The sequence below is a fragment of the Corynebacterium sp. genome, from assembly GCF_030532715.1.
In the GTDB taxonomy this organism is placed as follows: Bacteria; Actinomycetota; Actinomycetes; order Mycobacteriales; family Mycobacteriaceae; genus Corynebacterium.
The window spans coordinates 1-115,343 of the sequence record NZ_JAUNKO010000005.1 but is presented as its reverse complement, the minus strand read 5'-3'; the positions used below and the strand labels follow the sequence as shown (position 1 = coordinate 115,343).

Annotated in this window: 100 protein-coding genes, 1 tRNA gene and 2 pseudogenes (1 of these 103 running past the window's edge); 54 read left to right on the top strand and 49 right to left on the bottom strand. The window is 59.5% G+C overall.

Annotation, left to right across the window (positions count from 1 at the left end; all coding sequences use genetic code 11):
* Positions 1–289, bottom strand: partial view of an aldo/keto reductase gene (locus tag Q4D83_RS09070; protein ID WP_303174880.1) — the 5' end (the start) only. It extends 611 nt beyond the left edge of the window; the window shows 289 of its 900 coding nt (coding positions 1–289); its start codon is at positions 287–289; the stop codon falls past the left edge of the window.
* Between the two features lie 51 nt (positions 290–340).
* On the opposite strand from Q4D83_RS09070, the gene Q4D83_RS09065 reads away from it, so the two are divergent.
* The 6 genes from Q4D83_RS09065 to Q4D83_RS09040 all read left to right on the top strand — a co-directional run bounded on the left by Q4D83_RS09065 (position 341) and on the right by Q4D83_RS09040 (position 7,600).
* Complete coding sequence (locus Q4D83_RS09065) at positions 341–1,168, top strand: undecaprenyl-diphosphate phosphatase (protein ID WP_303175127.1); 828 nt, start codon at positions 341–343, stop codon at positions 1,166–1,168.
* A 10-nt stretch (positions 1,169–1,178) separates the two neighbouring features.
* Complete coding sequence (gene mshC, locus Q4D83_RS09060) at positions 1,179–2,408, top strand: cysteine--1-D-myo-inosityl 2-amino-2-deoxy-alpha-D-glucopyranoside ligase (protein WP_303174879.1); 1,230 nt, start codon at positions 1,179–1,181, stop codon at positions 2,406–2,408.
* Entirely contained in the window at positions 2,405–2,746 is a 342-nt protein-coding gene (locus tag Q4D83_RS09055; RefSeq protein WP_303174878.1) for a hypothetical protein, read from the top strand. Before mshC ends, Q4D83_RS09055 begins: the two co-directional genes overlap by 4 nt.
* Before the next feature lie 58 nt (positions 2,747–2,804).
* Positions 2,805–6,332, top strand: coding sequence for a methionine synthase (gene metH / locus Q4D83_RS09050; protein ID WP_303174877.1), 3,528 nt, complete (start codon positions 2,805–2,807; stop codon positions 6,330–6,332).
* Between the two features lie 109 nt (positions 6,333–6,441).
* Entirely contained in the window at positions 6,442–6,615 is a 174-nt protein-coding gene (locus Q4D83_RS09045; protein WP_303174876.1) for an Rv0909 family putative TA system antitoxin, read from the top strand.
* A 61-nt stretch (positions 6,616–6,676) separates the two neighbouring features.
* On the top strand, positions 6,677–7,600 hold the full coding sequence (locus Q4D83_RS09040; RefSeq protein WP_303174875.1) for a Dyp-type peroxidase: 924 nt from the start codon (positions 6,677–6,679) through the stop codon (positions 7,598–7,600).
* Between the two features lie 14 nt (positions 7,601–7,614).
* Here Q4D83_RS09040 and Q4D83_RS09035 read toward each other — a convergent pair whose 3' ends face one another.
* Positions 7,615–8,025: a hypothetical protein gene (locus Q4D83_RS09035; protein ID WP_303174874.1), complete on the bottom strand. Its 411-nt coding sequence runs from the start codon at positions 8,023–8,025 to the stop codon at positions 7,615–7,617.
* Positions 8,026–8,048: 23 nt separating this feature from the next.
* Positions 8,049–8,525 (bottom strand): adenylate kinase, encoded by a 477-nt coding sequence (locus Q4D83_RS09030; RefSeq protein WP_303174873.1) that lies wholly within the window; start codon positions 8,523–8,525, stop codon positions 8,049–8,051.
* A gap of 115 nt (positions 8,526–8,640) precedes the next feature.
* Between Q4D83_RS09030 and Q4D83_RS09025 the strand changes: the two are divergent.
* From Q4D83_RS09025 to Q4D83_RS09005, 5 genes and pseudogenes are all read left to right on the top strand, one after another.
* A pseudogene (locus Q4D83_RS09025) lies at positions 8,641–9,189 on the top strand (HAD family hydrolase); the annotation flags it as partial.
* 66 nt (positions 9,190–9,255) lie between these two features.
* Complete coding sequence (locus tag Q4D83_RS09020; protein WP_303175126.1) at positions 9,256–9,528, top strand: phosphoribosyl-ATP diphosphatase; 273 nt, start codon at positions 9,256–9,258, stop codon at positions 9,526–9,528.
* A gap of 10 nt (positions 9,529–9,538) precedes the next feature.
* Positions 9,539–10,384, top strand: coding sequence for an ATP phosphoribosyltransferase (gene hisG, locus Q4D83_RS09015; RefSeq protein ID WP_303174872.1), 846 nt, complete (start codon positions 9,539–9,541; stop codon positions 10,382–10,384).
* A 235-nt stretch (positions 10,385–10,619) separates the two neighbouring features.
* Positions 10,620–12,182, top strand: a complete 1,563-nt coding sequence (gene aspA, locus Q4D83_RS09010) for an aspartate ammonia-lyase (protein WP_303174871.1) — start codon at positions 10,620–10,622, stop codon at positions 12,180–12,182.
* Positions 12,183–12,300: 118 nt separating this feature from the next.
* Positions 12,301–13,608 (top strand): anaerobic C4-dicarboxylate transporter, encoded by a 1,308-nt coding sequence (locus Q4D83_RS09005; RefSeq protein WP_303174870.1) that lies wholly within the window; start codon positions 12,301–12,303, stop codon positions 13,606–13,608.
* Between the two features lie 56 nt (positions 13,609–13,664).
* On the opposite strand, the gene Q4D83_RS09000 is transcribed toward Q4D83_RS09005, so the two are convergent.
* Both Q4D83_RS09000 and Q4D83_RS08995 read right to left on the bottom strand, forming a co-directional pair.
* Positions 13,665–15,983 (bottom strand): ABC transporter permease, encoded by a 2,319-nt coding sequence (locus Q4D83_RS09000; RefSeq protein ID WP_303174869.1) that lies wholly within the window; start codon positions 15,981–15,983, stop codon positions 13,665–13,667.
* Positions 15,983–16,630 carry an ABC transporter ATP-binding protein gene (locus Q4D83_RS08995; protein WP_303175125.1) on the bottom strand — a complete coding sequence of 216 codons (648 nt, stop codon included), beginning with the start codon at positions 16,628–16,630 and terminating at the stop codon, positions 15,983–15,985. The genes Q4D83_RS09000 and Q4D83_RS08995 overlap by 1 nt, the downstream gene beginning before the upstream one ends.
* A 450-nt stretch (positions 16,631–17,080) precedes the next feature.
* Here Q4D83_RS08995 and Q4D83_RS08990 point away from each other — a divergent pair, with 450 nt between their 5' ends.
* The gene (locus Q4D83_RS08990) at positions 17,081–18,124 is read left to right on the top strand and encodes a hypothetical protein (protein ID WP_303174868.1); all 1,044 of its coding nucleotides are present in this window, start codon (positions 17,081–17,083) and stop codon (positions 18,122–18,124) included.
* Here Q4D83_RS08990 and Q4D83_RS08985 read toward each other — a convergent pair.
* The 3 genes from Q4D83_RS08985 to Q4D83_RS08975 are packed head-to-tail and all read right to left on the bottom strand — an operon-like array spanning position 18,121 to position 20,835.
* Complete coding sequence (locus Q4D83_RS08985) at positions 18,121–18,933, bottom strand: RecB family exonuclease (RefSeq protein ID WP_303174867.1); 813 nt, start codon at positions 18,931–18,933, stop codon at positions 18,121–18,123. The two genes, Q4D83_RS08990 and Q4D83_RS08985, sit on opposite strands and share 4 nt — an antisense overlap.
* A gap of 38 nt (positions 18,934–18,971) precedes the next feature.
* On the bottom strand, positions 18,972–20,105 hold the full coding sequence (locus Q4D83_RS08980; RefSeq protein ID WP_303174866.1) for a SufD family Fe-S cluster assembly protein: 1,134 nt from the start codon (positions 20,103–20,105) through the stop codon (positions 18,972–18,974).
* 16 nt (positions 20,106–20,121) lie between these two features.
* Positions 20,122–20,835: an ABC transporter ATP-binding protein gene (locus Q4D83_RS08975; protein WP_303174865.1), complete on the bottom strand. Its 714-nt coding sequence runs from the start codon at positions 20,833–20,835 to the stop codon at positions 20,122–20,124.
* A gap of 238 nt (positions 20,836–21,073) precedes the next feature.
* On the opposite strand from Q4D83_RS08975, the gene Q4D83_RS08970 reads away from it, so the two are divergent.
* Genes Q4D83_RS08970 through dop form a run of 4 tightly spaced genes read left to right on the top strand, consistent with a single transcriptional unit; the run spans position 21,074 to position 26,208 of the window.
* The gene (locus Q4D83_RS08970; RefSeq protein ID WP_303174863.1) at positions 21,074–22,309 is read left to right on the top strand and encodes a M18 family aminopeptidase; all 1,236 of its coding nucleotides are present in this window, start codon (positions 21,074–21,076) and stop codon (positions 22,307–22,309) included.
* 33 nt (positions 22,310–22,342) lie between these two features.
* Complete coding sequence (locus Q4D83_RS08965) at positions 22,343–23,179, top strand: tRNA (adenine-N1)-methyltransferase (protein WP_303174862.1); 837 nt, start codon at positions 22,343–22,345, stop codon at positions 23,177–23,179.
* A 36-nt stretch (positions 23,180–23,215) separates the two neighbouring features.
* A complete protein-coding gene (arc, locus tag Q4D83_RS08960) occupies positions 23,216–24,709 on the top strand; it encodes a proteasome ATPase (RefSeq protein WP_303174861.1) in 1,494 nt (497 codons plus the stop codon).
* 2 nt (positions 24,710–24,711) lie between these two features.
* On the top strand, positions 24,712–26,208 hold the full coding sequence (dop, locus tag Q4D83_RS08955) for a depupylase/deamidase Dop (RefSeq protein WP_303174859.1): 1,497 nt from the start codon (positions 24,712–24,714) through the stop codon (positions 26,206–26,208).
* Here the strand turns inward: dop and Q4D83_RS08950 are convergent.
* A complete protein-coding gene (locus Q4D83_RS08950; RefSeq protein WP_303174857.1) occupies positions 26,205–28,544 on the bottom strand; it encodes an HtaA domain-containing protein in 2,340 nt (779 codons plus the stop codon). The genes dop and Q4D83_RS08950 overlap by 4 nt on opposite strands.
* 272 nt (positions 28,545–28,816) lie before the next feature.
* On the opposite strand from Q4D83_RS08950, the gene Q4D83_RS08945 reads away from it, so the two are divergent.
* The 15 genes from Q4D83_RS08945 (at position 28,817) to Q4D83_RS08875 (ending at position 44,293) form a co-directional block, all read left to right on the top strand.
* The gene (locus tag Q4D83_RS08945) at positions 28,817–29,005 is read left to right on the top strand and encodes a ubiquitin-like protein Pup (RefSeq protein ID WP_303174855.1); all 189 of its coding nucleotides are present in this window, start codon (positions 28,817–28,819) and stop codon (positions 29,003–29,005) included.
* The gene (gene pafA / locus Q4D83_RS08940) at positions 29,002–30,417 is read left to right on the top strand and encodes a Pup--protein ligase (RefSeq protein WP_303174852.1); all 1,416 of its coding nucleotides are present in this window, start codon (positions 29,002–29,004) and stop codon (positions 30,415–30,417) included. The genes Q4D83_RS08945 and pafA overlap by 4 nt, the downstream gene beginning before the upstream one ends.
* A gap of 12 nt (positions 30,418–30,429) precedes the next feature.
* The gene (locus Q4D83_RS08935; RefSeq protein ID WP_303174850.1) at positions 30,430–31,383 is read left to right on the top strand and encodes a YafY family protein; all 954 of its coding nucleotides are present in this window, start codon (positions 30,430–30,432) and stop codon (positions 31,381–31,383) included.
* Positions 31,319–32,335 (top strand): helix-turn-helix transcriptional regulator, encoded by a 1,017-nt coding sequence (locus tag Q4D83_RS08930; protein ID WP_368502206.1) that lies wholly within the window; start codon positions 31,319–31,321, stop codon positions 32,333–32,335. The genes Q4D83_RS08935 and Q4D83_RS08930 overlap by 65 nt, the downstream gene beginning before the upstream one ends.
* A 23-nt stretch (positions 32,336–32,358) precedes the next feature.
* Positions 32,359–32,622, top strand: coding sequence for a Sec-independent protein translocase subunit TatA (gene tatA / locus Q4D83_RS08925; RefSeq protein ID WP_303174846.1), 264 nt, complete (start codon positions 32,359–32,361; stop codon positions 32,620–32,622).
* A gap of 20 nt (positions 32,623–32,642) precedes the next feature.
* Positions 32,643–33,662 (top strand): twin-arginine translocase subunit TatC, encoded by a 1,020-nt coding sequence (gene tatC, locus Q4D83_RS08920; protein WP_303174844.1) that lies wholly within the window; start codon positions 32,643–32,645, stop codon positions 33,660–33,662.
* Positions 33,663–33,679: 17 nt separating this feature from the next.
* Positions 33,680–36,439, top strand: a complete 2,760-nt coding sequence (locus Q4D83_RS08915; RefSeq protein WP_303174841.1) for an RNA helicase — start codon at positions 33,680–33,682, stop codon at positions 36,437–36,439.
* Complete coding sequence (gene gluQRS / locus Q4D83_RS08910; protein WP_303174840.1) at positions 36,432–37,307, top strand: tRNA glutamyl-Q(34) synthetase GluQRS; 876 nt, start codon at positions 36,432–36,434, stop codon at positions 37,305–37,307. The genes Q4D83_RS08915 and gluQRS overlap by 8 nt, the downstream gene beginning before the upstream one ends.
* Positions 37,308–37,331: 24 nt before the next feature.
* Positions 37,332–38,459 carry a Xaa-Pro peptidase family protein gene (locus Q4D83_RS08905; RefSeq protein ID WP_303174838.1) on the top strand — a complete coding sequence of 376 codons (1,128 nt, stop codon included), beginning with the start codon at positions 37,332–37,334 and terminating at the stop codon, positions 38,457–38,459.
* A complete protein-coding gene (locus Q4D83_RS08900; protein ID WP_303174836.1) occupies positions 38,459–39,175 on the top strand; it encodes an SDR family NAD(P)-dependent oxidoreductase in 717 nt (238 codons plus the stop codon). The genes Q4D83_RS08905 and Q4D83_RS08900 overlap by 1 nt, the downstream gene beginning before the upstream one ends.
* Positions 39,176–39,197: 22 nt before the next feature.
* Entirely contained in the window at positions 39,198–40,433 is a 1,236-nt protein-coding gene (cbiE, locus tag Q4D83_RS08895) for a precorrin-6y C5,15-methyltransferase (decarboxylating) subunit CbiE (RefSeq protein WP_303174834.1), read from the top strand.
* A 1-nt stretch (position 40,434) separates the two neighbouring features.
* Positions 40,435–41,208 carry a precorrin-4 C(11)-methyltransferase gene (gene cobM / locus Q4D83_RS08890; protein WP_303174833.1) on the top strand — a complete coding sequence of 258 codons (774 nt, stop codon included), beginning with the start codon at positions 40,435–40,437 and terminating at the stop codon, positions 41,206–41,208.
* Positions 41,196–41,933 carry a cobalt-precorrin-6A reductase gene (locus Q4D83_RS08885; protein WP_303174832.1) on the top strand — a complete coding sequence of 246 codons (738 nt, stop codon included), beginning with the start codon at positions 41,196–41,198 and terminating at the stop codon, positions 41,931–41,933. Before cobM ends, Q4D83_RS08885 begins: the two co-directional genes overlap by 13 nt.
* 79 nt (positions 41,934–42,012) lie before the next feature.
* The gene (locus tag Q4D83_RS08880) at positions 42,013–42,558 is read left to right on the top strand and encodes a hypothetical protein (protein ID WP_303174830.1); all 546 of its coding nucleotides are present in this window, start codon (positions 42,013–42,015) and stop codon (positions 42,556–42,558) included.
* A gap of 382 nt (positions 42,559–42,940) precedes the next feature.
* Positions 42,941–44,293, top strand: a complete 1,353-nt coding sequence (locus Q4D83_RS08875) for an HNH endonuclease signature motif containing protein (protein ID WP_303174829.1) — start codon at positions 42,941–42,943, stop codon at positions 44,291–44,293.
* Here the strand turns inward: Q4D83_RS08875 and cobJ are convergent.
* The 3 genes from cobJ to Q4D83_RS08860 are packed head-to-tail and all read right to left on the bottom strand — an operon-like array spanning position 44,290 to position 47,541.
* Complete coding sequence (cobJ, locus tag Q4D83_RS08870) at positions 44,290–45,753, bottom strand: precorrin-3B C(17)-methyltransferase (protein WP_303174827.1); 1,464 nt, start codon at positions 45,751–45,753, stop codon at positions 44,290–44,292. The two genes, Q4D83_RS08875 and cobJ, sit on opposite strands and share 4 nt — an antisense overlap.
* A complete protein-coding gene (locus Q4D83_RS08865) occupies positions 45,750–46,397 on the bottom strand; it encodes a precorrin-8X methylmutase (RefSeq protein ID WP_303174825.1) in 648 nt (215 codons plus the stop codon). Before Q4D83_RS08865 ends, cobJ begins: the two co-directional genes overlap by 4 nt.
* Before the next feature lie 10 nt (positions 46,398–46,407).
* Positions 46,408–47,541: a precorrin-3B synthase gene (locus Q4D83_RS08860; protein ID WP_303174824.1), complete on the bottom strand. Its 1,134-nt coding sequence runs from the start codon at positions 47,539–47,541 to the stop codon at positions 46,408–46,410.
* A 165-nt stretch (positions 47,542–47,706) separates the two neighbouring features.
* Between Q4D83_RS08860 and cobN the strand changes: the two genes are divergently transcribed.
* The gene (gene cobN / locus Q4D83_RS08855) at positions 47,707–51,261 is read left to right on the top strand and encodes a cobaltochelatase subunit CobN (RefSeq protein WP_303174822.1); all 3,555 of its coding nucleotides are present in this window, start codon (positions 47,707–47,709) and stop codon (positions 51,259–51,261) included.
* Here cobN and Q4D83_RS08850 read toward each other — a convergent pair.
* Positions 51,258–52,217 carry a YafY family protein gene (locus tag Q4D83_RS08850; RefSeq protein WP_303174820.1) on the bottom strand — a complete coding sequence of 320 codons (960 nt, stop codon included), beginning with the start codon at positions 52,215–52,217 and terminating at the stop codon, positions 51,258–51,260. The genes cobN and Q4D83_RS08850 overlap by 4 nt on opposite strands.
* A 63-nt stretch (positions 52,218–52,280) precedes the next feature.
* On the opposite strand from Q4D83_RS08850, the gene Q4D83_RS08845 reads away from it, so the two are divergent.
* Complete coding sequence (locus Q4D83_RS08845) at positions 52,281–52,913, top strand: TIGR03086 family metal-binding protein (RefSeq protein WP_303174818.1); 633 nt, start codon at positions 52,281–52,283, stop codon at positions 52,911–52,913.
* Here Q4D83_RS08845 and Q4D83_RS08840 read toward each other — a convergent pair.
* Positions 52,910–53,608, bottom strand: coding sequence for a hypothetical protein (locus Q4D83_RS08840; protein WP_303174816.1), 699 nt, complete (start codon positions 53,606–53,608; stop codon positions 52,910–52,912). The two genes, Q4D83_RS08845 and Q4D83_RS08840, sit on opposite strands and share 4 nt — an antisense overlap.
* A 37-nt stretch (positions 53,609–53,645) precedes the next feature.
* Between Q4D83_RS08840 and Q4D83_RS08835 the strand changes: the two genes are divergently transcribed.
* The 3 genes from Q4D83_RS08835 (at position 53,646) to Q4D83_RS08825 (ending at position 55,200) form a co-directional block, all read left to right on the top strand.
* Positions 53,646–54,023, top strand: a complete 378-nt coding sequence (locus Q4D83_RS08835) for a hypothetical protein (protein WP_303174814.1) — start codon at positions 53,646–53,648, stop codon at positions 54,021–54,023.
* Positions 54,024–54,238: 215 nt separating this feature from the next.
* The gene (locus tag Q4D83_RS08830) at positions 54,239–54,688 is read left to right on the top strand and encodes a hypothetical protein (RefSeq protein ID WP_303174812.1); all 450 of its coding nucleotides are present in this window, start codon (positions 54,239–54,241) and stop codon (positions 54,686–54,688) included.
* Positions 54,689–54,693: 5 nt separating this feature from the next.
* Positions 54,694–55,200 (top strand): O-acetyl-ADP-ribose deacetylase, encoded by a 507-nt coding sequence (locus tag Q4D83_RS08825; RefSeq protein WP_303174810.1) that lies wholly within the window; start codon positions 54,694–54,696, stop codon positions 55,198–55,200.
* Here the strand turns inward: Q4D83_RS08825 and Q4D83_RS08820 are convergent.
* Positions 55,197–56,129: an alpha/beta fold hydrolase gene (locus tag Q4D83_RS08820; RefSeq protein ID WP_303174808.1), complete on the bottom strand. Its 933-nt coding sequence runs from the start codon at positions 56,127–56,129 to the stop codon at positions 55,197–55,199. The genes Q4D83_RS08825 and Q4D83_RS08820 overlap by 4 nt on opposite strands.
* 106 nt (positions 56,130–56,235) lie before the next feature.
* Between Q4D83_RS08820 and Q4D83_RS08815 the strand changes: the two genes are divergently transcribed.
* From Q4D83_RS08815 to Q4D83_RS08805, 3 genes are read left to right on the top strand one after another with little or no spacing between them, the layout of a single operon-like run.
* On the top strand, positions 56,236–56,739 hold the full coding sequence (locus Q4D83_RS08815; RefSeq protein ID WP_303174806.1) for an FxsA family protein: 504 nt from the start codon (positions 56,236–56,238) through the stop codon (positions 56,737–56,739).
* Between the two features lie 38 nt (positions 56,740–56,777).
* A complete protein-coding gene (gene lnt, locus Q4D83_RS08810) occupies positions 56,778–58,250 on the top strand; it encodes an apolipoprotein N-acyltransferase (protein ID WP_303175124.1) in 1,473 nt (490 codons plus the stop codon).
* Positions 58,192–58,989 (top strand): polyprenol monophosphomannose synthase, encoded by a 798-nt coding sequence (locus tag Q4D83_RS08805; RefSeq protein ID WP_303174804.1) that lies wholly within the window; start codon positions 58,192–58,194, stop codon positions 58,987–58,989. Before lnt ends, Q4D83_RS08805 begins: the two co-directional genes overlap by 59 nt.
* A gap of 30 nt (positions 58,990–59,019) precedes the next feature.
* Here the strand turns inward: Q4D83_RS08805 and Q4D83_RS08800 are convergent, their stop codons facing one another.
* A complete protein-coding gene (locus Q4D83_RS08800) occupies positions 59,020–59,403 on the bottom strand; it encodes an RNA polymerase-binding protein RbpA (RefSeq protein ID WP_146323121.1) in 384 nt (127 codons plus the stop codon).
* 439 nt (positions 59,404–59,842) lie between these two features.
* Here Q4D83_RS08800 and Q4D83_RS08790 point away from each other — a divergent pair, with 439 nt between their 5' ends.
* The 3 genes from Q4D83_RS08790 to Q4D83_RS08780 all read left to right on the top strand — a co-directional run bounded on the left by Q4D83_RS08790 (position 59,843) and on the right by Q4D83_RS08780 (position 61,502).
* Positions 59,843–60,538, top strand: coding sequence for a YceI family protein (locus Q4D83_RS08790; protein ID WP_303174799.1), 696 nt, complete (start codon positions 59,843–59,845; stop codon positions 60,536–60,538).
* Positions 60,535–60,696, top strand: a complete 162-nt coding sequence (locus Q4D83_RS08785; RefSeq protein WP_303174797.1) for a hypothetical protein — start codon at positions 60,535–60,537, stop codon at positions 60,694–60,696. Before Q4D83_RS08790 ends, Q4D83_RS08785 begins: the two co-directional genes overlap by 4 nt.
* A 155-nt stretch (positions 60,697–60,851) precedes the next feature.
* Positions 60,852–61,502 carry a DedA family protein gene (locus tag Q4D83_RS08780; protein ID WP_303174795.1) on the top strand — a complete coding sequence of 217 codons (651 nt, stop codon included), beginning with the start codon at positions 60,852–60,854 and terminating at the stop codon, positions 61,500–61,502.
* Here Q4D83_RS08780 and Q4D83_RS08775 read toward each other — a convergent pair.
* Complete coding sequence (locus Q4D83_RS08775; RefSeq protein ID WP_303174793.1) at positions 61,483–62,685, bottom strand: class I SAM-dependent methyltransferase; 1,203 nt, start codon at positions 62,683–62,685, stop codon at positions 61,483–61,485. The two genes, Q4D83_RS08780 and Q4D83_RS08775, sit on opposite strands and share 20 nt — an antisense overlap.
* A 170-nt stretch (positions 62,686–62,855) precedes the next feature.
* On the opposite strand from Q4D83_RS08775, the gene Q4D83_RS08770 reads away from it, so the two are divergent.
* Both Q4D83_RS08770 and Q4D83_RS08765 read left to right on the top strand, forming a co-directional pair.
* Positions 62,856–64,259, top strand: a complete 1,404-nt coding sequence (locus tag Q4D83_RS08770; RefSeq protein ID WP_303174791.1) for an NAD(P)/FAD-dependent oxidoreductase — start codon at positions 62,856–62,858, stop codon at positions 64,257–64,259.
* A 16-nt stretch (positions 64,260–64,275) separates the two neighbouring features.
* A complete protein-coding gene (locus Q4D83_RS08765; RefSeq protein WP_303174789.1) occupies positions 64,276–64,578 on the top strand; it encodes a hypothetical protein in 303 nt (100 codons plus the stop codon).
* 160 nt (positions 64,579–64,738) lie between these two features.
* On the opposite strand, the gene Q4D83_RS08760 is transcribed toward Q4D83_RS08765, so the two are convergent.
* Positions 64,739–65,344 carry a bifunctional 2-polyprenyl-6-hydroxyphenol methylase/3-demethylubiquinol 3-O-methyltransferase UbiG gene (locus Q4D83_RS08760; RefSeq protein ID WP_303174788.1) on the bottom strand — a complete coding sequence of 202 codons (606 nt, stop codon included), beginning with the start codon at positions 65,342–65,344 and terminating at the stop codon, positions 64,739–64,741.
* Between the two features lie 5 nt (positions 65,345–65,349).
* Complete coding sequence (locus Q4D83_RS08755; RefSeq protein WP_303174787.1) at positions 65,350–65,793, bottom strand: PaaI family thioesterase; 444 nt, start codon at positions 65,791–65,793, stop codon at positions 65,350–65,352.
* A gap of 40 nt (positions 65,794–65,833) precedes the next feature.
* Between Q4D83_RS08755 and gndA the strand changes: the two genes are divergently transcribed.
* Genes gndA through Q4D83_RS08725 form a run of 6 tightly spaced genes read left to right on the top strand, consistent with a single transcriptional unit; the run spans position 65,834 to position 73,114 of the window.
* Positions 65,834–67,264, top strand: coding sequence for an NADP-dependent phosphogluconate dehydrogenase (gene gndA / locus Q4D83_RS08750; protein ID WP_303174785.1), 1,431 nt, complete (start codon positions 65,834–65,836; stop codon positions 67,262–67,264).
* Between the two features lie 14 nt (positions 67,265–67,278).
* Positions 67,279–68,466, top strand: coding sequence for a DEAD/DEAH box helicase (locus Q4D83_RS08745; RefSeq protein WP_303174783.1), 1,188 nt, complete (start codon positions 67,279–67,281; stop codon positions 68,464–68,466).
* A 3-nt stretch (positions 68,467–68,469) separates the two neighbouring features.
* Positions 68,470–69,846, top strand: coding sequence for a hemolysin family protein (locus Q4D83_RS08740; RefSeq protein ID WP_303174782.1), 1,377 nt, complete (start codon positions 68,470–68,472; stop codon positions 69,844–69,846).
* Entirely contained in the window at positions 69,843–70,892 is a 1,050-nt protein-coding gene (locus tag Q4D83_RS08735) for a hemolysin family protein (RefSeq protein WP_303174780.1), read from the top strand. Before Q4D83_RS08740 ends, Q4D83_RS08735 begins: the two co-directional genes overlap by 4 nt.
* The gene (locus Q4D83_RS08730) at positions 70,885–71,727 is read left to right on the top strand and encodes a 3-methyladenine DNA glycosylase (protein WP_303174778.1); all 843 of its coding nucleotides are present in this window, start codon (positions 70,885–70,887) and stop codon (positions 71,725–71,727) included. The genes Q4D83_RS08735 and Q4D83_RS08730 overlap by 8 nt, the downstream gene beginning before the upstream one ends.
* A 40-nt stretch (positions 71,728–71,767) precedes the next feature.
* Positions 71,768–73,114, top strand: coding sequence for a hypothetical protein (locus Q4D83_RS08725; RefSeq protein WP_303174777.1), 1,347 nt, complete (start codon positions 71,768–71,770; stop codon positions 73,112–73,114).
* Here the strand turns inward: Q4D83_RS08725 and Q4D83_RS08720 are convergent.
* The 5 genes from Q4D83_RS08720 to secA2 form a co-directional block, all read right to left on the bottom strand.
* Positions 73,111–73,644 (bottom strand): MerR family transcriptional regulator, encoded by a 534-nt coding sequence (locus tag Q4D83_RS08720; protein ID WP_303174776.1) that lies wholly within the window; start codon positions 73,642–73,644, stop codon positions 73,111–73,113. The genes Q4D83_RS08725 and Q4D83_RS08720 overlap by 4 nt on opposite strands.
* Positions 73,645–73,745: 101 nt before the next feature.
* Positions 73,746–74,267, bottom strand: a complete 522-nt coding sequence (locus tag Q4D83_RS08715) for a bifunctional nuclease family protein (RefSeq protein ID WP_303175123.1) — start codon at positions 74,265–74,267, stop codon at positions 73,746–73,748.
* A 35-nt stretch (positions 74,268–74,302) separates the two neighbouring features.
* Positions 74,303–75,031, bottom strand: a complete 729-nt coding sequence (locus Q4D83_RS08710; RefSeq protein ID WP_303174774.1) for a MerR family transcriptional regulator — start codon at positions 75,029–75,031, stop codon at positions 74,303–74,305.
* A 32-nt stretch (positions 75,032–75,063) separates the two neighbouring features.
* A complete protein-coding gene (gene odhI / locus Q4D83_RS08705) occupies positions 75,064–75,501 on the bottom strand; it encodes an oxoglutarate dehydrogenase inhibitor Odhl (protein ID WP_303174772.1) in 438 nt (145 codons plus the stop codon).
* 88 nt (positions 75,502–75,589) lie between these two features.
* The gene (secA2, locus tag Q4D83_RS08700; RefSeq protein ID WP_303174771.1) at positions 75,590–77,866 is read right to left on the bottom strand and encodes an accessory Sec system translocase SecA2; all 2,277 of its coding nucleotides are present in this window, start codon (positions 77,864–77,866) and stop codon (positions 75,590–75,592) included.
* 118 nt (positions 77,867–77,984) lie between these two features.
* Between secA2 and Q4D83_RS08695 the strand changes: the two genes are divergently transcribed.
* The 3 genes from Q4D83_RS08695 (at position 77,985) to Q4D83_RS08685 (ending at position 80,330) form a co-directional block, all read left to right on the top strand.
* Positions 77,985–79,163 carry an alpha/beta fold hydrolase gene (locus Q4D83_RS08695; RefSeq protein ID WP_303174770.1) on the top strand — a complete coding sequence of 393 codons (1,179 nt, stop codon included), beginning with the start codon at positions 77,985–77,987 and terminating at the stop codon, positions 79,161–79,163.
* A 75-nt stretch (positions 79,164–79,238) separates the two neighbouring features.
* Entirely contained in the window at positions 79,239–80,177 is a 939-nt protein-coding gene (locus Q4D83_RS08690; protein WP_303174768.1) for a diacylglycerol kinase family protein, read from the top strand.
* Between the two features lie 79 nt (positions 80,178–80,256).
* A tRNA-Pro gene (locus Q4D83_RS08685) sits at positions 80,257–80,330 on the top strand.
* A gap of 55 nt (positions 80,331–80,385) precedes the next feature.
* On the opposite strand, the gene Q4D83_RS08680 is transcribed toward Q4D83_RS08685, so the two are convergent.
* The 11 genes from Q4D83_RS08680 to Q4D83_RS08630 all read right to left on the bottom strand — a co-directional run bounded on the left by Q4D83_RS08680 (position 80,386) and on the right by Q4D83_RS08630 (position 100,845).
* On the bottom strand, positions 80,386–82,734 hold the full coding sequence (locus tag Q4D83_RS08680) for a hypothetical protein (protein WP_303174765.1): 2,349 nt from the start codon (positions 82,732–82,734) through the stop codon (positions 80,386–80,388).
* Between the two features lie 427 nt (positions 82,735–83,161).
* The gene (locus Q4D83_RS08675; RefSeq protein ID WP_303174763.1) at positions 83,162–87,817 is read right to left on the bottom strand and encodes a hypothetical protein; all 4,656 of its coding nucleotides are present in this window, start codon (positions 87,815–87,817) and stop codon (positions 83,162–83,164) included.
* 10 nt (positions 87,818–87,827) lie between these two features.
* A complete protein-coding gene (locus Q4D83_RS08670; RefSeq protein ID WP_303174761.1) occupies positions 87,828–88,700 on the bottom strand; it encodes a DUF4132 domain-containing protein in 873 nt (290 codons plus the stop codon).
* A gap of 33 nt (positions 88,701–88,733) precedes the next feature.
* On the bottom strand, positions 88,734–90,311 hold the full coding sequence (locus Q4D83_RS08665; RefSeq protein ID WP_303174760.1) for a hypothetical protein: 1,578 nt from the start codon (positions 90,309–90,311) through the stop codon (positions 88,734–88,736).
* A complete protein-coding gene (locus Q4D83_RS08660; RefSeq protein WP_303174759.1) occupies positions 90,308–93,634 on the bottom strand; it encodes a DUF5682 family protein in 3,327 nt (1,108 codons plus the stop codon). The genes Q4D83_RS08665 and Q4D83_RS08660 overlap by 4 nt, the downstream gene beginning before the upstream one ends.
* Positions 93,624–94,763, bottom strand: coding sequence for an AAA family ATPase (locus Q4D83_RS08655; protein WP_303174757.1), 1,140 nt, complete (start codon positions 94,761–94,763; stop codon positions 93,624–93,626). The genes Q4D83_RS08660 and Q4D83_RS08655 overlap by 11 nt, the downstream gene beginning before the upstream one ends.
* Positions 94,764–94,904: 141 nt before the next feature.
* Positions 94,905–95,513 carry a class I SAM-dependent methyltransferase gene (locus tag Q4D83_RS08650; protein WP_303174756.1) on the bottom strand — a complete coding sequence of 203 codons (609 nt, stop codon included), beginning with the start codon at positions 95,511–95,513 and terminating at the stop codon, positions 94,905–94,907.
* A 347-nt stretch (positions 95,514–95,860) separates the two neighbouring features.
* A complete protein-coding gene (der, locus tag Q4D83_RS08645) occupies positions 95,861–97,948 on the bottom strand; it encodes a bifunctional cytidylate kinase/GTPase Der (RefSeq protein WP_303175122.1) in 2,088 nt (695 codons plus the stop codon).
* An 8-nt stretch (positions 97,949–97,956) separates the two neighbouring features.
* On the bottom strand, positions 97,957–98,817 hold the full coding sequence (locus Q4D83_RS08640; protein ID WP_303175121.1) for a pseudouridine synthase: 861 nt from the start codon (positions 98,815–98,817) through the stop codon (positions 97,957–97,959).
* A gap of 94 nt (positions 98,818–98,911) precedes the next feature.
* Positions 98,912–99,562 carry a dethiobiotin synthase gene (bioD, locus tag Q4D83_RS08635; RefSeq protein WP_303175120.1) on the bottom strand — a complete coding sequence of 217 codons (651 nt, stop codon included), beginning with the start codon at positions 99,560–99,562 and terminating at the stop codon, positions 98,912–98,914.
* Entirely contained in the window at positions 99,553–100,845 is a 1,293-nt protein-coding gene (locus tag Q4D83_RS08630; protein ID WP_303175119.1) for an adenosylmethionine--8-amino-7-oxononanoate transaminase, read from the bottom strand. Before Q4D83_RS08630 ends, bioD begins: the two co-directional genes overlap by 10 nt.
* Before the next feature lie 126 nt (positions 100,846–100,971).
* Between Q4D83_RS08630 and Q4D83_RS08625 the strand changes: the two genes are divergently transcribed.
* Positions 100,972–102,429: a peptide MFS transporter gene (locus tag Q4D83_RS08625; RefSeq protein ID WP_303174755.1), complete on the top strand. Its 1,458-nt coding sequence runs from the start codon at positions 100,972–100,974 to the stop codon at positions 102,427–102,429.
* Positions 102,430–102,439: 10 nt separating this feature from the next.
* Here the strand turns inward: Q4D83_RS08625 and Q4D83_RS08620 are convergent, their stop codons facing one another.
* The 14 genes and pseudogenes from Q4D83_RS08620 to Q4D83_RS08555 all read right to left on the bottom strand — a co-directional run.
* Positions 102,440–102,991, bottom strand: a complete 552-nt coding sequence (locus Q4D83_RS08620; RefSeq protein WP_303174754.1) for an SMC-Scp complex subunit ScpB — start codon at positions 102,989–102,991, stop codon at positions 102,440–102,442.
* Between the two features lie 24 nt (positions 102,992–103,015).
* On the bottom strand, positions 103,016–103,846 hold the full coding sequence (locus Q4D83_RS08615; RefSeq protein WP_303174753.1) for a sulfurtransferase: 831 nt from the start codon (positions 103,844–103,846) through the stop codon (positions 103,016–103,018).
* A 15-nt stretch (positions 103,847–103,861) separates the two neighbouring features.
* Positions 103,862–104,680: a ScpA family protein gene (locus tag Q4D83_RS08610; protein ID WP_303174750.1), complete on the bottom strand. Its 819-nt coding sequence runs from the start codon at positions 104,678–104,680 to the stop codon at positions 103,862–103,864.
* Positions 104,681–104,683: 3 nt separating this feature from the next.
* Positions 104,684–105,568, bottom strand: a complete 885-nt coding sequence (locus Q4D83_RS08605; protein WP_303174748.1) for a ParA family protein — start codon at positions 105,566–105,568, stop codon at positions 104,684–104,686.
* Between the two features lie 137 nt (positions 105,569–105,705).
* The gene (gene xerD / locus Q4D83_RS08600; protein ID WP_303174747.1) at positions 105,706–106,605 is read right to left on the bottom strand and encodes a site-specific tyrosine recombinase XerD; all 900 of its coding nucleotides are present in this window, start codon (positions 106,603–106,605) and stop codon (positions 105,706–105,708) included.
* Positions 106,602–107,258 (bottom strand): NUDIX hydrolase, encoded by a 657-nt coding sequence (locus Q4D83_RS08595; RefSeq protein WP_303174745.1) that lies wholly within the window; start codon positions 107,256–107,258, stop codon positions 106,602–106,604. Before Q4D83_RS08595 ends, xerD begins: the two co-directional genes overlap by 4 nt.
* 26 nt (positions 107,259–107,284) lie before the next feature.
* A complete protein-coding gene (locus Q4D83_RS08590; protein ID WP_303174744.1) occupies positions 107,285–108,214 on the bottom strand; it encodes a copper transporter in 930 nt (309 codons plus the stop codon).
* 9 nt (positions 108,215–108,223) lie between these two features.
* Complete coding sequence (gene steA / locus Q4D83_RS08585) at positions 108,224–109,417, bottom strand: putative cytokinetic ring protein SteA (protein ID WP_303175118.1); 1,194 nt, start codon at positions 109,415–109,417, stop codon at positions 108,224–108,226.
* Between the two features lie 38 nt (positions 109,418–109,455).
* Positions 109,456–111,174, bottom strand: a complete 1,719-nt coding sequence (gene recN / locus Q4D83_RS08580; RefSeq protein ID WP_303174742.1) for a DNA repair protein RecN — start codon at positions 111,172–111,174, stop codon at positions 109,456–109,458.
* A gap of 63 nt (positions 111,175–111,237) precedes the next feature.
* A complete protein-coding gene (locus tag Q4D83_RS08575) occupies positions 111,238–112,143 on the bottom strand; it encodes an NAD kinase (RefSeq protein WP_303174739.1) in 906 nt (301 codons plus the stop codon).
* The gene (locus Q4D83_RS08570; protein WP_303174737.1) at positions 112,140–112,961 is read right to left on the bottom strand and encodes a TlyA family RNA methyltransferase; all 822 of its coding nucleotides are present in this window, start codon (positions 112,959–112,961) and stop codon (positions 112,140–112,142) included. Before Q4D83_RS08570 ends, Q4D83_RS08575 begins: the two co-directional genes overlap by 4 nt.
* A gap of 11 nt (positions 112,962–112,972) precedes the next feature.
* Entirely contained in the window at positions 112,973–113,125 is a 153-nt protein-coding gene (locus Q4D83_RS08565; protein WP_303174736.1) for a hypothetical protein, read from the bottom strand.
* Positions 113,119–114,111, bottom strand: a complete 993-nt coding sequence (locus tag Q4D83_RS08560; protein WP_303174735.1) for an HAD-IIA family hydrolase — start codon at positions 114,109–114,111, stop codon at positions 113,119–113,121. The genes Q4D83_RS08565 and Q4D83_RS08560 overlap by 7 nt, the downstream gene beginning before the upstream one ends.
* Positions 114,112–114,149: 38 nt before the next feature.
* Positions 114,150–115,106 (bottom strand): annotated as a pseudogene (locus Q4D83_RS08555) (hypothetical protein); the annotation flags it as partial.
* Positions 115,107–115,343: the final 237 nt, after the last annotated feature.

Below are 115,343 nucleotides of genomic sequence, written 5' to 3'. Positions count from 1 at the left end.
GGTCTAGGTGTGCCATGAGGCTGCGACGGGAGCAATCAACACGCCGCCCTAAGGGCAACGCTGGGTTCACCCCAGCGCCGGCGGAGATGACTAGCTGACTGCGGTCCGCGCCCGACAGCACAGCGCCTACAATCGCCTCATTATCTGGGTTGACGTCAACCAAAGTTCCCCCCGCATTGAGGAATCTTTGCAGCACAGGTTGTGCGCCATCAACCGTTGTCCACGTCGAAGTACCTAGTCCGAGGCGAGAGACTCGGAGACCACTTGCACCCACGGTTTGTTCTCTCATCCCTTACACAGTAGTACGGTATTCGGGGTGACTACCTCAGCAGCGGAATCCATGAGTTGGATTCAAATCATCGTCTTATCCATTGTTCAGGGGCTTACAGAGTTTCTCCCCATCAGCTCGTCCGGCCACCTTCGCATCATTTCCCAGCTGTTCTGGGGCCAAGACGCTGGCGCTTCGTTTACCGCCGTGATCCAATTGGGCACCGAACTCGCCGTGCTCGTGTTTTTTGCCAAAGACATTTTCTATATTGTCATGGGGTGGTTCAAGGGCCTCTTCAATAAAGAAGAACGCGGATTCGAATACCGAATGGGGTGGATGGTGATCGTTGGCACCCTGCCGGTAGTGATCCTCGGCGCGCTCGGGAAGGACCTTATCCGCGATGGGCTGCGCAACCTGTGGATCACCGCAACCGTCTTGGTGCTGTTTTCTTTCGTATTCCTGCTGGCGGAAAAGTACGGCTCCAAGGCGCGCAACTATGAGGATCTCACCATGCGTGACGCCATCGTGATGGGCTTTGCGCAATGCTTGGCGTTGATTCCCGGTGTGTCCCGCTCCGGCGGCACTATTTCCGCAGGTTTGTTCGTTGGCTTGAACCGCGAAGTGGCGGCGCGTTTCAGCTTCCTGCTGGCCATTCCGGCGGTATTTGGCGCCGGCATTTTCTCCCTGCGTGACGCGCTGGAACCGCAGGCTGGGCAGGCGGCCACGGGGCTGCAATTGCTGGTGGGCAGTGTGATCGCCTTCGTCGTCGGCTATGCCTCCATTGCGTGGCTGTTGAAGTTCGTGGCCAGCAATTCTTTCGCCTGGTTTGCGGCCTATCGTATCCCGGTTGGCTTGGCAGTGATGGGGCTGTTAGCGACTGGACTTATAAGCGCAAGCTAAAGTATGTGACATGTATTCGTGGCCTGAACCAGAAGTACCTACGCTTGCGGGGCCATCCGTGCCGTTGCAGTTGTTTGATACCGCTGATGGCGAAGTCCGTCCCGTGTTTGTTGACGGCACCGCCGGAATGTTTGTGTGTGGCATTACCCCCTACGACGCGACGCATCTTGGCCACGCGGCCACGTATGTTGCGTTTGACCTGATCTACCGTCAACTTTTGGATAACGGGCACGATGTGCATTACGTGCAAAACGTCACCGATGTTGATGAACCCTTGTTCGCCCGCGCCGAGCGCGACGGCGTGGATTGGCGTGCCCTTGGCACCGAGCAGATTGATTTGTTCCGCGCGGACATGGAGCAATTGCGGATTATCCCGCCGCGGGATTATGTCAGTGTGATGAACGCCGTGGACGAGGTGATTGAGTTAGTCAACCGGCTCATTGCCGCTGGCGCGGTCTACGAGCTGGAAGGCGACTTGTATGCCAGCATTGAAGCCACGGAAAACTTCGGCTACGAGTCCAACTATGACCAAGCCACCATGCGCGCATTCTTCGCAGAGCGGGGCGGGGACCCAGACCGGCCCGGTAAGCAGCACCCGTTGGACGCCCTGGTGTGGCGCAAATCCAAGGATGGGGAACCCGAGTGGGATGCGCCGTTTGGGCCGGGCAGGCCCGGTTGGCATATTGAATGCTCGGCGATTGCTACCAACCGGCTGGGGCCGAGTTTTAGCATCCAGGGCGGCGGCACGGACCTGATTTTCCCGCACCACGAATTCTCCGCAGCGCACGCGGAGGCGGCCCTTGGGTGCGACCGCATGGCTGGCCATTATGTGCACACCGCCATGCTCACCCTCGGCGGGGTGAAAATGAGCAAATCGCTAGGCAATCTGCTGTTCGTGTCCAAGCTGGTGGAGGCCGGACACGATCCGCAGGCCATCCGGCTTGGCATTATGGCCGGGCATTACCGGCAAACCCGGGAATGGACCGACGAATTGCTCGCCGAGGCGGAGGAGCGGCTGCGGCGGTGGAAGCGAGGCGTCGATACGCCGTCCGATGAGCAGGCCGCGCGGGACGTGATCCAGCAAGTGCGCGCCATGCTCGCCAATGACCTTGACACCCCGGGCGCACTCCGCGCCGTAGACGCGTGGGTGGAAAACCTCAGCGGCACCGGCGAAGGCGGCACGGTCATGGCCGCCGCACTCGACGCTTTATTCGGCCTTAATTTCGAGGACGAACCGTGACCCACCTGCAGTTCGTGGAGCAGTTTGTAGCGGATCTGCACACCTACGCCTCCGGAGCCTACCTGCGCGAGGAGGATAAGGAATTTTGGGATCCGCCGTACGATCCCGCGGCGCTGGTCACGTTGCGCGCCCTGCTGGAGGAATTTGTCCACGCCGAACCCAGCACGGTGGCGGACGGCGCGGCGCTGATCGAGCGGTTGTGCGAGTTCAACCGTGCGTATGGGTACGCGGTGATCGAGCTGGAAGAGGAAGCCGAACTCATGGGCTTTATCCACCGCGTGCTCACCCAAGCCGGGGTAAGCGAAGAAGAGCTGAAAGCGCTACCAGAGTTCGAATAGCGGCAGCGCATGGTACGAAATATGACTGGAACGCTAAACGTACTAAGCTGTCTGTTTTATGAACCTCCTTGAAGCTCTGAACCAGCGAGTGCTCATCGGCGATGGCGCCATGGGCACGCAACTCCAATCCTTCGACCTCGACCTGGAGAAGGATTTCCTGGGGCTTGAAGGATGCAATGAAATCCTCAACCACACCCGCCCCGACATTCTTAAAGCTATTCACCGCGCCTACTTTGAGGCCGGGGCGGACCTCGTAGAAACCAATACCTTCGGCTGTAACCTGCCAAACTTAGCTGACTACGATATCGCCGACCGCTGCCGCGAGCTGGCATACAAGGGTGTCAAACTCGCCCGAGAGGTAGCCGACGAAATGGGCCCCGGCGCGGATGGCATTCCGCGTTTTGTGGTGGCCTCAATGGGGCCGGGCACGAAACTGCCGTCGCTGGGGCACGCGCCGTATGAGGATTTAAAGGACTACTACCGGCAAGCGGCACTCGGCATGGTGGAGGGCGGCGCGGACGGCATCCTCGTAGAAACCGCGCAGGATTTGCTGCAAGTCAAAGCCGCGGTGCTTGGCTGCCGGGAAGCGTTCGATGAACTAGGGCTGAGCGTTCCCATCTTGTGTCACGTGACGGTGGAAACCACCGGCACCATGCTGCTCGGCTCGGAGATCGGGGCGGCACTGACCGCGTTGGAGCGCTTGGGCATCAGCATGATCGGGTTGAACTGCGCCACCGGCCCCGCCGAAATGAGCGAACACCTGCGCTATCTTTCGCAGCATTCCAGCATTCCGGTGTCGGTGATGCCAAACGCTGGGCTGCCCATCTTGGGCAAACACGGCGCCGAATACCCGTTGACGGCGCCGGAGCTCGCGCAAGCGCTGCGGGAGTTTGTGACCGACTACGGCTTGCGCATGGTCGGTGGTTGTTGCGGCACAACCCCGGAGCATATTCGCGCCGTCGCCGAAGCGCTGCGGGGGGTAGCTCCTCGCGCCCGGACGGTGACAGGCGACGATAACGTATCTTCGTTGTACACCACCATGCCGCTCACCCAAGATACGGGCATCACCATGATCGGCGAGCGCACGAACGCCAACGGCTCCAAGGCGTTCCGTGAGGCGATGCTCGCGGGGGATTGGGACACCTGCGTGGACATTGCGAAGCAACAAACTCGCGACGGCGCGCACATGCTCGACCTATGCGTCGACTACGTCGGCCGCGACGGTAGAAAAGACATGGCTACCTTGGCGGGGCTGCTAGCTACCAGCTCCACCTTGCCGATCATGATCGACTCCACCGAGCCCGCCGTCATTCAAACCGGGTTGGAACACCTTGGCGGGCGGTGCGCGGTGAACTCCGTGAACTTTGAGGACGGTGACGGGCCGGAATCCCGCTACCAGCGCATCATGCAATTGGTCAAGGACCACGGTGCTGCCGTCGTGGCGCTGACTATTGACGAGGAGGGCCAAGCGCGCACCTGCGAAAAGAAGGTAGCCATCGCCTCCCGACTCATCGACGACATCACCGGCACGTGGGGGCTTGCCCAGCACGACATTATTGTCGATTGCTTAACCTTCCCAATTTCCACCGGCCAGGAGGAAACCCGCCGAGATGGGATCGAAACGATCAACGCCATCCGGGAATTGAAGAAAAAGTACCCTGACGTGCATACAACGCTCGGGCTTTCGAACATTTCCTTCGGCTTAAACCCGGCCGCCCGCCAGGTGTTGAACTCCGTGTTTTTGCACGAGTGCATTGAGGCCGGCCTAGATACCGCCATCGCGCATTCCTCAAAGATTCTGCCAATGAACCGGATTGATGAGCAGCAGCGGGAAGTGGCGTTAGACATGGTCTACGATCGTCGCCGCGAGGACTACGATCCGCTACAAACGTTTATGGAACTCTTCGAAGGTGTTTCCGCCGCCGCGGCGAAGGACGCCCGCGCGGAAGCCCTCGCCGCCATGCCGTTGTTCGAACGTTTGTCACAGCGGATTATCGATGGCGAGAAAAACGGCATTGAAGCCGATCTCGATGCCGGCATGCAAGAGAAAACGCCCATCGAAATCATTAACCAGGATCTGCTCGGCGGCATGAAAACCGTTGGCGAATTGTTCGGTTCCGGGCAAATGCAACTGCCGTTCGTGCTGCAATCCGCCGAAACCATGAAAACCGCCGTGGCGTATCTCGAACGATTTATGGAGGCCACGGACGATTCCGGTGGCAAGGGCACCATCGTGCTCGCCACGGTCAAGGGCGATGTCCACGACATTGGCAAAAACTTGGTGGATATTATCCTGTCCAACAACGGCTACAACGTTGTCAACTTGGGCATTAAGCAGCCCGTGGCAACGATCATTTCCGCCGCGCGCGACCACGGCGCCGACGTGGTGGGCATGTCTGGTCTGCTGGTGAAGTCAACTGTGGTGATGAAGGAAAACCTAGAGGAAATGAACACCGCCGGCGCCGCCGACATTCCCGTGCTGCTGGGCGGCGCCGCGTTGACTCGAACGTATGTTGAGAATGATCTGACGGAGGTGTACCACGGCGACGTGCATTATGCGCGCGACGCGTTCGAGGGGTTACGCCTCATGGACGAAATTATGGCGGTCAAACGCGGGGATAAGTCCGCGGTGGACTCGGAGGCGCAGCAAAAGCGTCAAGCCCGCCGTGAAAGGCACGAACGTTCGAAGCGCATTGCGGAGGAGCGGAAGGCAGCGGCCGTGCCGGTGGTGGTGCCGGAGCGGAGCGACGTCGCGACTGACGTTCCCGTAGCCACCCCGCCGTTTTGGGGCACCCGCATTATCAAAGGCTTACCGCTTGCCGAATACCTACCCACGCTGGACGAACGCGCCTTGTTTATGGGGCAGTGGGGGCTGAAGGGTGCCCGCAGCGGCGACGGCCCAAGCTACGAAGAGCTGGTGGAATCTGAGGGCCGCCCGCGGCTGCGCGCGTGGATTGACCGCCTCAAATCCGAAGGCATTCTCGATCACGCCGCTGTGGTGTACGGTTACTTCCCGGCCGTTTCCGAGGGCGATGACGTGCTTATCCTCAACGAACCGCACCCTGATGCTGAGGTACGCGCGCGGTTTAGTTTTCCGCGCCAGCAGCGGGGTCGATTCCTGTGCATCGCCGATTTTGTTCGCCCGCGTGGCGACGCCGTGGACGTGTTACCGTTTCAGCTGGTCACCATGGGCCAGCCCATCGCCGACTTTGCCAATGAATTGTTTGCGGCGCACGAATACCGCGACTACCTCGAAGTTCACGGAATCGGTGTGCAGCTGACCGAAGCGTTGGCGGAATACTGGCACGCCCGCGTGCGTTCCGAGTTAGCGTTCCCTGACGGCGGCACCGCAGGCGACGAGGACGCGGCGGATAAGCGCGGCTTTTTCAACTTGGAGTACCGGGGCGCCCGCTATTCCTTCGGCTATGGTTCCTGCCCGGATTTGGATTCCCGCCGTACCATGATGGAACTCCTACGCCCGGAGCGTATTGGCGTGCAATTATCGGAGGAATTGCAATTGCATCCGGAGCAATCTACCGACGCGTTTGTGCTCTATCACCCTGAGGCGAAATATTTTAACGTGTGATGCGCTGCGCCGATCCCGTCGATTTATAGGAAAGACTATTGCAATAGTTTGGTGGCGGGTATATTGTCGGGCGAACCCTATTCGTTGCACAACGTGAGGAGAATGACCGATGGGTATTTTTGATTCCGCGAAGCAAAAGGCTCAGGACGCCCTGAAAAGTGAGAAAGCCACTGACGCTGCCTTAGATAAAGGCGAGGATTTAGCTAAAAACAAATTCGGCGCGGATAAGGCTGACCATGTGTCAAAGGCTCGCCAAGCTATCGACGATAGGGTAGGTGAATAACACCGATCCGATTAATCGGTTCATTGTGTTTTGAGGTGCCTTGTGCGGCATAATGTCCTGTATGACTCACCAGCACGGAATACATGCGTATGGCACCACAGATCACGTGTATATTGAGCTCGATCTGCTCCCAGGTGCGAACCCCACCGAGGCGATTGGGAAACTCGCCGCCGCCGTGAACTTGCCCACAACGGTGGGCGCGAACGCGGTGATTGGCGTGCGCCCAGAACTATGGGCAACTGTTTCCGATCCCGCGCACATTCCAGCCAACGTGCACGGGTTCAACGAACCGATCGTCGGCGCCGATGGCTATGAAATGCCCGCAACACAGCACGATGCGTGGCTGTGGGTGGCTTCGTCATCTCGCTCGGCGTCGTTTAACGTCGCCCGCCACATCGTCAGTCAAGTATCCGGCTTACTTACGGTGAACGAGGAAATCGTCGGCTGGGTGTATGAGAGCAACCGTGACCTCACCGGCTTCGAAGACGGAACCGAAAACCCAGGCGCATTGGAGGTGCCGGGCGTGATCGCCGTGCCCCCGCACCAGCCGGGATTCGGCTCTTCTGTCTTGCTGTTCCAAAAGTGGCCGCACCGCGTGGAACAGTGGGCGAAGCTGTCTCAGGATCAGCAACAACAGGTCATTGGCCGCACGCGCGCGGATAGTGTGGAATTGCCCGAAGATGAAATGCCGGAAACTTCGCACGTATCCCGCACCGTGGTCGAGCACGACGGCGAAGAGCTGGCGGTGCTGCGCCGCAACACGTCGTACGGTGAACTCGCCGACCACGGCACCATCTTCGTCGGATTCTCCTTTGACCAGTGGCGGCTAGAGGAAATGTTGCGCCGCATGGCCGGTGCCGTGGATGGCCCACGAGACGCGCTCACCTACTTTTCGGATGTGGTCAGCGGCTCCTGGTACGTGTGCCCGTCCGTCGAAGGGTTGCTAGCGATCGGCGCACCGTTCCTCGACGGTGACGAGGACTAACGATCGCTCGCGTATTACCCCGCCGGGGCGTCGAACGATTCCCACGTGAATCGTGGATCCTCGGTGGGGATTTTGTGTGCGTGAAAATAGGCAAGCGCGCATTTCGTCGCCTCGCTGCGTGACACCACATACTTCGGTTCGAACTGGCCTTCGTGCCCACCGGCGACCACGGAGATGCGCTCCGAATCCGTTGCCTCCGGGTTGGTGAGGTTATGGATCGTCGCTTCCTCAGTGCTAGTGATCACAAAGTGTTCCGGCCCGCCGGCAACCTGCAATAGGTTTCCTTCGGCCACCACAAGAGAGAGCAGCGTGTGCCGCGCACCATCTAATTGGTTGATCAGGGGTGGGATTTCGCTGTCGTCGCTGAGCGCAAGTTCGTCTTGCACGCAGGTATCGTCCTGCCAATCATCAAGAAAAGCCTGCATTGTTGTGTCTCCTTCAACCTTGCTCATTTGGGTAGCGCGGCGGTGCGATTTAATAAATCCGGAATACCCCACGGGCTGTGAATGTAATGCACGTTTGTGTGCGGACTGTGCTGCTGAATAAGGCGTTTGATGCGGGGGAGATGTTTCAACCGATACGAAAGTAGCCAACGCCAATAGTCACTATTTTCCGGCCCGCGGCGTAGCGTACGCCACGCGCACAAACCCAGTGGATAATCCAGCACCACGATCGTGTCGGACGCCGCAATTCGGGAGCCGATATCTTCGTCGTAGGGCCCTAAATCACCGTCCAAAATCCAGGTATTTTTTGCGATAAGTTCTTGCTGTTTTTCCCTCCACCTATCGGCAGGGGTGGGGGTGAGATCCGGCTGCCAAAACATCGAATCCAAATTGATGTGCTCAATTTGCAAACGCTCCGCCATGGCGTGCGCAAGCGTAGTTTTGCCGGCTCCGCCACGGCCCAAGATTAGTATTCGTTTCATACGGCCACTGTACCGGTAACTGAAGTTAAGTAGTGGTAAATACGAATAATTCAATTTGACACAAGCAAAATAAAGACTTGGGAATGGAACAAAAGCGCAGGGTACACTCAACATCATGCTGAAGGCGATTTTGTGGGATTTGGACGGCACGCTCATTCAATCTGAGCCTCTCTGGGCGCAAGCAACATACGAAATGAGCGAAATTATTGGCCGGCGCCTCACCCCGCAATTGCAACGCGACACTATCGGTGGCACATTCGAGCACACGCTGCGAATCTGCCTTACCCACGCGGGCGTCGAATGGAGCCCCGAACTTCAGGACCGCTATGCCGCCTGGATGCTGCACCGGATGGGGCAACTTATTGAACACGCCGAAATCACGCGCGGGGTTCCGGAGCTATTACATTCCCTGACCGAGGCGGGGATACCGTGCACCGTGGTTACCAACACCGTAGGTGCGCTCGCGCACAGCGCTATCGAGCGGGTCGGCGCTCACTTTTTCGCCGGTGCCATCACTGGGGATCAGGTACGCCGCGGCAAACCGGACCCAGAAGGCTACCTCACCGCCGCTATGCGCCTAGGTGTTCTACCGGACGAATGTTTGGTTTTCGAAGATTCCGCTGCCGGATTGGCGGCGGCGCGAGCCGCTGGCTGCCGCGCAATAGATGTCACAACGTTGCCCACGTTTGAGGGGGTGGGAGTCTCTGACTTGCACCAATGGTATGAAACAATGTGCACCGTGAAAAATTTTGACTCGCTGTATTCCGAATTGGCCGATCGAGCCGCCACGCGTCCCGCAGGTTCCGGGACCGTCGCGGCCCTTGATAAGGGTGTTCACACTCTCGGTAAAAAGGTCATCGAGGAGGCCGGCGAGGTATGGTTGGCCGCTGAATACCAATCCAATGAGGAGCTCGCGGAGGAAATCTCCCAGCTGCTGTATTGGACGCAAGTGATCATGGTGGCTCGTGGCGTCACGCCCGCCGACGTGTACAAATTCCTTTAAGGGGCCGATCATGCTGAAAGTCGCTGTACCGAATAAAGGTTCGCTATCCGAGGCGGCCGTTGAGATTTTGCGTGAGGCTGGTTATGCGGGGCGTCGAGACGCGAAAGCGCTGACGGTAGTAGACAAAGCCAACAACGTTGAGTTCTTCTTTTTGCGGCCGAAAGACATTGCCATTTACGTAGCAAACGGCCAGCTCGACCTTGGTATTACTGGGCGAGATTTGGCTGCAGATTCGATGGCGGATGTGGTGGAGGTGCTGAGCCTGAGCTTCGGCGCGTCCACGTTCCGATACGCGGCACCCCGCGACAAGGGATGGACCGTGGAGGCGCTGGAAGGCAAGCGCATCGCAACGTCGTATCCGAACGTGGTGCGCAAAGATCTTGCGAAGCGGGGGATTACGGCGGAAGTCATTCGCCTCGACGGCGCTGTGGAAATTTCCATCAAACTCGGCGTGGCCGACGCTATCGCCGACGTCGTATCCACGGGGCGCACCTTACGGCAACAAGGCCTCGAGCCGTTCGGGGAGCCGCTAGTGGATTCGGAGGCGGTTATCGTCGGCCGCAAAAATGCCCCCATTACCCCCGAACAGCGGGTATTGTTGCGACGGGTCGAGGGAATCCTCCACGCTCAGAATTTTCTTATGTTGGACTATAACGTGCAGCGGGATCTCCTTGCGCAGGCAACGAAAATTACGCCCGGGCTGTCTGGGCCAACCGTCTCGCCGCTGGCCCTTGACGACTGGGTAGCAGTGCGCGCCATGGTGCCGAAGTCAGCAGCGAACGCCATCATGGATCAGCTTGCAGAGCTGGGCGCACGCGCTATTTTGGCGTCGGAAATCCGCATCGCCCGCATCTAGGGTAGGTTCCGCGCCGAGTGGAACCTGAGGCAATGCTGAATGAAATCAACTTTTTGTTCATGCTTGGTGCGCGGATGATACCGAAAAAGGGGTGAAAACAGGCGACGTGTGGCGTTTTTGTGTGATTCTTTCCCGGATTTTCAAAATGGTATCAATAGTGGCGTTTATTGGTTATCACCATGCGTACAATCGGCACTATAAGCTCCTGTCCCGATTCGATGGAGGTACAACGTTCATGAGCAAGAAGAAGGCAGAGACGCCCGCCGAAAGCGCGAAAACTGATTCGGAAAAGGTGGACGTGAAGCCTCCGAAGGACGGCGGCACCAAATCTGCGACAGCCTCGAAGAAAGCGTCGAAAGCTCAGCCTGCAGCACCCGCAGGTTTCCGTATTGAAGAGGACCTGCTGGGCAAGATGGAAGTCCCAGACGACGCTTACTACGGTGTGCACACGCTGCGCGCGATGGAAAACTACCAAATTTCCCGCACGACCATTAACCAGGTGCCGGAGTTTATTCGCGGCATGGTGCAGGTGAAAAAGGCGTGCGCGTTGGCAAACCGCAGGCTGCACACGCTGCCCGCCCATAAGTGCGAAGCGATCGTGTGGGCGTGTGACCAGATTCTGGAGCATGGCCGGTGCATGGACCAGTTCCCGATCGACGTCTTCCAGGGCGGCGCGGGCACCAGTTTGAACATGAACACCAACGAGGTGGTTGCAAACCTGGCGCTCGAATACTTGGGTGAGCCAAAGGGCGCGTACCACGTGATTAACCCGAACGATGACGTAAACATGAGCCAGTCCACTAATGACGCGTATCCGACTGGCTTCCGCTTGGGTATTTACGCCGCGCTCCAAGAGCTCATTGTGCGTTTCGACGCCCTGCAATCCGCGTTTAACGCCAAGGGCAACGAGTTCATGGACATTTTGAAGATGGGCCGAACCCAACTTCAAGATGCTGTTCCGATGACCCTGGGGGAGGAGTTTCTAGCATTCGCGCACAACTTGGCGGAAGAACAGGCCATCTTGCGTATGTCTGCAAACCGCCTGTTGGAAATCAACCTGGGCGCGACAGCGATTGGTACCGGCGTCAACACCCCGGCGGGCTACCGCCACCAGGTCACCGCCACCTTGTCAGAGGTTACCGGTCTGGAAATGAAATCAGCGCGTGACCTCATCGAAGCCACCTCCGATACTGGGGCATATGTACTAGCGCACGGTGCGGTGAAACGTGCCGCAATGAAACTGTCCAAGATTTGTAACGACCTGCGCTTGCTGTCCTCCGGCCCGCGCGCCGGCCTCAACGAAATCAACTTGCCTCCGCGTGCCGCTGGTTCGTCAATCATGCCGGCCAAGGTGAATCCGGTAATTCCCGAAGTGGTCAACCAGGTGTGCTTCAAGGTGTTCGGCAACGATCTGACCGTCACCATGGCGGCCGAGGCTGGGCAGCTTCAGCTGAACGTGATGGAACCAGTGATCGGGGAGGCGTTGTTCCAATCCATTCGGTTCCTTGGCAACGCGGCGGAAACCCTCCGCACCAAGTGCGTCGAAGGCATCACGGCCAACCCAGAGGTGTGCCGCCAATACGTGGAAAACTCTATTGGCATCGTCACCTACCTCAATCCATTCATCGGCCACCACAACGGTGACCTGATTGGCAAGGAAGCTGCCGAAACCGGCAAGTCCGTGCGCGAATTGGTGTTGGAAAAGGGCTTGATGGACGCCAAAACACTAGACCAAGTGCTGTCAAAGGAAAACCTGATGCACCCAGTGTTCCGCGGAAAACTTTACTTAGAAGATTAACTCTTCAAAGGGGCTCCAACCGGAGCCCCTTTTTTCGTCCTACCTTTAATCGGAAGGAGGGCCATGGGGACAGTGCGTTGATGTTGCTTATTCAATCGATTCCGTTGTAGGAGTAACTGTGTTCCTCATTGTCTGTATCGCCATCGTCATTGGGGCGATCGTTTTGGGTGCGCAGCTCGGTTCCGTAGCCATCGGCTTCGCCGGCGGCTTGGGCGTGCTGTTGCTCGGCCTTATTGGAGTTCCCGTCACCCGAGAAGACATTCCCTTTGATGTTATTGGCATCATTATGACCGTCATCGCGGCGATTGCCGCGATGCAACGCGCCGGCGGTATGGACTATTTAGTCCACGTCGCAGAGCGTGTGCTGCGGAAAAATCCGCGGCAAGTGACCTACCTCGCCCCGTTGGTAACGTACCTGATGACACTGTTCGCAGGCACCGGCCACACCGCTTTTTCCACCTTGCCGGTGATTGCGGAGGTGGCGAAAGAAGGCCACGTTCGGCCGTCGCGGCCGTTGTCAATCGCGGTGGTGGCTTCGCAGCTCGCGATCACCGCGTCACCAATTTCCGCCGCCGTAGTGTTTATGGCATCCATTATGGAACCGCTGGGGGTGAGCTACCTGCAATTGCTGGCGGTAGTGATTCCCGCAACGTTTTTGGCTATTTTCCCGACGGCGTTGGTGACCAACCGGTTGGGCAAAGAACTCGACGATGATCCGATTTACCAAGATCGCCTCGCGCGGGGCTTGGTGCAGCCACCCAAAGGGTCCGACTACGTACCCACAAAGACCGCCCGTAACTCCGTGTGGATCTTCCTCATCGCCATTGTCGTGGTCATGTGCTACGCCACCGCAATCTCCGAACAGGTCGGTTTGATTGCGGAGCCAACGCTGCCCCGAAACGAAGCGATCATGTCCATCATGTTGGCCACGGCGACGATCATCACCATTATGTGCCGCATTCCAGCAGCCGAGATCGCCGGTACGCAAGTATTCAAATCCGGCATGTCGGCGTGCGTGTGTGTGATGGGTGTGGCTTGGCTGGGCACCACGATCATCAATGCCTACATCGAGGACATTAAAACCCTGTCCGGTAATGTCCTGCAAACCTATCCGTGGATGCTTGCCGTGGTGCTGTTCCTCGCGGCAGCGCTGCTGTACTCGCAGGCCGCCACGGCGAAGGCGCTGCTGCCAGCTGCCCTGGCAGTTGGGGTGTCTCCATTGACGGCGGTAGCGTCGTTCGCTGCGGTGTCGTCACTGTTCGTCCTGCCCACCTATCCCACACTGCTGGCGGCGGTGGAAATGGATGACACCGGTTCCACACGCATTGGCAAATTCGTGTTCAACCATTCGTTCATTATTCCCGGCACCCTGTGCATCGCGCTCGCCGTGGTGTTTGGGTTCCTGTTTGGCTCAGTCATGCTTTAGGCCAACCACGACTACGGGCCACGCGGTGCATACCGGGGTGGCCCGCAGCTTGAAAATCATTCCTCTCGTGCTTTCAGCCCAGCCACCAAGTCTTGCTTGTTCACCTGGCTTCGGGCATTGCCCCACACGATGGCAATCACAACCAAGGCGGCGACGATAGCAACCGCATAGCTTATCTCGGTAACTTGCGCCTGGAACAGCATCGAGTCATTTGAAAACAGTGACGTGAGGTAAATGGTGAGCACATAGCCACCGATCAGCCCGATAGGCAGCGCTAAGAAAAACTGCGACGCAAGTTCCTTGAGGTACGCCTTCAAAATGTCTCCGCGGGAATAGCCCATCACCTGCAGCACAATGAACTCATATTGCCTGGCCAGCAGCGTGATCGAAGAGATTGAATAGAGGGTGGCAATGCCCAACACGATGGAAAATACCACCAGCAGCGTGGTGTACACCCCGAAGGTGTCGGTGAGTTTTTGGTAGCTGGTTTTATCGTCGGTGATGGAACTGACGGAAAGGACGTCGTCCTCCTGCTCCAGCTTCTTTATTGTCGCATCCACATTCGTATCCGATTGCGCGTATACCGTGTTGTATACCGGTTCGTCTAAGTTCAGCGTGTTTCGCGCGGTGTCGAACGTCAGCGCCACGGTAAACCCGAGGTTTTGGTTGGATAAATCGGACACTGTTGCGGTCCCCGACACGAGCCGACTCGGCGTGGAAATCTCAATTTCGTCGCCAATATTCACGCCAAGTTTTTCGGCATAATACTTCGGAAGCACCACGCCGCTACCCAATTCCACTGGGTCGCCGGCTTCAGTGGTGAGGTTGTGCATGCGTATAGGATCATCGGCAATCAACAGTGGGAGATCTTCCACGCGATCGCCCGCCTCCAGTGTCGCGGAGGTGACGAGCGCGCGCTCATAGGCGTCGAGGGGGACGTTTTCCGTGAACTTCGGCTGCTGCTCATACGGCGTGGGCGGCATATTCACCGACAGGTCGTAGCGGGCCACGGTGTCGTAATAATTGGAGGTGACGTACCGGAACGAATCCCGAAAACCCAACGACATGACCGTGAGCATGAGCAGCGCAATCATGCCGCACACCATGGCCACAAACCGCCCTTTGTTGCGCAGCGTCGCCTTCGCCGCGTACCGAGAGTTAAAGGACATGCGTCGCCACAACCACAGCCGCTGCAGCAGAATATCCTTGCCTTGCTGCGGTGGTTCCGCGTGCATGGCTTCCGCCGGCCGGATCATGACGATGCGCCCCACCGCAAAAAGTGTGGATACGACACAAACGAAGACTGCGATTGCGGACGGCACCACCAAATTGTCAATGGAGCCGTCAAAATCCAAGAATGGCGCCGACAGCACCGAATCGAAGTTGCCGATCACCCACGGCCCCGCAACCTGTGCGAACAAAAACCCGAGCACCGAGCCGACGAGCGCAACGGCCACAGCCGAATACACGTACAGTCGCATCACTTCCCACGAGCCGCACCCCATGGCTTTCAGAATGCCAATCTGCCGCCTATCGCGCAGCACATTTCGCCGCTGCCCCACAAAAATAACAATCGCCGCAATAATCAAAAACACAAGCGGAAACACGTACGCCATCAGGCCGAAGTGCTCCACGTCCGACTTGAACGCGTTGTAGCTGTAAATGTCGGGCCGTTTGGTTACATCACGCACCTTCTCACCGAGGGTTTCCGCGATCTGATCGTCCAAATGGTGCGTATCGACGCCCTCGTGGTACCGCACCGCAACCTCGCTCAGCGGCAATTCGTGGCGGGTCATAAACTTCGTATCCACGTATAGCATCCCGAAGTCCTTCGGATCCGCAATCGGTTGGGTGGCGCTTTGCTTAAGGTACAAATCCTCCGGGGTGGTGGCGAAACCCGTGACCGTGCAGGAATCCTTGAAGCGCTTGTGGGAAAACTCGATACGGTCCCCAACGCGCAGCTGGTTGGCTTCCGCGTACTTTTCCGTGATCAGGCACTCATCAACACTGCGCGGGGCGTCCCCGTGGTAAATATACGGCTTGTTTGCCCGCGGGCTGCTCGTATCGTAGGACAATAACCGCAGGGTGTGATCACCGCGTTTCGTGTCGACGACGGCACGCCGCTGCACCGCCTGCACGCCTGGCAGTTCGGCGACCCGCCGCTCATCCTCGGCGTCGAAATCACCGCCGGATATCAGCAGATCGGGCAGTGCGTATTGATGAAAAAACTCATTCGAGCTATTTTCGTAATTCACCGAGGACGTCTTAATGGTGACGTAAAACCCGATGCCCACCGCAATAATGATGACCAGCCCCAGCAACGATCGCGCCTGCCGCACGGTCTGGCGCAGCATGTTCTTGGTGGGTGCTTTCACTACCAACTCACCTCATCCGGATCCAACGGGGCATTGTTTTCCGTAATGTCAATGATCTTGCCGCTACGCATCGTCAACACAAGGTCAGCGATCTTCGCAATATCCTGGTTGTGCGTGATCACAATGATGGAGGCGTCCTCCTGTTGGTGCACCTGGTGGAGGACCTTCAACACCATAATGCCCGTCTTAAAATCCAACGCCCCAGTCGGTTCGTCGCACAACAGCACCGCAGGCTTTTTCGCCAATCCGCGGGCAATGGACACGCGCTGTTGCTGTCCGCCCGACAATTGGGCAGGGTAGTGGTCCAACCGATCACCCAACCCCACCTTCTCTAAAGCCTCAACCGCATAGGCGCGCGGGATGCCCGCAATTTCGGTAGAAAACTCCACATTTTCCTTCGCGGTAAGATCCGACAAAAGATTATACGACTGAAAAACAAAACCCACTTCATTTTTCCGGAATTTAGTTAACTGTTTCGCAGAATAATGGGAAATATCCTTGCCGCGAAACAACAATTTACCCGACGTTGGGGTATCCATCCCTCCCAACATATTCAATAGCGTACTTTTCCCGGATCCGCTAGCTCCAAGCACAACAATAAATTTACCTGCAGGAATGTCCACAGTAACGTCGTCGAGTGCGTGCACCTCCGCAGGTGGCTCGCCATAGGTTTTCGTAACATTTTGCAACGAGTAAAGCACAGTATTTCCTTTTGCAATTCACTGAGAGATGGCGGGGGATATTTCTACGCTATTTCCTCTGCCATTGAAAAGCAATAGGCACATACGGTACCTAACACACAAACGAATTCAGCCCGCAAAATCACAATCGCCACCGCCATCACAAACGTGATCGAAGGGCACGCCGGGGGTGCAAACTGAGTGAACTAGCGCCGACATAGCAATCACAACACCGTTCGATCGAGATAAAGGAACTCAGTTTTCCGAACCTCATTCATGCAGGTAAAAGGCGCAATCCCATCACGTAGCAGGGAAACATCCCAACACTTGGACGAACCGATAAAGGTGAGTAAACTGAGTGATATTAGAAAACTGACACGGTGGGCGCTGATGCTTCGTAGAAGGGAAGATACGACGATGACTAATCCTTTTGATCCCCACATAGGTGCCATTCCGGCAGCCCGCGCCCTCGGCCCATGGGGTGGCGTGTTTGAATCCGCCGATGCGCGATTGTTGGTCGGTTTTGAAGGGAGCGGAAAAACTGTCGCCCTCGACACCATTGAGCAGCAGGCACGAGGCCGGAATTGGGCGGTGATCGCGGAAAACGCCACTGCAGGGCTCGTAACTAGGTTGCGCGATGAGCACCTTCCCGCGCTCATGAAGGCGCTGGGAGTTGGGTCCACCAATCGAAGGGTTGTTGGAGTTTCGGCGCCGCAGCTTTTAGGGCCGGGGCGGCAGGAAGCGGCGTCGCAAAGCGAACTGGTACGCAACCTCAAACTCGTTGCCGAATCTCTTGCGGCACATGACAGCGGACTATTGGTAACGGTTGATGACGTCACAGCGGCGGGGATGGCGGAAATACACGACCTAATTGCCGCGGTTTCCCCATTATTCACGGACAGGCACAAGGTGCGTGTCGTGGCCACAATGACGCCGGTGGAATACGGAAAAGCACTGGAACACGGCGAACAATTCACCGGTGTTACGGTCGAATGGTTTACCGCTTTAACCGATCAAGCGGTGCGCGAGTTGTTTGAATCAACTGAATTAGTATGGGAGGAACAAGCGCTCACCATGGCCGTCGCTGCCACGCGCGGATACCCGTTATTAGTGCAACTTATTGGGCACTATTGTTGGAACGCTGTCGAGGGTGCTGGCACTATACAATCCACACATGTAGAAGCTGCCAGTGTGGACGCACTACGGAAATTTAGCAGCACAATATTGCATCCGCTGTGCGCCGAATTATCCGGGCTAGATGTGGCGTTTTTATCGGCGGTTGCGGCAGGCGACGAGGCGGTAAAAATCGCGGACATTGCAGCGCGCATGCAACGGTCCGCTGACACCGTGGCGCAATACCGGCGCCGGCTGGCAAACCGCGGGTATATCACCATGGTGCGGCTAGGTTGGGTTGACCTCGCACTTCCCGGTCTGCGCGAATATTTTCGCTCGTGCAGTTAGTCAGCTGTGCTGCCAGGCCAGCCAGGGTAGGCAGGGGGAGTGCCACCGAACTCGGGGCAGAGTTGCTGGTGCGGGCACCACCCGCATAGCTTTGACGTTCGAGTGCGGAATACACCACTTTTGCCGTCGCCTTCAATTTTGGACCAGAGGTCGCCCAAGTCGCGCTCAAAAAACTCGAGTTCTTCACGGGACGGGGTGAGAAACATTGAATCGATAACCTTGAGGTACATGAGCCGCAATTGCGTAGGGATGACCTCAAACAGGCGCCAATACACCAGCGCGTAAAAGCGCATTTGAAAATGGGCTTGCTGGCTGTAACGGGGCAGTGGCTTTTTCCCCGTTTTATAGTCCACAACCCGTACTTCGCCGGTAGGGGCGATATCTACGCGGTCAATGAAGCCGCGCACCGGTACCCCGTTGGGGAGAACGGTATCTACGTACATTTCGCATTCGTGAGCGTCAAAACCCTGTGGATTTTCCATCTCGAAATAGCCGCGCAACAGGCTCCGGCACTCAACCAGGAAATCGTAGAGTTCGGCCGCCGGGACAAGCTCCTGTAACTCACCATCCTCTTCGCACATACGTGCCCATTGTGGTTTGAGGCGTTTTACGGCGGCAGGGTACAAGCGCTGCTCACGCGGCAGGCCATGCATCTCCTCCAACACTGCATGCACGAGCGTACCTTTGACTTGGGCTACGGTCTTTGGCTCCGGCAACCGATCAATAGCGCGAAACCGGTACAACAATGGGCATTGCTGGTAATCCCCGGCGCGCGACGGGGAGAGGGCGAGAGGTCGAGGCTGGTTCACGCTACTACACTGTACCGGCCCGACCTCACCGCGAGCCGCTACATCGCCCCGGCGCGGGCGGCGGCAATCAACCCAGCGACCGTCTCGCGCAAACTATCAGGCATGTCACGGTCCTCAACGTCAAGGAAACCACGGACAATGAGGTCACGCGCAGCGTCCTCATCGAGACCAGTGGACATCAAGTACTCCAAACGATCCGAATCCACCATCCCCACGCTCGCCTCGTGGGACAATTGGGCGGTGTCGGTCGCGGCTACCAGCGCGGGCACCGATGTAATCGTGCCGAGCGGAGAAATCATCAACCCGTCACACTGCAGGAAACCACTGGAGCCGGCGCCTCGGCCAACCAGCGTGGTTTCATTGTCGATGTCACCACCATCGGAGACCATCCGGGCGACCTGTTCGCAGCGCGCACCGTCACCTTGAAGCTCAACGGTGGAGCGCATAGTTCGGTGCGTGCCATGTGGGGCGAAAGCAATGGAATGGTTCGTATCCACCGCGTCATCGTCCAGCACGGTTGTAGAGATGTCCGTATGGCTCCTAATCGCGTTCACCGCCACGGAAATCGTACTGCACACGGCACCCGCGCCAACCTTGGTGCCGCTATAGGAGTGCACATCCATGTGCGCACCCCAGCGTTCCACATCCAGCGACCGCACCCGCGCATTCGGGTGGATGAACGTTTCTGAGACTGACACATGGGTGCCGTGCGTCATCTGCTCGGTTACCGCAGCACCAGAAATGGAATCCACGACAGCGCCTTCACCAATCACGGTGACATCGTGCATGAATTGGCGTTCCTGCGGGACCGTCATCAACGTGAAAGATTGCAGCGGCTTGTCCAACACAGCGTGATCGTGCACCCAGGTAAACGTGCCGAGCGGACGGCGCGTAGATTCGAAGGCGCGGCGCAGCACCTCATCGCTGGTGGGGTCCACGAGAGAGAACATCAGTTCTTGGAGCCACGGGTAGGTAACGAGGGCGTCGGCAAGCGGCATGACTTCAACTTGCCCGTCATGGGTGACCATGTGTTCTACGTGGTGGTCAACCAAGATGGATGTCGCGCTCGCGTTGGCCTCTTCCACATAGCCCACGGTTTTGAGCAAATCAGGGTTGACAGATGTATGGCCCAAACCAGTCACGGGCGTGACGGGGGCTGGTTTCGTGTTCATGATGAACTCGCTTTCACTAGGGGTGGTATCCGTGCGCGCGAATACGTTCGAACAACGTGTGGGGTTCACCTGATTCCACGATGCGGCCATCCACCATGAGGTGCGCTTTTGTAGCGTCAAGGTGATCAAGGATGAACCCGGTATGCGTCACAATCAAAGCGCCTCGCTGGCCGTGGCGACCCGGCTGGGCAAGCAATTGCCGCACCGCGCGCCCAACCACTGCAACATGCTCCAAATCCACCCCGGATTCCGGCTCATCAAACAAACACAGATCCGGTTGCTGCAACAGCAGTTTCATAATCTCCCAGCGCTTCGTTTCTCCACCGGAAAAACCGCAATTCACTTCACGGTCGCGCAAATGCTCAAGCTGCAGGGTTTTCGCGGCGGTGGCCACGGCGGATTGTGCATGCATGGCTTCGGCGAACTGAGCGACAGTAACCCCCGGCATACGCGGTGGCCGTTGAAACGCCATGCCAATGCCAATGTTTGCGCGACCAGTCACGTCGAGGCTAGTAATATCCTCGCCCCGGAGCAGCGCAGTCCCGGCGGTGATTGTAAAAGGGCCGACGCCCATGATTGCTTGCAATAGTGATGACTTTCCGGAGCCGTTCGGCCCGAAAAGGATATGTGTTTCACCTTCGTTGATAGTAAGTGAAACTTCGTGGCAGATTGGGGTTTCGTCGACGGCGACGGAAACCTGCTCCAGCTGCAATAGGGGTGCAACAGACACTGCCGGCCTCCCTTCCGTAGGGTTATCGTATGCCTAAATATTAACGCAATTAACGGTTAAAAAATAGGGCGCGTTGCTTGGCACCTACTGTCAAATTGATAACCATCAAAACGTTGCAGGCATGGCGATAGTATTGCAGTACAAAGTGTACTTTTGGTTGGCTTTTGCGGCTCACACCGTGGCCGGTGAGCACACGGAGCAGAGCACCACCCGAACGCATGCTTTAGTCTTGAAAGTTATGCGTGATTTTTTGGACTTCCTCGATGCTTCCCCGAGCAGTTTCCACGCGGCGCGTGAAGTGGCAAAACTCTTGCCGGGTTTTCGGCAGCACGATGAGACCGAAGAGCTCGAAGCAAACCCTGGCGGGCATTACATTATCCGCGGCGGTGCCATCGTGGCGTGGTGGGTGCCAACCGGAACACCGAACGCTTTTCGCATCGTGGGTTCGCACACCGATTCACCCGGCTTCATGCTCAAACCCGTTCCAGAAGTCCGCCTCGCCGGCTGGCAGCAGGCCCAAGTCGAGGTGTATGGCGGTCCGATACTCGCATCCTGGTTCGACCGAGAATTAGAGTTCGCTGGCCGCATTGTCACCTTCGACGGGGAAGAAAAACTCGTTCGCACGCCGCCGGCGTTCCGCATCCCACATTTGGCAATCCACCTGACGCGGGACAACAACCTCACCCTAGACAAACAGCAGCATATGCAACCGATCTTCGCCGCCTTCGAAGGCGCCGAGAGCATCGCAGACCTTATTGCGCAACATGCAGAGGTAGACCCAAATGAGATTGCCGCTTGGGATTTGATCACGCGCGACACGCAGCCCGCACGTACCTTCGGCGTTGAGGATGCTTGCATCGCGGCGGGCAGGCTGGACAATCTATCTTCCGTGTACGCAAGCGCGAAAGCGTTTGCGGAGGCTACACAACATGCCCACGACCACAACGAAATACTTGTCCTCGCGTGTTTCGATCATGAAGAGATTGGCAGCAACACTGCCAGCGGTGCAGCCGGCCCCTTGCTGCAAGATGTCCTCACCCGCATTGCACATGCGTGCGGTGCGGATACGGAAACACTGCTGCGCATGTACGCCCGTTCGACTTGCGTTTCCGCTGACGCCGCGCACGCCGTGCATCCCAACTACATGGCCAAATACGATCCCGCCTCGGTGGCGCACCTCAACGCTGGGCCGGTGCTGAAAATCAACGCGAACCAGCGCTACGCCACCAACGCCAGTACGAGCGCCATGTGGCTGCGGGCCTGCCGCGCCGCGGACGTGCCGTACCAGAAGTTCGTAAGCCGCAACGACGTCCCATGCGGCAGCACCATCGGCCCCATCACGGCCACCCGCTTGGGTATTTCCACAGTGGATGTGGGTATTCCGCTGCTCTCCATGCACTCCGCCCGCGAGCTCGCAGGGGTGCGCGATATGGAATGGTTTACCCGCGCACTGTACGAGTACTTTGTCGGTTAAACTCACCAACGATCCCTTCGAAGAAAGGTACCCATGGCGTACTCTGGCCCCTTCCAGCCGGGCGACCGCGTTCAACTCACGGACGCAAAGCGCAGGCACTTCACCATTGTCCTCACACCGGGCGAACACTTTTTCACACACAAGGGGGGTATCGCGCACGACGACATTATCGGCCAGCACGAAGGCACGGTGGTGGAGTCTGCGCACGGCGGGCAATACCTGTGTTTCCGCCACCTCCTCGTGGACCATGTACTGTCGATGCCCCGCGGCGCGGCCGTGATTTACCCTAAAGACGCAGCACAGATCCTTGTTGAGGGCGATATTTTCCCCGGCGCTCGAGTGTTGGAGGCGGGCGCCGGCTCCGGCGCGTTGTCCATGTCCCTGCTCCGCGCAATCGGGAAAGACGGCACACTGTTTTCGTACGAAATTCGCCCGGATCACCTCGAATATGCACGCAATAATGTTTGCGAATATTTCGGCGAAATGCCCCCGAATTGGGACCTTCGATTAGGGGATTTCAACGAGGCAACCGTCGCAGGGTTAGGCGGCCCGGTCGACCGCATTATCCTCGACATGCTAGAGCCTTGGGAATGCTTGAACACGGTTTCGAAACTGCTGCAACCGGGCGGGGTGTTTATGACGTACGTCGCCACCGTGCCACAACTGATGAAAGTTATGGAAGGCATTCGCGAACTTCGGTGCTTCACCGAACCGAAAGCGTGGGAATCACTCGTGCGCGAGTGGAAAGTTGATGGCCTAGCAACCCGTCCAGAGCACCGCATGAACGCCCACACCGCGTTTCTGGTGTGGGCACGCCGACTCGCGGATGGTACGGTCGCCCCGCGCCCGCAACGCCGCGCTCGAAAATAACGCTTGGTGTAGCGTAACGCCGACTAAAGGATGTGTATGGAAACCGCAGAACTGCAGCGCCGCATTGACCAATTAGGCGCCCGCAATGTGAAGCTCGCGGAATTGCTGAAAGCCTCTAGGGACAAACTTGCGATTTTGCAGGAGGAACTAGAACAACTAGCAGACCCGCCAAGCACGTATGGCACCTACCTCGAGCCCAGCCAGGGCGGCCGCACCGCGGAAGTATTCACTCTCAATCGACGCATGCGCCTCGTCGTTTCTCCGCTGGTCAACAAATCCCAATTGCAGCCCGGAGTACGCGTACGAATCGGGGAATCTTCCCAGGTAGTGGAGGTTTGCGGCAAGGAGGACGCCGGTGAGCTCGCCGTGATTACGGAATTGTTGGGCGGCCGCGTGCTCGTTGCGGATTCCACGGGGGAGGAGCGCCTCGTGCGGCTCGCTGCGGGCGTGGTTCCCAAGCGCGGCGACACCGTGCTTGTCGACGCCCGCGCCGGCTACGCGTTCGAAGTAATCCCCAAGGCCGAAGTGTCCAAACTATCGCTCGAGGAAGTGCCGAATGTCCGCTATTCCGACATCGGCGGTCTCGACGCGCAAATCGAAGCAATCCACGATGCAGTCGAACTGCCATTCGCACATCCTGAGTTGTATCAGGATTACCAACTGCGGCCGCCTAAAGGCGTGCTGTTGTACGGTCCACCAGGCTGCGGCAAAACGCTTATTGCGAAAGCCGTTGCCCGCTCGTTGGCGGAACGCTCTGGCGATAACGGCAAATCCTATTTCCTTAATGTCAAGGGCCCCGAACTGCTGAACAAATATGTGGGCGAGACGGAGCGGCAAATTCGCGTCATATTCGACCGTGCGCGCGAACTCGCTGAAGAAGGCCGCCCCGTGGTGATATTTTTCGACGAAATGGAGTCCATTTTCCGCACCCGTGGCAGCGGTGTGAGCTCCGATATGGAAACCACTGTCGTGCCGCAATTGCTCACTGAGCTCGACGGCGTGGAAGGGCTCACCAATGTAATTGTGATTGGTGCGACCAACCGGGAGGAACTTATTGATCCCGCGATTCTGCGCCCGGGCCGCTTAGATGTGAAAATCCGTGTGAATCGCCCTGATCGGGCTGGCTCTCGCGATATTTTCGCCCGCTATATTACTGATGCTTTGCCCTTGCATGAACCTGCCGCTGAACTTATCGAAGCTTCCGTGAATGAACTTTTTGCTCATAAGCCATTCGTGGAGCTCACGCTTGTGGACGGCTCGAAAGAGACGCTGCATTACCGCGATTTCGTTTCCGGCGCCATGATCGCCAACATTGTAGACCGCGCGAAAAAGAACGCGATTAAAGACCAAATCCACGGCATCGGCGTCGGCATTACACGCGCGCACCTCATTGCCGCGATTAATGCGGAAAACCGCGAAAACGAGGACCTACCAAACACTTCCTCCCCAGATGAGTGGTCTCGAATTGCTGGGCGCCACGGGCTCCGCGTTGTGGATGCGAAAGTGCTCACAGATCAGGAAGTAGCGTAACCATGGTTCGTTTTTTGGGAACGGAAACCGAATACGGGATTGCCACGCCCACCGACCCCACGGTCAGCCCGATTATCACCTCCACGCACCTTGTGGTGGCGTACGCGGGACACACACAACGAACCCGGTGGGACTTTGCCCCAGAGTCCCCACTCAAGGATTCTCGAGGCTTTGACCTGCGCCGTTACCACCATGTTCCGGTGGTGGACCCACGGGCCTTGGGCGTGGCCAACGTAGTCACTACCGCCGGCGCGCGCTTTTACGTGGACCACGCACACCCGGAATATTCCTCACCCGAAACTACCAATGCGTGGGACGCAATGATTTACGACGCCGCGGGTGACCTTGTCCTCAATGCGGCCGTCGCCGCGGTAGCCGAGTATTCCGCCGCCGGCGAATCCGTATTGGACAATCATCCACCCTGCCCACCGTTGAAGATTTACAAGAACAACGTTGATGGCAAAGGGGCATCCTACGGGGCTCACGAAAACTACTTGTATCACCGCACAACGGATTTTGATGTGCTCGCCCAGGCCCTCATTCCGTTTTTCATTGCCCGCCAAGTAATCACCGGCGCGGGGCGCGTGGGTTTGGGTCAACACGGGGAGGACGCGGGCTATCAAATCAGCCAACGCGCCGACTACATTGAGCAACAAATATCGCTTGAGACAACCCTGAATCGCGGCATTATTAACACTCGTGATGAGTCCCACGCGACGGACGACTTAGCGCGCCTCCACGTGATAATCGGCGACGCAAATATGTCTCAAACTGCAACGTTCCTCAAATTGGGCATGACAAAACTCGTCATTGACGCTGTGGAGCGGGGAGTGGATTTTTCTGACCTCACCGTCACCGCCCCCGTCGCTGAAGTTTCGCGCGTTTCCTGGGACCTGACCTGCACCCACCGCATCGCGCTTGTTGACGGCCGCGCCCTCACCGCAATCGAAATCCTGCGCGAATACCACTCCCGTGTTACCGCCACCGATCCGGTGGACGAACAGGTGCTCAAACTCTGGAGCCACGTCATGGAATTGTTGGCGGCTGATCCGCTGAGCACCGCCCACATGCTGGACTGGACGGCGAAACTGGCGCTGCTACGTGGCTACGAGCAGCGTGGCGTGGCTTGGTCGGACCCAAAGATGGCACTCATTGATCTGCAATATTCGGATATCGACCCTACGAAGAGCCTCTACCATGCACTGGTCCGCAAGGGGCGTATGGTTACACTTGCCGATGCGGAAACCATCGCCGCCGCCGCGCACACCCCGCCGACCGACTCGCGGGCGTTTCTGCGGGGTGGCATGATGGATCGCTTCGCAGCGGATATTGCGGCAGCGAACTGGGATTCACTCACACTTACGGATGGGACTGTGATCCCGATGTCGGCACCCGCCGACGCCACCTTCGACCATGTTGGCGAGCTGATCAAGCAGGCGGCCTCGGCGGCTGACGTCGCTGCGGCACTGGCGCGGCGTCGACAAGCGGGCGACGTTTAGGAGCTACCAGCAAACGGGGACACGAGCCACCGAAGCCGCTTACCCCAGCCCGTGTCATGGGGCGTGGCGTGCTCGGCGGCCTGATTCGCTTGGTCGGCAGATCGTTTCGCCTCGTCCGCGGCTTTCCGCGCCTGTTCGGCAATTCTTTCGGCCTCCGCGAGGGTTTCGCTTGCGCGTTGATTGTCACGCTCCGCCTGCTTAAGATGCTCTTCGGCCTGCGCAGCGGCCCGTTCCGCGCGTTGCGAAGCCTGTTCCGCCTTGGTGACCAACGCTTGAAGCTCGGCGAGTTTTTCGGCATGTTCACGCGCCGCTTCGGCCTGTTGTTGCGCTTGCTCCGCCGCAGCTTTTGCCTCTTCAGCAGCGTTTTTAGCTTGTTCGGCGAAGTCCTTCCCGGTGTCTGCGGGCGGCAACACTTGTTGCTCTTCGGTGGTGTCCTCGCTATTGCTATTCCCGGGCTCGGCCGCCTGGCCGGCCATGGTGTATCGCCCAAGTGTGGTGTCGAGCTGTTGCACTGCCCCTGGTGGGGTCAACCTTTGGAAGCCCACATATTCGTTCCATTCGTCGCTACCCTTCGTGGGTCGACGGTCGATCACATACAGTGAAGAATCCGCACCGAACACCGCGCCATCGTTCAGCAGCGAGGCGGTGTCTTTCATAAACTCACCGAGCGAGGCGCGGCCGGTTTCCCGCATGGTCGTGGGGTCGAGGAACACTGCAACGGAACGATCTTGGCTGACAAACACCGCGTTCCCGTCCGGTACGAAACTCAGTGCGGCAACGCCTTGGGCATCGGGGTGTGCTTGGGCTGGGTGCACGGTGAACTTTCCGTCGCTATACCGTGCAAACCCGATCGTTGACTTGGACGCGGTGTCCACCGACGCAAACGTCGCGTAGATGCCAATATTGCCCGCCGCATCAGTGGTAATGCCGCGGAACGCGCCGCGGCCGCCCCGCATGAACTCACGGAATTCTAGGATGCGGGAAACATTTTCCTCCGCCGCGGCGTCTGGTTTGATATGCAACGGTACGTTCGGTTCGGATTCGCCGTTCGTGTGCACGATGTTGACGTCGTAGAGCGAAATAAACGTACCGTCAGGCAGCGCGCGTAACCCAGCGCCATCGTTGCCGAACGTGGAACCGTAAATTTCACTGGTGTCCTGGGCGGTTGGCACCAATGATGCTGGCGATGGCAACGCAACCACTTGGGTGTTGCCAGCGGCATTGACAATGGTGAGGCGGTAGTTGGGATTGCGGTAGTCGCCCTCGTTGTGCAGGACTGCAACGGCATCTCGGCTGGGGGAGTAGGTGAACCCAGTGGCGCGGCCCATAAACGTGGCAAGATCCGTGGCGGCACCAACACCGGAGTCCGTCACGGTTGCCGTTTTGATGGTGCTTCCCTGCACCCAGTACAGCCGATTCGTGCGCGGGTCGAACGCCGCAGGGGAGTTCGAATTCATGGGTAGGTCTTGCACGAATTTCACCTGCCCGAGGTCACCGCTAATGAGTTGCGCTTTCCCGTCGCTGCCAGCCGTGACGTGCAAGATCGAACCATCGGTGCGGGCGAACACTCGGTTGGAGTTTTCAAATTCAACATCGGTGTGAATCTGGTTGCTGATGTTGTACCCAGTGCGCTCACCGACGTCGAACGTCTCATCAACGGTAAAGGAGAGGGAGTCGAGGAAACCGCCTTCCTCATAGAAATTGCTGAATGCGGCATTTCCGTCCGCCGTGAGTGTGGCCGATACACCGCTGAAGTGCATCGCGCCGCCGCTGGTATTGAAACGCGCTGCGTTCGCGTCCAGGTTACCTATCTGACGCTCCTCGGGACCCGACCATGCTTTCGTGGTGTAGTCCTTGGTGTGGATCGTGGCAAAGAGTTTGCCTTTGCCTGTTGCTGGGTTGAGCACGATCTTCGGGGCGCTGAAGGTGAAATCCAAATCGCAGTTCGGGCGGCGCGTTTCGCCACTGCAGTACTTCATAAAGTTCACTGTGCCGCCATACTGGATGGTCACTTCGCCAGTGTCGGGGTTTTTCTGGGTGGATTGATAGGGCCACAGGTAGGTGTTGTTCGGCCCTTGTTGCGCGCCGTCGAGAATGTGGGTCGCTCCGCTGACATATCGAACAAAGGAGCCGCGGATACCCCACTGCAACGCGGAGGTTTCGGCGGCGACTTTTTGTTCGACGCCCGGCTGGGCTGTGATGCCAAACGTGGAGTTGCCGTCGGCGAGTGCGACCGGCATGCCGGGGCTGAGCAAAGCTACCGAGGTGGTGAGCGCTGCGATGGCGAGGGTGCCGGGGCGAATGCTGCGTCGCAGCCCAGGGTGGTGTGTAGTCACGGGTTCTTCCTTAACGTGAGCAATCTGCCTAGGGAAACACTGGCCACCCAGCAGCGAATCTAAGCTATTCCTGAACCGCAACGCGCGAAAGTTAAAGATAGCCAAGCCTTACCGGGCGAGCCGTTAAGGAAATTATCAGAGGCTTGCCTAAGTTACGTGACGCTTCGATCAGTTTCGAACCCCCACGGGGGTGCGCAAGCACCCCCACATTCGACGAAAGGGAGACTAACCTAAAGGGCGACATTGTTAGGTTTCAAGAAAGGCAGTCCGTTATGTCGATGCCGCAGTCGCATATCCAGCGTCCTGGTGGTGACCACTCTGAAGAATCATTCGATGCTGCGTTCGGTCAGGCACAGATCCACACCCACGGAACTGACGAACTCCTCGATGAAATCGACGGCTTGCTGGAAAACAACGCGGAAGAGTTTGTTCGCTCCTACGTGCAAAAGGGTGGGCAGTGACGCTCCTGCGACGAGTCTTCGGCGTTGAAACCGAATACGGCATTACCTGCACCACCAACGGGCGCAAACGGCTAGGTCCAGACGAGCTCGCTCGATATATTTTTCGCCCCGTCGTGGAACAATACGGCAGTGCGAACGTGTTTATTGAAAACGCGGGACGGCTCTACCTGGATGTGGGTTCCCACCCGGAGTACGCCACCCCCGAATGCGATAGCCTCACCCAACTGGTGACCTACGACCGCGCTGGGGACCGCATCGTAGACGAGCTCGCCCGTCGAGCCGAGGTTTCGCTTGCCAATGAGGGCATTGCAGCGCAGGTGTTCCTTTTCAAAAACAACGTCGATTCCATCGGAAATTCGTACGGTTGCCACGAAAACTATCTCGTCAGCAGGTCGACGGTGTTGCGCACCCTCGGTGCGAAATTCCTGCCGTTTCTGGTTACGCGGCAACTCATTGTTGGCGCCGGTAAAATCCACCGCCCACTCCCAAACCTCAGCGACCAGGAGTTCGGTCTTGGATTCTGCTTGTCACAGCGGGCGGACCATGTCTGGGAGGGTGTCTCGTCGGCGACGACGCGCTCGCGGCCGATCATTAATACGCGGGATGAACCGCACGCGGATTCGCAGCACTATCGGCGCCTGCACATTATTGTCGGTGATTCAAACTTGTCGGAGCCGACGTTTGCGCTCAAAATCGGCGCCACACAATTAGTGCTCGAACTCATTGAGGCAGGCTGGCCACTCCCAGATTTCGCTTTAGAAAATGAAATCAGCGCTATCCGGGAAATTTCCCGCGATATTACCGGGAATACTCCGGTGCGGTTACGAAACGGTGCTACTGTCACCGCGTTGGAGATTCAGCGCGCCTACTGCCAGGCCGCCGCCGAATGGCTGGAGCAGCGTCCACCCTGCGAACAGGGGACCACGCCAGCTGAGTTCCGCCGTGTCCTTGACTTGTGGGAGCGTACCCTCACCGCGATTGAAACCCAGGATTTTTCCGCCGTGGACACAGAAATTGACTGGGTAATCAAGCGTAATCTGCTGCTGCGCTTCCAACAGCGTCACGGTTTTGAACTGGACCATCCGAAGCTGTTGCAGATTGACCTCGCATTTCACGACGTTCGGCCGGGCCGGGGTCTGCACTGGGCACTAGAATCGAAGGGGCTGGTACAACGTTGGGTCACTGACTCCGATGTTTCCGACGCTGTCGCTGGAACACCGCCGCAGACCACGCGGGCGCGGCTGCGCGGGGAGTTTTTGCGCCGCGCGTTTGCTACGGGCACGCCGGTGACGGTGGATTGGATGCGTCTCAAGGTGAACCAACTTGCCGCAAAAAGCGTTGAATTAGGCGATCCATTTGCCACAACCAACGCGGAAGTTGACGAATTATTGGCATATATGGATTCCCTTTAAGGTGGCGTGTATATGGTTGCTCGTGATCGCGTGATTGAACGCTTGACTAATTTAACGTTCGCGTTTCTCAATGCTGATCGTTTCGGCCGGAAGTTTCTCTCCCCGCAGTGGATTCACCAACACGTGGATGGTTATGCGGAATATTCCGCAGCATCCTTTCACACGGTGTTTACGCGGGACCGTGCGATTTTGGCCAAGGTTGGCGTGCCGATTGAGTCCGTGGCGCAGGCTGGCTACCGGTTGCAACGGGAGCGCTATATGCTGCCGCCGGTGAGTTTTACCCCTGCGGAAGCTACCGTGCTTGGCCTCGCCGGGGAACTAGGGTTCGACCCCGACTTGGGGGCGTTTGCGCGTTCTGGGTGGACTAAGCTCGCGGCGGGCGGCGCCGATCGAATGCTGCATTCCGCGCCGCGATTCACCGCCGTAAACGATATTTCGACCTTGTCTGCTCGGCACTTAGACTCGCTGCTGAACGCCACGCGCCGCGGGGATCGAATAGAGTTTCAGTACCGCTCGGGGCGGGCGGCGCAAACCACGACGCGCACCATGGACCCGTGGGGCATTGTCAACGTGCGCGACCGGCTCTACCTCGTCGGTTTCGACATCGACCGCGACGCACCACGGTCGTTCCGCATCACGCGCGTGGGCGACATCGCCGTCATTGGCGGCGGCGAGCACCCGCGCCCAGATGAGGATTTGCAACATGTGGTCGAAAAGTTGTTGCGCACTGGGCAGCAACTTATCGACGCCCACCTCTCCATCACCCCAGACCGCGCCTATGAGCTTTCCACTCGCGGTACCCAACGGGCGGACGGCACGTGGGATCTCATTGGTGTGGATCAAGATTGGCTGATTCGCACCGCAGCGGCGTACGCGCCGCATGCCGTCGTGTTGAGTCCGAGTGAGATCCGCGACGCTGTGGTTGCACATTTACACGAGGCAGAGGAGGAATACCGTGGCGCATAGTTCCGCACGCCTAGAAGATTTAGTTCGCATGTTAAACCTGCTGCCTTATTTCGAGGCACATCCGGACCGAACGTTGATGGAAGCCGCCGCCGACTTGGGCCGCACCCCAGCCGAAATCAAAACGGATTTGGACCGTTTGTGGTGCTGTGGGTTACCCGGGATGCTGCCCGATGACCTCGTGGATTTAGAGCACAGTTACCTCGGCGTGAATGTCACCAACAATCAGGGATTGGATCAGCCGCTGCGTCTCACGCAAACCGAGGCCGGTGCACTGCTGCTAGCATTAGACTCGTTGGAAAACGTGGCGGGGTTGACAGACCGTTCCGCCGTGCTGAGCGCCGCCGAAAAATTGCGGAGCATTATGCAAGATCAAACCGTGGCAGTAGTGGATTCCATCGCTGGTGAGATTCCCACGGAACCGGTACTGGAGGCAATCCGGCAGGCGATGGAGCAGCAACACCGGCTGAGCTTCCGCTATCACAGCGCTTCCACCGATAAGGTGACGGTACGTGAGGTGTCCCCGGCGCGCGTGTTTGCCCACGAGGGTGTGACCTACCTGACGGCTTGGGACGCTGAGGCAGGGGCACACCGCACGTTTCGGGCGGATCGTATGACCGAGGTTTCGGTGGTGAATCGGCCGGCTGAACCGCACACTGATTTGCTGCGTTTTGATGCCAAGAATCCGTTCGATTTCGGCGCGGACGAGGTACAGTTGCGCATCCGTGCGTCGGCCGTGTGGTTAGCCGATTATTTCCCCATGACCCTTGGCAAGCAGCTGGATGACGCCTGGTTTGCGGCGACGATGCCGCTGCTCAGCGAGGATTGGGTTGTTCGGTTCGCCCTGAGCAATGCTGATCGGGTTAGTATTGTTGCACCAATGTCCTTAGTTTCAGCCATTGCGACGCAATCTCGATCTGCACTGGCAGCGTATGATGAAACATCAGACAAATAACTTCCAGCTTGGAGGAAGATATCATGCCTAACTTGGGCCCCACCGAACTCATTATTATCGCTGTACTCGTGGTGCTGCTCTTCGGCGCAAAGAAGCTCCCCGACGCAGCACGTTCGCTTGGACGTTCTATGCGCATTTTCAAGTCGGAGGTGAAGGAAATGAGCCGCGACGACGAACTGCAAGAGCAGCGCGCCATCTCCCCGCAGCCCATCCAGCAACCCGTCCAGCCGGTGCAGCAACCACCGGTGCCACCACAGCAGCAAACAACCCCGCAACAGCAACAGTAGTGGGGTAGCAGCGTCGTCTCATGAGCACCGCTGAGCGTAAAACGTCCAAAAAGAAGAAGCGCCCGGCCGATGGTTCCATGTCATTGGTGGAACACATTCAAGAGCTGCGCCGCCGGATGATTATTTCCTTGATCGCGCTTGCCGTGGGCACGATCGTGGGTTTCTGGTGGTACCAGGCGAATCCGTTTGGGATCCCCTCCCTCGGAGAGATCTTGCGCGGCCCTTATTGCAGCCTGCCCCCGGAAGCACGCGCAAGCTTCACTGCCGACGGCGAATGCAAGCTGCTGGCCACGGGCCCGTTTGAGATGTTTATGCTGCGGTTAAAAGTCGGCTCGCTGGCAGGCGCGGTGTTCGCCTCCCCAGTGTGGCTTGCGCAATTATGGGGTTTCATTACCCCAGGGTTGATGAAGAACGAGCGCCGCTGGACGTTTTCCTTCGTCTCTATCGCGGTAGTGTTGTTCGTATGCGGCGCCGTGCTCGCATACTTTGTCATCGCGCTCGGCCTATCCTTTCTGCTCACCATCGGTGCGGATAGCCAAACAACAGCGCTAAACGGCGAGCAGTATTTTAACTTCCTGCTCGCATTTTTGGTCATTTTCGGTGTGAGCTTCGAAGTGCCGCTCATTCTCGCCATGCTGAACATCGCGGGCGTGATCAGCTACGAGCAATTGCGCACGAAGCGCCGGCTGATTGTGATGCTGCTGGCCGTGTTCGCAGCCTTCATCACACCCGGCCAGGACCCATACTCCATGGTGGTCTTGGGCTTTGTTCTGGTGATCTTGGTGGAGATTGCTATCCAGTTCGCCAGGTTGAACGATAAGCGCCGAAACCGCACCCGCCCAGACTGGCTGGATGTGGGGGATGATGAGTCTTCGCCGATTGTTGCGGCCGGTGGGGTCGGCGCTTCGGGCGGGATCGCGGCGTCGACAAGCATTGATGCGCCAACGCCGGCGTCGGAAATTTTGCCGAACATGCGGGGCGCGGAGCTACGCGGAAATCTTGCGGAACGTAGCGGTTCAGACTTCGACGACGTGCTGTAACCGGGTAAGTTGAAGGCATGAGCCACCTCGCCGAATTTACCGCTGCCTTGAAGTTTCCCCTGGATCCGTTTCAGATTCAGGGTTGCCGCGCTGTGGAGGAAGACCGCGGGGTGTTGGTGTGCGCGCCCACCGGTGCCGGCAAAACCATCGTCGGCGAATTCGCCGTTTCGCTCGCGCTTTCGCGCGGCACGAAGTGTTTTTACACCACGCCGATTAAGGCGCTGAGCAACCAGAAATACCATGATCTCGTCGCGGAACACGGCGAGGAAACGGTCGGATTGCTCACCGGCGACGTTTCCATCAACGGCAATGCCGAGGTGGTGGTTATGACCACCGAAGTGTTGCGCAATATGATTTACGCGGAATCCCCGACGTTAGAACGTTTAAGCCATGTGGTGATGGACGAAATCCACTTCCTGTCCGACGTATCCCGCGGGGCGGTGTGGGAAGAGGTCATCCTGAACCTTGACGAGCACATCCGCATTATTGGCCTTTCCGCAACCGTCAGTAACTCGGAAGAATTTGGCGCGTGGTTGTCCACGGTCAGGGGCGACACCGATGTTATTGTCTCCGAGGTGCGCCCCGTACCCCTCGAGCAATGGATGATGGTTGGCCGCAAGGTGTTTCCCATGTTCGAACCAGATACCGGCGGCCAAGTGAATCGCGCATTGCAGCAGTCCGTCACCCGCCTCGAGCATCGCGAACATGTGCGCGAGAAGTGGTCGGAAGATACGGGCGGGTTTCGCGCACGATCGTCCGGAAAACGCCCCGAACGCACCCCCACAGGGCCCCGCGCACAGGGGGAGTTCCGCCCCTTGGGACGCCCAGAAGTGTTGCGAATACTGCAGGGCAAAAACATGTTGCCGGCGATCACTTTCATTTTCTCTCGCGCTGGTTGCGACGGTGCGCTTATGCAATGTTTGCATTCGCAGCTTGACCTCACCACGGAGGAAGAAGCCGAACTTATCGGCGAAATTGTCGATCGCGGGGTGAGCGACATTCCTCCCGCCGACCTTGAGGTGCTGCGTTTCCGGCAATGGAAGCGCGCACTCCAGCGAGGATTCGCGGCACACCATGCGGGGATGCTGCCCGCATTTCGTCACATTGTGGAGGAGCTCTTCGTGCGGGGTTTGGTGCGCGCGGTGTTCGCCACCGAAACCCTAGCGTTGGGCATCAACATGCCGGCGCGCAGCGTGGTGTTGGAAAAGTTGGTGAAGTTCGACGGCGAGGCCCACGTGGACCTTACACCAGGGCAATACACCCAGCTCACGGGCCGTGCGGGTCGCCGCGGCATCGATATTAAAGGCAACGCCGTGGTGCAATGGTCACCCGCAATGGATCCAAAGGCCGTGGCCGGGTTGGCATCCACCCGCACCTACCCGCTCGTATCCACGTTCCAACCTGGGTACAACATGAGCGTCAACCTGCTCTCCACGGTAGGCTACGAACAAGCCCACCGGCTGTTGGAAAAATCATTCGCACAGTATCAAGCGGATGAGTCCGTGGTGGATGAGATTCGGGACGCCGAACGCGCCGAAAAAACTGTCGCGGAGCTGTCGCGCGAATTCGCCGCGGCGATCCAGCAATGCGCCCCCGACGATGTGGAAAACCCAGAGCAGGTGTTCCGCGAATACCTCTCGCTGCGCCACAAACTCACCCAGGAGGAGCGCAACGCGAAACGCCGCAACCTTGAAGAACGCCACCGGGAAGTCAAGGCGGTGCTGCGCAAAGCGCAACTCGGGGATGTGCTCGCCTTGCCGGGTAAAAAGAAGCCGCTGCTTGCGGTGGTGGTGCGGGTTGCGGAAAACCCCCGGGAGCCACGCCCGTGGGTGACCATGGAAACTGGGTGGTCGGGCCGCATTGACGCCGAATCGTTTGCCAATCCACCGATTGTGGTAGGGCACATGCGCTTGCCACGGGACGTGACCCACAAGCCACGGCGCACCACCAATACGATTGTGGAGTCGTTCCGCCGGGGTGATTATCCGCGCCCGAAGCGTCTGAAGCACCAGGCGCGGGTGCGTGGCGGGCAGGTCGTGGCCGGGTTGCGGGCGGAGATTCGCGCGCACGAGGCACACAAGTGGGAACAACGCGAGCACCTAGCCCGGTTGGGCGAGCGGTTGGTGCGGCGAGAGCGGGAGCTCGCCCAGCTGCGGGGGCAGGTTTCTGCCGCCGTGGACACCTTGGGCAAGCATTTCGACCGCATCCTCGATTTGCTGGAAGAGATGGACTATGTGGAGTTCGATTCGCAACGCGTGCCCACGATCACTGTCGAAGGTGAACGGTTAGCCAACATTCACAACGAGTCGGACCTGTTGGTAGCACAGTGTTTGCGGCGCGGCGTGTGGGACGGCCTTGACCCCGCCGAACTCGCTGGGGTGGTCAGCATGTGCACGTTTGAAAACCGCAAGGAGACCAAGCGCGTCCCGCAGGCGGCGACGGACGCAATGGCGAACGCGATGAACAACACCGAACGCATTTGGGAGGAACTGGTGGTTGATGAGCAGCGCCACAACCTGCCAGCTACCCGGGAGCCGGAGGCGGGGTTTTCGTTGGCGATTCACCAATGGACCGCGGGTGCGCCACTCGGGTACTGCATGGCGGCGGCCGCGCAGTGCGGCGCGGAGCTGACGCCCGGCGATTTTGTGCGCTGGTGCCGCCAGGTCGTCGACCTATTAGAACAAGTGCGCGCTACAGGATATTCGCGGGAGATCCGTCGCACCGCCCAGCAGGCCATTGAGGCGATTCGACGCGGGGTGGTGGCGATCGGTGCCTAGTTCGACGTTGGGCGCAGGGCGGTACGCGCCGTCGCCTTCCGGAGATTTGCATTTTGGGAATCTGCGCACCGCGATGCTGGCGTGGCTGTGTGCCCGCTCTACCGGACGCGCGTTCTACATGCGCGTGGAGGATATTGATTCCGGCAGGTCCTCGGCGCAGTCCGCGCAACGCCAATTGGCGGACCTCGCGGATATCGGGCTGGATTGGGATGGCGAGGTGCTGTATCAGCACACGCGGTTTCCCGCTTATGAGGACGCGTTGCGTCGGCTGCCCACCTACGAATGCTACTGCTCACGAAAAGATATTCGTACTGCGTCGGCGGCTCCGCATGCGGCGCCGGGGTCGTATCCGGGGACCTGCCGGGACTTGAGTGAGGCGGAGCGAGACCAACGCCGCGAAGTACTGCGTGCGCAGGGTCGGGTACCTGCGCTGCGCTTGCGGAGCACGGTGAATTCGTGGACCGTGACGGACGAATTCGCGGGGGAATATTGCGGGCTGGTGGATGACATGGTGCTCAAGCGCGCCGACTGGGCGTACAACCTCGCCGTGGTCGTTGACGATGCGCATCAAGGCGTCGACCAAGTTGTGCGTGGCGACGACCTGCTTTCCTCAGCGCCGCGCCAAGCGTACCTCGCCCACTTGTTGGGTTTGGAAACACCCCATTACATCCACGTGCCGCTGGTGCTCAACGCTGCGGGGCAGCGCCTTGCCAAGCGCGATGGTGCGGTAACCTACCGCGAACTCGGCGCCGACACGCTCAAACTTATCGGCGAATCCTTGGGTTTCCCCGGCGCCGCCACCGCCATGGAACTGTTGGAACGGTTCAGCATTGCGGGTATCCCGCGGCAGCCTGTCATTTGGAAATAGTCCGATGCACCTATGATGGGGCGCATGTCTACCTTATTTCCAACGCACGTCTACGCTGATCGCCTTACCCGTGCGGCCGCGGCGGCGCGAGACGCCGGCCTCGACGGCTTGATTTTTGGCACCGGTCCGGAACTGGCCTACCTCACTGGCTCGTGGATGCAAACTTACGAGCGGTTCACGGGTTTGGTCATTCCGGCAACCGGCACGCCGACCATGCTGCTGCCCGCAGTAGATCGGGGCGATCTTGCCCATTCCGCAATACCCGAACTTGATATCGAAGTCTGCGGCTGGGTGGACGGGGAAGCGCCCCACACGCTAGCGGTGGCCGCATTAGGTGACCTGCCCACGGCCCCGACCATCGGCCTGGGTTCCTCCCTCACCGCGGACCACGTGCTTCCGCTGCAGGGGTTGTTACAGGGCACTACGGTTCTCGCGAGCCATGTGCTCAAAGAGCTGTTCATGCGCAAGGACGCAGCGGAAATCAGCGCGCTGCGAGAGGCTGGCGCCGCCATCGACCGCGTGCACGCCATGGTGCCAGAGTTGTTGGTACCAGGCCGCACGGAAGCGCAAGTCGCCGCCGAGCTGGAACGTTTGATCCTGCAAGAGCATGCCAGCGTGGATTTCATCATCGTCGGCTCCGGGCCAAACGGCGCCAATCCGCACCATGCGTACTCGGATCGCGTGCTGGAGCTTGGCGACGTCGTCGTCGTGGATATCGGAGGCACGTTCGGCCCGCATTACCATTCGGATTGCACCCGCACCTACATCGTGGGCGGCCCTCAGCAACCGGTAGCGGACCCCGATTTCGCTCGCCTGTACGGTGTGCTCGAGCAGGCCCAAGCCGCCGCGGTGCGCGCGGTTCGCCCCGGCGTGACCGCCGCGAGTATCGACGCCGTGGCGCGCGACGTAATCACCGAAGCAGGTTTCGGTGAGGACTTTATCCACCGCACCGGCCACGGCATTGGCCTGTCGCTGCACGAAGAGCCGTTTATCATGGCCGGAAACGAACTGGTGTTGGAGCCCGGCATGGCGTTTTCGGTGGAGCCCGGCATTTACCTTGAAGGCCGCGTCGGGGCACGCATCGAGGACATCGTGATCGTCACTGAACACGGCTGCGAATCCGTAAATAATCAACCCCATGGGCTCCAATAATGGGTACCATTGTGCTCTTTGGCGGCACCAGCGACATCGGCGTCGAACTCGTCGAGCAATTGTACGAAGGCCAGAAGGTGGTCGTGGCGGCTCGTCGCCCAGAAGCGGTGCACCTCCCCAACGTCGCGGAAGTGGAAGTGGTGCCCTTTGAGGCGACGGATTACGCCTCGCACCGCGATGTCGTCAAGCAAATACTGAGTTTCGGCCCAGTGGAGACAGCGATTGTGGCGTTTGGGGTGCTTGGCGATCAGCGCCGCGCGGAACACGACGAGGCCCACGCCGTGGAAATCGCAAGTGTGGACTACACGGCTCAAATATCTGTGCTCACGGTATTGGCGGACGAATTGCGCTCTCAAACTGCGCCTGCAACACTCGTGGCGTTTTCGTCGATCGCGGGTTGGCGCGCCCGGCGACCAAACTTCGTGTACGGTTCCACCAAAGCTGGCCTCGATGCGTTTTGCCAAGGGCTTACCGACGCCCTGCACGGTACAAACAAACGTGTAATTACGGTGCGTCCTGGGTTTGTTATTGGATCCATGACCGCCGGCATGAAACCCGCGCCGCTGTCGGTGTATCCGGAAGATGTCGCCCGTGCCGTGGCGGAGCGAATGCGTCGCCCTGGGTCCGCAACGTTGTGGGTGCCGAGGAAGTTGCGCTTTGTTGCGGCGCTGATGCGCTTGGTGCCGCGCCCCGTGTGGCGCCGCATGCCGCGTTAAAAACCCAGTACGATTGTTGCCTATGACGCAATTGGCTGCGAAACGGCACCCCACCGATCCGAATACCCCCATTGAGGTGGTTGGCATCGGTGCGGATGGGTTCCCAAGCTTAACGGACGCGGCGCGTCAGGCGCTGATCAACGCCGACGTGATTGTCGGTTCGTGGCGGCAATTGAACCTTCTGCCGGAGCAGTGTCGCGCCGAACGCCGCCCCTGGCCGTCCCCGCTCGTACCTTCGATCGAGCCGCTATTTGAGGAGCTGGCTGGCCGCCGCGTGGCCGTCCTCGCCTCGGGGGACCCCATGTTCCACGGTATTGGCACCACCTTGGTGCGAATCCTTGGGGCGCAGCGTCTGCACATCCACTCGGCGCCGTCATCGGTTGCGCTCGCCTGCGCCCGCCTCGGATGGGCAGTAGATCGCACCCCCGTGGTGTCCTTGGTGACAAAACCCGTGGCTAGCGTCGTGCCGTTCGTCGACGGTGGGCAGCCTTTTATGGTGTTATGCCGCGATGAAACCAGCGTGGGTGAGGTGGCCGCACTGCTCCAAGCCGTGGGCCACGAGGCCGCGAAACTCACCGTGCTCAGCGACCTCGGCAGCCCTGACGAGCAGGAGCTCAATGGCACCGCCGCCTTGCCCCCATTACCCGTCAGCGAATTGAACGTGCTTGCGGTGGTGCCGCAGGGCCCTACGCACAGCTGCGTGCCGGGACTGCCGGATGCAGAATACGAAAACGATGGGCAGCTCACCAAGCGCGACATCCGCGCCTTGACTGTGTCCGCGCTCGCCCCGAGACCGGGGGAGACCTTGTGGGACATCGGGGGTGGTTCCGGCTCCATCGCCATCGAAGCGATGCGCGCCGAACCGCAACTGTCCGCATATTGTTTCGAGGTCAACCACGAGCGTAAAGCGCGGATAGCCCGCAACGCCATGGCCCTCGGTGTACCCACGCTGAAGGTTCTCGGTGCCGCGCCAAAGGCATGCGTTGACGCCCCAACCCCAGACGTAATTTTCATAGGCGGAGGGTTAACCTCCCCCGCGTTATTCGAAACGGTGTGGGCGGCGCTTCCAGTGGGGGGCCGGTTAGTGGCCAACGCCGTAACAGTAGAATCCGAACAAAAACTCTGGCGCCTACGCAAGCAATACGGCGGCGAAATGGTACGCATTGCTGTCGCTCACGAATACCACGTGGGCACGTTTACCACGATGAAGCCCGCCTTGCCGGTCGTTCAATGGCGCGTGACCAAGGAGAACAACTAACGTGACTGTGTATTTTATTGGCGCGGGGCCGGGCGCGGCGGACCTGCTGACGCTACGGGCAGACAAGCTGATCCGCAGCTGCCCGATCTGCATGTATGCGGGCAGCATTGTGCCGCCGGAGGTGCTTGCACATTGCCCACCGGATGCGGAGATCATCAACACGGCTCGCATGCCGCTTGTTGAAATCACCGCAATCTTCCAGCGCGCCCACTCCGAGGGGAAGGATATCGCCCGCTTGCAATCCGGCGATCCGTCCGTATATTCGGCGTTGGCAGAGCAGGCTCGCAAGCTGACGGAATTGGGTATTCCTTATGAAATTGTGCCCGGCGTGCCGTCCTTTGCCGCGGCCGCTGCGGTACTCGGTCACGAGTTGACGGTGCCGACGGTGGGACAAACCGTAATCCTCACCCGCGTCAACGGCCGCGCCTCCCAAATGCCCGCAGGCGAGGATTTAGCGACGCTCGGCGCCTCCCGTGCCACCTTATGCATCCACCTCGCCGCGCATGACATCGAACGTGTTGTCGCCGAACTTGAACCGAACTATGGTTCGGATTGCCCGGCTGCCGTCGTGGCGTTCGCGTCACGGCCCGAGGAGGTCATCCTGCGTGGCACGCTCGCCGATATCGCAGCGAAGGTCCGCGCCGCCGGTATCAGCCGCACCGCCATCATTATGGTGGGTCGCGTGCTCGGCGCCGAAGGTTTTCCGGATAGCTTTTTGTATTCCAATGATCGCCCCCGCGATGCGGAGGGCAGGACCATTCCATGCGCGCATTAATTCTCGGCGGCACGCGCGAAGCCAGGGACCTTGCCCAGTTGCTGCAAGCAGATAATTGGCATGTGACCAGCTCCCTTGCCGGCCGAGTCAAGCAACCCGCGCTGCCCGTAGGTGAGGTCCGCATCGGAGGCTTTGGCGGTCCGGCTGGATTGGCTGCCTGGCTGTTGGAGGAACGCGTCGAGGTAGTCATTGATGCTACTCATCCGTTTGCTGAACGCATCAGCGTTTCCGCCGCAGAGGCTACACGTGCGACGGGGATTCCGCTGATAGCTTTGCACCGTCCTGCGTGGGAACCCCAGCCGCGTGACCACTGGATTAACGTGGCGGATATGGCGGAGGCGGCGCGGGTAGTCGCTCGCGAATTCCACCACGTGTTCCTCACGGTGGGCCGCCAGCAATTGGCAGCGTTTGCCCGTGATCCGCACAATTTGTATGTGATTCGATGCGTAGATCCACCGGAGGTGGATTTACCGAAGCGTCATCGTATGATTTTCTCCCGCGGGCCGTTTACCGTGGAAGGGGAGAAGCAGCTGCTTCGCGACAATCAAATCGACTGCGTAGTCACTAAGAATTCCGGTGGGGACCTCACGCGCGCGAAACTCGATGCGGCGCGCGAGCTTGGCGTGGCGGTGGTGATGGTGCAGCGCCCACAATTGCCGGGCGGGCCGCAGGTGCGGGTGGTGCATACTGCCCAACAAGCACGCGACGAGGTCTACAACGTGTAAACCCGCTGCGATGCGTGGATGCCAACATATTATGGAGTGGACACGTTGCCCACTTGTACACCGAAAAGGATTCTCTCAGGTGCTGTCCACTCCTAACTTCTCAACTGAAGATTTCACGGTCATTATCAACAATCTCGATGACACCTTTACCCTCCGCGCCGACGGCCGTTCGTGGATCACGCAGATTGGCGATTGGGATTTGAGCGCGGCGGATATTGCCACCGTACTGGTTAACATTCCCTCACTCCCGGACACGACCGCACGGTGGTGGGTCCTGAACCCGGATCCCGCTGAGGGCAATGCGACGTTGCAACTGCTCAGCGCTTACCCCTTTACCGAAGCGCCTACGGTAGTGGAGCTTTTCATCGAGGCCGACCAAGGCTATTTCGAAGTCAACGTACAGGACAAGCCGAACCCCGTGCGCAAGGAAGAACTTTACAACGATTCCTGGCTGCCGAGCGAATACCTTTCCGACGTCGAGGACGCCGGCTACACCGTCACCTCACCGTGGATTGTGCAACCCGTCCTCGACCAAGATGGGCAGCATCGCGTCCTGCGGTGCGTGGCAATTGCCTCACCGATGAACGCGGAGGAATGGGTACCTATCTGGACGGAAGTCCAATAACCTAGCAGATAACCGACGATAGCGGGGGTGCAGCACTGCCCCCGCATTGTGTATTTTAAAACGTGTCTAAGGTCACGGGTATTTTATTTCTAGCTTTAAAACGCTCTGGCTAAACTTTTTATCAATTTCTCTCAGGAACTGCGCGAGACGGCTTCACAAGGGCTATCTCACCGCATTTCATGGGACTCAACCCGAGAAAAATAACTGTCAGGCACTTCAATTGCGCAAACTATTCTAGATGTTGTTTTCCCTTTTCAGCGCGTCGAGCGGGGGTAGCAAAATTGCTTGGGGGCGATGTTTTACGCGGCGTCGAGAAGCTTGTAGCAGCTTTGCGGAGTTGGTAAAATTACTGGCAGAACGCTTATTATGCGGGAGGGTCCCAATGGAAACCATCGCCACCGGCGTGCCAACAACACCAGAGTATTACACCATTCAATGCGTCACCAATGATTTAGGCCGCATCAGTATCGCCACGAACAAAATCCTCCTGCGCGCACTCATGCGCCGCGTTTCGGAAACTGACTTTCCCAACACCGAATTATCCAAATTCGCTGCCGAAGTCGCGGCCGAAAGTGGTTTCTATGGCGCGCGAAAAACTGAACTCCTTTTAGGGTTTGCGTATCGGTTAACCACACAACTTCCGATGCTGCGCAAGCACGCGCTGACATACGGCTGCATCGGCCCAGAATGGATGTGCGCCATCGAACGCGGATTGCAGGACATTCCCGAAAAGATTGAAAAACGGATCCTCGCCCGCCTAGACACCTACATTGTGGAGCTGTTTACGCCGCGGCGCGCAAACCAACAATTGCCCACGCCGCGTCGCGTGCAAAAGAACATCGAACTGTGGCTGCGGCGCGCCTTGGTAGTGATGGACATTGCGGCGTCTGAACCTCGGCAACCCAGCGTGGAAACCGTGCTCAGCCCGCATCCGGGAATGGCCTACGTCATCGCTGAAATGGACGAGCTGATTGCAGCTGAGTTCGATGAACACCTCACCGCGCACGCCAACGCGCGAAACATTGGCAAAGTGGACGCGCTTGTAGAACTCGTGTGCGGGAACGAGGAGGAGCGACGCAAAACTCGCAAAGTTGTACTGTTCGGTGTGGGATCATTCCAACCAAACGTTCCGCTCAAAGCCGACAGCCTGCACCGAATCGGGGCATTGACCGAACAGCAACGCGCCGAAATCGCCACCATGAACCCGGAGTATCGCAACGCGTTGGATGTTGCGCAAATTTGCCACGCGGACCACGATCCTACGTCCGAGCAGCGGCACCTGATAAAGCTTCGCGACGGGCACTGCATGTTCCCCGGCTGCGACGTCGACGCCAACGATTGCGATGCGGACCACGTCATTAACCATGAAGCTGGGGGCTGGACCACAATTTCAAACCTTCAGTCGCTGTGCCGGCATCACCACAACATGAAAACCGACCGAAGGGTACTGGCCGTCGCCGATCTCGATGGATCCATTACTTGGACCGACGCAGAAACCCAAGTGTGTTTAGGCACCACCGTGCCCGAAGGGCCACTCGCCGGAATCTACGGTATAGAAAAAGGAATTGTCACCAGACATTCCGGGAAAACACCCGCCGATGACAACACCGACCCGCCAGTACAAAACGGCCGAGGAAACTGGGGTTACAGTTGGGTGCAGAAAAATCGGCGAGTGCGGCGGCGTCGAGACGAACGCCGCACACCACCCCCACCTTCAAACGAACCCCCGTTCTAACCTTTGTAGGTTCGGGAAGTGAACACCCGCGTGCCGTACGCACGGGTAGTACTCGCGCCAACAATGAGCATGGTGCGCATATCCACCACGGTGGGATCAAACTCGGCCAACGTGGTAACAGTCACGCGTTCCTCAGCCGAACCCACCGCGCGCGCCACCACCACCGGCGTGTCCGGCGACTGGTACTCCAGTACGATTTCGCGCAACCGCACCACCTGCTCGCGGCGCTGCTTCGACGCCGGGTTATACACGGCAAACGCCATGTCCGCGCCGGCTAACGCACGAATACGTTTCTCCACCTGCGACCAAGGTTTCAACCGGTCAGACAATGAAATCATGCCGAAATCATGGCCCAGCGGCGCGCCCACCCGGCTTGCCACGGCCTGCGCCGCAGTCATCCCCGGAATCACGCGCACCGGCACATCACGCCACTGGTCATCGTCAGCAGTTTCGAGCACCGCGGCCGCCATCGCAAACACCCCAGGGTCGCCCGAAGAAACCACCGCTACTCGACGCCCGCGCTTCGCCAAGTCCAACGCCATCGCCGCGCGCTCAGCCTCCACCTTGTTATCCGACAAATGTCGGCGCTGGCCAGACCGCACAGGCACCCGATTCACATAGGTGGAATACCCCACAATATCCGTAGCTTGCCGCAGCTCAGCGGTGACTTCCGGAGTGGTCCAACGGGCGGCGCCGGGCCCCAGCCCAAGTACCACCACCTCACCAGACGGCGCGGGGCGATGATGCTTCGGGGAGGGAACCACCACCACAGAAAAATACGGAATACTCTCGGCATCGGCGGCGAGCACTGGGGTGGAATAGCTGCCCTCCATGCCGACACGCACCACCACGTACGCTTCCTCCGCTCGCCCTGCGGCCACCAACGCCCGCCGCACCTTTTCGAACGTGCGGCCGAGTTTCATGACCACGGCGGCATCGGTGTCAGCAAGGCGACGCACCAACTCAGCCTCGTCGAGGGTGCCCGCCAACACGGTCAACACTTCGTCCTCCTCGGACAAAGGTTTGCCAAGCTCCGACGCCGCGGCAGTCAACGAAGGTACACCGGGAATAACGCGAGTCGGGTAGTGGTCCGCGAGTTGGCGGTGCAAATGCTGGTAAGAGCTATACAGCATGGGGTCACCGAGGGCGAGCACGCACACGGAACGCCCGGCGTCCAGATGCGATTGGAGACGAGATACAGCCTCCACGTAGAAGTCAGCCATCGCACCCGCGTAACCGCCCGGGTGGTCCGTGACGCCAGTGGTGACAGGGTAGCGCAACAGCTCGTGGACCTGCCCCTCACGGAAATACGGTTGCGCAATCCGCGCCGCAGTGGAGGCCCCACCGGGGCGCGCATGATAAGCCACAACATCGGCTTCGGTAATCGCGCGGGCACCGGCCACCGTCACGAGTTCAGGATCGCCGGGCCCCACGCCCACGCCAATCAGGTGCCCGGTCATGCCAGGATTTCCTGCTGCGTAGCCAACGCATTCAGGGCGGCACAAGTAATGGCGGAACCCCCGCGGCGACCATGCACCGTGAGGAACTCCGTGCCCAAATGCACAGCCTCGTTCGCAAGCGCAACCTTCGATTCCGCGGCCCCCACAAAACCCACCGGGATGCCTACGATTGCGGCGGGGCGGGGGCGCGCCGGATCGGCGGCCAACCAGTTAAGCAAATGAAACAATGCGGTCGGGGCGTTTCCAATCGCCACCACGGAACCTTCCAAACGATCGGCCCAGAGTTCGACAGCTGCGGCGGTCCGTGTGGTGCCAAGCCGGGCCGCGAGGTCGGGAACGCGGGCGTCCTGAAGCAGGCACAGCACCTCGTTGTCGGCGGGCAAGCGTTTGCGCGTCACCCCAGAGGCAACCATGTTCACATCGGTAAAAATAGGCGCCCCGGCACGCAACGCGGTGCGCGCGGCGGGCACCAACCCCGCGGAAAACGCAATATCCGCAGCTAAATCGGTTTGCCCCGCCGCGTGGATCATCCGAACGGCAACTTGTGCCTGGTCTGAATCAAACGCGGAAAGGTCGGATTCCGCGCGAATCATGGCAAACGAACGACGGTAAATCTCATTGCCGTCTGTGATGTAGGTGTGCATTCTCAGTAGCCTACCTTCGGCCCACTTCGTACTCGTTGTTGCCTACAGCCAGGTAATCCGTATATTCACCAAGCGGGTGACCGCACCTACGTTCGCAACCAGAGAAGTGCACGAGCCCGTCTTCCACCTCGCCCAACGCAATGTAGTGGGCGGCGTCGTCACGGGTGTTAGCCGGGGACTTCGCGCAGCCCGGCAAACCCGTGCAAGCGGTCACGCGCAACCACGACGAGTTGATGTCAAAAATCAGGCCAAGGGGGGCAAGGACGCGAACCACCTGCTCCGCAATCGACTCCGACAAGGAATGAATCACCAGCGAATGCCATGGCGTCACCGTCACCGGCGCGCCCACCACGGCAATCATGCGGGCAAGCTGGCTGGACAGCACGCCGAACCGCAAGCCGGCGCCGAGGTGGACGCGGCCATCAATATCCAACCACCCAATCGGACGCCCCGGCGGATTCGAAAATTCTGGCGGGGTTTCAGGTGTGGTGCGTACCGTGGCAAGGAGTTCCCCGTGCAGCTCTGGGCGCTCGTTGACCCGCCACGCGCTGCCCCGCCGCTCAGCCCACGCCTGCGCCAGCCCCACCAGCGCGCCGACAGCCTCCTCCCGCGCACAGGATGCGCCGGTGAGTTGCCCACCAAGCACGATATGGAAGCGTTGCCCCGCCACCACGCCGAAATCCACATTGTGTGCAACGATATCGCCTTCACCAGCGTCGATGCCGAACAAGGTGCGACCCGACAGGGTAGCTACAGTGTCGGATGCCAACAGCGCCGCATCCAATTCGGCCACCAGCGGGTGCACGTCAAAACCTAACGGGGAAACGATGATATTGCGCATGCGGTCATGTGCCGGGCTGGGCAGCAGACCGTGTTCGCGCACCGCTTCGGAAAACCCCGCCGCGTCCGCGATGCCGCGAATCTGCAGGTTGCCGCGCGAGGTGACGTGAATATCCCCATCGCCGAACGTATCGGCGAGGTCGGCGAGAGTTTCCCAGATTGCTGGGGTGAGCTGCCCTCCGGGGATTCGAATGCGGCCGATCAAGCCATCTTCTGCGGCGTGCATGCGCAGCGCGCCGGGGCAACCGTCGCTGCGGTCGCGGTCACCGAGGTGGTAGGACTCGGAAAGCATTGAGGTGGTCATGGAGTTCAGCTTAGTCCGCTCCGGTAGGCTACCTATGACGCTTGCGGTGGAACTCGGTGGAATTCCGGGCGGTCGCGCCATTGTTACAGCCAGACCCACCGCGGGACGCAAACCCGTTGGTCAAGGGGCGCGAACCCCCCTGAAGAGAAAGACATCGCCGAAAACATGTTCCTACTGCTGTCCACTTCCGACACCGATTTGCTGTCTGCCAAAGCCGCCGCACATGCTTCGTATCGGTTTGCGAACCCAACGTTGCTCAGCGACGAACTTTTAGACAGCTACCTCGCCGAATGCGAACTTATTATCGTGCGTTTGCTGGGCGGTAAACGCGCCTGGGAGCAGGGCTTGGAGCGGGTGCTCGCTACCGGAAAACCCGTCGTTGTGGTGTCCGGGGAGTTGGCGGTGGACGCGGAGCTGACCGAGCTTTCCACCGTGCCCGCAGGCGTTGTCACCACCGCACACACGTACCTCGCGGAGGGTGGGGCGAAAAACTTGGAGCACTTGTATCGCTTCCTCTCCGATACAGTGCTGCTCACCGGCTTGGGTTTTGACGCCCCGGAGCACATGCCCATGTGGGGTTTCCTGGAGCGTGCTCACGCCCCGCTTGCCGACGCCACACCCCGCATCGCCGTCCTCTACTACCGTGCGCAACACCTCGCTGGAAACACCGCCTATATCCAGGCGTTGTGCGATGCGATTGAAGCCCGTGGGGCTCGCGCGGTGCCGATTTTCACGGCGTCGTTGCGGCAGGCACCCGCAGAGTTGTTGGCTGAATTAGCCACAGTGGATGTTGCTATTACTACCGTACTGGCGGCGGGCGGCACGAAACCCGCAACCGCGCAGGCTGGCGGTGACGATGAGGCATGGGACGTAGCCCAACTCGCCGCGCTGGACATTCCAATCATTCAGGGCTTGGCGTTAACGTCCCCGCGTCATGAGTGGGACGACAACGACGATGGGTTGACCCCACTAGATGTGGCGACCCAGGTGGCGGTGCCGGAGTTTGATGGCCGGCTGATTACCGTACCGTTTTCCTTCAAGGAGCATGACGAGGACGGCCTGATTTCCTACGTCCCAGACCCAGAACGGTGTGCGCGGCTGGCGGGCATTGCCTACCGGCACGCCCGGTTGCGGCACTTGGATAATTCCGAGAAGAAGATCGTGGTGATGTTGTCGGCGTATCCAACGAAGCACGCCCGCATCGGAAACGCCGTGGGCTTGGATACGCCCGCCTCCACGCTGCGGGTGCTGCGGGCGATGGAGGCAGCTGGCTACAACCTTGGGGACGCGCCGATCCCTGGCTATGCGGACATGGATGGCGACGCGTTCATGCACGCTGTCATCGACGCTGGCGGGCACGACCCCGAATGGCTCACCGATGAGGTACTGGCGACGAACCCGCTGAAACTGAGCAAGGACCAATACGCGGAGTTTTTCGCCACGCTGCCAAAGGATATGCAGGAGGAAATGCAGGAGCATTGGGGGGAGGCGCCCGGCACGCATTACGTGCACCCTGACACCGGCGAGCTGTATATCGCCGGGTTGATGTTCGGCAATGTGGTGGTGATGGTGCAGCCGCCGCGCGGGTTTGGAGAAAACCCGGTGGGGATTTACCACGACCCGGACCTCCCCGCGAACCACCACTACCTAGGCACCTACTACTGGCTGCGGGAAGTGTTCGGCGCGGACGCGATCGTGCACATGGGTAAGCACGGCAACATGGAGTGGTTACCGGGGAAGACGGTGGGCTTGTCCGCCGAATGCTATTCCGACGCGGCGATTGACGAACTGCCGCTGGTGTACCCGTTCTTGGTCAACGATCCGGGGGAGGGCACTCAGGCGAAGCGCCGCGCGCACGCAACCCTGGTGGATCATATGATCCCGCCGATGGCGCGGGCCGAAAGCTACGGCGATATCACCCGACTCGAACAATTGTTGGATGAACATGCGAACATTTCAGCGATGGACCCGGCGAAGCTGCCCGCAATCCGCCAGGAGATTTGGACATTGCTGACGGCGGCGAAGATGGACCGCGACCTTGGCTGGGACGAACGCCCCGCCGAAGACGTGTTCGATGACATGCTGATGCACATTGACGGTTGGCTATGCGAAATCAAGGACGTAGCCATCCGCGGCGGCCTACACATCCTCGGCGAGGAAATCTCCGGCGAGATGCGCGTCGATCTGGTGCTCGCCATGCTCCGCGCCCGCCAACTCTGGGGCGGGGAGCGCGCCGTAGCTGGCTTACGCGAAGCCCTCGGCCTTTCCGAACAAGGGAACGAGTCCAAGGCGCGTGTCGACGCCGCCGAACAACAAGCCCGCGAACTTCTCACCGCCCTCGACGCCGCGGGATGGGACACGTCGATCATCCCCGAGATCTCGCCCAACGACGAGGTCGCACGAATTTTGGAATTCGCGGCACTGGAAATCATCCCAAGGCTTGCGCAAACCCCCCGCGAAATCGACCAAGTATTGCACGCCCTAAACGGCGGCTTTATCGAGGCTGGCCCGTCTGGTTCTCCGATGCGCGGCCTCATCAACGTGCTGCCCACCGGCCGCAATTTCTATTCTGTCGACCCAAAGTCGCTGCCATCCCGGTTAGCGTGGGAAACTGGCCAACTGCTGGCGGATTCGCTGGTGGAGCGCTACCAAGCGGATCACGAAGGTGCGTACCCCAAATCCGTCGGCTTGTCCGTGTGGGGCACCTCCGCGATGCGCACCTCCGGAGACGACATTGCCGAGGTGTTCGCCTTGCTTGGTGTGCGCCCCGTCTGGGACGAAGCCTCCCGCCGCGTCACGGACCTCGAAGTAATACCGCTCGCCGAACTCGGCCGACCTCGCATCGATGTCACAGTCCGCATTTCCGGATTTTTCCGCGACGCGTTCCCGCACGTACTTGCCCTGCTTGACGACGCCGTGCAACTCGTCGCACGCCTAGACGAGCCCCTCGACCAAAACTACGTTCGCGCCCATGCGCACGATGATGGTGGGGAACATATCCGCCGCATCTTCGGCTCCAAACCAGGCACCTACGGGGCGGGCTTGTTGCAATTGATCGAATCCGGCAATTGGCGGGACGATCAAGACCTCGCCGCCGTCTACACCACGTGGGGCGGCTACGCCTACGGCCGCGGCATCGATGGGGTAGAAGCGGCCGACGATATGCGAGCCGCATACAAGCGCATCCAAGTCGCCGCCAAAAACGTGGATTCTCGGGAGCACGACATCGCCGACTCGGACGACTACTTTCAATTCCACGGCGGCATGGTCGCCACAGTGCGCGCCCTGACGGGTTCCGACCCCGACGCCTTTATCGGTGATTCCACCCGCCAGGAAACCGTACGCACCCGCACCCTCCACGAAGAATCCCGCCGCGTGTTCCGCGCCCGCGTGGTCAACCCGCGCTGGATTGCGGCGATGCGCAACCATGGTTACAAAGGCGCGTTTGAAATGAGCGCTACCGTCGACTATCTCTTCGGCTACGACGCCACCACCGGCCTCATGGACGATTGGATGTACGAAACCCTCACCGAAACCTACGTTGGGGATCCCACCAACAGGGAATTCTTCGAACAATCCAACCCCTGGGCACTCCGCGATATTTCTGAACGCCTAATCGAGGCGGCGGATCGCGGATTGTGGGAAAAGCCCTCACCGGAGGCTACGGAATTGCTACGCAACACTTTCCTAGACATGGAGGGCAAGCTCGAGGACCGCTAACCGTATACGTCAAGGTTCTGGCGTGCCAGCTCCGCGATCCGCGCGCGGAGCTCCGGCGGGTCTAGCACTTCGATTGCCTCGCCGAAACCAGACAACATCCCAGCTGCGGAAGCCAACGAGCGCACGGTTGCGGTGACCAAAAAGCCATCGTTTTCGGCGTCCGCAGTAATGCACGGCGTGTCACCAATAATGCGTAAGCAAAACTCAACCGTGTCCACCGCGGCGGGTTTCGTAAACACCTTGGCGGCTAGCGAACCAGTGGAATACCGGCGTTGCTGGGCCCGCCAAATATCCGCGATGTTCTCCGCCGGATTGCGTTCAAATCGCCGCCGTGTTCGGGTTACGGTAAGAATTCGGTCCGCGCGATATGTCCGAATGTCTCCCGAAGGAACTTTGCGGGCCAGCAAGTACCACGTGATATTGGCCAGCACCAGCCCCAGCGGTTCGCAAACTCGCACCGCCGGCGGCTGGCACAACGCCTGATAATTCACCTCAATCAAACAATCGGACGCCACCGCCAAAAATAAGTCACGCAAGACGGGTGGGGTCTCTTTAGGCTGCTTCCAACCGTTGGGCACCACCAGCAACCGATCTTGCAATAATCCCACCTTGCGGCTTTGCGCAGGGGAAAGACGCCCCTCCATCTTGCCGCGCGCGCTATGAAACTGTTTGCTAAGGCCGAGTTCCGCAGCCATGTGTGTACCCCCGGGAAGCATAAATGCCACCAGCTCACTATCCGTCAATTGTTCGATCGGCGGGGTCCAACCGGGAAGTATGGAGACCCCGCCATGGGGCCCCTGTTCCGTAATGATTGGCACGCCGCGCCGTTGTAGGCGTCGCAAATCCCGCAAGATTGTTCGCCTTGACACCTGGCAGCGTTCCGCGAGTATCGACACCGTGAGCTTGTCGTTTCCGCGCAGCATGCGGGTAATCTCTCCAAGGCGTTGCTCTTTCATGGGATTATTTCCTCACGCGACCGTGACAGGCTTTGTCACTATTCATCGATAGCTTTGGTAACCATGCAAGATTATCGAAATGAATTGTGGCAAGCCCAAGACTGGGTGGAGCAGCTGATTGGCAATACCACCACGGCGGATTTGGATGCGCAGACTCCCTGCGAGGAATTCACGGTGCGAGGCCTGTTAAGCCACCTCATGCAAGTGGGAAATGTGATCGCCCAATTGCCCGTGCTGGGCGAAAACCCGTACGGATCTGAGGTCTTGGATCCGAACGCAAAAGTCGCCGTACTCGAAGAGATTACTGCCGGCACCATCGATGGAAAAACACCCCAGCAATGGGCCGCAGCCTGGCGGGAACTCGCCAATGCGACGAGGAAGCATTGGACCGATGAAAAGCTGGATCGTGACTATCCAATGCCGTGGGGAGTCACGCTCAGCGGCGCCGAGACGGTAGTTTTGTACCTCAGCGAAGTGTTGTGCCACGGCTATGACTTGGCCAAGTCAACTGGGCAATCGGTGGAGGTGCCGGACCCAACCGTTGCGGAGCGTGCAATGACCGTCGTCCCGAAACTCATCAGCAATGATTACCGTGGCCACGAACACGGGGTGCCTTTCGAACCTGCGGTCACCCCGCCAGCGGATGCCGGTCCTACCGTGCGCCTCGCAGCATTTCTCGGCAGGGCAATGGACTAGTTGGCCCACCTCGCCGTCAGTGTTTCAAGAAGGTTAACCAACTGCCTAATTTGACTTTCGTTGTTTTCCCGCAGCTGGTCCAATGAATTCTCGGAATTGCCATGGCGGATTATCGCATTACCATTGCGGTCACGATACACAGTAATAGATTGCCCCTCAAAGCTCGGGAAGTTTTGAATTACTAGGTAATGATTACGCGCGGCAATTTCCGCAAATCCGGCGATATATGCATTATCGGACACCACCGCATCACCGAATACCTTTGCGCGTTCGGTGATGGTGGCGTGATCGCCGATACGGGCGCTGCCATGGATGTGGGCGCGGCCGTCGATAAGCGCGTGATCCGTGATCGTCGCCGTGCCTTGCACGCAAGCGCGGCCGGTGATTCGCGCGTTGTCTGCAACCGTGGCTTGCCCGCGCACAATGGCGCCTTCACAAACAAGTGCGTGGCCTTGAATCACTGCGCGTCCCTTGACTAACGCATGGTCAAGAAGCCGCGCTTCACCGCACAGCGTCGCGTCGCCGCCGAGCCATGCGGTCGGCGCAATGCGTGGTTGACCCGCCGAGGTATGGGTGGAGGAAACCCAACCTCCAAAGTCGCCAGCACGCACGCCGTGCATCGGAATATCCCTCAGTGCGCGAATGCGGGATAATCCCCCCGATTGGTAATCGGCAAGTTCGAAAGTTGGTTCCACTATTGCCTCGATCGTATGTCAGTGTTTTAATGAGACAATGTACCCCGATTTGCTTTTAAAAGTACCCGCAAACCACTTAACAAAGCCTGCATCTTTCATAGAGAAAGTGTTAGCCTTCAATCCGTTGCAAATACTCGTGGGAACCGGAGGCATGATTGCACGCGGCGGGCATCTCGGCGTCACGCCGGATCGTTTAGTGTTTGAACCGCACGCCTTGAATTTCAATACCCAAGAAAGTCAGCTAGCCATCCCGTTCACGGAAATCACCGGATTGCGCAAACATAAGCGCATGGCGGCGGTGTTGTTGACCGTAACAACAAGCGCGGGGATCGATTTCGAGTTCGTGTGCTGGAAGCGCGACGCGGTGATCGAAGCGGTGCAGCAGCAGTACCCGCAAATCGTCGTTTCTGAATAATACTTCTTGGTTTTCTTGAACTTAATTACTTGTATTGCGCTAAGTCTAGCCATAGAGCAAGGTATTCAGTGCGAGAAAACTGTGCTGAGCTGCGCGGTTGAGAATCGTTGCTGATTGATAAAAATCCACGCCGTTAGCTTCCGTTACGAAATCTACATGGCATCGTTGGGTTTTGATCCTGACGCTTTGTATTTTTCCCGCCTACACTGGGCAGTGTGAATATCAGGAAGGACGAACTGGTCGAACTGCCGGGCTTAGGCGGCTTTCGGCGCAGTGAGGTCTTCACGCCCGAAGGCGACCGGGTAACTTGGCCGGAATACACGGGGGAGGTCATCACTACACTCGGGAAATGCTACGTGGTATTCCGAGATTGGGATCGCTACCTCGACACGGAATCAGTCATTGGGCTTCTCCCACGCGTTGACCTAGTCTGCCAACAAATGGAGCCGCTGAAACTCCGTGCTGCGGAAGCGGTAGTGCAGGTGTTTGCAGACGAAGAAGACGCCGAAGTCGACCCAGACGAATTTGAAGCGTCGTTGGAGTTCAACCTAGAAACCACCATCGTGCACATGGTAGACCTCATGGGCAGATTCGAGGACGGCTATTGGCCCGCCGTACACTTCAACCCGCACTTTGAGGTTATTAACGTCACCCTGGAATGCTAAGTGCCATGAAACTCGAAGTGATGCGCGGTGATATCACGACGGTACGCGTCGACGCGATTGTCAACGCCGCGAACACCAGGCTCGTCGGCGGTGGTGGCGTTGATGGCGCGATCCACCGCAAAGCCGGTCCCAGCCTAGTGGAGGAATGTCGGGCGATCCGCAATCGGCAGGGCGGATGCCGGGTAGGTCAAGCGGTGGCCACCAGCGGTGGGTTATTGCCCGTGCAGCACATTATCCACACAGTGGGACCAACATGGATGGGCGGTAGCCACAACGAGGAGACGCTGCTTGCGCAGTGCTACGCCAATAGCCTGCTGGTAGCCGAAGACCTCGGCGTAACAAGCGTGGCGTTTCCCAATATCTCTACTGGGGTGTACGGCTTCCCCAAGGAACTCGCCGCGCCCATCGCGATAACGGCGGTGCGGGAGTTTTCCGCGCATTGCGTGCAGCGGGTGCTTTTCGTCTGCTTTGACCAGGAAAATCACCGGTTGTATCAGCAAGCGCTGGGCTAAGACTGGCCCCAAAATTCGGCGAGTTCGTCGGCGAGCGGGCTGGCCACTTCCATGGGCAGCGAGTGCGTAGTATCTGGCCACACCTTGACGTGCGCGTGGGGGATAAGCTCTTTTGCGATATCCGCACTACCAGCGAGCGAAAATTTGCCCGCAATGGCCACATAGACCGGCATGCGCAGCTCAGCGGCTTCCTGTTTGATAAGCGGATGCGGGGTGGGTAAGGCCGCCGAATACTCCTTCGATCCAACGTCGATCATGCGGGCCACCGGCGTTTCCGCGGAATACTCAGACCCCGAGATTTTGCTAAGCGCATATTCCCGCGCCGACTGCGGTAACCCAGGCAATTGCGTAATCGCAGACCACCCCAGCACGCTCGCCGGCGGATAGCTAAACACAAACGCCGGTTCGAGAAGAGTCAAGGTTTTCACATCGTCGGGATATTGGTGGGCATAGGTGGCAGCGGTCGCGCCGCCAAAGGAATGGCCGACAATGTGCGCGCCTTTGGGGGCGAGTTCCATGAGGGTTTGGTGTACCCATTGGGCCTGTTGCGTCGTGTCGGTGAGCGGGATGCGTTGTGTGGACAGGCCGGCGTCGCCAATGGCGTCGAAGGCGATGACTCGATGCTGGCGCGCAAATCCCGCCAGGTTTTCTGCCCACATGGGAGCCCCCGAAGCCCGCCCGGGAAGCAATACCACCGGTACGCTGTGTGCGGTTTCCGGGGTGCTCCATTCGTAGGCGTGCACGGTGCCGAAATCCGTAGGTACGTCCAACACACGTTTGGGTGTCGGCATATCCGCAAGCGCGGCATCGTACTCACGTTTGTATGCCGCATAGCCTTCAGCGGTGCGAAATTTCCCCACATCCGCCTCCCGTTGAAGCAAACCGCCCACCCCGAAAATCGCAGCGAGGATGCAGGCGACAATTACCACGCGCCGCAACCACCAACGCAATGGTTTTGCTTCAGTTTTTTACCCATAGTTTCACGCTACAGCCGCCGTTGCTAGCGCGCATCCCAAAATGGGTAATCTTGACGGTGTGCCATTGATTATTGCTATCCCGTATATCATTTTCGAAATGCTCGCGTTTTGGGGCATGGCCACCTGGCTGGGTGTCGGGTGGGCGCTCCTGCTGTTGGTCGCTTGTTTCTTCGGCGGCTTATTCCTTGCCGCCTTTGAGATGCGCCGCATCGCGCTGGTTGCTTCCCAAGGGCGGAGCACCCCCGGCCAGCTCGCTGGGGATTACGGTTTGCTGGCGGCCGGCTCGGTGTTGGTCGCCCTGCCGGGGTTTGTTTCCACCGTTATTGGGTTGCTGCTTATCCTGCCGCCCACCCGTGCGATTGCGCGGAAGATCTTGGCTAAGAAAGTGCGCGCCCGAATCGAAGAAATGGGCGTACGGAGTTTCGTGGCCACGAGCCGCTACGGCAACACCTACGGTTCCTTTATTGATTCCGCGCCAAGCCCGAAACCTGCGGAGCCCAATCCCACGGAGGAGGAAATCCAGTCTTGGGCGGACAAGGCCCGTCCGGAGGATTTTAAGTGATCCTGACGTTGCTGCTCGCCGCAGCATCCGGGGTGTTCATGTACGCCGCGACCCAACCGATCGGCTGGTGGCCAGCGGGTATCGCGGGCATGGGATTGTTGTATTTCGTGCTGCTCCGCGCCCGTTCGAAGCGCCAAGGTGCGTTGTTTGGGTGGGTCCACGGCGTGGTCACGTATTTATTGCTGCTGCCGTGGATTGGGGAATTTGTCGGCCCGCTACCGTATATCGCGCTGGCGCTTACGGAGTCACTGTATTCGATTCTCCTCGGCGCCTTTGGTGTGCTTTTGGTGCGTTGGCCGCGCTTCGGCCCGATTGCGTTTTCGCTTTGGGTGGTGGCGGTGGAGTGGCTGCGAAGCTCGTGGCCGTTTGGCGGTTTCCCGTGGACTCGTGCGGCGTGGGGGCAACTCGGTGGCGCCTTGCAATGGTTCGCCCCGATCGGCGGGCCGGCGCTCGTCACCGCGATGTTGGCGATTTCGGGCGCGGGCTTAGCGTTGTTGCTGCGTAAGCCGCGCGTGTGGGGCGCGGTGTACCTGATCGTTCCGCTTGCGCTGGGCACGGCGCTGAGTTTTATGCAGGTAGGGGAGCAGACTGGCACGGTGAAGGTAGCGGCGATTCAGGGCAATGTTCCCCGCTTGGGCTTGGATTTTAATGCTCAGCGGCGCGCGGTTTTGGCCAATCACGTGGCGGAGACGCAGCGCCTTGATGAGCCCGTTGACTTGGTAATATGGCCGGAAAATTCCTCCGACGTAAACCCTTTCGCGGACGCCGAAGCACGCGCGGGTATCGACGCCGCGGTGCGCCACGCACAGGCTCCGGTCTTGGTGGGCACGATTACGCGCGACGAGGTTGGGTTGCGCAACACCATGGTGGTGTTTGACCCGGAAGATGGGGTAGGGGATTGGCACCATAAGAAGTTCTTGCAGCCGTTTGGGGAAACTATGCCCATGCGGGAGTTCTTCCGCATGTTTTCCAAGTTTGTGGACTTGGCTGGGAATTTCCAGCCCGGCGACGGTAGCGGCGTTGTACATATGGACGATGTTGCCGTAGGCATTGCCACCTGCTACGAAATTGCATTCGACCCGGCGGGTAGGGAAGCGGTGCGCAATGGGGCGCAGATCCTGACCAGTCCCACAAATAACGCTACATTCGGGTTTACCGACATGACCTACCAGCAGCTCGCCATGAGTCGCATGCGGGCACTGGAGTTGGATCGGGCGGTGGTTGTTGCCGCCACGTCTGGGGTGTCCGCGATTGTGCAACCGGACGGCACCGTCACGCAACACACACAAATATTCGAGTCGGGCACATTGATTGCGGAGCTTCCGCTCAAGGACTCGAAGACTATTGCGGCCCGCTTCGGTTCATTCATTGAGTACACAATGGGTATCATGGGGGCATTGCTTGCGTCCGCAGCAGTGCTGTATGCCCGCAAATCAAAGGAGACGAACACCCATGAGCAATCCCAGCGACCGCACGTTGGTCATCATCCCGACCTACAACGAGCTGGATAACCTGCCACTCATCATCGGTCGCGTCCGTTCCGCCGCCCCCAACGTTGACGTTCTTATCGTCGACGACAACAGCCCCGACGGTACCGGAGCGTTGGCGGACAAGCTCGCAGCCGAGGACCAGCACCTTCACGTCCTGCACCGGGAAGGCAAGGGCGGCCTGTGCGGTGCGTATGTCGCGGGATTCCAGTGGGGGCTCGAGCGGGACTACCAAGTGCTGTGCGAGATGGATGCGGATGGTTCCCACGCGCCTGAACAACTTCACCTGCTGCTCACTGAGGTCGATCGAGGCGCGGACCTCGTGATCGGATCCCGCTATGTGCCAGGCGGCAAGGTAGTGAACTGGCCAAAGAAGCGGTGGATTTTGTCCAAAGGCGGCAATATCTACATTTCCCTCGCGCTGGGCGCTGGGCTGTCCGATATGACCGCCGGTTATCGCGCGTACCGGCGCCAATTGCTTGAGGCTTTAGATTTGGACGAATTGTCCAACGCTGGCTACATTTTTCAGGTGGATTTGGCGTGGCGCGCCGTGCGCGACGGGTTCGACGTCCGCGAAGTGCCCATCACATTTACCGAACGCGAAATCGGCGAATCGAAATTGGATGGCTCTTTTGTGAAGGACTCGTTGGTGGAGGTGACCCGCTGGGGTTTGGCGCACCGCGGCTCGCAATTGCGGGAGATTACGAAGGAAACTTCAAAGATTGCCCGCTACCAATGGGGCAAATTGCGTAAACGCAGCTAGGGGAAAGGGCACCTTTCGGTGCCCTGGTACTTAGCCGTTCTTTTCGGCTTCCTCCTGTTGCTGTTTAAGCAAGCGTGCGGCGTTGCGGCGCCGCTTGCGCAACAGCTCGATACGCTCTTCGAGGAGCACGTCGAGTTCTTCAATAGTGCGGCGTTCCCGCAGCATGTCCCAGTGGGTGCGCGGGGGTTTCACGGGCTTGGCTTCAATGCCTTCGCCTTCGACGAGTGTGCCCAACTGGCCGTTCTTGCACATCCAGGTGCCGGGAATTTCGGCATCGTCGGCAAAGGGGACTTCGAAGATTTCACCGGCTTCGGTACGGTACTTGACCATTTGGCGGGGTGCCAAGTCGTGGTCGCGGTCTGTCTCATAGCTCACGGCGCCCATGCGGCTGCCACGAAGTACGCGATCTGCCATAGAGGTTAATCCGTCCTTACCCTCAATAGTGGTTGGTGTATCCCTCCACTATAACCAACCGCGGCACGTGGGCTAGGGTTGGGCGTGTGGAGGCGATTGAAAAACGATGCGAATGGTGCGGAAAGCCCATTGACGTATCACGTGGCCGCGGGCGACCCAGGCGATATTGTAGTCGCTCGTGCCGCCAACGTGCCTACGAACAACGCAACCATCGAACGGGCAAAAACATTCCAGCCGAGGGGATTCATTTTACCCCTGAACAGTTGGAACAGTTTCATGATCGCCTATTTGCTCTACGTTGTTCCGCGGAAGATATTCATGTGGCGCTGCAGGATGAAGAACCTGACAATAAGGAGCTTCAACAGCTATGCAATGAATTAATTCAGCTAGCTAAGACTATTGAAAATTCGTACTAACCACGTCGGATAGGATGCTGGATATGAAGAAGCCGTTCCTTGTACTGACCGTTATTGCCATCATTGTGCTCGCGCTGGCAAGCGTCGGACCGGTAGCGTACAAGGCTTTGACTGATCCTGGCATTAAAACCGGCGGGCTGAACGCGTCCAATGCGGTTGGGGCGTCCACGGATCTGCAAGGCACATGGAATGTTGTTGATGGCAGCGGCGCGAACACGACGTCGGTGGGCTACACGTTTTTTGAAATTCTGCCCGGCGAGCCGAGGTCAACCTCTGGCAGCACACGCAACGTGGATGGACAGATTCAGATTGCGGGCACGCGGCTCACATCCGGCGAAATAGTAGTTGATATGACCACGTTGCATACGGACGTGGAGCAACGTGATATTAACGTGCGCCGCAGCTTGCTCCATACGGATGACTATCCGACGGCGACGTTTCAGCTGACTCAGGCTGCGGAGCTGAGCAACATTCCTGACGATGGCTCGACCGGCAAGGCTCGCGTCATTGGCAATCTGCAATTGCACGGCGCATCCCGCGAAGTCTCTGGAGAGTTTGAGGTGCTGCGCACGGCGCAGCGTCTTGTCATCGCCGGCACGGTGCCAATCAACCGGTTGGACTTCGGCGTGGAGACACCAGAGTTTGTTGCGGCGAAGATTGATGAAACCGGCGAGCTGAACATTCGGCTGACGTTTGAGAAGAAAGATGATGCGCAATGATTTCGAAGTTGATTCCGGCGCTGTGGTTGCGCATCGTCGTATTGCTCGTATTTACAGGCTACATGGTGTACAGCAATATGCCGTGGGTGGCGGCGATCGGCGCTGCATTGATGATACTAACCTCAGTGCAGCTTGTGCAGGCTTACCGGCAACGCTAATAAATTACGTCACTGTGACGTAAAAGTAGCGTGTGCATACCTTAAAATATAAGGCCGATAATGTACATTATGTCACTTTAGGTTTTCGGAGTGACACGCTATCATCTTTCTAGCTGACTATGTAACTGCGAGAGTCGAAGGATACGTACCCGCCTGTGTTCGATGTTGACATGCTGCTGACCACGTTTGGGTTGGCAGGAATTCTAGGCATTGTTTTTATGGAAACGGGCCTCCTTATCGGCTTTATTTTTCCTGGCGACACATTGCTTTTTACCGCGGGCATCATGGCCGCCGCGGACCCACCATTCACCCCACTCTGGACCCTCTTGATCGGCATTCCCACGGCCGCCGCGCTCGGCGACCAACTCGGGTTTTTCATTGGCCGCAAGGCTGGGCCGCGAATACTACGCAGCCGCGTCATGCGGTGGATCGGTCCAGAAGCGGTAGAGAAAACCAACCACTTTTTTGATAAATACGGCGTAGTCACCGTGCTGTTCGCTCGGTTCATTGGCGTTGTCCGCACTGTCACCCCCGTGTTTGCTGGCTTCTCGCATATGAATCATCGCGCATTCACGCTGTACTCCGTGCTTGGGAGTATTTTATGGGGCGCCGGCGTGACGTTTTTGGGCTATTCGCTCGGCGGCGTGCCGTTTGTGCAGGAATTTATGCACTGGTTTATCGTCGCCGGACTCGCCACCGTATTCATCCCTATGACGGTGAAAATTATCCGGTTGTGGTGGAAACATCGGCAGCCCGAGACGCAGGAGGTGCGGCCGGAGCCGGAAACTAGCGACGTCGTAAAGTAAGCTGCACACTGTCGAGCACGCCGAGGCGGAACAATGCCTCCAGCAGCGCCAAATGGTAGCGCCACAGCCGACGGTATACGGGGTCATAGCCCGCCGCTGCCGCCTCCCGCATCCGCCCCTCGAACAACGAACGCTGCAGGCCAAGCGCGATGCGGTTGTGCTTGCCCGTGTGCACCTCCGCGGTAATGCGCAGCGAAGTACCCCTATCGACCACGCGGTACACCTCCTCCAGCGTGGGAAAATCCAACGCTGGCCAAATGTACGCTCGAAGCATTTCTGTGGCTTCCCGCACCACCGGCGCCAGCTGCTCCGTAGCCACTGTCACGCCCAGCGCCGCCACCCCGCCCGGCAGCAAGAGTTGATCAATGCTGCGCAGGTAGGCGGGGCGAAGCGCACGGCCAATGGTCTCTACGCGGCCGATACCCACCACAGCCTCGTACACGCGGCGCGTCAACTCTGGGGGTAGTACGTGGTCGGGCATTTCCCGGATGTGCAGGGAATGCTCCACGTCATCGCCGCTGACCAGCTCGGTAAGGTCGTCGAGGGCGCCGGTATCCATCGCCCACGTATCGACGGTCGCGCCACGCTGCGCCGCACGAACCGACAATGCCCCACCCGAAGAGGGGTAATCCACGACATAAGTGCCTCGGGAAACACCAGCTGCATCCAACAGCATATCCACCATGCGAGTCTGCGCGTCGGCTAAATCGCAACGCTCCACATGCACAGGGTCTTCCAAGGTGGTGACGTCAATGTCACGCTCATTCCGCACCGTCGTAGCCACACCGGAGGCAAACACACCTCCGAACGGACTGTAGCCGTCGCCCGCGTACAACCCCACCAGCGACGCCGGCAACGAACCCCCCGGAACCTGCGCGGACCTCCCCGCGCGGTACGATCGCTTCGGGCGGTAACCACTCGCAAGAAGTGTGCTCAACGTGGCGACAAGATCTTCTGCATGCCACTCCCCTGCCATAAACCCCTCGGCAAGGCCAAGCCAGCCTGCTTCGGCGATGCGGGCGAACAACACATCATGCTCAACGGTAATGTCCACGTTGTTGCGCTCACACACTTGATAAAAACCGCGTTCCGCGCGGCGAAAACTCCCCGCCCGCACATTGGGCACAACGGCCACGCCGGGCCAATCCGATTCGTGGATATGTACCAAATGATCAAACGCCACAATTCTCCTCAAAAAACTAGCGTGAAGCCGGTTCACATCGTACCGTTTTCAAGGCCGCGAGCTGCGGAGGCAGCGCCGAAGGTGTGATCCTGGCGACAACACATTACGATAGTCAGACATACGAACAAATTGTTTACTAATAGTCGCAGTTCCAAGGAGCACTCAACACAATGTCTGAGAAGCCGTTTCGCCCCGAGGGCGGCCGCCAACACGTAGTGATCATCGGCTCTGGTTTCGGAGGCTTGTTCGCCGCGAAATCGCTGAAAAACGCCGACGTAGACATCACTATTATCGACCGCACCAACCACCACCTGTTCCAGCCGCTGCTCTACCAGGTGGCAACCGGGCTATTATCCTCCGGGGAGATCGCGCCCTCCACCCGGCAAATCCTGAAAAACCAAGACAACGCCCACGTGATCAAAGGCGAAGTCACGGGCATCGACTTGGCACATAAGCAGGTCACCGTGGAGCTTGGTCACTACCACCGGGTTTATGAGTATGACTACCTGATTGTGGCGGCCGGCGCCGGGCAATCCTACTTTGGCAACGATCATTTCGCCCAGTACGCACCCGGCATGAAAACCATCGACGACGCACACGAGATTCGCGCCCGCATCGTCGGCGCCTTTGAGCGCGCTGAACTGTGCAGCGACCCGGCCGAACGGGAACGGTTGCTCACCTTTGTGGTCGTCGGCGCGGGCCCCACCGGCGTGGAGCTCGCCGGGCAGCTCGCAGAAATGTCCCGCCGCACCCTGCGCGGCCACTACTCCAACATCAACCCCTCCGACGCGAAGATCGTCCTCCTGGACGGCGCCCCGCAGGTACTGCCTCCGTTCGGCAAGCGCTTGGGCCGCAACGCGCAGCGCCAGCTGGAAAAACTCGGCGTCACCGTCAAGCTCAACGCCATTGTGACGGACGTGACCGAGGACAATGTCACGTTCAAATCGACGCAAGACAATTCCGTGGAGATCATCCCCAGCTATTGCAAGATTTGGTCGGCGGGCGTGGCCGCATCTCCGCTAGGCAAGCTGATCGCCGAGCAAACCAATACCGAGGTGGATCGCGCTGGGCGGGTAAAGGTGAACGAAGATCTCACCGTCAACGACCACCGGAATGTGTTTGTCATCGGCGACATGATGAACTTTGACAACCTTCCGGGCGTGGCCCAGGTGGCCATCCAGGCCGGCGAGTACGTGGCGGACCTGATCGAACGGGAAACCGACCGCCCAGGCACCCTCGACCGGGAGCCTTTCGAATACTTTGACAAGGGCTCCATGGCCACCGTGTCTCGCTTCTCCGCGGTGGTGAAGCTTGGCAAGGTGGAGGTCACTGGGTTCATTGGCTGGGTGCTGTGGCTGGCCGTGCACTTGATGTTCCTCGTTGGTTTCCGCAACCGCATGGTTTCCGCCGTGTCGTGGGGGCTCAATGTGCTCAACCAGAACCGCTGGCAGTTGACCACCACGCGCCACCAATTGCATTCCCGTAATGCGCTGATCAAGCTTCGCGACTATGTGGATGATGCCGCCACCGTCGTCGAGGTCAACGAAACGGAGCAGTATCACGGCAACAGCTAGGGGTAGAGTGATCGTTATGTCTCTGCCTCCCCTGCCCTGCATCATTCGCTGGGACCCTGAAGTGTTTGCCCCCGACCAACGGTCGCTGCCTTCCGCGTTGACGTTGCACACGCAGCTTCACCAAGGCGATGCTGCGTGGAGCGTGGTGTTTTCCCTGAAGACGCCCGCCGTGGAGCAAGGGTTGGAAACGTTCGTTGACGAGGTACGCTTCCTCGTTGACGACGCCCCGCACCACCTGCTTTCGGAAGGCTCTAGGTTTCCGTTTATGGACGGCGGCAACGTCATCGGAGAGTGCGAGGTTGTCGGTTACACCCCCTAGGGAACCGCTCGTTGCGCTACGATAGCAAGTGCGCCCTTGTGGTTACTCTGTGAAAGGTAATACCCCGTTGGGGTCGTGCGGACTCTTTCCGCCAATTGGCCAAACGTCGGAAATAGCCGAGGGTCCGAGAGCCCAACACAGGACCTGGGATCGCGCCTTACTACGTCTGTGGTGAGGCGCTTTCTTTCGCGCCCAAAATGGCCACAAGAAACTCGGACTCCTCAGTGAAGGGGTGGAGTTCCCACGAGGACAGCAGCAGTGAAGGATAAAGGCCTACGGACGCGGCGTCGTCAAGGAATTGTTGGAAGCTCCAGCCCCGCCCTGCGCCGAAACCAATGACGGCGCGACCTGAGGGGGCCAGATGATCGGCGTGGGCTCGCAAGGCGGCTAACCTGCCTTCAGCCGGCAGGAAACCCATCACGTTGCCCGCGGAAACGATGACATCGTACTCACCGGCGGGGATTTCGCCTAAGCACAGATCGCCCACCTCCCAAGTGCAGTCCGGGTAATCCTGGCGGGCGTAGTTGATCAACACGGGGTCGAGATCCACACCCACCACGTGATGGCCGCGGGCGGCTAGGTAACCACCCACGCGACCGGTACCGCAGCCGGCGTCCAGGATGCGGGCGTGGCGGGGAGCCAGGGCGTCAATCAGCCGGGCTTCGCCGTCAATGTCGCGTCCCTCGGCAACAAACTTGCGCCACCGCTGCGCATAGTTTTCGGAATGCTGAGGGTTGCGGGCGAGAATCTCGTTCCAAGTTGGCATAAGTGTTACTGTACCCCCGCCATGACCATCGCCCGCAAGGACGTCACAGCCAGTAATTTCTCGCCGACCGAGCACTCAACCTCCCATAATTGCACCCGTTTTCCAAGGTGTACCGGATGCGCCTGAGCCTGAATAACGCCCGATGTACCGGGGCTTAAAAAGTGGGTAGTGTTGGTCAGCCCCACCACCGGGGCATTCGCGGCAAGGCACCCGGCGAACGAGCCGACGCACTCCGCAATGGTGCAGAACGTTCCGCCGTTGACCAGGCCAAATGATTGCAGAATGTGCGGGCCGATCTCCAGCTCCGCGCGCACTCCCGCCCGGCTCAGGTGGGTGTAGCGGATGCCGAGGGTTCGTTCCATGCCGCCCATTCGGGCATTGATGGCGTCGAGTTCGTGGTCATCGAGGGGGCCGGAGTCGAGTTGTTTCACCAACGCTTGCACATTCATGGGCAGAGTATAGCGGGGTGAACGGGTACGATAATGAACCATGACTAATCTCGCACAGATTGGCGTTGTTGGCCTCGCAGTCATGGGTTCGAATATTGCCCGGAATTTCGCGCGCCACGGCCACCGCGTCGCCGTATACAACCGCAGCGTCGCTAAGACGGAAGCGTTTATGGCAAACTACGGCACCGAGGGAACGTTTATCCCCGCCACCACGATCGAACAGTTTGTCGCTAGCTTGGAGCGTCCGCGGCGGGCATTGATCATGGTGCAAGCCGGCGCCGCAACCGACGCGGTCATCGCGCAATTGGCAGACGCCATGGAAGAAGGCGACATCATTATCGACGGCGGCAACGCCCTCTACGCCGACACGATTCGCCGCGAGGCGGAACTGCGCGACCGCGGCCTGCATTTTGTGGGGGCCGGCATTTCCGGCGGCGAGGAAGGCGCGCTCAACGGCCCATCCATTATGCCCGGCGGTCCTGCGGCTTCCTACGAGTCCCTAGGGCCGCTGCTCGAGTCAATCGCCGCACACGTTGATGGGGTGCCGTGCTGCACGCACATCGGCCCGGATGGCGCCGGCCACTTTGTCAAGATGGTGCACAACGGTATCGAGTACGCGGACATGCAGGTTATTGGCGAGGCGTACCACCTCCTACGCTACGCCGCGAACCTGTCCCCGCTGGAAATCGCCGAGATTTTCCGTGAGTGGAACACCGGGGATTTGGACTCCTACCTCGTGGAAATCACCGCCGAGGTGCTCTCCCAGGTGGATGCGGCAACAGGCAAGCCGCTGGTTGACGTGATTGTGGATTCCGCGGGCCAGAAAGGTACTGGCCGGTGGACGGTGAAGGCTGCCCTGGATTTGGGCATTGCCACCACTGGCATCGGGGAGGCGGTGTTTGCGCGTGCGTTGTCTGGGGCGCGGGCACAGCGAGCAGCCACCATAGGCACCCTCCCGTCTGGGCAGCTTCAACATTCGGTTCCGGCGGAGTTTGTGGAAGATGTTCGACGCGCACTCTACGCCTCCAAACTGGTCGCCTACGCACAAGGTTTCGACGAAATCCGCGCGGGTTCCGAGGAGCACGGTTGGGATATCGACCCCCGCGACCTCGCCACCATCTGGCGTGATGGGTGCATTATCCGCGCGAAGTTCTTAGACCGCATCGTGCAGGCCTACGACGCGAACCCGGCGCTGGAATCGCTGTTGCTCGACCCGTACTTCCTCGGCGAGCTGGAAGGCTTGATGGACTCGTGGCGCCGCGTGGTGGTCGTGGCAACCCAGGCGGGCTTGCCCATCCCGGTGTTCGCCTCGTCCCTGTCCTACTACGACGGGTTGCGCGCCGAGCGACTTCCGGCGGCATTGATCCAGGGCCAACGCGACTACTTCGGCGCACACACGTACGAGCGCACGGATAAGGCTGGGCATTTCCACACCTTGTGGAGCGGCGACCGCACCGAGGTGGAGGCCTAACTACAAGGCCAACGATGACTACGTTTGACCAACTGGGCTTGCCGCTGCAACTTGTCCACCAGCTGCGGCGCGAAGGCATTGAGCAACCGTTTCCGGTGCAGGCCGCGGCCATCCCCGACATTCTCGCGGGGCGCGACGTGTTGGGCCGCGGGCCGACCGGATCCGGCAAGACCTTCGCTTTTGGTTTGCCCATGCTCGCGCGGCTAACCGGTGCGCCGTCGCGCCCGAAATACCCGCGCGCGCTTGTGCTGGCACCCACGCGCGAACTGGCGTTGCAGATTCACTCGCGTCTCGACGCCCCGGCTGCCGCCCTCGGGCTGCGCATCCTCGCCGTCGTTGGCGGCGTGAACATCAAGCGTGACGCAAGGTTCCTCGCGGCGCCCGTGGACCTGCTGGTTGCCACACCGGGGCGGGCAATCGACTTGGTGCGGCAACGAATGCTCTTTCTGTCCGCGGTGGAAATCACCGCCATCGACGAGTGCGATCAAATGTCCGACATGGGATTCTTGCCGCAGGTGCATAAACTGCTGAAACTCACGCCCGCCGGGCAACGGTTACTGTTTTCCGCCACCTTGGACGGCGACGTGCAAGAACTGATCGATCGGTACACCAACAACCCCGTCCAGCACGCCACCGCGCAGGCGTCGGTGGATACCATGCGGCACTTCTTTAGCGTGGTGGAGGAAAACCGGGACGCGGTGGTGGCCAAGATCGCGGGCCGCAAGGGCAAGACCCTGTTGTTTCGCCGCACGCGTTTCGACGTTGACCGTCAGGTAGCCTCGTTACGTGCCGCAGGCATCAACGCACTCGGCATCCACGGCAACAAGGGGCAGGCCACCCGCACGGCTGCCATCGACGCATTCACCAGCGGGGATGTCCCCGTACTGGTTGCCACAGACGTGGCGGCCCGCGGCATCGACATCTCCGACGTGTCGCTGGTGGTGCACGTGGACCCGCCGGAGGATTACAAGGCCTATCTGCATCGCGCGGGGCGCACCGCCCGGGCGGGCAATGCGGGCACCGTGGTCACGCTGATCACGTCGACGAAACGTTCTCAACTTACCAACCTATTCGCACAAGCAGGTGTATCCGCTGTGGAAGTTGATGCGGCGCGCCTGGCGAAGATCACCGGCGCTCACACCCAGAAAGGAACTCGTGTGGACCAACGACGGCAACATCGAAAACGGAGGGCTGGCCGGTAGTCCATGGACATTGCGCTGAGTATTGCCTCCCTGCTGGGCTTCATTGCGCTGACGGCGGGGACTGGGTTTTTCGTGGCCATCGAATTCGCCCTCACCGGGATGGAACGCTCCGTGATTGACAACCACGTGGAAGCACACAACGATGCCAAAGCCCGCGCGGTGCGGGCCGCCCACAACAACCTTTCCTTCGAGTTGTCGGGGGCGCAATTGGGCATCACCATCACCACCCTGGCCACGGGGTTTTTGGCAGAACCAATCCTGGCAAAGTATTTCACGCCGTTATTGGAGCTACTCGGCCTCGGCGGCACTGCTCCGGCGGTAGCGCTGGTGTTGGCGTTGACGCTAGCCACGCTGCTGTCCATGGTGTACGGCGAACTCGTGCCTAAAAACATGGCGATCACGGATCCGCTGCGCACCGCACGGTTCACGGTCATCCCCGTGCGCATGTTCAACCGACTGTTCGGGTGGTTTATTCGCGCCCTCAACGCCACCGCCAACGCGCTGGTGCGCAAGCTTGGCCTCGAACCCGCCGACGAGCTTGCCTCCGCGCGTTCCGCCCAGGAGTTGGGCGCGCTGGTGCGCAATTCCGCGGAGCATGGGGCGCTTTCCCACGCGCAAGCGGCGTTGCTGGATCGTTCGTTGAAGTTTGGTGAATCCACGGCGGAGGACTTTATGACGCCGCGTTCCACCATCGAATACCTGTCCGTTGACGATACCGTGGCGGACCTCTTGAACCTGGCCCAGCAGACGGGCCGTTCGCGGTTCCCCATCGTCGATGGGGACCTCGACGACACCGTCGGCGTGGTACACGTCAAGGCCGCATTTAACATTCCGCGCGAGCAACGCTCCCACGTGCTGTTGCGCTCCCTGGCACGCCCTGTGCCGGTGGTTCCCTCAAGTTTGGATGGCGACGCCGTGCTCAACGCCGTGCGCTCCGCCGGCACCCAGATCGTGTTAGTGGCAGACGAGTATGGCGGCACCGCCGGGTTGGTGACCATCGAAGACGTGGTGGAAGAAATCTTGGGCGAAGTCTATGACGAATATGACGATGCGGAGGCGGAACGTGACTTCCTGCGCATCGGCGCAAGTTGGGAGGTGTCGGGGCTCGTCCGCGTTGACGAACTACCTGCCCGCATCGGCTACACCGCACCGGACGGACCGTACGAAACCGTCGGCGGGTTAGTCATGGCGACAATGGGCCACATCCCAGATGCCGGAGAGATTATCCTGCTTCCGGAGACTGAGCGCGACGCCTACGACGAGTTCGAATCCGGGATTTCGGGCCGCTGGGGCGCACGCGTGGCCATTATGGACGGCCGCCGCATCGACCGCGTGATCCTTACCCCGATGAGCGAGGAGGAGGCGAAACAATTCCAATGAGTGATTGGTATGCCGTGATCCTCACCGTGGTCCTATTGGCCGTGAACGCCTTCTTCGTCGGGGCGGAATTTTCGTTGATCTCCTCGCGGCGCGACCGGCTGGACGCGCTCATTGCGCAAGGCAAGCCGCGCGCCCGGAAAGTCCTCTACGCCTCCGAACACTTGTCCATGATGTTGGCGGGCGCCCAATTCGGCATTACGATCGCCTCGCTACTGCTGGGCAAAGTCGGCGAACCCGCCATCGCCCATTTGATCGAGGGTCCGTTTCACGCGTTAGGATTGCCGGACGCACTGCTGCACCCGATTTCCTTCGCCATCGCCCTTGGCATTGTCACGTTCCTGCACATCCTGCTCGGCGAGATGGTGCCAAAGAACATCGCCCTCGCCGGGCCGGAATCCGTGGCCATGCTGCTGGTACCCGCGCACATGGTGTTTGTAACACTCACCCGCCCGCTGATCGTGGCCATGAACTGGATGGCCCGCGTCACGCTACGCATGTTCGGCATCGAGCAAAAGGACGAACTTGACGCGGCCGTGAACCCGGAACAGCTCGCCACAATGATTACGGAATCCCGTTCGGAAGGGCTGCTCGACGCGGAGGAACACGCGCGCCTAAACAAGGCGCTGCGCTCCGACCACAGGTCTATTCGAGAAGTGCTGATTCCGAACGACGCCGTACGCATGCTCCGCTTTGACAACGGCGTGCCACTGTATTGCGTCGAGGAGGCCGTGCAAGAGACCGGATTCTCGCGCTTCCCCGTGACCGCGGGCGGCGACACCTACATTGGTTACATCCACGTCAAAGACATTCTCGAACGAATGGTTACCGAGGATCCGCACGTGAAACTTCCCCGTTCTGCGCTGCGACCCCTCACCACAGTTGACGGCAATTGCACCCTTGATGAGGCGCTGCGCCTCCTCCACCGGCGAAACGCGCACATGGCACAGGTGCGGCAACGCGGCGAAGTGATCGGCATCGTCACCCTCGAAGACCTTATCGAAGAATATGTTGGCACGGTGCGAGATTGGACCCACGAAGATGCTTAGCGTCGCCGAATGGCAGGCGCGTCTCGACGCCCACCGCTCCCGCGCGGAAGCGTTGACTGCGGCGCACCTGGCGCGGCGTCGACAAGCGCAACAGCACCCCATATTCGACTTTCTGTTTGAGTACTACCCTGTCTCCCCTGGCAAGTTGGCGCGGTGGCATCCGGGGCGCGGCGAAACGCTGGCCGGCGACCCTCCGCACGCTCACTGGCGAGACTACGCGCGTACCGCAGACGGCGTCGGTGTGGATCTTGCGGCAGTGTGGGCGCGCCGCGGCGAATCGATCAGCTACATCAAACACTTGTTAGAGCGCACGGCGACGAACCCCGCCCACTTCGATTGCTTCGGGCTGCACGAATGGGCGATGGTGTACCGCACAGAGAAGCCCCGGCACAACCTCCCGCTACGGCTCGGCCGGGACGGCACAAACGACGTGGTGGAAACACACCGCATCCGATGCACCCACTACGACGCCTTTCGATTTTTCACCCCTGCCGCACGCCCGTTGAACTTTCGAGTCTTGCAGCGTGAAGATCAACCCGCAGCCGATCAAAGTGGGTGCCTACATGCGACGATGGACTTATACAAATGGGCTGCAAAATTGGGACCACTCGTGCCGGGGGAATTGTGGCTCGACACTTTTGAGCTTGCAAGAGATGTTCGAATTCTGGATATGGAAGCGTCCCCATATGATTGCAGGGAATATGGGTTTCATATTGTGGCAATCGAGACACCGGAAGGCAAAGCCGAATATGTGGCGCGACAACGAGAACTCGCCGAGCGTGCAGCACCTTTGCGGCAATCGCTCATTGACTTGTGCACAAAGCCTACAATGTAAACCAATGCTTCATGTCAGTTAACGCTTAGGAAGAATACTCGTGGCTCGGCATTCAAACGGACTTAAAAACTACGCAATAGCCCCAAGCATTTTCGCCGCCGTTATCGTCCTTGCGCTAATACTCGTGGGGGGTGTGTGGTGGTGGATGAAGCGCGACCAAGCCAATCAACAACACAACGCCGGCGACGGCGTGTGCATTGAAGGTGACGTCAAACTCCCAATTTCCAGCGCCTCCACCGCAGCGCTCCAACAGCTCGTTACCGACTACGCCGCCAGCAAACCCGTAGTCAAAGACCACTGCGTGAAAATCGAACACGTTCAAGACATTAAAGACGCCGCACTGGTGTTCCTCTCAGGGGATGTGCAGGGCAGCCTCGAAGCAGCGAAACGATCCGCCGCGTCCGCCAACTGGCCAGTAGCCCAAGCCGATCCGCTCGGCATCGCCTACAAAGTGGGCTCCGCCAAACCCAGCGGCACCTGGGACACCCTCCGCGAGCAAGCCAGCATCGGCGCCCCCGCCAGCTTCGAAGGCAAACTCGCCGCCGCCTACCTTGGGAACCTCCACGGGCACCCCTACCAAGTAGTCACCTCCACCACCACACCGAAAGGCATGGAGTTCTACCAACCCGAAGACACCATCGCAGTACCCATTTACGCCGTGGCCCTCAACCCCGCGGGCGCGATCAGCGAGCAGCAAACCCGCGCCGCAGACGACTTTGCCAACTTTGTAAAATCTACTGACAAGACCACCACGAAACTCGCCAGCGAGGAGCTGCTCACCCAAGCGAAGCAAGCGAACGTGGAAGTGCAAGTCAACCTGCCCACGGGAACCGACACCCTCGTGCTGTTGGACACCTCCAGCACCATGCAAACCGCACTCGATGGCGGCACCTACTTTGAGGAAACCGTGCGGGTACTCGACCCCCTCCTGCACGCCGTGGGCCGCGACGGCGGCAACGTATCCCTGTGGAATTACTCCTCGCCGCTCACCCAGGGCATCAACCGAGCATGGCGCGCCAACGTGGAGTTCAGCAAAAACGACAACGGTAGCGCCAGCGTAGAAGCCATGCGGCGCTTTGGCACCGGTGGCACGCCCCGCACCCGGGAAGCCCTCGACGAAGCCATGAAAAAGGCGGGCGACCACGCCCGCGAAATCAACAACCCAGTACGGTTAGTGCTCGTGACCACCGGCACCCAAGACGCAGACCCCGCCACCCCGTACAGCGGCCTTGACAACGTGCTGCTGGAAATCGTGCACATTGGCAATCAGCCGGTAGACACCGGCATCAGCGAATGGGCCACCACCCACGGCGGCTCCGCCACCGTAGTAAACACCACCGCCGAACTGGAAGCCGCACTGGCAACCATCTTCGGCACAACAGCCTAAGAAATACGGCGATTCCGGCGCTCGGCGAGCTCATCCACGAGCTCGCTATCGGCGGTGATACGCTCCGACGGGAACGAAGAAATCGTCCCGCTGAGCTCCTTCATAATGCCGGGCACAGCGATACCGAATACGCCTTGACCGCCGGCGAGTAAATCAATCACTTCCTCATTGGAGCGGCATTGATACACCGTAGTCCCGTCGGAAACCAGTGTGATCTCCACTAAATCATCCACGCCAAGGTCGCGGAGTTTATCCACCGCGAGGCGAATATTCTGTAGGGAAATACCCGTATCCAACAAGCCTTTCACAATTTTCAGCACGAGAATATCGCGGAAGGAGTAGAGCCGCTGCGAACCCGAACCCTTAGCAGACCGGATGGAAGGCACCACCAATTTCGTGCGTGCCCAATAATCCAATTGGCGGTACGTAATTCCCGCCACTTGGCACGCCGTTGGGACGCGGTAACCCACCGCTTCGTCGGGCCCAAGGTCAAACAAAGACTCTTGAATGCCGCGGGGTTCGTCGCTCATATTTACTCCCTGTGACGTTGAATGATCCTGAAAGCAAGATTAAACGAACCGGAATAAATTGTCACTAGCGACACGCCAAAGGTTAAACCCGAACTTGAGAGTTAGTCCTTTTCAGAATCGTCGTCCTCAAAAAACAGGTCTTGTTCAAAAACCCCCATGCTTTCCATGAACTGCTCAAAATCCTCATCTTTCAACAATTCCGTATCATCAAAAGCAGTCGAAGGTTCAATATCCAGATAATCCTGAAGCTCGGAATCCGCTAAGAAAACCGCAGTTTGAGCAGCTACTTCCTCATCCACCAAGACGGGAAGATTCAACAACTTCGCCAAAATTAGCGCATCCGTCGGGCGCGCATCCAACTCCTGGCCATCATTGGTAACAATCGAGGCGATAAACACGCCTTCGAAATAACTCACAATGTTCACTTGAGCCGCACCGGGGGTAAGGCGGGTTAAACAATCCACCAGCACATCATGCGCACCGGGGCGTTTCGACTCATAGCCCGCGTCGCGGGCCTCCAAAAACTCAGCATCAATTGCGGAAATCCAAATCGGAATCACCCGATTCTTTTCCTTCCACAATAACAACGCACAATGAAAATTCTCGGGCCCAAGCGTGTGCACACCGTGATATTCAACTGGGATCAACGCCACGAGTCCTACCCCAACTCCTCGCGCAGCGCACTTTTCACCAACGAAGCATGCAACGACACCACCAGTGCGGTCATCTGCTGCGACAATTCCTCCGCCCGCTGCCGGGAATCCCGCCCCTGGGCGCGCGCAATCGGCGCGGCCACCTGCCCAATCAACCCGGCCTGCCGGCTCGCCGCCGCACGCAACGACTTCAAATGCCGCTCATCAAAACCGAATTCGGATAACGCCACCGCCGTCTGCACCACGCGAACATCATCCACAGTGAAATAGCCAGACACGTCCGGTTTGACCAACCCAACCTTCAGGAATTGCTGCACACGGTCAGTTTCCACGCCGGCCTGCGCCGCCACATCCTCGATGCTAAAGCGGCTTTCACTCGGCGCCCGGAAATTATCCGGGCTGATCATTGGCGTCGCCCGATTCGCGCGCATAATCGAGGTCACGGCGCCGGAATCCATGGCCTCCAACTGCTCCCGGATCACCTTCAACGGCAGATAATTGTCCCGCTGGGTGACCAAAATATACCGGAGGCGCTCGATGTCCTCCTCCGTAAACCGGCGATACCCTGACGAAGACCGCTGCGGAGCAATCAACCCCTCCGTCTCCAAAAAGCGAATCTTCGAATGGGTAACATCAGGGAACTCGGCACGCAACTGTTCCAACACCACGCCAATAGGCTTGGTTTTGACGGTTTTTACAGCCTGAACGGCCGCTGTCTTACGGAGCGCAGTCACGGTTCGAGTTACTCCTATCGTTGGGCGCGGGGTTATTGGGCTTTCGGCCCTGCAAGGAAGACCAGACGGAATTTACCAATCTGTACTTCGTCACCAGTGGAAAGGATTTCGGCATTCTTCGGCTCCCGGTTGACGTAGGTGCCGTTCAAGCTGCCCACATCCACCACCTCAAACTCGCCGTGGTTCATGCGAAACTCCGCATGGCGACGAGAGACGGTCACATCATCAAGAAAGATATCCGCCTCGGGGTGGCGTCCGGCCGTGGTCGTTGGCCGGTCCAACAGGAAACGAGAACCCGCGTTCGGACCGCGCTTGACCACCAAGAGTGCGGCACCAACCGGTAAATGATCGGCACCCACAGGAGCTGCCGGAGTTTGCCCAGTATTGGACTCCATCTCCTTCAGCAGGTCCGCACGAAAGACCGAAGTAGTCTCTACCTGCGGCTCAGGGATACCGTGATTCTCGCTCATTATTCAACCTCCGGGTCGACGTAGTCGCTGGATATAATTCCAATGCCTTTCATCATAGCGGTTGCATGGCCGCCACAATTGCCCAACGTTACCTGAACATCGCAGATAACGAACCAACCACCGATTTACCCCCACCCGCCAATGGGTTATCTCCCACCATATAGGTCCACGTGGCGGACGGCCGCACCAAACCCTCATCCGCCAGGTGGGCACCCGCGGCGTCGATACGCACAGTGTTGAACGTATCCACAGCTTCGTCAACGGCGCGCTGCGCAAGCTCCTTAAATTCCGCAACGGCGATCCTGTGGAACTCATCGATCGGGGTTTCCTTAGCAATCGCGCGCAAGTGGATCGACTCCCGCACGTCATCGAGCAGCGCCAAGTGATCGCTCCAGCCACGGTCAAGGTGATAGAGCATAATTTCGCGTGCTGCCTGCTCCAAAGCCGACTGCGGCACCCCCTTGAGCGACGCCGCCCGCTCCGGCGAACGCGCCGACAACTCCTCCCACGCACGGGGCGTGTCAAGCAGGTTTGCCCGCCGCTCGTCGATAATCACCCGCTGATCCGCCAACAATTTGTTGTACTTCCACGTTTGGGCGTGAATTTCCAATAGCTGCCCCTCGGTGACGCGCTGGCAGTGTTCCACAAAATCCTGCACCCGTTTCGCGTCGATGCGGCCGTCGCCCGCCGGGTGTGCAGTGACGGACTCCCCGGCGCCACCCACGGCAACCACATCATCCTCAAGTGAGACGAAAAACACGCTCGTTCCGGGGTCCCCCTGGCGGCCCGCACGACCCCGTAACTGGTTGTCCAAACGGGATGTTCGATGCCGCGCAGTGCCGATCACCGCCAAACCGCCAAGACTCACCACCGCATCACGATCCGCTTCATCCGCGCCACCCAATCGAATATCAGTACCACGGCCAGCCATTTGGGTGGACACCGTCACGCGGCCCAAATCCCCCGCCTCCGCAATGATCCGCGCCTCCTCCGCATCGTTTTTCGCATTCAGCACATTCACCTCAATGCCATGCTCCCGCAGGCGGCCCGCCAACGCCTCCGACTCCGCAACATCATGCGTGCCCACCAGCACTGGGCGCTGCACCGCATGCAACTGCCGAATCTCCGCCACAATCGCGGCATTCTTATCCTCCTGGGTGGCGTAGATGCGATCCGCCTCATCGAAACGCTGCAACGGCCGGTGGCGGTCAATTACCGACACCCGCAGATCATAAAACTGGCGCAACTGGTCCGTGGCCTCCACCGCGGTACCCGTCATGCCGCACACCATGGGGTATCGGCCCGCCAACGCCTGCAATGTCATCGTGTCCAGCACGCGGCCGCCCTCGGAAACAACGAGCCCTTCCTTCGCTTCCACGGCCGCCTGCAATCCGTCCGGCCAGCGTTGCAGATCGGCGACGCGACCCCGCGAGGCGTCGATAAGCGCCACCTTGCCGTCGCGGACAATGTAGTGCACGTCGCGCACCAAAAGCTCCTGGGCGTGCAACGCCAAGTTCACCTGCACCAGCGTCGAACCCACATGCTCATCGTTGTACAAGCTGGATATCCCCAGTGCGCGTTCCACCGCGGCGGCACCAGCATCCGTCAAAAACACGTTACGACGATCATCGTCCACCGTGTAGTGCAAACCCAACCGCAGCCGCTTCACCACGTTCACGATCTTGCCGGTCGGCGCGCGGCCCGGTTCATTGCCTGCCAGCACCAGCGGCACCAACGCCTCATCCACAAGCACGGAATCCGCCTCGTCCACCAGCGCCACATCGGCCCCATGCTGCACGGCCTGCGCCCGGGACGTAATCAACTGATCCCGCAGCACATCGAACCCAATTTCGCTCACCGGGGCGTACACCACGTCACAGCGATACGCCCGGCGGCGTTGCTCAGCGTCCAACTTTTCCGTCACGCTCCCCACCGACAACCCAAAAAACTCCACCAGCGGGCGCATCCACTCCGCGTCACGATCCGCCAAGTAATCATTCACGGTCATCACATGCACGCGCTTCCCGGTCAGCGCAAACCCCGTCGCCGCCATCGCGCCCACCAGCGTCTTACCCTCGCCGGTAGCCATATGCACCACGTCGCCTTCCAACAAGCGCAATACTGCCTGGTTCTGCACCTCGAAGGGCACCATGCCAATCGTGCGCTCCGCCGCCACGCTCAGGCACGCCAACAACACCGCCGGATCGCCGGCCGCCTGGCGAGCATGAGCCGCCAACGCCGCGTCATCCGCCCGGGAGAACTCGCCGCGCAACCCATCCGCGTGCTGCACTATCGCTTTGCTCCGCTTCTGGTTGCGGCCCTGCTGGCCGCCCATCGCCTTCCAGAACCAGTCAAATCCCGCCACGTGTGCGCCTTTCAAAAAAATGATGTTCAAGCCAACCCCAACCATAAACCAGGTCCGTGCCACCCGCGATAAGGTAAGCAGCGAACAAGAACACCCGCGGCGAAAGTGAGCAACAACAGTGCATTCCAAAACCGTCAAATTCCCCAGCAGCAACGGACTGATGCTGGCCGGAACCATTGATATGCCGGACACCCCACCACTCGCGTGGGCGTTGTTCTCCCACTGTTTTACCGGCAACCGGTTTACCCCCGCCGCTGCCCGCGTCTGCAAAGCCCTCGCCGCACACGGCATCGCCTGCCTGCGCTTTGACTTCCCCGGCCTCGGGCAATCCGAAGGCACCTTCCACGAAACCACCTTCAGCGAAAACGTCGCCGACCTCATCGCAGCCAGCCGCTGGCTCAGCGAGCATTACGACGCCCCGCAACTCCTCATCGGGCACTCCCTCGGCGGGGCCGCCGCACTGAAAGCAGCCCCCAGTATCCCCAGCCTCAAAGCGGTGGCAACCATCGGCGCCCCCTTCGACCCAGCGCACGCCGTCTTGCGCTTCGCAGAGCGCATCGGCGAAGTCGACGAAACTGGGGCGGTAGCCCTCACCCTCGCCGGGCGGGAAATCACCATTTCGCGCGAGTTTTTGGAAGACCTCGCCGACATGGATCCCGAAGCCTACATCGGTAAGCTACGGCGGCCGCTGCTGATCCTCCACTCCCCCATTGACCAAACCGTCGGCATCGACAACGCCCAAAAAATCTTCCTCGTGGCTCGATACCCCAAATCCCTCATCGCCCTCGACAAAGTGGACCACCTGTGCACCCGCGCCGGTTCCGCGCACTACGCCGCGCAACTCATCCGGGCCTGGGTGGAGCCCTTCCTCGAGCCACACGAAGACGCCATACCCGACATCCTGCCCGAAGGGGTGGCCGTGGCGCGCTCCATCCCCGCCGGCACCTACACCGACCGCGTCCACACCGGCGGCCACGCCTTCACCACCGACAGGGAAAAAGCCCTCGGCGGCAAAAACTTCGGCTATTCACCCACCTCCCTGATAGTTTCCGCACTTGCCGCAGCAACCTCGCAGGCCGTGCGGGAAGCCGCCCGAGAAGCTCAGATCCACGCCCTGGAAGATGTGGAAGTCAGTGTCTCCCAAGTTTTCACTACCCAAGACAAGCCGTTGCTGCGGCGCCGAATCAGCCTTTTGGGGGAACTCACCGAGGAACACCGCGCCGAGCTCCTCGCCGCTGGGCGCGGCACCGCAATCGAGCACATGCTAGCCGGAGTGGTCATCGAAGACACGGAATAGCGGAGGTCGAGCCTGAAACCGGAATTCTCCTACAGTGGTAGTAACCACGACAGCATTAGGGGAAGGACGACCTCCATGGCACTCACCCGCATCGGTATCGTGTTCAATCCGACCAAAACCACCCGCGGCGCGCTCGAAACGGCGCTGGCGCACGCCCAAGATATCGAAGTGTCTTGGTACGAAACCACCCCCGAGGACAACGGGCAACAAGCCACCTTACGAGCACTCGAGGATGGCGCCACCCTCATTTGCGCCGCAGGTGGCGATGGCACCATCCGCGCAGTCGTGGAATTCCTCGCCGACCACCAATCGTCCGCCGATCTAGGCATCATCCCATTCGGCACCGGCAATTTGCTGGCGCGCAACTTGGGCATACCGCTGAACAACCCCACGGCCGCCTTCCAACGCGCGCTCAGCGGCACCGCGCGACGCATCGATATCGGGTGGGCGGAGATCGAATCGACCAGCGGGTACCAGCGCCACGCCTTCGCAGTGATGGCAGGGTTCGGCATCGACGCGCACATGATCAACGAAACCAACGACGAGCTCAAGGAGACCGCCGGGTGGCTCGCCTACGTCGAATCCGTCGGGCGGGCCGTTTCCGCCAGCGAACTCGTCAACATCAAACTGCGGATGAGCCCAAGCAGCGGGCGGACCAAGAAACTGCGCGCCCACACCCTCATCATTGGTAACTGCGGCACCCTGCAAAGCGGCTTCCGATTGCTTCCCGACGCCGACCCAAGCGACGGTGAGCTCGACATCCTCGTGCTCCGCGCGCGCAATATTCGTGGGTGGTTGGACACGATCCGCAATGTCGTGTGGGATAACGGGATCAAACGCGTGTTTACCAGGCACGCGAGCGCGCACAGCAGCACCTCCATCACCCACCGCCGGGCCACCGGCTTCAGCATCCACCTTGACGAACCTCGTATTTTCGAAATCGACGGCGATGAGCTTGGCCAAACTACCCACATCAATGTCACCATTCAACCCGGCGCGATTAACGTCCGGTGACCTGCAGATTCGCCCAAGCGAACCACAATGTTGTAACCTATAGCAGTTGCCGCGGTGCACTACGCACCCAATGCAACAACGGACTGTGGCGCAGCTTGGTAGCGCACTTGACTGGGGGTCAAGGGGTCGCAGGTTCAAATCCTGTCAGTCCGACAAATGCCAGCCCCAGTACCGTCACGGTGCCGGGGCTGATGTAGTTTTAGCGCCGCTATTGCGCTTGGCTTGCGGCCAACGCCGCAAGTTTCGTTTCGTTCGGGTTCACCGCCAACAAGACGCCGATTGCGCGGGGCGGGTCGTGCACATCGGTGAGAGTTGATGGCAATGAGATTGGGGTACCGTAATCGAGCGATAAGGTCGCGGTGAGCCGCAACAACGTTTCGCTTTCCCCAATGTCTTCGCACTGGTTAAGGATGCGCTCCAGCGCCTCCAAAATTCGAAACCCACTCATGGCATTGAGTTGCGCGGCATCGGCCAGGGTCGCTGCGATACGCACGGGGTGAATCACACCAAGTGACCACAGCCGTGCGACTTGGTCCGCGAATTCGTGGCCATCGAACACGCCGGATTGTGCCAATGATGCGAGGGCACTGGCGGTGGCATCACGATATTGCTGATTCACTGCCCCACCGGTGAGCGCGAGCAGTGAATACTCCGGCGCCTCGAGCGGCCGATTCGCCGTGGCCACCGCGTGCAGGACGGGCGCCAAGCCGTACGCGTTGAAATGCTGACCGGCTATCAACGCCGCGGGGTGCCCAAGCGCAGCCAACGTGTCGAGGTTGTGTTGCAACAGCCACGCCGCCCATTGCATCACCAACTCATTGTCGTGGCTGGACAAGGCTTCCCTGCCACGATCCTGGTAGTCGTTGAACATACTGAGTGTGTCGAGGATGCGCTGATCCACGGACGCGGAAACCTTCACCGGCACGTCAAAGCGCCCGTGCCACACCAGGCCGGTGGAAATGCCGTCCAGCCGGTCGAAGTCGAATTTCTTTGGCCGGAATTCCATGAGCTCCCAATTTCGCCGCTGGTGTGAAAGCGATGACATTGGCCGATATTTGCGCCCCTCACTGCGCGCTTGCCACACTTGTTGAAAAAGCGCACCAAGGACGCCTACCGGCGCGTTTGTGTTGGTGTAGCTCCATTCGTAACTATCGTAATGAAAACGCCCGTAGGCTTGCTTCGCTTCGAATTCGTTGACCTCGGGGTCGTATGCGCTGAGCAGGCGCGCGAGTTGTATGCGCGGCGCGGTGAAGTTCTCAAAAAGCCGAAAGTTCTTGGACTTTGCCAACACATTGTCGGGGATTTCAAAATCAGGCTTTGTGCCCAAATAATCCAATACGCTTTGCAGCTCGGTACCAGTGGCAATTTGGCCGAAAATATGGGAGACGCATGTGGAAAATTGACGTTCCTCAATACTCGGCAATGGCGAAAGATGTTCGTACATTGTGGTGCCGAGGGTAACTTTAGGCTGCGGAATTTTCGGCGCCTGCCCGCCCGCATCATTCGTGCACGGGCCTTGCACGCGGTCTACATATTCCTGCACTTCCAGGCCGAAAAATTTTTCCGCCTTGTGTATAGCGGACCGAACCTTCTGCGTCCTCGTCGGCATCAATAGCGCCCATTCGCGCAATATGCCCACCTGCCGGCGGGAAGTCCATGCGTCGTTTCTCCCAAACACATCGTGCGAACCCGCCAATAATGCCTCGCTTGGGCAGGCGCTTAAATTCCGGCGCAGCATTGTTTGCGCCAATTGCACCACCCGCAAATTGGAATTGGACAAAAGTAAACAGTACTGTTTGACCCGCCCAGCCACCTCCTCAGCGTTTGGATCTAGCACCTCATGCAACGCGATATGCAGCAATGCTTCACTTGCCGAAACTTCCCGAAACAGTCCCCTTACCGTGGCGTCGAGAAGCTTTGTGCGCAAGCCGGAGTCCTTGGAGGCGAGCCGAGCCAACGACGTCACCCAAATATCCAACCTGTCGGGGATGCGGGTCACTTCATCCACAATGCCGGGGGTGCTCAGCGCCGCAATAAGCTCATGGTCAAGCAAACCGGGGTCCTCGCGCAGAAACTGCATCAGGCTCTCCACCGGTTGGTCAACGTAATATGTGCACCAATTTCCCCTGCTCACAAACGCGCGCAGATAGCTGCGGCTCGCGCATTGCACCTGGGTTTTCAACAGTGTCGCCCGCTGGAGGCGCCAACCGTCGAAATCACTGGGCAGCTTTTCGACGAACGCGCACACCCACGCCGGCGTGCGACCCACCGCACCCAACACAAGCCGTGAAACATCACCCTGGTGCGGGCCGTGCTGGACCAAACATTTTGCCGCCTGCTCCGGCGATGACGTTGCCAACAGCAAGTAACATGCGCGCGGAGTCGGCCCCTCATAGGCAAGGAGCGTCTCGGGGGACACCACGTCCGCCAACGCTTCCCGCTGCTCATCCGAGGCGCCGGCAAACGCCTGCCCAAGCTTTTCGAATACGCGGGGACCACCCATCATCAGCGCGTCGTCCAAAAGTGCGCGACGCCGATATAGTTCGTTACCCAACACATTCTCCTCTGGCAACTATCGTCACCATGACAAGTGCCATACCGGAATCAGGTTGCCAATGCATGGCACAACTCAACTGGCACCTAGTTTACGTAGCGGATTCGCCTTCGCCTGTTCTCACCGGACTATGTTTTACACAACAATGACAGCCACCCCCGCAAGCCGGGAATAACCACAAAACCAGTAACACTCTTAACCGAAGTGTAAAATACATAATCGCAGGTAAAAGCCTGTTTATTCAAATACAAGGCTTAATTTTACGGCTGCATACGTGATGATTCAACTTGCGGCAATTCATCGCAACACACAACAGGAAAGCCCTGGCGGCGCGGGCTATATTTAGGTTGTCGCACAAAAATACGATAATAAAGGTGTTTTCAAAACACCAAAAAAGGGCGCGGCTGGTTCGCCGCGCCCATGCTCACAATTAGCGACGTTTCCGATATCGCTGCGTGGTCAGCTCTTCGTAGCGAGGCACATCCCCCGACAAGTACCGCTCCCAGGCGGCGGCAAATAACTCATCAGTCGGCAATACTGGCGGGCACCACGGCACCACAGCAAACACCTTCGGGTTGTAACGCACCAGATAGTATGGGACCTTCCATTCCTCCATCGGAGTATTCGGATGCGATGCCTCCAACCAGACGCCAGGCAAAAACGCCGTGCGCCCCGCGCGGGAACGCTTCGCCTCCACGACGTGGCCCGCGGCGACAAGCTCCGCGCGAGCCTGATCAAGATCTTTCTTCTTCCAGCCGTTCCACGCCTTGACGTTGCGATCCGTACACTCCACCAAACACAACACCTGCAGGAAATACGTGGCTGCGGACTCGCTTATCCCAAGCGAATCCTGCACACTCGCCACGGTGCCTGGAGCGACAACGCGCGGATCCATGACGCAGCCACCCGCGCTGTCGGGGCGTCGTAAAGCAGCAATCAATGAGTCGAACAAACCTTCCTTCACTCCGCGAATGGCGTCCGCGTGGTAGACACTGTTTAGCCACACGTAGCCGTCCTGGTCTCCTTCGCCGATCTTGCCTTGCAACGGCAGCGTTGTTGGCCACTCATTCCTGAGCGCGTCATCTGGAATCGTTTTGAGCGCCTCGATCTGGTCTGCGAAAAAGCCGCGCAATGGGTCATTCGCCTCCGCGCGGGTCGCCCAATACAAAATGGCGCCGGCAAGCAAGCCATACCCATACCCGCCTTTCAAACGCGTTTTCGGGGGCAAGGGTGAGGCGGCGCGGCACAGCACTGCAAAAATCTCGTCGCTGTAATAGTCCGTCCAGCTGAAGAACACGTCGAGCTCCGCGTCGCTGAGCGGCACCTTCGTCTGCGGTAACTCAGCAGCAATAGCGGCGAGCGCCTCCAAATTGCGGTCGAATGCGGTCGCGAGCACCAATTCGAGGAGCTCGCCATCAACCACTTCTAATTGCTTAATCGCATTGTTGTACGCCTTTTTGGTGAGCTTGAGGGCCTTGAGTCGCTGCTGGAACACTGCGGCTTCCTCCTCAGACAGGGGCGACGGGGCCCAATGCTTGTCCGAACCGTCAGTAAACAGCCTCACGTGGTTCATGTTTGGCAGGAAACCTCCGGCCAGCAACACTGTCGCCGCCCGTGGCGTGAGCGCACAATGCTGGGAAATCGCGTCAATGAGCGGTTGGTGTTCCGCCAACCACGCCACAGCGTCGAACTCGCGGACTGTCTCGTGGTGGGTGAGCCACTCGGTCACCCCTTCCGGCGACATAGCGAGGGTCACCCCGTAGGCGGCGGCTTGGTGCGTTGGGCATTCCACCTCAACATCCGGGAAGCTTTGTGGCGGCCTGCCGCGCACCAGAGCGCGCATGGTTTTCTGGCCGCGCTGCACCAGTATCGCCTCCAACTCGGGCGCTAAGGGGAACGTCAAACCCATATACGATTTCCCGTATTTCCCGGAAAACTGCTGCCAATTTACAAACACTTGGCACCAATGCTCGTCGATGAGCTCGTGATGGAGAGCCACACGCATGCATTCCACCATCGACGCCCGCTGCGCAGCAGACGCCAGTGGACCGCTGGCCCACAACAAAAACGGTTTTTCGTTCCCGATGACATGCATCCACAACCACCGTTTCGCGCGTGTGCCAGCGCGTTTATGCACCACACCAGCAAGCTGCTCACACTCGCGCGCGGCCAAAAACTTACTGCGGCTAGCAGCCGATTGGGCAGCTTGCGGCGTCTGCGTGTCCTGCTGCTGTTTCGCGCGCTGGTGCTTACCCACAAAAAACTTGTGGTTGCGGAGATAGCGTTTCGCCACCGAACGAGTTTCCATAGCGAGTTGCACAACACTGGCGCACAGATCATGGTCGGCGCTACCAAGTACCTCCGCAACGGTGGTCATCGCTTGCGAATCCGGTGTGCAATTCGGATGAATCGGACCATAGTTCTCCGTTTTCACGTTGCGAGACGTCCGATATTTCGGGCGCTTCAACGGGCTATTATCCAGAGAATCTAGGATGAGCCGTGCTTGGGTTGGAGTGATATTGCGCAGCCGTCGGCTCGCCTCAGCGCTGCGCACCTGGAGGTTTGCCCATGCGGTCCACGGCAGGTGATGCAACCAATGCTCATGCCCACGGTCTGTGCGGGTGCACGCTAACTGACCAATGCTACTTAGTGTGTTTGGTACGTAAAGTTGGCCGTCGGAACCCACCAAACGGGTCATTCCAGCTGCTTGAATTACCCCAACTAAGCAAGTATCTGCGGCGTACTCGGTGCCATCGCCGAGCCGAACAAACGTATGCAAACGCTCGTCGGGGCGATTCCCCACTAGGCACACAATATTGCCCTCATGCGTCGGAACAATCGACACTTCCGAACGATGCGGTGCCGCCAAAACCGTAGACAACGACGGGACGATGGGCACCCCATCAGCAACGGCATCCGCAACGTACGGTGGCAATTCCGCCCCCATGGTGCGGCCATCGACTGGGTCAACGAGATAGCAATGAGCTGGTGCAAACGTCTCTGCCACAGACTCCCAGCGCCAAGCTCGACCATCACTCGTGGAAAATACTTGCCCACTAGGGATGCGGTCTGCATACGCAGCACTAAATATGTGCGCATCAACGAGAGTCAGGGCGGATTGCTCGTGTTGGATCATGCCACTAGGCAGCAAGCGACCGCCCGCCCAGGGCACAGAATCAACCCACCGGTGCTCGGCGGACCAATAATAGGACTCATTGGTTACCTTCATGGTCGCTCCGCTCGACCATTCGCCAAGCGTACCGCTGGAGAACCTTTTTTCGCTGATGTGCAGAATGTCGTGGTCGTCGCCAAAATACTGGCCGAGCAGCAACGAGTTCCCTACGTTAAACGTATGCTCGCGCAAGACCTGGTCGCCCGCGACGGCAGCGCACTGATTGTTCCAAAAGGCGACCACACCCGGATATGACGGGTAGAAACGAATGTTCCCACGAGCCCCGCCATTGGGGCTAGCGGCGGAAAGGCGTTCATGCACCCAGGCCTCCAACGCTGGCCACGTAAACTCGGTGACCAGCCCAGCCTTTAAGTTTTCGGCAAGGAGTTCCGCCTCATCAACGTCCGTAATGCACTCCATATACTCCCGCAAATCCGCCGGCAAATCCATGGAACGCACATTTCCGAGCCATTGCCCCACCCGCTGGAGCCCAGGCAGCAGCGCACCGGTTTCCAATGCCGTCAGCTCACGGCGCATAAAGAAGAACACCAATTCCGAGAGGCCGTGCTTGTGCAATCCATGGGCGTAATTGCACAGCACGTCCTCTAACGCATGGCCAAAGATAACGCGCTCGCAAACCTCCGGAGAGTTGAGGATCGCCGGAAGATCCCACGACAAATCATCATCTCGAATACGTGCTCGAATTAGATCTAGGTGGCGGGTTCGTTCCTGGATCGAATCAACCCACTGCCAACGAACACCACACCGCGCCAGGGCCGCCAAGAGCGCAATGTGCGTACTCCGAAATTCCACGCGCACCGGCTGATCCTTCAGCAACTCCGCATGGTCGGCGATAATGCGGACAAGGTGGGCGCTGTGGTCGTCGATGTACTCTAACGCTTCCAGCGAATACTCCACCCACTGGCGGAATTGTTCGGGGCGTTGCGCGAGCGCATCCAGTGCGCCAACCTTACGCACCAATTCGCACCACTGATCCACGTCCCCGCCCTGCGGGATGCGCGTAAATAACCCCAGTAATTCCTCATTGGTGGTAATCGTGGTCGCTCCCACCGCACCGGCCAGCGCGGCCAAGAATTTCACCGGCGCTTTCCGCATGCCCGGTGTGTCCACCGTAGCTGAAATAAACTGCAGCGCCACGTCGCGCGACTGAGTCCCCGCCGCGCGGCCGAGCTTGAACAAGTCTCGGGCGAGGAGCACATACGGCGCAGTGCCAGCCTTAACGCGATCCACATTGAGCGCGAGGAAATACCGGTACGCATCCTCAGGATTATCGAACCGCCGTGCACATTGCGCAGCTTCCAACGAAAGTTCTTTCGCACTGACAAGACCGCGGCGGCCGAACTCCAAGAACACTTCGCGATGGCGTTGGGCGTCAATATCGAGACCGTAGTTACGCTCAGCTTCGCGGGCTTTCCCGAAATAGCGAATGGCGTACTTCTGACTCCCCACACTATCGAAAATGCGGGCGAGTTCTTCAAAAAGTGTAGGGATGAAATGCGGCGTGGACTGTGACAATGTTTGCGCAAGCTCATCGAACCGGCGCGCCACTTTTCCAGTCCCACCACGGGCCTGTTTTCGCGCCCACTCCAAATCCGAGACGAGGTTTAGCGCGTGGTGTGCGTTCTCCGGATCCTGCAGGAGTGGCCATTCCGGGAACCCGACCGCGCGTACCATCGCCGCACCAACGGTATGGGCATCACCGCTGGTTAACCCTAACCAATCGTGGGTTCGCCGTTCAGCAAGCTCCAGTTTTTCGGAAATGACGCGGACGACGACCCGCTCACCTAGCAGGGATTCAGAGCTCGCCGTCAACGCCACCACGGGCGAATCATTTGGCCCTTGCGCAGCGGCTGGAATCACGCCACCGTACCGCGAAACAACACTCGATTCCATGATGCAACTCCTAGCTGTTTGTCGGGTTTGGTTCGTGGGTAACGCGACCCGCATACACAAATTCACACATACGTACACCTTCGGACCAGGCGATTGGACCGACATCTTCGGCGGAAATCACGCGCCCCGAGCGCGTGAAACTCAACGAATGGAGCGTCGCTTCATCGTCGTAGTACCAACTATCGGTTTCCAACATGGCCGTGGTTTCCACACCGTCTTCGAGTACCGTGAGCGAAATCGAATTCATGTCCGCATCAAATCCGCCGCCGCGGCTGCGCCCGATCAACGTTTGCGCGTTCTTATATTTAGCGCCTTGATATTTACCCAAGGCGGCACGAATACCATCGGCGTCGGAGGGCTTGACGTGCACCTCTCGGAACAGCTGGTCGAGCCCTTGGGTGACGCCTAATTCCACGGCGAATTCGCGCCAATCATCAATCTCATCCATGGTGGCTGGGTGTGGAATGTGCACGACGAGGTCGGTGTCGAATGGGACGCTGACAGTCTCGCCATCAAGATCCACAAGCTGCAGGCCGTTTGCGTCCGCCCCACGCAGCAAGCCGGTGGCACCTGCGGCAACCACTACAAGGTCCCGAAAATACTTTTGCCAAGCGGGATCTGGCCACACGGCGGTGATGAGTGGCAAGGGCACTGGCAGGCCCTTCAAAAACCAATCGCGGACGGTGTCGCCGCACAACACCTCGTGCTGGTGCAGGTAGGCGCGCAGCATGTCAACCTTTTGAAACGCTGCTGTGGCACGCGCTTTCGGAGGAATTGTTTTGAGTACTCTACCTTTGGCGTTTTTAGCAATGATGGTGTCGCCGTCGAGCCGAAAACTATAGGCACCGCCGTCGATCCAATGTTCAATTGTTTGGGCATTCATACACTATCCCCTGGTGTTCGTGTGATAGAAACGTTAAGTAATATCGTGGGCGTACAACGCCAGCGCCAGCGCCGCGTGCGTGCCGTGGGGCAGCCGGCGCAACAACGTCGCCGCAAACGGTGCGGCCACGCGCTCCAAGTGCGCCGCATCACGTGCAAGTTCCTCGCCGCGCCGGACAATCATCTGCTCCCCGCCAAACACCGATCTGGCCAACCACGAGGTAATGAGCTCGACGACGCTACGCTGCGCCGTGCCCACCTCGGCCTGTCCATTACTTTGTTCGGCGTACTTATTGAGCAACGCGGGCGCGGGCACCCGATCCAGGCCGGGAAATACTCGGCCGCAGAATTCTGGGGGCAACGCAAACGATTCATCCAACGGCCATAGGCACAATAACTGGGCGTCCCGCACAAGGCAGGCACAAGGAATTGCCACGTCGTTGCTCAGCAAGCGTTGGCAAGCCTCTACCAGCGACTTCACCTCAGTTTTTCGAGCCGCAACACTGAACTCGAACTTTGTTTCGGCACCATCAGCCAGTTGCAGCGTCAGGTGTTTCATGCCGATCGCCGTCATCTCGCCGTCAACCACAGCCAGTCCGTCGCCGAGCGGCAGCTGCTGAACCATGTCCAACGTCACCGGTTTGCCCAGCGCGGCCCGCACGCCTTTGCCGGAACCGATGCGACCGTCGGACGAAGCCTTCCCACCGGTAATCATGAGCACGTGCCCGGCAAGTTGAGCGTGGCTGGAATGCAGGTCACCAAGCCGAACAGGACCGTGCCACACGCCTAACACATCCGCCGCCGTCCCTGGGGGCGTTTTCGTCACCGAATACAAATTTCCATTGGCCGTAGCAAGCACGACGGTGACACCAGCAAACCCGGAAGCGGTAACAATCGGCTCGGCGTACAACGGGATGAACTTCCCGGCGCCGACGCCAGACTGGGCGTCGAGAGTATCGTACGAGCGTCGCGCTTGCCCGATTGCCTGCCTATCCCCGGGATCACGCTGCAAGCGGTAGCACAAATAGGCGAGCCGAAACGTAGCGAGCGTGGCTTCGGCACGGCCAATTGGGCGTCCCATACGCATCGTTTGGGAACACGTCGCGAGTGCAGTCAAAGCCCGCTCTAAGCGGGGCAATCCGCAAACCCGGGCACGTTGCACACAGGCCAAAAGTTGCGCGTGCTGTTGGATGCTGAGCTGCCCAATGCCGTGTTGTAGCACGGCGGCCACAACACTGTCGGCGCTCTCGGCGACCTCAATTACCAACGCTGGAGCCGGCAGCGTTTTCGCCCACGCGGCCCCCTCGGCGGGATCCGAAGCTGGTTCCGGCTCCGCCACCTCCGGCGCAGCTGTCGCCTCCCCTACGGGCGAAGCAACACACACCGCACCAATGTGGGCGCAACGCGGCGCAAGCAAACAATCACAGTGCAAGGAATCAGTCAACGTCACCGTGGCTTGGCCGATGGTGACACGCAACCCATTTTCTGTGCTGACAGTCCAGGTCTCGGACTCAGCGGCGAGCTTTTCAGCACGCTTGAGCAAACGCGGCGCGAGTTGCTCCAATGCGGCGGCTGCAAGCGCCGGATCCAGTGGGGGCAATGCTGCACTCATTTCAGCACCTCCCCCACCCAGCGGGCCAGTTGCATCGGCGTCACGCTGGCCACTCGCATCCCGGCGGCAGCTACTTGTTCTGCCACGCCCACGTTGTAAACCGCCTGTCCGGCATCGTCAAGCGCGGCGCAACCAATGAGTTTTACCCCGGATGCCGCTAGGTGACGAATTGCGCCCGTAAGCCTGCCCAAGGAGCCAAACTCCTCAAAGTCACTCACCAGAATCAACGCAGTCTTGTTTGGGTTCTCTACTTTCGTCGCGGCATACCGCACCGCCTGCGCAATGTTCGTACCGCCACCCACGCGAATCTCCAAGAGGAGCTCCAAGGGGTCGCTCGCGTGATCAGAAAGATCGATCACACCAGTATCAAAAGTAATAAAGCTCACCTTCATAGTGCGCACCCCCGCGAGGATCGCCGCGGTCATCGCCGCGTACACCGTGGACGCTTCCATTGAGCCAGACACATCCACCAACACAATGATGTGCCACGGCGAAACGCGCTGCTCCGGCGCCCGAAACATGGGAGTAACAGGAACGATTTGCGGCCGCCCATTGAGCTCGACCACGTGTTTGAGGTTGCGGCGAATCGTCAGTGGCATATCAAACCTGGAACTACGCCGCCGCGTTGGACGGGCCTGCGCGTACCCGGCCATCACCGGGGTGAGCTGTTGCGCCAACTCGCGGGACAGTTCCTCAACGATCTTGGCCACCAATGGCCGCAGTCGCCGCAGCCGGGATTCCGGCAAGGCACCCTGCAGATTGAGAACCGTGGTCAACAATTCCACAGACGGGCGTACTTCCTCCACGTCAAGGGTAGTCACCACTTCCCCACGACCTTGTTCAGCCGCGGCGCCGAAAATCTCCTGAATGTGGTCTTCACCGAACAATACTTCGATTTCCTGGGCCCATTTTCGAACGCTAAGTTGGCTTGGCCCCCGACCCGCCCCGCGCACTCGGCCGTCGGCCTCGCCGGTGGGATCGTCGCCTGGGCCGCCATAGAGTTCGTCAAGCGCGGAAGCCATACGGCAAGCACGCTCATCCAAGGCTTCGGGTTCCGCACCCAAAATCAGCCGCCAACGCATCGCCGGAGTGAAGGACACATCCGCGAGCCCGAGTGCGGTAAGCCGCTCACGCGCCGCAACATCCATACGTGCATTCGCCTCAAGGAGGCGCGGGTCAAGGGAAAACTCGGTAGCGACATAACCAACACGATCGCGCAAGAAATCCAGGAAACGCTCCCGCTCGGCAGCAGCAACGGTATCGAATGCGCCGCGGAGCGCGGGCAGCGCCTGGACAAACAGCTCATCTTCAACTGCATTAACTCGATCGATAATGGTGTTCATGCTGGGGCTGTCACACCACACGCCGCGGGAGGCGCACAAATATCCGGTCAACCGAAGTTGCAGTTTCCGCCGCGTCGCAGCAGCCACCCCCTGGTCAATCCAACTGCCGATGAACGCGGCTGTTTGTTCGTAATCCGCGTCGGAGCCGTCGAGGGCATCGAGTACCGCGTACGCCGCTCCCTGCATCAATGGCGAGCCGTGGCGTTTCACGTTGCGCAGTGCTGCAACGACGCTGACTTGATGCGTTTCAATGAGCCCTGCGACTTGGCCGAGGAGACGAGCATGTTCGGTGTCCTCGGAGCCGGAAATTCCGTGAATTTCGCGCACCACCACAGCGCCAAGCTGAGTGGCAAGCTCCCCGCACTTCTCCAACACATGTTCGTTAAATAGGCGGGCCGCGGGTTCGCGATTACCCACCACGCCCATCAACACCTCAATAGCCTGGACCGCGTCCGCGAAACCTAAGCGATGCAACACCTGCGACTCCATGACTGCGACAGCCGCGAGCAAAACTTCGCCCGCCCCGGCACGGGTGGCGTGCTGAATCACCTCAAGCACCGCGCTCGGTTCCACCTCGTCAGCGGCAAGCCGCGCACCCAACACCGTGTGTACCGCTTGTTCCAACGTGACACCGGTGTGCGAAACGGCCACCAACCCTGCCGCGGTAGTAGACGAAAACACACATGTTGCGGTGTAGCTCCGCGCCTCCAACCCACGGTTCGAACTGTTGGTCTTTTCGCGGACGTAGTTGATGCCCAGCACGTCCATTCGGGTCAACAGCAAGTGTCGAGCAAAATCCTTACCGCCCTGGAATGGGTCCACCCGCTTACTCACGCTCGGCTTTCGCTCCTGTGAGGGCAACCCCAACTTCGCCAATTCCGCACGTGTGTGTGCTTCGAGTGCGGGCACGGGGGCGCCTTCAGGCAATTCACCGTACCGGTCCCCCACTAATACCGCGCGCATGGCTTCAGCGATTCCGCGACCCCGTCCGAGCACATCACCGTGCGAAAAGACACTGGTCAACGCCTCAACCACTTCTCGACGCCCCGGCCCGCCAAGCCCGCGGATACGCGCAAGGTCGCCGGCAAAGCGGCACGCCTCGGCAACTTCCCCCGTGCCGGCAGGTTCCCCGCCCGCGCGACACTCGCGTGCGATGTCCGTAATCATCTCGCGGGCAACTTCCGTGACCTGCTGCGGGGATGCGCACCCCCAAATACCTTGTTGCCATTGCGGGTCCCGGATGCCGGAAGCGTAGCCCGATCGGGAATCCAACTGTTGGAAGCTGTACCTCACAATTGAGGACACAATTGGACGTGTGGTCGCGGGCTCGACGGCGTCGCCATCGAGCAGGCCAAGGCAATGGTACGACCCCACCACCACCAGCGTGGATTCTTCGAGTTTGCTCAAGCGCGCACGCATATACGCTTCGCGGGCAGCGGTGTACGAATCCAACGCACCGTCCGACAAGCGAGCGCCAACGCCAACAGCCAATGCCGCGCGGCGCACGTTGCGCCACGGCTCGCCAACGGCGCGGGACTCCACCTTCGTGTCCCACGCTTCCTGGCCAACAAGATCGCTCACGTCCACCAGGTCACGGGAACGTGCATGTTGTTCGGTGAACTCGTGGCGAGCACCGACAGGCAGGTCGATGCAATGCACCGGAACGCTACGCTGCCGAGCCCACCGGATTATCGCTAATTCTGGCGAGAAATCCGCGAATGGATAAAGTGACAGCCCCACTGGCCCCAATTCGCTATCAGATACCGCCACCGCGATCGGCGCGACGGTTTCCGGGTGCCCCAACCACTCCAAAGAATCCGCCAGATCGGCTGGAAATTCGACCGCGATGGCGGTGGGCTGAAGCTCCTCGGCGGCTGCAATGACCGCGCGAGCACACGCCGGTGAGTGGTGACGCACGCCGAAGAGAGTTTGCGGAGCGGCAGTCAGGGCGTCGAGAAGCGTATTCGGGTCAGTGCACATCCTCGCGCGCCTCCCACAAGGTACGCCACGTTCCAGACTCATCAGTGTGGGTGCGGCGCCGAATCACGGCGTCCCAATAGGCTTGCAGGCGGCCAGCATCCTGGTCGTCGTCTTTCCGCACCGCGCCCAGCAAATGCCCCGGCACCAGCTGCAACGCGCTCGGCCCCTGCGGAAAATACGAGGTGGAAAGCGCAATAGACGATGAGATTGCTACGGCCTCGGCGGTAGACATAATCGTGCCTGGTTTTTCTACCGCCCAGCCCTCTGCGGTAATCCCCTGGCGCAAATCGCGGAAAATAGTGACGAGGGTATCCACCACCATCTCATCCACACTGCCGGGGGCCGCGGCCTGCTCCAACGCCTGGCGAGTTTTGGTGGCCACCAGGGCGACTTCCGCATCACGATCGGCGATTGGGTCAATATGCTCGAAGTTGAAACGGCGCTTGAGCGCGGCGCTCATTTCGCTGACGCCCTTATCGCGGAGGTTGGCAGTGGCGATCACACAAAAACCTTCGATCGCGGGAACGCTGTGCTCGCCGAGCTCAGGAATGGCCATGCGGCGCTCCGACAAAATCGGCACGATCGCATCCTGCACTTCCGGCTGGCAGCGCGTAATTTCCTCAATGCGTGCCACCTTGCCCGTCGTCATCGCCTGCAACACTGGCGACGGCACCAACGCCGCATCGCTCGGGCCGTGCGCAAGCAGCATGGCATAGTTCCAGCCATAGCGCAGCTGGTCTTCCGTCGTGCCCGCACTGCCCTGCACAGTCAACTCCGAGGTGCCGCAAATTGCCGCGGCCAACAGTTCGGAAAGCATGGACTTTGCCGTGCCCGGTTCGCCCACCAGCATCAATGCACGGGACCCCGCAAGCGTGACCACGCACCGCTCAATCAGCGCTTGATTACCAATAAACTTTGCGCTGATATCCATGCGCTGCGGCAGCTCTGGGTACTCCTTCTGCTTCGCGCTCGACAAGCGCAGACCCGGGGCACCGCAGATAAAGCGAACCACAGATTGCGGGGTGAGCAGCCAGCCAGGCGGTTTCGGACCCTGATCAAATACGGCGAGAAACGCCAGCTCATCGGCGTAGCGGACTTCGGGCAATGCAACTTGTTGGTTATTATTCACAGTTACAAAAGCTACCGGAGCGCCCCAACACTCGACCTTGAAATCTCAGCCACACATTCGAATGGCAGAAAACCTGCAGCCCAGACACCCTTTTTACGCGCACGGTATGGGGTGTTTTTCACCCCCAGGGCGGTCGCGCCGCTACCCTGCGGCAGGTTTGCTAGCGGTAACGATGAACATGCTATACGGATGTTCGGTACCGTCCTTCAGCGCCTTCACTGCTTCGACCATCGTTTCCATACGCTGCACCACCAGCCCCGCCGCGCGCAAAGAGCCACTGAACTCTTCACGGTCGAAGCCATGGTGAAAAACCTCCACATCCATATCCTGATGGAAAAACTCGCACCTGGCATCAAGGTCGATCACCGTGAGCAAGCCGCCTGGCCGCAACTTTTCCGCCAGTGTGGCCAGCGTGTCCGGCACATCCGGAACGTGGTGCAGCACCATGGAGGTCACCACGGCATCAACTGTCCCTGCGCCGACGTCGGCCAGGTTTTCCACGGCGCGGTGCCGCGATGAGTCGGCCTTCTGGCGGTAGATCGACAGCATCTTTTCCGCGGTGTCAAAGCCTAGAAAGTTTTCTGCGCGGTCCCCAAGCGCATAGCTGATCGCGCCCGTGCCACAACCAAACTCCAGAACGGTAGTTAGCTCATTTGTTCCCCAGTGTTCGCGGATCCTCTCGGCGAGGATATTGGCGCGCCGCAAGCGCTCCGGAGTATCCCATTGGAAAGCATTTTCATTAAAGTACATGGCTTCAGTATAAGTGCGATCCACCCCGAAGATCGAGAAAAAGAACAACGGGCCTCAGAAAAATATTGCGTTTACTCGACGAAACCCCTTACGTACCTCTATAGTAATAACGTTGGTATCCACTCTACGAAAGGCACGAACTTATGGATCTTGCAGGTGCTGTTGAATTCCTCAAAGTAATTGGCTCCGTCTTCTCCCTGATCAACCTTATCAACAAGGGCGACTTGACCGGCAGCTTGGACGGCGCTCAGCTGAGCATGTAAAACACTTTGCCTTTCACAGAGGCTTGAGCTCCCTGGATTTTTCCAGGGAGCTCTTTTCATTGTGCCCCTATAAAATGGGGCTTTCTATTTGCGGTTTCGACGCTTTTCCCGCACTCGAACAGCTATTCGCACTGGCGAACCTTCAAAACCAAAGCTCTCCCGGAACTTCCGCTCCAAATATCGGCGGTAGCCCGCGTCAAGGAAACCGGTGGTAAACAGCACCACCACCGGCGGCTGCGTCGAAGCCTGGGTGGCAAACAGCACGCGCGGCACCCGACCCCCCTTCATCGGCGGCGGATTCTGCGCGATAACACCACGAAGCCAATTGTTGAGCTGGCCGGTGGATACGCGCGTATCCCACGACTCCAACGCTTCCACCATCGCCGGCTCCAGCTTCTGCAGCGCACGCCCAGTCTTGGCCGAGATATTCACCCGCCGAGCCCACGGAATATGAGCCAACTGTTGGTCGATCTCGCGTTCCAAGAGCATACGACGGTCTTCGTCGACAAGATCCCACTTATTGTAGGCAATAACGAGGGCCTTGCCGGAGTCAATGATCATGCCCAAGATCTTCTGATCCTGCTCGCTAATATTCTCGGACGCATCGATAAGGAAGATGCACACCTCCGCCGCGTCGATGGCACCGCGCGTGCGCAACGAAGCGTAATACTCGTGCCCGACGGCATTCTTCACCTTTTTCCGCAAACCGGCGGTATCAATAAACTTCCACAATTGCCCGTCAAGCTGCACTAACGAGTCCACTGGGTCCACCGTTGTGCCAGCAACGTTGTCCACCACCGAACGCTCCTCACCGGAGATTTTGTTCAGCAACGAGGACTTACCAACGTTGGGTTTGCCAACGAGCGCAACGCGCCGCGGGCCCGCAGTTATCGACGTCGCGCGCGGCACCGCGGGGAACGATTCGACAATGGCATCGAGCACGTCAGCGCCGCCACGACCGTGCAATGCGGACACTGGGTAGGGATCGCCAAGGCCCAGTGCCCAGAACTCAGCCATGTCCCCATACTGCGCGTCTGAGTCGAACTTATTGGCCACCAAAATGACGGGCACATCGGCGCGTTGCAGGCGGCGAGCCATCACCTCATCGGTTTCCGTGATGCCCACCTTCGTGTCCACCACAAACACAATGACATCGGCAGTGGCCATGGCTACTTCAGCTTGGCGGGCAATGGCGCCGTGAATGCCCTTAGCGTCTGGATCCCAACCGCCAGTATCCTGCACCCAGAAGCGACGGCCATTCCAGTCCGTAATATAAGAAACCCGATCTCGCGTTACCCCTGGGACGTCTTCAACAACCGCTTCGCGACGCTGCAAAAACCGGTTCACCAATGAGGATTTGCCCACATTCGGCCGCCCCACGATGGCGACCGTGCACAGCGCTTCCTCAACATGCGGGGCGACGCCAAACTCTTCTTCCAGCTGTTCCCAATCGCTGTCACCGAAATCCGGCTCCCCGAACTCCGACTCGTCAAAATCAGCAGACCCAATAGCCAGGTCGACTAACTCGTCGATCACTTCCTGGAGGCAAAGCTCGGAGGTATCCACCACGATCGCATCTTCTGCGGGGCGCAGCGGGGAAGACGAGCGAGACGAATCGGCGGCGTCGCGGCGTTCAATATCGGCGAGGATGACATCAATATCGGCATCCCGTCCGGCAGCAACATCCTGATCGAATCGACGCTTAGCACGCACATCCGCCGAGGCGGTCAGATACACCTTGAGCGGGGCGTCGACAAGCACCACAGTGCCGATGTCGCGGCCCTCAACAATGCAACGCCCCGCGCGCGCCACCAACTCGCGCTGCAGCGCAACCAAGTTTTCGCGAACCTCAGGGATTGCCGCAACCGCAGACACCGCACGTGTGACCTCCGCGCCACGGATCTCGTCGGAAACATCGACACCATCGAGCAGCACGGTGGTCGCCGCGGGGTCGTCGTTCACCTCCAGCGGCAGGGACGCGGTAGCTGCAATCACAGCCTCAACGTCGGTGGGGTCCACCCCCTGACGCAATGCGTGCAGCGTAGCCACTCGGTACATCGCGCCCGTGTCAAGGTATTTTGCGCCCAGATGCTGGGCCAACGCGCGGCACACCGTGGATTTACCGGTGCCGGAAGGTCCGTCGACGGCAACAATGAGGCCGCCCTCAGGCATGTTCGAAATCACATTCCCACCGCCTTATAGAGGCTTGTTAGTTCTGAATTATTGAGCGCACGCAGGGTGCCAGGCTTCTGTTCCCCCAATTGCACCGTGTGAATTTTCGTGCGCACGAGACGCTCGACAGGGAAACCTGCTTCCTTGAGCATGCGGCGAACAATATGCTTGCGACCCTCGTGCAACTCAACGCGGATCAGAGATTTACCCTGCCACGTGTCCACGATCTGCACGTAATCCGCCTTGGCCAAACCGTCTTCCAGTTCGATGCCTTCGCGGAGCGCGCGGATCAGTTTGCGGTCCGCCTCACCCAATACCGTAGCCAAATAGGTTTTCGATACCTCGTATTTCGGGTGCATGAGGCGGTTTGCCAATTCCCCATCGTTGGTCAGCAGCAACAACCCCTCGGTCGCGGCATCCAACCGCCCCACATGGAACAACCGCTGGCCAGAGCTCAGCCGCTCCCCCACAATGTCCCCAACGCAAGGCCGCCCCATGTCGTCCTGCATCGTGGATTGCAAACCCCGCGGCTTATTCAGCACAAAGTAGACCATGTCTTCGTTGATGCGCACGCGCACCCCATCCACACGCACCACCGCGGTATCTGGGTCCACGCGCATCCCCTGCGCCGTGACCACTTTGCCATTGACCTCGACCCTGCCTGCGCTAATAAGCTTTTCCGCCATGCGGCGGGAAGCAACCCCGGCCTGGGCGAGCACCTTTTGCAAGCGAACGCCTTCGCCTTGGGGCTGTTTGCTGAACCGGTCGCGGCTGACGTGTTGATGCCGCGCGGGTTTTGCCTTGGACACATAAATGTCGGCAGCGTACTCCTCATCAACTTGGGAGCGTTTGTTTTTCTTATCCGGTATGCCGTCTCGGCGAGCGGGTGGAGTCACAATTGTGTCCAATCTGTATACGGTTGTGAAAATCGAACTCCACCCTAGCGGATTGCCGCCACATTATTCAACGTGGTGGCACCTGAATTCCGGCGGCTACATGTGCGAACGACGCGACACTAAGGCTGCCGGCCCCCTCCGGCAACCAACCCAAGAACGGCACACCCGTCACCTGCGGTAACTGCTCCACATTGAGCCGCGTAGCCAAATCCGGAGCCTTCGGCATCGCCCCGCCAATGAGTCCGATTACACGCAGGCCGCGCGCCCGCGCAGCCTCCACAGTGAGCTCTGCCAAATTTAACGAACCCAAACCGAGCGACGTAACCACCAAGACGTCCGCATTGAGTTCAGCAGCGAGATCCGCCAAATTCCAATCGTCACCCATGCGGACAAGGAGTCCGCCCGCCCCCTCAATAAGAAGGGTGCGATCCGGCGCCTCGAGTGCTCGGATCTTGGCCACCGCCTCCGCCAAACTCAACTGCACCATGCCCGCCCTGCGCGCGGAAAGATTCGGCGCCAGCGGTTCTGGATAGCGGGTGAACTCCACACCGCGGACCCCGGTCAGCCGCTCAATGGTGACGATATCGCCGCTGCCGTCCGGCTCCCCCGTTTGCACCGGTTTCACCGGCAACGCGCCCGGGATCCGCGCGGCCAGTGCCGCGGTGGCAATGGTTTTGCCAACATCCGTGTTGGTACCAGTAATAACGATCATTGTGATGCCCTTTCTTGAGTTGTTGCGCGCACCGCGGCGGCCACCGCAGTGCAGATGATTTCAATGTCTTCGCTCGTGCAGATAAACGGCGGCATGCAGTAAATCAAGCGGCCAAATGGCCGCAGCCACACGCCTGCAGCAATCGCGGCGTCCGTCGCGGCAGGCATGTCTACGGGTTCGGTCATTTCCACCACACCGATCGCGCCGAGCACGCGGACATCGGCCACCCCTGGAAGCTGGGCGAGTTCCGCCAGCCCCCTGTGCAACTCGCGTTCGATTCGGGGCACTTGTGTCCGCCAATCGCCGCCGGCAATGAGTTCCATTGCAGCGCTGGCCACGGCGCACGCGAGCGGATTCGCCATAAACGTTGGCCCGTGCATCAGCGCCCCACCCCCGGCAGGGGTTTGAATTGCTTCGGCGACAGCGGTGGTTGTCAGCGTGGCCGCCAGCGAAAGGAATCCACCGGTGAGAGCTTTGCCCACGCACATAATGTCCGCTGCGATATGCTCAGATGCAAACAGGCGTCCGGTGCGGCCGAAGCCAGTTGCGATTTCGTCGACGATAAGCAGCAACCCATACGCGTCGCAGATACGACGCAACCCGACCAGCAACTCGGTATCGTGGAAGCGCATCCCGCCGGCGCCTTGTACCACCGGTTCGACGATCACGGCGGCGTGAGACGAATCAATCAGTGATTCGAACCGCTCGAGGTAGACCGCCTGTTCTTGGGGGGTGGCCCCGCGGTCCGGCGGGCGCGGCGCGAAGGTGTGCTGTGGCAGGATGCCCGTCCACAGCGAATGCATGCCGCCATCTGGGTCGCATACGCTCATCGGGGCGAGTGTGTCGCCGTGGTATCCGCCGCGCCAGGTGACAAACTTTGTGCGCTCTGGATGCCCCACACCTCGCTGATATTGAATCGCCATTTTCATGGCCACTTCGACTGACACTGACCCGGAATCAGCAAAAAACACCTTACTGAAATGGCTTGGGGCGAGCGTGAGTAACGCATCTGCCAGCCGCACGGCGGGTTCATGCGTGAGCCCGCCGAACATGACGTGGCTCATCCGGTCGATTTGCTGTTTAGCTGCGGAAACGAGCTTGGGGTGGCTATGCCCGTGGGCGGCGGCCCACCAGCTACTCATACCGTCTATCAGACGCGTTCCGTCTTCCAAAAACAGATACACTCCGTCAGTGTGGGAGACTGGACGCGGGTTCATTGTCGCTGGAGACGGGCTGTATGGATGCCAGATGTGGGACTGGTCAAACGCAACGATATCGGAATGTTTCATAGACACCGTTCAACTATATATCCGATCCGTTCAAGCACACAGCAAAACGCCACACACGCCGCCTTTGAAGAGTTTATTTATACGATGTTTAACCAAAATGAACGGTGATCATGTACAAATTAATGCATGACCCTGACTCATCATGACTCCGAAATCGAAGCTGGACAGTCGTCACAGCGAGCAGTCACCCCCGGAATAGTGCCCGGCATCGTCGGCGTGGAAATGTGGGAACGATTTAGCTTCTATGGCATGCAGGCGATCATGGTGTACTACCTGTACGCCACCACCACCGGCATCGGCCTCGACAAAGCTACCGCCACCGCCCTCATGGGCGCCTACGGCGCGTCCGTATATTTGTGCACGATCGCCGGCGGCTGGGTCGCGGACCGTCTCTTCGGCGCGGAACGCACCCTGCTCGGCGGCGCCGTCACGCTCGTCATCGGCCACTTAGCGTTATCGCTCATCCCGGGCGGCTGGGGCGTTGCCATCGGCCTGATCTTGGTGGCCATTGGTTCTGGCGTACTGAAAACTTCTGCGATCACCCTGCTGGGCCAAGCCTTCCCCGTTGAAGATGACGCTCGCCGTGACTCTGCGTTCCAACTGTTCTATCTGGGCATTAACGTCGGCGCGTTGCTTGGCCCACTGCTGACCGGCTGGCTGGCCACCACCCGCGGTTACCACGTCGGCTTTGCCGCCGCGGCGGTACTCATGGTCATCGGGCTGGTCTACTACCTCGCGTTTCGCCGAAAGTTCATTCACCCCGAGCTACTGCGCCCCCAAAACCCCATTTCGAACTCCTCTCCGCTTATTCTCGCGAGTGTCGCCCTGTTAGCGGTCATCGGTGTAGCAACACTTGTCACCACGGGCACCATCGGGCTTGATTCCCTCGCCACCATCCTGCTCGTAGCCACCCTCGCGGTCACCGCGGCGCTCTTCGCGCAAATGCTCGCTTCCAAAGATGTCACCGGCGCGGAGAAGCGACGGGTGGTCGCCTACCTGCCGCTATTTTTCGCCTCCTGCGCATTTTGGTCGGTGTTAAACCAAACCTACGGCGTACTCGCCGTGTACTCGGACGTGCGTCTCGACCGAACGATCGGTTCCTTCACCATCCCCGCCAGCTGGACGCAATCACTCAACCCGTTCTATATTCTCGTGCTTTCATTGCCGCTCGCTTGGCTGTGGCGCCGGATTCCAAACTTGAATTCGCCCACGAAGATGGGACTCGGCGTGATTATTTCCGGCTCCGGGTTGCTCGTGTTGTTGCCGTTCACCGGCAGCGGGGCAAACTCCACGCCGTTTTTAGCGTTGGCCGGCGCGACCTTAATTATTACCCTCGGCGAGTTGCTCGTCGGTCCTGTAGGCATGTCCGCAACCACCGCCTACGCGCCGCAAGCGTTTGCTACTCGGTTCTCGGCGTTGTACTTCCTCACCATGGCCATTGGAACCGCCACGGCTGGGGTGCTTTCCAAATACTACAATTCGGAAAGCGCCTCGGCGGAAACCACATATTTCCTCAGCTGCAGCCTTGTGGTGATGACCATCGGCGCGATCGTCTTCTTCATCAGCCGCAAAGCGCACCACTAACGCGGGTTCGCTAAAACTCTTCTTCGATAGAATCCACGTCGGGCAGCAGGGGTGCCAAGTTTGGCAGCTCATCTAAGGCGGCAATCCCCAATTGCTCAAGCAGCAATTGGGTGGTCACATAATGGTGCGCTGCCCCGACCGCCCCCTCGACCTCTACCTCTTCAATAAGGCCGCGAAGTTGCAGGGTGCGCATCACGCCATCGACGTTAACGCCACGCACCGCGGACACCTGGGCGCGGGTGACCGGCTGGCGGTACGCCACCACCGCCAGCGTCTCCAATGCCGCTCGAGTCAACCGGGTTTGCGTGCCATCGAGGAGGAATTGCTCTACCGCGTCGGCGTTTTCCTGCCGGGTATACAACCGCCAGCCTTCCTCGGTTTCCCGCAGGTCAATCCCACTGCCGCGGGCGTCCAATTCCGCCGCAAAGCCCCGCAGCTCGCGTTCCACCTCTGCTGGTGGCGCAGCAACCGCACGCGCCAATGCACTCGACTGTACTGGCGAGTCCACCACCAGCAGGATTGATTCGAGCTGGGATCGCAACGGGGAGATCGGGGACGTCACGCTCGCTGATCCTTCACGCACTGCCTACCGGACCGATGCAACTGGCAGGTCCATGTCGGGCCGCCCCCACTCGGACCACGAACCATCGTAGACGACCACGTCCTCATACCCTGCCTCATATGCGGCTAAGGCCAGCACGCACGCTGAAACGCCGGAGCCACAGGTCATGGTGAGCCGCTGGGCGTCGCCAACCTGTTCGCTAAAAATTCGCTGCACTTCCGCGCGCGGCAGCATCTTGCCATCCGAATCAAAAAGACTGGTGTAGGGAACATTCACACTGCCCGGAATGTGACCACCGTGTAAACCATCCCGCGGCTCCGGCTCGATGCCTGCGAACCGCCCGGCGGAACGAGCGTCCACCACCGCGTGCCCGCTGCGGGCAAGGGCGCTCTGCACGCCCCCAACATCTGTCAGCAGTTCTGGGCGCTCCGGCGCGCTCAGCACGCCCGGCACAGCAGCCACCGCCTCCTCGAAGGTGCGAATTGGGGCGGTTTCTTCACCCGCCGCCACCCACGCCGGAAGCCCACCGTCGAGCACGAACACATTGTCGATCCCCGCCATGCGGGCCAGCCACCACACCCGCGGCGCGCACATCACGCCGAAGCGGTCGTAGACCACCACGGTGGTGGTTTGGCCAATGCCCAACGCAGTGAACGGCGCACTGACCTGTTCGGGCACGGTGTGCGGCAGGGGAGCTCCCGGCGCGGAAAACGCCCCCTCAAGGTCCGCCAGGATCGCGCCGGGGATCCCGCTGGCTAGGGATTTATTCGGGTTGCCGAGCGAGGCGCACAATACAACAACGTCGTCGTGGCGGTAGCGTTCCGCCAACCAGGAAGAATCAACAAGATTGGTCATATTTCCCCACCTTATCTATTCCCAGTCACTTGCAGCTACTACCGTGGGGTCCACGTCCACGCCAGTCCATGCGATCCTGAGTTCACCGAGCGATTCTCGCTGGTCTACCGCCACCGCGTGCGCTTTGTACAATTCCAGCAGCGCTAGGAACCGGCCGATGATTTCCATAGAAAGCTGGCAATCTTCGGTCAAGGTTTGAAAGCTCACCCACTCACCTTCCCCGGCGAGTTTCAGCGCGTCGAGCAATTTGCCCGCTTGTTCGGGCACAGACACCACCGCCTGGTGCAGGTGCGTGGTGCCTACCTCCGGCGCCCGTTTGGGACGAAATACCGTTGCCGCCAGTTCTGCGAAACTTGTCACCGTGTGGTGTATCCGCACGGGAGGCAACAATTGGGCGAACTGGGGTTCCAGCGATACAGCGCGCGGGTATCGACGCCGCGCCGCTAACTGCCACTGCGCAAACAATTCCGCCACCTGCTTATACGCCTTGTATTGCAGCAGCCGGGCGAACAGCAAGTCGCGGGTTTCCAACAATTCCAAATCTTCAATTTCGTCCGCTTCCCCCCGCGGCAACAGGCGGGCGGTTTTCAAATCCAACAGCGTGGCGGCGATGAGAACAAATTCGGTAATCTCATCCAGTTTGGCCGTCTCCCCCAGCGCTCGAGTGTAGGCAATGAACTCGTCGGTGACTTCAGCTAACGCCACTTCCGTGACATCCATTTTCTTTACGGAAATCAGCTGGAGCAACAGGTCCAGCGGCCCCTCGAAATTCGCCAACGCCAAGGTGAAACCGGTGATTTCCGGCTGGTTCGGATCGCTTTGTGTCACACCCACACGTTAACTTGTCCGCTCGATCACTTCGCGAGCGAGGTCGCGGTATTGTGCCGCGCCTGGCGAGTTCGGCGCCCAAGTGATAATCGGCTCGCCCGCCACAGAGGTTTCTGGGAAGCGCACCGTACGAGTAATCACCGTGTCGAACACTTGCTCACCAAATACCTCTACCACGCGTGACATCACTTCGCGCGCATGGCTCGTCCGGCGGTCGAACATGGTAACGAGGATGCCCACGATCTCGAGGTTGAAATTCAGACGGTCCTGCACTTTGCTTACCGTATCCGTGAGCAACGCGAGGCCACGGAGGGAAAAGTATTCGCATTCCATCGGGATAATTACACCGTGCGAACACGTGAGCGCGTTCACGGTGAGCAAACCCAACGACGGCTGGCAATCCAGAATAATGTAGTCGTAGTCCCGCATCACGGGCCGCAATGCGCGCGCCAAGGTCTGCTCACGGCCCACCTCATTGACTAGCTGAATTTCAGCGGCGGACAGGTCGATGTTTGCCGGCACCAAATCCAACCCGGGTACGTTTGTTCGGTGAATCGCGTTCAGGATCGACGTTTGATTGTCTACTAAAAGGTTGTACACCGTTAGGTCGAGTTCTTCATGTGGGACTCCCAAACCCGCGGACAGGGCACCCTGTGGGTCAAGGTCCACAAGGAGTACGCGCCGCCCTAAATCCGCAAGACACGCCCCGAGATTAATGGTGGAGGTGGTCTTTCCCACTCCGCCTTTTTGGTTACACATTGAAATAATCTTGGCTGGCCCATGGCGATCCAATGGCTTTGGTTCAGGGAGCTTTCGTACCGGTCGGCCGGTCAGGCCGAGTTCGGGCCCCTCCTGTTTTTTCGAGCCGTTAGCGCCGTTAGCAGACAAGATCAATCCCTCTTCCTTGACAGAATTGGCTAGTGCACGATGTTCATGCTCCCAGATCACAGGATACATTGCATACCAACGTGCAGCGTGCACATTTATTACAAGCGAGGCGACAACCTTGTAGCCTTGACTTGTTTCAAGTTTTAGGCGCGAGGATGCGCCGACCGCCACACTTGACGAAGATTTTCCACGGACACATGGGTGTATATCTGCGTGGTAGTTACTGAGGAATGCCCGAGTAATTCTTGGACTACGCGCACATCCGCTCCCCCCTCCAACAAATGGGTGGCAAAACTATGGCGCAACGTATGCGGAGAAATATCGTGCACAATTCCCGCCCGGTCGGCGGCGCGTTTTACCACCGCCCACGCACTCTGGCGCGATAGGCTGCCGCCACGCAGGTTGAGCAGCAGCGCGTGGCTGGTGCCATTGGCCAAGCTGGGCCGCCCGCGCACGAGATAATCGCTGACCGCCTGTTGTGCATGGGTACCCACCGGCACCAGCCGTTCCTTATTGCCCTTGCCGCGCACCAATACAAACCCACGCTCGGAAAGCTCAGCGACGTCGTCCACGCTCAATGCGGTGAGCTCGCTAATGCGCGCGCCCGTACCGTATAGCAGTTCCAGCAGTGCGCGGTCGCGGAGCTCCACCGGGGTTTCCACACCCATCGCGTTGAGCAGCTGGCTGACCTCGGCGATAGTGAGCGTATCCGGCAAGTGCCGCCCCTGCGCCGGCGGGGAAACCTCGTGTGCAACATCCACATCGAGGAGGCCTTCGGACACCGCAAATTTGTGCAGACCGCGGGCCACCACCAATGCCCGCGCACTCGACGCTGCAGCCAATCCCCCGCGGCGCAGATCCGCGACATACAGTTCGATATCGGTGGTGCGTACCTCGGCAAGGTCCGAAATGCCGGCGCCGCCCAACCAGTCGAGGTAGCGTTGCACATCGCGGCGGTAATTGCTCAGCGTGTTTGCGGATAATCCGCGCTCCACTGCAAGATGGTTCAGCCAGGTTTCCGCTATGGTGTTTGGATCCGTCACAGCCGCTTCATATCCGCACCCAAGCCCATCGCTTTGCGACGCCGCGCCAAACTCTGCGGCCGCAAGTCGAACGGCTCATCGACGCTTCGCGCGGGGCTGCGACCGGCCAAAACCTCGGCGGCGGTCATGATGCCGGCGATCGCGATGGAGTTGACAACCTCGCCACGCATGACCATCTCACGGGCTTGCGCTATCGGAACCCAGCGCAGGGTCATGTCGGCCTCTTCGTCGTGGGCGACGGGTCGCGGCACCGGGGTAAGCGTCTGGGCGAGGTACACGCGGACGGCCTCCTCGCAAAACCCGGGCGAGCACACCAGATCAGTCAGCAGGTGCCACGTCTTAGCAGCGTGTCCCGCTTCCTCCACCAACTCGCGGCGGGCACATTCGAGGGGGTCCTCGTCAGCGACGTCCAAAATACCTGCGGGCAATTCCCAAAGTCGATCTTGCACGCAATGCCGGTATTGGCGCACCAGTGCGATGTTTTCGCCGTCGAACGCGACCACGGCGACGGCGCCGAAATGCTCCACGATTTCGCGGTTGGATTCGCCGCCACCGGGCATGACGATGCGGTCGCGGCGAACGGCGATAATCGGGGCGTCGAGAAGCACCTCGGACGCCACAACTGTAAAGGAATGCTCTTTGGAAACGGTCATGTCATCCCACGATAGTGGCCCGCCGGCTAGCGCGGCACCACCGGCGGCGCGGCGGCGTCCGTATCCGTTGCCGCACCGTACGCGCCGGAACCACCCTCAAGCTGTTCCGCCATCGCCAGCACGGCACCCATGCGTCCGAAACTCTGATCAACGGAATCCACGGTGGACACGTTGTCGCGGCCCTCGGGGCGCTGGCGAATCCGGCCGATGACACCGCCCTCCTCTGCGGATTGCAAGCGGCCGGCCACTACCACGCCCACCCCCTGGGAATCCATCCCCTGCGCCAACGCCGCCACGGTCGCGGCGGCGAAAGAGTTTTCGGAGCCGTCATCGTTCCCCGTAACCAACAGCACGCCCCGAGTGGGGGTAATCGCCGAGTCCTTGTAGGAAATAAACCCGCCTTGTTTCAGCGCCTCCAACAGCGCGGTTCGATCCTCGTCACTTGCGGAAGGTTGGCCATCCACCGATGCCAACGCGTAGCCAAGCGCCTCGCCTGCATGCATGCCGGGATCGAGGGTATCCGTGGAAAGCTGCGCGCCCGCCGGCAGCGTATCCGTAACGATGCGCTTCAAACTATCTGCGGACTCCTGATCCAAAAACTTCTTTTCAAGCTTCAGCACGCCCGCGTCGATGGCGCCCGCGCGGCGCAACAACCAATCCACATGCTCCACATCCTCGTCTGAGGCATCCGGAGTGGTCACCACCAGCACAGAACGATCGATCAGGGACGCATCCACGGTACCCTCAGCAATGCTGGCAATATAGCGGTCAACCGTTTTCGCCTGCGCTTTCGCCGCTTCCGCCTCGTCACGAGCCTCGTCCAACATCGCGATCGCGGAGGTGTTTTCCTGGTTACTTCCGCCCGGCAGATTCGGGCCCAGCACATAGGTCCCCACAACTACGCCGAGGGCGATCCCCAGCATCAGGCCAGTGACGGTGGAACTTTTTAGCGACATCACATGCTCCTACTTAAACCAGCCCTGAACCGTCAGAGCAATGTTGTTCCAAGTACTTACCAGGTTCTCAGTGAAGCTTCCATCGCCCGAGGTGCCCGCGATGACCAAAATCACCGCGATCATCACCAGCGCAGCCAACGCCGTCCACACCCACGCCAAGCCGGCAGTACCCCGCACCACGTACAATTCGGTGATCGCCGAAGCGTCGACAAGTTTTCCGCCCAGCTTGCTGCGAGTTAACAACGCCGACGGTGTCGCGTGCGGGTCAGCGGCGAAAATGCGCATCAAATCCAGCGGCGCACCCACATTCACCACCATCACCGCGCCATGGTAATCCGCCAACAATAACGCCAAATCCGTGGCGGAATCACTGGCGGCGGGAAACGTCATCGCCCCCACACCCAGATCCTGAATACGCTCCAAGCCAGCCGCATGGCCGTCAGGGTCGGCGGGCAACACCACGCGCGCGCCGCTCCGCAACGCGTCCGCCCCAATGCCCGCCGGGTTTCCCACAATCAAATCGGGCTTATAGCCCAGCTCCACGATCGTGTCCGCCGCCTCGTCACAGCCAATCAACACCGGGGAGTACTCCCGAATGTAGTTTCGTAGATCCTTGAGCTGTGTTCGATGCCCTTGGCCAGGGCTCACCACGACCACGGGGCGCCCCTCAATCTCCAAACCAACATCGGGCACACCCAACCCGTCGATCAACAGCGGCGCCTCAGAGTGGATAAATTGGATATTGTTCCCGAAAAACGCCTCCATGTGGTCCAGCAATTCCCGCTGTGCTTCCACGAAGCTTTCTTCAGCATCGCCGGCTGTGATCACCACCCCCGAAGCGATGAGCTTATCACCGTGAAACAGCTGGCCATCGTCGGTGATTCTCGCCTTTTTACCGTCCCGCAACTGGTCCCAAATTTGCGAGCCCACGCCCTCCACCAACAAAATGTCCACATCGGTTAACATTTGCGGACCAAAATTCGGGTAAGCGCCGGTGGTAAAGCGGGAAACATTCACCACGGCCGCCGGGGAAGCATCAATAAGCCGCTGCGCTAACGAACGCGACATATCTGGGGCGTCGATCACAGCAATATCACCACTGGAAAGGCGTTTAAAACCTTTCCCATTCGTGGTGCAATCGCGGATTACCCCGTGCAGTCCAGGCAAATCTGAGTTGCGGGAAAAAAGACTCATGGAGCATATTGTGCAGGGCAACCCTCAAGTACGGGTGGAGGCGCGCCCTAGACTGAGAAACGCTTACGCTCCGATTCAGCCATTTCCAATAACTCCGCAGCGTGCGCCCGACCGGTATCCGTATCCTCCAAACCTGCCAGCATGCGCGCCAACTCCGCCACCCGTCGCTCGCCGTGCAATTGCTCCAAGCCAGCGGTGGCGTTGGCTTCGCCGACGTCTTTGGATACGTGGAGGTGTGCGTCCGCAAACGCCGCTACCTGCGGTAAGTGCGTCACCACCAGCACTTGATTGCGCACCGCCAAGCGCGCCAATCGACGCCCAATCTCCACCGCAGCACGGCCGCCCACGCCGGCATCAACCTCGTCAAACACGAGTGTCGTCCCAGTGTTTCCCGCGGCGAGAATCACCTCCAGCGCAAGCATCACCCGGGACAATTCGCCACCGGACGCCGAGCTTGCCAGCGGTCGAGGCGTAGCATCGAGCGTGGGGGCGAGCAAAAACTCAACTTCGTCCACACCAAACTTCCCCGGTTGAACGGTGCGCAATTCAACGACGAAACTTGTTTTTGGCATGGCAAGACCATGAAGTTCTTCTGTGACCTGCTTGCCTAATTCTTTGGCTGCGTCTGTTCTCGCCTTGGTGAGCTTTGTAGCGCAGGCAAGCATTTTCTTTTCTGCCGCCGAAACTCGCTGCTGTAATTGCGCCACCGCATCACTCGAAATATCTATCGATTTTAGCTTGCGTTCCGCTTTTTCCCGCCAGGCAAGTACCCCGTCAATATCGGGCGCGTATTTTCGCGTTAATTGTTTCAATTGCTGCTGGCGTTGCAACAGTTGTTCCAGCGACTGCACGTCCTCCGGCAGGTCGGATAAAAACTGCCCCAACTCGGCGGAAATATCACCCAACGCCGAAGTAAGCTCCGCCAGCCGATCTGCCAATTCCCGCAGCGCAGGATCGTCACTGCCCGTCAGGGACGCACATGCCCGCCCCAATAAATCCGAAGCTACCAATTCCTCGCTGGCGGCTTCCACATCCCCATCAATGGCGGCAAGTGCGGTGGCCGCCTCCTCGCGAAGCGTATCGACGTCCTGCAGCCTACGGATGGTTGCCTGTAACTCGGCGTCCTCATTCGGTTGCGGTTTCACCTGTTCGATCTCATTGATTGCAAATTGCAGCCGATCGACTTCTTGTGCTAATTCCCGTCGGTTGCTCGTGCGTTCTTGCAGGTCCTTGGCCAACGCCCGCCACACGCGATAGTGCTCACGATACTCCACCAACAACTCGGAAATTTGCGGGTCCAACCGATCCAGAGCCTCGAGTTGCCGCTCCGGAGACAACAGCCGCAATTGATCGTTCTGCCCGTGAATAGCCAACAATTCCACGCTGAATTCGTGCAACGTCGCGGCGGGAACGGCGCGCCCGCCAAGGTGCGCACGCGAACGGCCGGAAGCATTCACCACTCGGGAGGCGATAAACTCCCCGTTTTCGTCGGCGGATCCCCCTGCCGCCGCCACCACCTGACGAACAATTGTTTGGGATTCCGTGGGCGCCTCATCCACCACGAACCGGCCCTCCACCACCGCTTGAGATGCGCCGGCGCGCACCCGGGAGGCGTCAGCCCTTCCACCGCACAACAACCGGAGCCCAGAAACCACCATGGTTTTGCCGGCACCTGTCTCGCCGGTGAGCACCGTCAACCCGGGATGGAGTTCCGCACTCACAGCCGGAATGACGCCAAGATTTTCGATGGTGATTTCCGCGAGCATAGCAACACTGTACCCCTCTACTAGCTGGACACATACAGACACGACGAAGCGTGATGATCCGCCCTAATCTGGGCCGCGCCAACCCTCGACCGGAAGGCGAAACTTTGTGACCAAACGATCCGTGAACGTCACATCATCCAGCCGCACCCAACGCACCGGGCGGGAGCCGCGCACCACCTCCACGCGAGAACCGGGCGGCATGGGCAGTTTACGGAACCCGTCCATCACCACCTCCGCGGAATTCGAACGCATAGTGGATTCCACGGCCACTGTGGAGTGCGGGCTCACCACCAGCGGACGAGCAAACAACGCGTGCGCATTATTCGGCACCACCAAAATAGCGTCCAGCTCGGGCCACAGCACCGGCCCACCCGCCGAAAACGCGTATGCGGTAGAACCCGTCGGGGTGGACACCAACACCCCATCGCAACCGAACGTACTCACCGGGCGCGCATCCACCTCAAGCAGCACATCTAACACCCCGGAGCGATCCTGATTTTCAATGCTCACCTCGTTGAGCGCCCAACCGGCACCAAGCTGCTGATGCGCGTGGTCGATCACCCGTACATCCACGGTCATGCGATCCTCCACACGATAGTCGCAGTCGATGACACGGCGGATCGCCTCATCCAGCGAATCGCTCTCCCACTCCGCGAGGAAACCGATGTGGCCGAGGTTGATTCCCAACACCGGAACGTCCACATTGTGCGCAATATCCGCCGCGCGCAAAAACGTCCCATCGCCGCCTAACACCAGCACCAGCTCCACCCCAAGCGCGGCCTCGTGGGAATGACGGTACAAATCGAACCTACCCAACACTGGGTGTTCGGCCACGGAACTCGCATCGCGGTAGACAAGGACTCGGACAACGATCCCCGCGGCGTCGAGAAGCTCCGCAGCCCGAGCCGCCGACTCGACATTGGTGCGACGGCCAGTGTGCGGAACAAGCAGCACCTCGCGTGGGCTCATTGCGGACCTTCCTTTACAGCGCGTTCGATCATATTCTCAAGCTGATCGGCAGCCGGCGCCGATGCCCCATGATCGTGTTTCAACCACAAAAAATACTCCACGTTGCCGCTAGGTCCAGGCAGCGGAGACGCCACCACCGCCTGACAACTCAACCCCAACGTAGCCGCGAACTCCGCAACCTCGCGCGTCGCCTGCGCCCGCAGCTGCGCGCTGCGCACCACACCCCCAGACCCCAGGCGGTCTTTGCCAACCTCGAACTGTGGCTTCACCATGGGCAACAAATCCGCACCCTCGGCCATGCACGAAACAATCGCAGGCAGTACGAGGCGCAACGAGATAAACGATAAGTCGCCTACCATCATGTCGCACGGACCCCCAGTGTCCACCTGTGTCAATGTTCGAACGTTCGTACGGTCTACGACGCGAACGCGATCATCGTTTTGCAGCCGCCAAATCAACTGCCCGTAGCCAACGTCCACCGCGACAACCTCGCGAGCGTGACGCCGCAACAGCACGTCTGTAAAGCCGCCAGTAGACGCCCCCGCGTCAAGCACCCTTTTCCCTTCGATTCGCAGGCCAGCGGGCTCGAAGGCCGCAAGTGCCCCCAACAACTTATGCGCGCCGCGGGAGGCGTAATCAGCATCGTCGCCAGCGGCCACGCGAATGGACACCTCCGGGTCCACCACCGTCGCCGGTTTGGTCGCACGCATGCCCGCAACCTCCACACGGCCAGCCCGAATCAATTCCACCGCATGTTCCCTAGACCGAGCGATTTTTCGACGCACAAGTTCGGCGTCAAGGCGCCTTCGCGCAACCATGCAAACACTCCTTATTTCAGCGCGTCCTGCGCAATATCGTGCGCCTCAGCCAACAACGCAGCCTCCTGCTCCAGCGTCTCCGAAGGCCGCCCAAGTACCTCTGACACCCGCTGCCGCACCGATTCCGGCGACACCCGCGGATCCTGCGGCTTCGGCGCTACCACCACGCCTCCAATACCCGCTGGGCGTGCGATCCGACACCGCGCACCGACGTCACAAGACCAGCTGCGGCGCTCACCGCCCACACCGCGGCGGCCGCAGTACGCAACGCTTGGATCGGCGTTGCCGTAGCCGACCCCCCATGCAACTCCAACACGCCATCCGAATACACAGCCGAAAAACCACCCTGAGGGCGCGGCTCCAACAACTCCGCCGGCTGCCCCAAATCGAGCATCGACTCCCCAAGAAACTTCGCACGCTGGGAAACCGGAGCATTCAACACATCAAAATACCCACTCACACCCGTGAGCACCTGGAACGCATCCATGCCTGCCGCAATGCCACCAGCAATATCCGTATCCAGCCGATCCCCAACCGCCAAGGGGCGTTCCGCCCCCAGCTTCGCCGCCGCAGAGTGAAACATCACGGGTTTCGGCTTCCCCGCCGACTCCGGCGACACCCCCGTGGCGCTCACCACAGCCGCCACCATCGACCCATTGCCCACAGCCAGCCCACGCTCTTGGGGCAACGTGGTGTCAAGGTTACTCGCTATATATTGCGCACCAGCGTGAATCGACATCGCCGCCTCCGACAACTCCGCCCACCCGGTTTCCGGATTATGGCCCTGCAATACCGCCGCCGGTTGATCATCGGCAGAATGCACCACCTCGAAGCCCGCATCCGCCGCCAATTGCTGAAACGACGGCGTGCCCAACACCAGTACCTTAGACCCCGGCGCTATCCGCTCCGCCGCCAACTCAACGGCCGCCTGGGCGGACGTCATCACGTGTGCCGCGTCCGTGGACAACCCAATGCCCGAAAGCTGATCGGCGACCACCGCCGGGGCCTTCGACGCGTTATTCGTAATGTAAAACAGCGGCAACTTTGTTGCTAGCACGCCCTCAACCGCGCCGGGAATGGGGCGACCGCCCTCCCACATGGTTCCATCAAGGTCCAACAGGAGGCAGTCATAGTCACTCGCAACACTCATAACACCACAGTCTAGTGGAGCGTTAGAAACACACAGCGTTAGCCCGATTTTTCAAGCTCAGCAATGCGTTCCGCGGCATCCAAAAAGCCGCCCTCATCGGCCTGCTGGGCATGCCCGAACCACACCTTGGCCTCGGCCCTACGGCCAGCCATCGCCAGCGCATCCGCATACGCATAGAACAACCTCGACGCCGTCATCCCCTTCCGCGACGGCTCGAACACAACGCGCTGCAGCTCAGCCACCGCGGCGTCGACATGGCCCAAATCTTGACGCGCGCCAGCCGCAACAATCGCCAATTCCACACGGCCCGCCTCATCCAAACTGGATGTATCCTCCGTGCGTACCATCTCCAGTGCCTTCTCCGGGCGCCCAAGACCCCGCTCACAATCAGCCATCACCGCGAGCAAGCCGGGACCGCCACTCATGCGGCGTGCCGCACGCAACTCCGCCAGCGCTTCCTTCCACTCGCCCGCATGATACGCAGCAATACCGCACGTCTCACGCACCACCGCAACGCGGCCCGCGCGGTCCTTCGCGGCACGCGCATGCGCCAACGCCAATTGCGGATCCTCTTCCATAAGTACCGCCGCCATCACCATATGGCGCCCCACCGTATCCGCGTTGTCGCGCGACAAACTCTTCAAATCCTGCAATATGCTCGGATCCAAATCCCGCGGCGAAACATCATCCGGCAACGCCGGCTCCTGCTGCCGCTTCGCAATACGTTCCTCCCGGAAACCCGGCCGGTGCGGGCCCCGCGACGACGACTCTTCTCGACGCCCCGCCCCCGCACGCTGCGCATGACGGCGATCACCCCGACGGTCTCCCTCGCTACGGTAGCTCCCGCCGCGCCGATCGTCTCGACGGCGATAACCATCACGCTCATTCCGGGAACGATCACCCCGATAGCCGCCCGAGCCTCGATAGTTCCGAGAACCACCAGAATAATCCGACCGGTCCGAGCGATCCGAGCGGGAAAAATTATCAGACATTCGTGCTAGGGAGCCTTTCATACCGAAAATAAACAACACCCACAGCAACAAACACCGAGGGAGCGCAACCTTTAAAGTCACCCAATACTACCCCGTATTGAGCACAATGTGTGACTCGAGGTATTTGGTTGTAGTTGGTGGAAACGAAAAAGGGGGAGGAGGGGCCGTGGTGGCTCCTCCTCCCCTTTTTTTTGTTTTTGGTTTTGGTGTCGGCGGTGTCCTACTCTCCCACGCACTTCC

What these genes read in the sequence shown, in the direction of transcription:
- Q4D83_RS09045 (WP_303174876.1), top strand. Translation starts at nt 6,442, where the DNA reads ATGGGTATTTTTGATTCCGCGAAGCAAAAGGCTCAGGACGCCCTGAAA.
- der (WP_303175122.1), bottom strand. Translation starts at nt 97,948, where the DNA reads ATGCCTGAGGGCGGCCTCATTGTTGCCGTCGACGGACCTTCCGGCACC.
- Q4D83_RS08665 (WP_303174760.1), bottom strand. Translation starts at nt 90,311, where the DNA reads ATGAGTGCAGCATTGCCCCCACTGGATCCGGCGCTTGCAGCCGCCGCA.
- gndA (WP_303174785.1), top strand. Translation starts at nt 65,834, where the DNA reads ATGACTAATCTCGCACAGATTGGCGTTGTTGGCCTCGCAGTCATGGGT.
- Q4D83_RS08915 (WP_303174841.1), top strand. Translation starts at nt 33,680, where the DNA reads ATGAGCCACCTCGCCGAATTTACCGCTGCCTTGAAGTTTCCCCTGGAT.
- aspA (WP_303174871.1), top strand. Translation starts at nt 10,620, where the DNA reads ATGAGCAAGAAGAAGGCAGAGACGCCCGCCGAAAGCGCGAAAACTGAT.
- Q4D83_RS08845 (WP_303174818.1), top strand. Translation starts at nt 52,281, where the DNA reads ATGCAAGATTATCGAAATGAATTGTGGCAAGCCCAAGACTGGGTGGAG.
- cobJ (WP_303174827.1), bottom strand. Translation starts at nt 45,753, where the DNA reads ATGACCGGGCACCTGATTGGCGTGGGCGTGGGGCCCGGCGATCCTGAA.
- Q4D83_RS08980 (WP_303174866.1), bottom strand. Translation starts at nt 20,105, where the DNA reads ATGAACACGAAACCAGCCCCCGTCACGCCCGTGACTGGTTTGGGCCAT.
- Q4D83_RS08595 (WP_303174745.1), bottom strand. Translation starts at nt 107,258, where the DNA reads ATGACCGTTTCCAAAGAGCATTCCTTTACAGTTGTGGCGTCCGAGGTG.
- Q4D83_RS08760 (WP_303174788.1), bottom strand. Translation starts at nt 65,344, where the DNA reads ATGCCAACTTGGAACGAGATTCTCGCCCGCAACCCTCAGCATTCCGAA.
- Q4D83_RS08765 (WP_303174789.1), top strand. Translation starts at nt 64,276, where the DNA reads ATGTCTCTGCCTCCCCTGCCCTGCATCATTCGCTGGGACCCTGAAGTG.
- cobN (WP_303174822.1), top strand. Translation starts at nt 47,707, where the DNA reads ATGTTCCTACTGCTGTCCACTTCCGACACCGATTTGCTGTCTGCCAAA.
- Q4D83_RS08905 (WP_303174838.1), top strand. Translation starts at nt 37,332, where the DNA reads ATGTCTACCTTATTTCCAACGCACGTCTACGCTGATCGCCTTACCCGT.
- Q4D83_RS08560 (WP_303174735.1), bottom strand. Translation starts at nt 114,111, where the DNA reads ATGAGTGTTGCGAGTGACTATGACTGCCTCCTGTTGGACCTTGATGGA.
- Q4D83_RS08965 (WP_303174862.1), top strand. Translation starts at nt 22,343, where the DNA reads ATGGCGTACTCTGGCCCCTTCCAGCCGGGCGACCGCGTTCAACTCACG.
- Q4D83_RS08825 (WP_303174810.1), top strand. Translation starts at nt 54,694, where the DNA reads ATGAAACTCGAAGTGATGCGCGGTGATATCACGACGGTACGCGTCGAC.
- Q4D83_RS08860 (WP_303174824.1), bottom strand. Translation starts at nt 47,541, where the DNA reads ATGACCACCTCAATGCTTTCCGAGTCCTACCACCTCGGTGACCGCGAC.
- Q4D83_RS08590 (WP_303174744.1), bottom strand. Translation starts at nt 108,214, where the DNA reads ATGTCGCTAAAAAGTTCCACCGTCACTGGCCTGATGCTGGGGATCGCC.
- Q4D83_RS08835 (WP_303174814.1), top strand. Translation starts at nt 53,646, where the DNA reads ATGTACCCCGATTTGCTTTTAAAAGTACCCGCAAACCACTTAACAAAG.
- Q4D83_RS08770 (WP_303174791.1), top strand. Translation starts at nt 62,856, where the DNA reads ATGTCTGAGAAGCCGTTTCGCCCCGAGGGCGGCCGCCAACACGTAGTG.
- arc (WP_303174861.1), top strand. Translation starts at nt 23,216, where the DNA reads ATGGAAACCGCAGAACTGCAGCGCCGCATTGACCAATTAGGCGCCCGC.
- Q4D83_RS08875 (WP_303174829.1), top strand. Translation starts at nt 42,941, where the DNA reads ATGGAAACCATCGCCACCGGCGTGCCAACAACACCAGAGTATTACACC.
- Q4D83_RS08990 (WP_303174868.1), top strand. Translation starts at nt 17,081, where the DNA reads ATGACTAATCCTTTTGATCCCCACATAGGTGCCATTCCGGCAGCCCGC.
- Q4D83_RS08900 (WP_303174836.1), top strand. Translation starts at nt 38,459, where the DNA reads ATGGGTACCATTGTGCTCTTTGGCGGCACCAGCGACATCGGCGTCGAA.
- tatC (WP_303174844.1), top strand. Translation starts at nt 32,643, where the DNA reads ATGAGCACCGCTGAGCGTAAAACGTCCAAAAAGAAGAAGCGCCCGGCC.
- mshC (WP_303174879.1), top strand. Translation starts at nt 1,179, where the DNA reads ATGTATTCGTGGCCTGAACCAGAAGTACCTACGCTTGCGGGGCCATCC.
- Q4D83_RS08945 (WP_303174855.1), top strand. Translation starts at nt 28,817, where the DNA reads ATGTCGATGCCGCAGTCGCATATCCAGCGTCCTGGTGGTGACCACTCT.
- Q4D83_RS08720 (WP_303174776.1), bottom strand. Translation starts at nt 73,644, where the DNA reads ATGAGCGACGAACCCCGCGGCATTCAAGAGTCTTTGTTTGACCTTGGG.
- Q4D83_RS08885 (WP_303174832.1), top strand. Translation starts at nt 41,196, where the DNA reads ATGCGCGCATTAATTCTCGGCGGCACGCGCGAAGCCAGGGACCTTGCC.
- Q4D83_RS08745 (WP_303174783.1), top strand. Translation starts at nt 67,279, where the DNA reads ATGACTACGTTTGACCAACTGGGCTTGCCGCTGCAACTTGTCCACCAG.
- dop (WP_303174859.1), top strand. Translation starts at nt 24,712, where the DNA reads ATGGTTCGTTTTTTGGGAACGGAAACCGAATACGGGATTGCCACGCCC.
- Q4D83_RS08740 (WP_303174782.1), top strand. Translation starts at nt 68,470, where the DNA reads ATGGACATTGCGCTGAGTATTGCCTCCCTGCTGGGCTTCATTGCGCTG.
- Q4D83_RS08755 (WP_303174787.1), bottom strand. Translation starts at nt 65,793, where the DNA reads ATGAATGTGCAAGCGTTGGTGAAACAACTCGACTCCGGCCCCCTCGAT.
- odhI (WP_303174772.1), bottom strand. Translation starts at nt 75,501, where the DNA reads ATGAGCGAGAATCACGGTATCCCTGAGCCGCAGGTAGAGACTACTTCG.
- recN (WP_303174742.1), bottom strand. Translation starts at nt 111,174, where the DNA reads ATGCTCGCGGAAATCACCATCGAAAATCTTGGCGTCATTCCGGCTGTG.
- Q4D83_RS08575 (WP_303174739.1), bottom strand. Translation starts at nt 112,143, where the DNA reads ATGAGCCCACGCGAGGTGCTGCTTGTTCCGCACACTGGCCGTCGCACC.
- Q4D83_RS09035 (WP_303174874.1), bottom strand. Translation starts at nt 8,025, where the DNA reads ATGCAGGCTTTTCTTGATGATTGGCAGGACGATACCTGCGTGCAAGAC.
- Q4D83_RS08805 (WP_303174804.1), top strand. Translation starts at nt 58,192, where the DNA reads ATGAGCAATCCCAGCGACCGCACGTTGGTCATCATCCCGACCTACAAC.
- tatA (WP_303174846.1), top strand. Translation starts at nt 32,359, where the DNA reads ATGCCTAACTTGGGCCCCACCGAACTCATTATTATCGCTGTACTCGTG.
- Q4D83_RS08625 (WP_303174755.1), top strand. Translation starts at nt 100,972, where the DNA reads ATGACCCTGACTCATCATGACTCCGAAATCGAAGCTGGACAGTCGTCA.
- cbiE (WP_303174834.1), top strand. Translation starts at nt 39,198, where the DNA reads ATGACGCAATTGGCTGCGAAACGGCACCCCACCGATCCGAATACCCCC.
- lnt (WP_303175124.1), top strand. Translation starts at nt 56,778, where the DNA reads ATGTACGCCGCGACCCAACCGATCGGCTGGTGGCCAGCGGGTATCGCG.
- Q4D83_RS08735 (WP_303174780.1), top strand. Translation starts at nt 69,843, where the DNA reads ATGAGTGATTGGTATGCCGTGATCCTCACCGTGGTCCTATTGGCCGTG.
- Q4D83_RS08800 (WP_146323121.1), bottom strand. Translation starts at nt 59,403, where the DNA reads ATGGCAGATCGCGTACTTCGTGGCAGCCGCATGGGCGCCGTGAGCTAT.
- Q4D83_RS08690 (WP_303174768.1), top strand. Translation starts at nt 79,239, where the DNA reads ATGGCACTCACCCGCATCGGTATCGTGTTCAATCCGACCAAAACCACC.
- Q4D83_RS08850 (WP_303174820.1), bottom strand. Translation starts at nt 52,217, where the DNA reads ATGAAAGAGCAACGCCTTGGAGAGATTACCCGCATGCTGCGCGGAAAC.
- Q4D83_RS08660 (WP_303174759.1), bottom strand. Translation starts at nt 93,634, where the DNA reads ATGTGCACTGACCCGAATACGCTTCTCGACGCCCTGACTGCCGCTCCG.
- Q4D83_RS09040 (WP_303174875.1), top strand. Translation starts at nt 6,677, where the DNA reads ATGACTCACCAGCACGGAATACATGCGTATGGCACCACAGATCACGTG.
- metH (WP_303174877.1), top strand. Translation starts at nt 2,805, where the DNA reads ATGAACCTCCTTGAAGCTCTGAACCAGCGAGTGCTCATCGGCGATGGC.
- Q4D83_RS08630 (WP_303175119.1), bottom strand. Translation starts at nt 100,845, where the DNA reads ATGAAACATTCCGATATCGTTGCGTTTGACCAGTCCCACATCTGGCAT.
- Q4D83_RS08730 (WP_303174778.1), top strand. Translation starts at nt 70,885, where the DNA reads ATGCTTAGCGTCGCCGAATGGCAGGCGCGTCTCGACGCCCACCGCTCC.
- Q4D83_RS08935 (WP_303174850.1), top strand. Translation starts at nt 30,430, where the DNA reads ATGGTTGCTCGTGATCGCGTGATTGAACGCTTGACTAATTTAACGTTC.
- Q4D83_RS09020 (WP_303175126.1), top strand. Translation starts at nt 9,256, where the DNA reads ATGTGCACCGTGAAAAATTTTGACTCGCTGTATTCCGAATTGGCCGAT.
- Q4D83_RS08675 (WP_303174763.1), bottom strand. Translation starts at nt 87,817, where the DNA reads ATGGAATCGAGTGTTGTTTCGCGGTACGGTGGCGTGATTCCAGCCGCT.
- Q4D83_RS08865 (WP_303174825.1), bottom strand. Translation starts at nt 46,397, where the DNA reads ATGCACACCTACATCACAGACGGCAATGAGATTTACCGTCGTTCGTTT.
- Q4D83_RS09030 (WP_303174873.1), bottom strand. Translation starts at nt 8,525, where the DNA reads ATGAAACGAATACTAATCTTGGGCCGTGGCGGAGCCGGCAAAACTACG.
- hisG (WP_303174872.1), top strand. Translation starts at nt 9,539, where the DNA reads ATGCTGAAAGTCGCTGTACCGAATAAAGGTTCGCTATCCGAGGCGGCC.
- Q4D83_RS08790 (WP_303174799.1), top strand. Translation starts at nt 59,843, where the DNA reads ATGAAGAAGCCGTTCCTTGTACTGACCGTTATTGCCATCATTGTGCTC.
- Q4D83_RS08785 (WP_303174797.1), top strand. Translation starts at nt 60,535, where the DNA reads ATGATTTCGAAGTTGATTCCGGCGCTGTGGTTGCGCATCGTCGTATTG.
- Q4D83_RS08970 (WP_303174863.1), top strand. Translation starts at nt 21,074, where the DNA reads ATGCGTGATTTTTTGGACTTCCTCGATGCTTCCCCGAGCAGTTTCCAC.
- Q4D83_RS08570 (WP_303174737.1), bottom strand. Translation starts at nt 112,961, where the DNA reads ATGGTTGCGCGAAGGCGCCTTGACGCCGAACTTGTGCGTCGAAAAATC.
- Q4D83_RS09065 (WP_303175127.1), top strand. Translation starts at nt 341, where the DNA reads ATGAGTTGGATTCAAATCATCGTCTTATCCATTGTTCAGGGGCTTACA.
- Q4D83_RS08650 (WP_303174756.1), bottom strand. Translation starts at nt 95,513, where the DNA reads ATGTACTTTAATGAAAATGCTTTCCAATGGGATACTCCGGAGCGCTTG.
- Q4D83_RS08670 (WP_303174761.1), bottom strand. Translation starts at nt 88,700, where the DNA reads ATGAATGCCCAAACAATTGAACATTGGATCGACGGCGGTGCCTATAGT.
- Q4D83_RS08615 (WP_303174753.1), bottom strand. Translation starts at nt 103,846, where the DNA reads ATGACCAATCTTGTTGATTCTTCCTGGTTGGCGGAACGCTACCGCCAC.